Annotated in this window: 112 protein-coding genes and 1 pseudogene (2 of these 113 running past the window's edge); 53 read left to right on the plus strand and 60 right to left on the minus strand. The window is 65.9% G+C overall.

Annotated elements, in window-relative coordinates; all coding sequences use genetic code 11:
- Positions 1 to 324, minus strand: the 5' portion of a protein-coding gene (locus G6N38_RS26725; protein ID WP_163751130.1) for a VOC family protein. Its footprint begins 168 nt before the window's first position; 324 of the gene's 492 nt are visible here — the first part of the coding sequence; it begins with the start codon at positions 322 to 324; its stop codon lies beyond the left edge, outside the window.
- A 45-nt stretch (positions 325 to 369) separates the two neighbouring features.
- Positions 370 to 1,062: a TetR/AcrR family transcriptional regulator gene (locus G6N38_RS26730; RefSeq protein ID WP_163751131.1), complete on the minus strand. Its 693-nt coding sequence runs from the start codon at positions 1,060 to 1,062 to the stop codon at positions 370 to 372.
- 111 nt (positions 1,063 to 1,173) lie between these two features.
- Here G6N38_RS26730 and G6N38_RS26735 point away from each other — a divergent pair, with 111 nt between their 5' ends.
- Positions 1,174 to 1,614 carry a nitroreductase/quinone reductase family protein gene (locus G6N38_RS26735; protein ID WP_163751132.1) on the plus strand — a complete coding sequence of 147 codons (441 nt, stop codon included), beginning with the start codon at positions 1,174 to 1,176 and terminating at the stop codon, positions 1,612 to 1,614.
- On the opposite strand, the gene G6N38_RS26740 is transcribed toward G6N38_RS26735, so the two are convergent.
- The 7 genes from G6N38_RS26740 to G6N38_RS26770 all read right to left on the minus strand — a co-directional run bounded on the left by G6N38_RS26740 (position 1,611) and on the right by G6N38_RS26770 (position 8,846).
- Entirely contained in the window at positions 1,611 to 2,261 is a 651-nt protein-coding gene (locus tag G6N38_RS26740; protein WP_407663022.1) for an Rv1815 family serine proteinase, read from the minus strand. The genes G6N38_RS26735 and G6N38_RS26740 overlap by 4 nt on opposite strands.
- Positions 2,262 to 2,465: 204 nt before the next feature.
- Positions 2,466 to 3,062 (minus strand): LysM peptidoglycan-binding domain-containing protein, encoded by a 597-nt coding sequence (locus G6N38_RS26745; protein ID WP_163751134.1) that lies wholly within the window; start codon positions 3,060 to 3,062, stop codon positions 2,466 to 2,468.
- A 140-nt stretch (positions 3,063 to 3,202) separates the two neighbouring features.
- Positions 3,203 to 4,609 (minus strand): NAD(P)/FAD-dependent oxidoreductase, encoded by a 1,407-nt coding sequence (locus G6N38_RS26750; RefSeq protein WP_163751135.1) that lies wholly within the window; start codon positions 4,607 to 4,609, stop codon positions 3,203 to 3,205.
- 27 nt (positions 4,610 to 4,636) lie between these two features.
- The gene (locus G6N38_RS26755) at positions 4,637 to 5,761 is read right to left on the minus strand and encodes a cation:proton antiporter (protein ID WP_163751136.1); all 1,125 of its coding nucleotides are present in this window, start codon (positions 5,759 to 5,761) and stop codon (positions 4,637 to 4,639) included.
- Positions 5,762 to 5,766: 5 nt separating this feature from the next.
- Entirely contained in the window at positions 5,767 to 6,249 is a 483-nt protein-coding gene (locus G6N38_RS26760) for a cation:proton antiporter regulatory subunit (protein ID WP_163751137.1), read from the minus strand.
- 33 nt (positions 6,250 to 6,282) lie between these two features.
- Positions 6,283 to 7,206 carry a sterol desaturase family protein gene (locus G6N38_RS26765; protein WP_163751138.1) on the minus strand — a complete coding sequence of 308 codons (924 nt, stop codon included), beginning with the start codon at positions 7,204 to 7,206 and terminating at the stop codon, positions 6,283 to 6,285.
- Positions 7,207 to 7,301: 95 nt separating this feature from the next.
- On the minus strand, positions 7,302 to 8,846 hold the full coding sequence (locus G6N38_RS26770) for a carboxylesterase/lipase family protein (protein WP_163751139.1): 1,545 nt from the start codon (positions 8,844 to 8,846) through the stop codon (positions 7,302 to 7,304).
- Between the two features lie 132 nt (positions 8,847 to 8,978).
- Between G6N38_RS26770 and G6N38_RS26775 the strand changes: the two genes are divergently transcribed.
- Together G6N38_RS26775 and G6N38_RS26780 are read left to right on the plus strand one after the other, a co-directional pair.
- On the plus strand, positions 8,979 to 9,314 hold the full coding sequence (locus G6N38_RS26775; RefSeq protein ID WP_163752450.1) for a DMT family transporter: 336 nt from the start codon (positions 8,979 to 8,981) through the stop codon (positions 9,312 to 9,314).
- Complete coding sequence (locus tag G6N38_RS26780) at positions 9,314 to 9,637, plus strand: DMT family transporter (RefSeq protein WP_163752453.1); 324 nt, start codon at positions 9,314 to 9,316, stop codon at positions 9,635 to 9,637. Before G6N38_RS26775 ends, G6N38_RS26780 begins: the two co-directional genes overlap by 1 nt.
- On the opposite strand, the gene G6N38_RS26785 is transcribed toward G6N38_RS26780, so the two are convergent.
- Positions 9,606 to 10,799 carry an MFS transporter gene (locus tag G6N38_RS26785; RefSeq protein WP_163751140.1) on the minus strand — a complete coding sequence of 398 codons (1,194 nt, stop codon included), beginning with the start codon at positions 10,797 to 10,799 and terminating at the stop codon, positions 9,606 to 9,608. The genes G6N38_RS26780 and G6N38_RS26785 overlap by 32 nt on opposite strands.
- Positions 10,800 to 10,829: 30 nt before the next feature.
- Here G6N38_RS26785 and malQ point away from each other — a divergent pair, with 30 nt between their 5' ends.
- The 4 genes from malQ to G6N38_RS26805 are packed head-to-tail and all read left to right on the plus strand — an operon-like array spanning position 10,830 to position 14,811.
- Positions 10,830 to 12,971, plus strand: coding sequence for a 4-alpha-glucanotransferase (gene malQ / locus G6N38_RS26790; RefSeq protein WP_407662830.1), 2,142 nt, complete (start codon positions 10,830 to 10,832; stop codon positions 12,969 to 12,971).
- Between the two features lie 2 nt (positions 12,972 to 12,973).
- Entirely contained in the window at positions 12,974 to 13,468 is a 495-nt protein-coding gene (locus G6N38_RS26795; RefSeq protein ID WP_163751142.1) for an NUDIX hydrolase, read from the plus strand.
- Positions 13,469 to 13,477: 9 nt separating this feature from the next.
- On the plus strand, positions 13,478 to 14,359 hold the full coding sequence (locus G6N38_RS26800) for an LLM class F420-dependent oxidoreductase (protein WP_163751143.1): 882 nt from the start codon (positions 13,478 to 13,480) through the stop codon (positions 14,357 to 14,359).
- Positions 14,356 to 14,811 (plus strand): nuclear transport factor 2 family protein, encoded by a 456-nt coding sequence (locus G6N38_RS26805; RefSeq protein ID WP_163751144.1) that lies wholly within the window; start codon positions 14,356 to 14,358, stop codon positions 14,809 to 14,811. The genes G6N38_RS26800 and G6N38_RS26805 overlap by 4 nt, the downstream gene beginning before the upstream one ends.
- 3 nt (positions 14,812 to 14,814) lie before the next feature.
- On the opposite strand, the gene G6N38_RS26810 is transcribed toward G6N38_RS26805, so the two are convergent.
- The 13 genes from G6N38_RS26810 to G6N38_RS26870 all read right to left on the minus strand — a co-directional run bounded on the left by G6N38_RS26810 (position 14,815) and on the right by G6N38_RS26870 (position 30,181).
- Positions 14,815 to 16,230 (minus strand): mechanosensitive ion channel domain-containing protein, encoded by a 1,416-nt coding sequence (locus G6N38_RS26810; protein WP_163751145.1) that lies wholly within the window; start codon positions 16,228 to 16,230, stop codon positions 14,815 to 14,817.
- Positions 16,227 to 18,305: an adenylate/guanylate cyclase domain-containing protein gene (locus G6N38_RS26815; protein ID WP_163751146.1), complete on the minus strand. Its 2,079-nt coding sequence runs from the start codon at positions 18,303 to 18,305 to the stop codon at positions 16,227 to 16,229. The genes G6N38_RS26810 and G6N38_RS26815 overlap by 4 nt, the downstream gene beginning before the upstream one ends.
- Positions 18,306 to 18,484: 179 nt before the next feature.
- Positions 18,485 to 19,510 (minus strand): isopenicillin N synthase family dioxygenase, encoded by a 1,026-nt coding sequence (locus G6N38_RS26820; protein ID WP_163751147.1) that lies wholly within the window; start codon positions 19,508 to 19,510, stop codon positions 18,485 to 18,487.
- The gene (locus G6N38_RS26825; RefSeq protein WP_170314190.1) at positions 19,507 to 20,097 is read right to left on the minus strand and encodes a hypothetical protein; all 591 of its coding nucleotides are present in this window, start codon (positions 20,095 to 20,097) and stop codon (positions 19,507 to 19,509) included. Before G6N38_RS26825 ends, G6N38_RS26820 begins: the two co-directional genes overlap by 4 nt.
- Positions 20,094 to 21,119: an allantoicase gene (locus G6N38_RS26830; RefSeq protein ID WP_163751148.1), complete on the minus strand. Its 1,026-nt coding sequence runs from the start codon at positions 21,117 to 21,119 to the stop codon at positions 20,094 to 20,096. The genes G6N38_RS26825 and G6N38_RS26830 overlap by 4 nt, the downstream gene beginning before the upstream one ends.
- Entirely contained in the window at positions 21,116 to 21,862 is a 747-nt protein-coding gene (locus G6N38_RS26835; RefSeq protein WP_163751149.1) for an aspartate/glutamate racemase family protein, read from the minus strand. The genes G6N38_RS26830 and G6N38_RS26835 overlap by 4 nt, the downstream gene beginning before the upstream one ends.
- The gene (allB, locus tag G6N38_RS26840) at positions 21,859 to 23,205 is read right to left on the minus strand and encodes an allantoinase AllB (RefSeq protein WP_163751150.1); all 1,347 of its coding nucleotides are present in this window, start codon (positions 23,203 to 23,205) and stop codon (positions 21,859 to 21,861) included. Before allB ends, G6N38_RS26835 begins: the two co-directional genes overlap by 4 nt.
- On the minus strand, positions 23,202 to 24,035 hold the full coding sequence (locus G6N38_RS26845) for an N-acyl homoserine lactonase family protein (RefSeq protein WP_163751151.1): 834 nt from the start codon (positions 24,033 to 24,035) through the stop codon (positions 23,202 to 23,204). The genes allB and G6N38_RS26845 overlap by 4 nt, the downstream gene beginning before the upstream one ends.
- A 4-nt stretch (positions 24,036 to 24,039) precedes the next feature.
- Positions 24,040 to 25,620, minus strand: coding sequence for an ABC transporter substrate-binding protein (locus tag G6N38_RS26850; RefSeq protein ID WP_163751152.1), 1,581 nt, complete (start codon positions 25,618 to 25,620; stop codon positions 24,040 to 24,042).
- A complete protein-coding gene (locus G6N38_RS26855) occupies positions 25,617 to 26,288 on the minus strand; it encodes a cysteine hydrolase family protein (protein ID WP_163751153.1) in 672 nt (223 codons plus the stop codon). Before G6N38_RS26855 ends, G6N38_RS26850 begins: the two co-directional genes overlap by 4 nt.
- Positions 26,289 to 26,293: 5 nt before the next feature.
- The gene (locus G6N38_RS26860; protein WP_163751154.1) at positions 26,294 to 27,298 is read right to left on the minus strand and encodes an ABC transporter permease; all 1,005 of its coding nucleotides are present in this window, start codon (positions 27,296 to 27,298) and stop codon (positions 26,294 to 26,296) included.
- Between the two features lie 13 nt (positions 27,299 to 27,311).
- Entirely contained in the window at positions 27,312 to 28,181 is an 870-nt protein-coding gene (locus G6N38_RS26865) for an ABC transporter permease (RefSeq protein ID WP_163751155.1), read from the minus strand.
- Entirely contained in the window at positions 28,181 to 30,181 is a 2,001-nt protein-coding gene (locus tag G6N38_RS26870; RefSeq protein ID WP_163751156.1) for a dipeptide ABC transporter ATP-binding protein, read from the minus strand. Before G6N38_RS26870 ends, G6N38_RS26865 begins: the two co-directional genes overlap by 1 nt.
- 220 nt (positions 30,182 to 30,401) lie before the next feature.
- Here G6N38_RS26870 and G6N38_RS26875 point away from each other — a divergent pair, with 220 nt between their 5' ends.
- From G6N38_RS26875 to G6N38_RS26900, 6 genes are all read left to right on the plus strand, one after another.
- Positions 30,402 to 31,103: a TetR/AcrR family transcriptional regulator gene (locus G6N38_RS26875; RefSeq protein WP_246227455.1), complete on the plus strand. Its 702-nt coding sequence runs from the start codon at positions 30,402 to 30,404 to the stop codon at positions 31,101 to 31,103.
- A gap of 16 nt (positions 31,104 to 31,119) precedes the next feature.
- A complete protein-coding gene (locus G6N38_RS26880; protein ID WP_163751157.1) occupies positions 31,120 to 32,583 on the plus strand; it encodes a serine/threonine-protein kinase in 1,464 nt (487 codons plus the stop codon).
- A 170-nt stretch (positions 32,584 to 32,753) separates the two neighbouring features.
- Positions 32,754 to 33,170: a hypothetical protein gene (locus G6N38_RS26885; protein ID WP_163751158.1), complete on the plus strand. Its 417-nt coding sequence runs from the start codon at positions 32,754 to 32,756 to the stop codon at positions 33,168 to 33,170.
- A gap of 50 nt (positions 33,171 to 33,220) precedes the next feature.
- Positions 33,221 to 34,120, plus strand: a complete 900-nt coding sequence (locus G6N38_RS26890; protein ID WP_163751159.1) for a metal-dependent hydrolase — start codon at positions 33,221 to 33,223, stop codon at positions 34,118 to 34,120.
- Positions 34,117 to 35,223, plus strand: coding sequence for a PDR/VanB family oxidoreductase (locus G6N38_RS26895; RefSeq protein WP_163751160.1), 1,107 nt, complete (start codon positions 34,117 to 34,119; stop codon positions 35,221 to 35,223). Before G6N38_RS26890 ends, G6N38_RS26895 begins: the two co-directional genes overlap by 4 nt.
- The gene (locus G6N38_RS26900; protein ID WP_163751161.1) at positions 35,223 to 36,026 is read left to right on the plus strand and encodes a hypothetical protein; all 804 of its coding nucleotides are present in this window, start codon (positions 35,223 to 35,225) and stop codon (positions 36,024 to 36,026) included. The genes G6N38_RS26895 and G6N38_RS26900 overlap by 1 nt, the downstream gene beginning before the upstream one ends.
- Positions 36,027 to 36,065: 39 nt before the next feature.
- Here the strand turns inward: G6N38_RS26900 and G6N38_RS26905 are convergent, their stop codons facing one another.
- From G6N38_RS26905 to G6N38_RS26970, 14 genes are all read right to left on the minus strand, one after another.
- Entirely contained in the window at positions 36,066 to 36,623 is a 558-nt protein-coding gene (locus G6N38_RS26905; RefSeq protein ID WP_163751162.1) for a hypothetical protein, read from the minus strand.
- 74 nt (positions 36,624 to 36,697) lie between these two features.
- Complete coding sequence (locus G6N38_RS26910; RefSeq protein ID WP_163751163.1) at positions 36,698 to 37,225, minus strand: TetR-like C-terminal domain-containing protein; 528 nt, start codon at positions 37,223 to 37,225, stop codon at positions 36,698 to 36,700.
- A gap of 235 nt (positions 37,226 to 37,460) precedes the next feature.
- Positions 37,461 to 37,892, minus strand: a complete 432-nt coding sequence (dtd, locus tag G6N38_RS26915; RefSeq protein WP_163751164.1) for a D-aminoacyl-tRNA deacylase — start codon at positions 37,890 to 37,892, stop codon at positions 37,461 to 37,463.
- Between the two features lie 27 nt (positions 37,893 to 37,919).
- Entirely contained in the window at positions 37,920 to 39,356 is a 1,437-nt protein-coding gene (locus G6N38_RS26920) for an aldehyde dehydrogenase family protein (RefSeq protein WP_163751165.1), read from the minus strand.
- Between the two features lie 27 nt (positions 39,357 to 39,383).
- On the minus strand, positions 39,384 to 41,099 hold the full coding sequence (locus G6N38_RS26925; RefSeq protein ID WP_163751166.1) for a thiamine pyrophosphate-binding protein: 1,716 nt from the start codon (positions 41,097 to 41,099) through the stop codon (positions 39,384 to 39,386).
- A 19-nt stretch (positions 41,100 to 41,118) separates the two neighbouring features.
- Complete coding sequence (locus G6N38_RS26930) at positions 41,119 to 42,072, minus strand: acyl-CoA dehydrogenase family protein (RefSeq protein WP_163751167.1); 954 nt, start codon at positions 42,070 to 42,072, stop codon at positions 41,119 to 41,121.
- Between the two features lie 25 nt (positions 42,073 to 42,097).
- Positions 42,098 to 43,270, minus strand: a complete 1,173-nt coding sequence (locus G6N38_RS26935; protein ID WP_163751168.1) for an acyl-CoA dehydrogenase family protein — start codon at positions 43,268 to 43,270, stop codon at positions 42,098 to 42,100.
- Entirely contained in the window at positions 43,267 to 44,166 is a 900-nt protein-coding gene (locus G6N38_RS26940; RefSeq protein WP_163751169.1) for an acyl-CoA dehydrogenase family protein, read from the minus strand. The genes G6N38_RS26935 and G6N38_RS26940 overlap by 4 nt, the downstream gene beginning before the upstream one ends.
- On the minus strand, positions 44,163 to 45,320 hold the full coding sequence (locus G6N38_RS26945; protein ID WP_163751170.1) for an acyl-CoA dehydrogenase family protein: 1,158 nt from the start codon (positions 45,318 to 45,320) through the stop codon (positions 44,163 to 44,165). Before G6N38_RS26945 ends, G6N38_RS26940 begins: the two co-directional genes overlap by 4 nt.
- Entirely contained in the window at positions 45,317 to 46,495 is a 1,179-nt protein-coding gene (locus G6N38_RS26950; RefSeq protein ID WP_163751171.1) for a CaiB/BaiF CoA transferase family protein, read from the minus strand. The genes G6N38_RS26945 and G6N38_RS26950 overlap by 4 nt, the downstream gene beginning before the upstream one ends.
- A complete protein-coding gene (locus G6N38_RS26955) occupies positions 46,488 to 47,405 on the minus strand; it encodes an SDR family NAD(P)-dependent oxidoreductase (protein ID WP_163751172.1) in 918 nt (305 codons plus the stop codon). Before G6N38_RS26955 ends, G6N38_RS26950 begins: the two co-directional genes overlap by 8 nt.
- Positions 47,406 to 49,256, minus strand: coding sequence for a flavin-containing monooxygenase (locus G6N38_RS26960; protein WP_163751173.1), 1,851 nt, complete (start codon positions 49,254 to 49,256; stop codon positions 47,406 to 47,408).
- On the minus strand, positions 49,253 to 50,626 hold the full coding sequence (locus G6N38_RS26965; RefSeq protein ID WP_163751174.1) for an aromatic ring-hydroxylating oxygenase subunit alpha: 1,374 nt from the start codon (positions 50,624 to 50,626) through the stop codon (positions 49,253 to 49,255). Before G6N38_RS26965 ends, G6N38_RS26960 begins: the two co-directional genes overlap by 4 nt.
- Positions 50,627 to 50,638: 12 nt before the next feature.
- A complete protein-coding gene (locus tag G6N38_RS26970) occupies positions 50,639 to 51,484 on the minus strand; it encodes an SDR family NAD(P)-dependent oxidoreductase (protein ID WP_163751175.1) in 846 nt (281 codons plus the stop codon).
- Between the two features lie 153 nt (positions 51,485 to 51,637).
- Between G6N38_RS26970 and G6N38_RS26975 the strand changes: the two genes are divergently transcribed.
- The 7 genes from G6N38_RS26975 (at position 51,638) to G6N38_RS27005 (ending at position 59,626) form a co-directional block, all read left to right on the plus strand.
- Positions 51,638 to 53,230 carry an SMP-30/gluconolactonase/LRE family protein gene (locus tag G6N38_RS26975; protein ID WP_163751176.1) on the plus strand — a complete coding sequence of 531 codons (1,593 nt, stop codon included), beginning with the start codon at positions 51,638 to 51,640 and terminating at the stop codon, positions 53,228 to 53,230.
- A 1-nt stretch (position 53,231) separates the two neighbouring features.
- Positions 53,232 to 53,972: a GntR family transcriptional regulator gene (locus tag G6N38_RS26980; protein ID WP_163751177.1), complete on the plus strand. Its 741-nt coding sequence runs from the start codon at positions 53,232 to 53,234 to the stop codon at positions 53,970 to 53,972.
- Between the two features lie 6 nt (positions 53,973 to 53,978).
- Positions 53,979 to 55,553 (plus strand): AMP-binding protein, encoded by a 1,575-nt coding sequence (locus G6N38_RS26985; protein WP_163751178.1) that lies wholly within the window; start codon positions 53,979 to 53,981, stop codon positions 55,551 to 55,553.
- Positions 55,546 to 56,328, plus strand: coding sequence for an SDR family NAD(P)-dependent oxidoreductase (locus G6N38_RS26990; protein WP_179968453.1), 783 nt, complete (start codon positions 55,546 to 55,548; stop codon positions 56,326 to 56,328). The genes G6N38_RS26985 and G6N38_RS26990 overlap by 8 nt, the downstream gene beginning before the upstream one ends.
- Positions 56,325 to 57,794 carry an AMP-binding protein gene (locus tag G6N38_RS26995; protein ID WP_407662832.1) on the plus strand — a complete coding sequence of 490 codons (1,470 nt, stop codon included), beginning with the start codon at positions 56,325 to 56,327 and terminating at the stop codon, positions 57,792 to 57,794. Before G6N38_RS26990 ends, G6N38_RS26995 begins: the two co-directional genes overlap by 4 nt.
- A gap of 29 nt (positions 57,795 to 57,823) precedes the next feature.
- Positions 57,824 to 58,735 (plus strand): enoyl-CoA hydratase, encoded by a 912-nt coding sequence (locus tag G6N38_RS27000; protein ID WP_163751179.1) that lies wholly within the window; start codon positions 57,824 to 57,826, stop codon positions 58,733 to 58,735.
- Between the two features lie 321 nt (positions 58,736 to 59,056).
- Positions 59,057 to 59,626, plus strand: coding sequence for a C40 family peptidase (locus tag G6N38_RS27005; protein ID WP_163751180.1), 570 nt, complete (start codon positions 59,057 to 59,059; stop codon positions 59,624 to 59,626).
- 49 nt (positions 59,627 to 59,675) lie between these two features.
- Here G6N38_RS27005 and G6N38_RS27010 read toward each other — a convergent pair whose 3' ends face one another.
- Positions 59,676 to 59,873, minus strand: coding sequence for a ferredoxin FdxE (locus tag G6N38_RS27010; RefSeq protein WP_163751181.1), 198 nt, complete (start codon positions 59,871 to 59,873; stop codon positions 59,676 to 59,678).
- A gap of 22 nt (positions 59,874 to 59,895) precedes the next feature.
- Positions 59,896 to 61,110, minus strand: coding sequence for an MCE family protein (locus G6N38_RS27015; protein WP_163751182.1), 1,215 nt, complete (start codon positions 61,108 to 61,110; stop codon positions 59,896 to 59,898).
- Between the two features lie 494 nt (positions 61,111 to 61,604).
- On the opposite strand from G6N38_RS27015, the gene aceA reads away from it, so the two are divergent.
- The 4 genes from aceA to G6N38_RS27035 all read left to right on the plus strand — a co-directional run bounded on the left by aceA (position 61,605) and on the right by G6N38_RS27035 (position 66,181).
- A complete protein-coding gene (aceA, locus tag G6N38_RS27020; protein ID WP_163751183.1) occupies positions 61,605 to 63,908 on the plus strand; it encodes an isocitrate lyase ICL2 in 2,304 nt (767 codons plus the stop codon).
- A gap of 330 nt (positions 63,909 to 64,238) precedes the next feature.
- Positions 64,239 to 64,910 (plus strand): VldE C-terminal domain-containing protein, encoded by a 672-nt coding sequence (locus tag G6N38_RS27025; RefSeq protein WP_163751184.1) that lies wholly within the window; start codon positions 64,239 to 64,241, stop codon positions 64,908 to 64,910.
- A 46-nt stretch (positions 64,911 to 64,956) separates the two neighbouring features.
- On the plus strand, positions 64,957 to 65,397 hold the full coding sequence (locus tag G6N38_RS27030; RefSeq protein ID WP_163751185.1) for an Rv2253 family sensor-like surface protein: 441 nt from the start codon (positions 64,957 to 64,959) through the stop codon (positions 65,395 to 65,397).
- Positions 65,398 to 65,491: 94 nt separating this feature from the next.
- On the plus strand, positions 65,492 to 66,181 hold the full coding sequence (locus G6N38_RS27035; protein WP_163751186.1) for an esterase: 690 nt from the start codon (positions 65,492 to 65,494) through the stop codon (positions 66,179 to 66,181).
- Between the two features lie 20 nt (positions 66,182 to 66,201).
- Here G6N38_RS27035 and G6N38_RS27040 read toward each other — a convergent pair whose 3' ends face one another.
- Positions 66,202 to 66,387 (minus strand): hypothetical protein, encoded by a 186-nt coding sequence (locus tag G6N38_RS27040; RefSeq protein WP_163751187.1) that lies wholly within the window; start codon positions 66,385 to 66,387, stop codon positions 66,202 to 66,204.
- Positions 66,388 to 66,546: 159 nt separating this feature from the next.
- Between G6N38_RS27040 and G6N38_RS27045 the strand changes: the two genes are divergently transcribed.
- Positions 66,547 to 67,707 (plus strand): phosphatase domain-containing protein, encoded by a 1,161-nt coding sequence (locus G6N38_RS27045; RefSeq protein ID WP_163751188.1) that lies wholly within the window; start codon positions 66,547 to 66,549, stop codon positions 67,705 to 67,707.
- A gap of 247 nt (positions 67,708 to 67,954) precedes the next feature.
- On the opposite strand, the gene G6N38_RS30865 is transcribed toward G6N38_RS27045, so the two are convergent.
- Complete coding sequence (locus G6N38_RS30865) at positions 67,955 to 68,572, minus strand: SLC13 family permease (protein ID WP_345229350.1); 618 nt, start codon at positions 68,570 to 68,572, stop codon at positions 67,955 to 67,957.
- The gene (locus tag G6N38_RS27050; RefSeq protein ID WP_246227461.1) at positions 68,458 to 69,612 is read right to left on the minus strand and encodes an SLC13 family permease; all 1,155 of its coding nucleotides are present in this window, start codon (positions 69,610 to 69,612) and stop codon (positions 68,458 to 68,460) included. The genes G6N38_RS30865 and G6N38_RS27050 overlap by 115 nt, the downstream gene beginning before the upstream one ends.
- A 76-nt stretch (positions 69,613 to 69,688) precedes the next feature.
- Here G6N38_RS27050 and G6N38_RS27055 point away from each other — a divergent pair, with 76 nt between their 5' ends.
- The 3 genes from G6N38_RS27055 to G6N38_RS27065 are packed head-to-tail and all read left to right on the plus strand — an operon-like array spanning position 69,689 to position 72,592.
- Positions 69,689 to 70,243: a hypothetical protein gene (locus tag G6N38_RS27055; protein ID WP_163751189.1), complete on the plus strand. Its 555-nt coding sequence runs from the start codon at positions 69,689 to 69,691 to the stop codon at positions 70,241 to 70,243.
- Positions 70,240 to 71,580: a Dyp-type peroxidase gene (locus tag G6N38_RS27060; protein WP_163751190.1), complete on the plus strand. Its 1,341-nt coding sequence runs from the start codon at positions 70,240 to 70,242 to the stop codon at positions 71,578 to 71,580. The genes G6N38_RS27055 and G6N38_RS27060 overlap by 4 nt, the downstream gene beginning before the upstream one ends.
- A 10-nt stretch (positions 71,581 to 71,590) precedes the next feature.
- The gene (locus G6N38_RS27065; protein WP_163751191.1) at positions 71,591 to 72,592 is read left to right on the plus strand and encodes a hypothetical protein; all 1,002 of its coding nucleotides are present in this window, start codon (positions 71,591 to 71,593) and stop codon (positions 72,590 to 72,592) included.
- Between the two features lie 88 nt (positions 72,593 to 72,680).
- On the opposite strand, the gene G6N38_RS27070 is transcribed toward G6N38_RS27065, so the two are convergent.
- The 4 genes from G6N38_RS27070 to G6N38_RS27085 all read right to left on the minus strand — a co-directional run bounded on the left by G6N38_RS27070 (position 72,681) and on the right by G6N38_RS27085 (position 75,404).
- Positions 72,681 to 72,914 carry a hypothetical protein gene (locus tag G6N38_RS27070; RefSeq protein ID WP_163751192.1) on the minus strand — a complete coding sequence of 78 codons (234 nt, stop codon included), beginning with the start codon at positions 72,912 to 72,914 and terminating at the stop codon, positions 72,681 to 72,683.
- A gap of 73 nt (positions 72,915 to 72,987) precedes the next feature.
- Positions 72,988 to 73,713: an anti-sigma factor family protein gene (locus G6N38_RS27075; protein ID WP_163751193.1), complete on the minus strand. Its 726-nt coding sequence runs from the start codon at positions 73,711 to 73,713 to the stop codon at positions 72,988 to 72,990.
- A 4-nt stretch (positions 73,714 to 73,717) separates the two neighbouring features.
- Positions 73,718 to 74,359 carry a TetR/AcrR family transcriptional regulator gene (locus G6N38_RS27080; protein ID WP_163751194.1) on the minus strand — a complete coding sequence of 214 codons (642 nt, stop codon included), beginning with the start codon at positions 74,357 to 74,359 and terminating at the stop codon, positions 73,718 to 73,720.
- 136 nt (positions 74,360 to 74,495) lie between these two features.
- The gene (locus G6N38_RS27085; protein WP_163751195.1) at positions 74,496 to 75,404 is read right to left on the minus strand and encodes a cytochrome c biogenesis CcdA family protein; all 909 of its coding nucleotides are present in this window, start codon (positions 75,402 to 75,404) and stop codon (positions 74,496 to 74,498) included.
- Between the two features lie 288 nt (positions 75,405 to 75,692).
- On the opposite strand from G6N38_RS27085, the gene G6N38_RS27090 reads away from it, so the two are divergent.
- Complete coding sequence (locus G6N38_RS27090; protein WP_407663023.1) at positions 75,693 to 76,529, plus strand: COG4705 family protein; 837 nt, start codon at positions 75,693 to 75,695, stop codon at positions 76,527 to 76,529.
- 6 nt (positions 76,530 to 76,535) lie between these two features.
- Here G6N38_RS27090 and G6N38_RS27095 read toward each other — a convergent pair whose 3' ends face one another.
- Entirely contained in the window at positions 76,536 to 76,835 is a 300-nt protein-coding gene (locus G6N38_RS27095) for a hypothetical protein (protein ID WP_163751197.1), read from the minus strand.
- A gap of 179 nt (positions 76,836 to 77,014) precedes the next feature.
- On the opposite strand from G6N38_RS27095, the gene G6N38_RS31065 reads away from it, so the two are divergent.
- From G6N38_RS31065 to G6N38_RS27115, 4 genes are all read left to right on the plus strand, one after another.
- Complete coding sequence (locus G6N38_RS31065; RefSeq protein WP_163751198.1) at positions 77,015 to 78,355, plus strand: hypothetical protein; 1,341 nt, start codon at positions 77,015 to 77,017, stop codon at positions 78,353 to 78,355.
- A 139-nt stretch (positions 78,356 to 78,494) separates the two neighbouring features.
- Positions 78,495 to 78,755, plus strand: a complete 261-nt coding sequence (locus tag G6N38_RS27105; RefSeq protein WP_163751199.1) for a hypothetical protein — start codon at positions 78,495 to 78,497, stop codon at positions 78,753 to 78,755.
- 31 nt (positions 78,756 to 78,786) lie between these two features.
- Positions 78,787 to 80,265: an APC family permease gene (locus G6N38_RS27110; protein ID WP_163751200.1), complete on the plus strand. Its 1,479-nt coding sequence runs from the start codon at positions 78,787 to 78,789 to the stop codon at positions 80,263 to 80,265.
- Complete coding sequence (locus tag G6N38_RS27115) at positions 80,262 to 81,614, plus strand: FAD-binding oxidoreductase (RefSeq protein WP_163751201.1); 1,353 nt, start codon at positions 80,262 to 80,264, stop codon at positions 81,612 to 81,614. Before G6N38_RS27110 ends, G6N38_RS27115 begins: the two co-directional genes overlap by 4 nt.
- 57 nt (positions 81,615 to 81,671) lie before the next feature.
- On the opposite strand, the gene G6N38_RS27120 is transcribed toward G6N38_RS27115, so the two are convergent.
- The gene (locus G6N38_RS27120; RefSeq protein ID WP_163751202.1) at positions 81,672 to 82,187 is read right to left on the minus strand and encodes a DUF4232 domain-containing protein; all 516 of its coding nucleotides are present in this window, start codon (positions 82,185 to 82,187) and stop codon (positions 81,672 to 81,674) included.
- A gap of 345 nt (positions 82,188 to 82,532) precedes the next feature.
- Here G6N38_RS27120 and G6N38_RS27125 point away from each other — a divergent pair, with 345 nt between their 5' ends.
- Positions 82,533 to 82,766: a hypothetical protein gene (locus G6N38_RS27125; protein WP_163751203.1), complete on the plus strand. Its 234-nt coding sequence runs from the start codon at positions 82,533 to 82,535 to the stop codon at positions 82,764 to 82,766.
- Between the two features lie 138 nt (positions 82,767 to 82,904).
- Positions 82,905 to 83,663 carry an ABC transporter permease gene (locus G6N38_RS27130; protein ID WP_163751204.1) on the plus strand — a complete coding sequence of 253 codons (759 nt, stop codon included), beginning with the start codon at positions 82,905 to 82,907 and terminating at the stop codon, positions 83,661 to 83,663.
- Here the strand turns inward: G6N38_RS27130 and G6N38_RS27135 are convergent.
- The 6 genes and pseudogenes from G6N38_RS27135 to G6N38_RS27160 form a co-directional block, all read right to left on the minus strand.
- On the minus strand, positions 83,660 to 85,138 hold the full coding sequence (locus G6N38_RS27135; RefSeq protein WP_163751205.1) for a glycoside hydrolase family 130 protein: 1,479 nt from the start codon (positions 85,136 to 85,138) through the stop codon (positions 83,660 to 83,662). The two genes, G6N38_RS27130 and G6N38_RS27135, sit on opposite strands and share 4 nt — an antisense overlap.
- Positions 85,135 to 86,157, minus strand: a complete 1,023-nt coding sequence (locus G6N38_RS27140; protein WP_163751206.1) for a glycosyltransferase — start codon at positions 86,155 to 86,157, stop codon at positions 85,135 to 85,137. The genes G6N38_RS27135 and G6N38_RS27140 overlap by 4 nt, the downstream gene beginning before the upstream one ends.
- Positions 86,154 to 87,323, minus strand: coding sequence for a glycosyltransferase (locus G6N38_RS27145; RefSeq protein ID WP_163751207.1), 1,170 nt, complete (start codon positions 87,321 to 87,323; stop codon positions 86,154 to 86,156). Before G6N38_RS27145 ends, G6N38_RS27140 begins: the two co-directional genes overlap by 4 nt.
- A gap of 186 nt (positions 87,324 to 87,509) precedes the next feature.
- On the minus strand, positions 87,510 to 89,204 hold the full coding sequence (locus G6N38_RS27150) for an alpha-glucosidase (RefSeq protein ID WP_163751208.1): 1,695 nt from the start codon (positions 89,202 to 89,204) through the stop codon (positions 87,510 to 87,512).
- The gene (locus tag G6N38_RS27155; protein WP_197748109.1) at positions 89,201 to 90,205 is read right to left on the minus strand and encodes a glycosyltransferase family 4 protein; all 1,005 of its coding nucleotides are present in this window, start codon (positions 90,203 to 90,205) and stop codon (positions 89,201 to 89,203) included. The genes G6N38_RS27150 and G6N38_RS27155 overlap by 4 nt, the downstream gene beginning before the upstream one ends.
- Positions 90,206 to 90,458: 253 nt before the next feature.
- Positions 90,459 to 91,229 (minus strand): annotated as a pseudogene (locus G6N38_RS27160) (SigB/SigF/SigG family RNA polymerase sigma factor); the annotation flags it as partial.
- 206 nt (positions 91,230 to 91,435) lie between these two features.
- Between G6N38_RS27160 and G6N38_RS27165 the strand changes: the two are divergent.
- The 11 genes from G6N38_RS27165 (at position 91,436) to G6N38_RS27210 (ending at position 100,149) form a co-directional block, all read left to right on the plus strand.
- Entirely contained in the window at positions 91,436 to 91,771 is a 336-nt protein-coding gene (locus G6N38_RS27165; protein ID WP_163751210.1) for a hydrogenase maturation nickel metallochaperone HypA, read from the plus strand.
- A gap of 311 nt (positions 91,772 to 92,082) precedes the next feature.
- A complete protein-coding gene (locus G6N38_RS27170; RefSeq protein WP_163751211.1) occupies positions 92,083 to 93,138 on the plus strand; it encodes an NADH-quinone oxidoreductase subunit B family protein in 1,056 nt (351 codons plus the stop codon).
- Positions 93,139 to 93,201: 63 nt separating this feature from the next.
- Positions 93,202 to 94,998: a nickel-dependent hydrogenase large subunit gene (locus tag G6N38_RS27175; protein WP_163751212.1), complete on the plus strand. Its 1,797-nt coding sequence runs from the start codon at positions 93,202 to 93,204 to the stop codon at positions 94,996 to 94,998.
- Complete coding sequence (locus G6N38_RS27180) at positions 94,995 to 95,906, plus strand: NifU family protein (protein ID WP_246227466.1); 912 nt, start codon at positions 94,995 to 94,997, stop codon at positions 95,904 to 95,906. The genes G6N38_RS27175 and G6N38_RS27180 overlap by 4 nt, the downstream gene beginning before the upstream one ends.
- On the plus strand, positions 95,906 to 96,544 hold the full coding sequence (locus tag G6N38_RS27185; RefSeq protein WP_163751214.1) for a DUF5947 family protein: 639 nt from the start codon (positions 95,906 to 95,908) through the stop codon (positions 96,542 to 96,544). The genes G6N38_RS27180 and G6N38_RS27185 overlap by 1 nt, the downstream gene beginning before the upstream one ends.
- Positions 96,541 to 97,191, plus strand: a complete 651-nt coding sequence (locus G6N38_RS27190; protein WP_163751215.1) for a DUF6084 family protein — start codon at positions 96,541 to 96,543, stop codon at positions 97,189 to 97,191. Before G6N38_RS27185 ends, G6N38_RS27190 begins: the two co-directional genes overlap by 4 nt.
- Positions 97,188 to 98,546 carry a hypothetical protein gene (locus G6N38_RS27195; protein WP_163751216.1) on the plus strand — a complete coding sequence of 453 codons (1,359 nt, stop codon included), beginning with the start codon at positions 97,188 to 97,190 and terminating at the stop codon, positions 98,544 to 98,546. The genes G6N38_RS27190 and G6N38_RS27195 overlap by 4 nt, the downstream gene beginning before the upstream one ends.
- Positions 98,534 to 98,653, plus strand: coding sequence for a DUF6893 family small protein (locus G6N38_RS31280; protein ID WP_407662833.1), 120 nt, complete (start codon positions 98,534 to 98,536; stop codon positions 98,651 to 98,653). The genes G6N38_RS27195 and G6N38_RS31280 overlap by 13 nt, the downstream gene beginning before the upstream one ends.
- Positions 98,654 to 98,665: 12 nt before the next feature.
- Positions 98,666 to 99,124: a hydrogenase maturation protease gene (locus G6N38_RS27200; protein WP_163752465.1), complete on the plus strand. Its 459-nt coding sequence runs from the start codon at positions 98,666 to 98,668 to the stop codon at positions 99,122 to 99,124.
- Between the two features lie 3 nt (positions 99,125 to 99,127).
- A complete protein-coding gene (locus G6N38_RS27205; protein WP_163751217.1) occupies positions 99,128 to 99,388 on the plus strand; it encodes a HypC/HybG/HupF family hydrogenase formation chaperone in 261 nt (86 codons plus the stop codon).
- Positions 99,385 to 100,149, plus strand: coding sequence for a DUF6390 family protein (locus G6N38_RS27210; RefSeq protein ID WP_407662834.1), 765 nt, complete (start codon positions 99,385 to 99,387; stop codon positions 100,147 to 100,149). Before G6N38_RS27205 ends, G6N38_RS27210 begins: the two co-directional genes overlap by 4 nt.
- A gap of 44 nt (positions 100,150 to 100,193) precedes the next feature.
- Here the strand turns inward: G6N38_RS27210 and G6N38_RS27215 are convergent, their stop codons facing one another.
- Positions 100,194 to 100,583, minus strand: a complete 390-nt coding sequence (locus tag G6N38_RS27215; RefSeq protein WP_246227468.1) for a nuclear transport factor 2 family protein — start codon at positions 100,581 to 100,583, stop codon at positions 100,194 to 100,196.
- A 76-nt stretch (positions 100,584 to 100,659) separates the two neighbouring features.
- A complete protein-coding gene (locus tag G6N38_RS27220; RefSeq protein ID WP_163751220.1) occupies positions 100,660 to 101,394 on the minus strand; it encodes an SDR family NAD(P)-dependent oxidoreductase in 735 nt (244 codons plus the stop codon).
- 127 nt (positions 101,395 to 101,521) lie between these two features.
- Here G6N38_RS27220 and G6N38_RS27225 point away from each other — a divergent pair, with 127 nt between their 5' ends.
- Together G6N38_RS27225 and G6N38_RS27230 are read left to right on the plus strand one after the other, a co-directional pair.
- A complete protein-coding gene (locus G6N38_RS27225; RefSeq protein ID WP_163751221.1) occupies positions 101,522 to 102,139 on the plus strand; it encodes a TetR/AcrR family transcriptional regulator in 618 nt (205 codons plus the stop codon).
- Between the two features lie 86 nt (positions 102,140 to 102,225).
- The gene (locus G6N38_RS27230) at positions 102,226 to 103,206 is read left to right on the plus strand and encodes an alpha/beta hydrolase (RefSeq protein ID WP_246227470.1); all 981 of its coding nucleotides are present in this window, start codon (positions 102,226 to 102,228) and stop codon (positions 103,204 to 103,206) included.
- Here G6N38_RS27230 and G6N38_RS27235 read toward each other — a convergent pair.
- On the minus strand, positions 103,196 to 104,170 hold the full coding sequence (locus G6N38_RS27235) for an alpha/beta hydrolase (RefSeq protein ID WP_246227471.1): 975 nt from the start codon (positions 104,168 to 104,170) through the stop codon (positions 103,196 to 103,198). The two genes, G6N38_RS27230 and G6N38_RS27235, sit on opposite strands and share 11 nt — an antisense overlap.
- Before the next feature lie 315 nt (positions 104,171 to 104,485).
- Here G6N38_RS27235 and G6N38_RS27240 point away from each other — a divergent pair, with 315 nt between their 5' ends.
- The 4 genes from G6N38_RS27240 to G6N38_RS27255 are packed head-to-tail and all read left to right on the plus strand — an operon-like array spanning position 104,486 to position 108,702.
- A complete protein-coding gene (locus tag G6N38_RS27240; protein ID WP_163751223.1) occupies positions 104,486 to 105,559 on the plus strand; it encodes a cupin domain-containing protein in 1,074 nt (357 codons plus the stop codon).
- 40 nt (positions 105,560 to 105,599) lie between these two features.
- Positions 105,600 to 106,427 (plus strand): alpha/beta fold hydrolase, encoded by an 828-nt coding sequence (locus G6N38_RS27245; RefSeq protein WP_163751224.1) that lies wholly within the window; start codon positions 105,600 to 105,602, stop codon positions 106,425 to 106,427.
- Positions 106,428 to 106,439: 12 nt separating this feature from the next.
- Positions 106,440 to 107,531, plus strand: coding sequence for an NADH:flavin oxidoreductase/NADH oxidase (locus tag G6N38_RS27250; protein ID WP_163751225.1), 1,092 nt, complete (start codon positions 106,440 to 106,442; stop codon positions 107,529 to 107,531).
- Position 107,532: 1 nt separating this feature from the next.
- The gene (locus tag G6N38_RS27255; protein WP_163751226.1) at positions 107,533 to 108,702 is read left to right on the plus strand and encodes an FAD binding domain-containing protein; all 1,170 of its coding nucleotides are present in this window, start codon (positions 107,533 to 107,535) and stop codon (positions 108,700 to 108,702) included.
- A 108-nt stretch (positions 108,703 to 108,810) separates the two neighbouring features.
- Here the strand turns inward: G6N38_RS27255 and G6N38_RS27260 are convergent, their stop codons facing one another.
- A complete protein-coding gene (locus G6N38_RS27260; RefSeq protein ID WP_163751227.1) occupies positions 108,811 to 110,007 on the minus strand; it encodes an alpha/beta hydrolase family protein in 1,197 nt (398 codons plus the stop codon).
- A 374-nt stretch (positions 110,008 to 110,381) separates the two neighbouring features.
- On the opposite strand from G6N38_RS27260, the gene G6N38_RS27265 reads away from it, so the two are divergent.
- Complete coding sequence (locus G6N38_RS27265; RefSeq protein WP_163751228.1) at positions 110,382 to 112,991, plus strand: alpha/beta hydrolase fold domain-containing protein; 2,610 nt, start codon at positions 110,382 to 110,384, stop codon at positions 112,989 to 112,991.
- Between the two features lie 16 nt (positions 112,992 to 113,007).
- Here the strand turns inward: G6N38_RS27265 and budA are convergent, their stop codons facing one another.
- Both budA and alsS read right to left on the minus strand, forming a co-directional pair.
- On the minus strand, positions 113,008 to 113,811 hold the full coding sequence (budA, locus tag G6N38_RS27270) for an acetolactate decarboxylase (protein ID WP_163751229.1): 804 nt from the start codon (positions 113,809 to 113,811) through the stop codon (positions 113,008 to 113,010).
- A gap of 5 nt (positions 113,812 to 113,816) precedes the next feature.
- A protein-coding gene (gene alsS / locus G6N38_RS27275) for an acetolactate synthase AlsS (RefSeq protein ID WP_163751230.1) crosses the window boundary here: on the minus strand, positions 113,817 to 114,240 show its end. Its footprint extends 1,271 nt past the window's final position; only the last 424 of its 1,695 coding nucleotides appear in the window; its start codon lies off the right edge, out of view; its stop codon occupies positions 113,817 to 113,819.

Here is a 114,240-nt window from a genome sequence, read left to right on the forward strand (position 1 = left end):
CAGCGCGGCTTCGAAGGCACCGGCGTCGGCGGCTTCCACGCAGATGTGGTGCAGGCCGGGGCCGTTTTCGTTGAGGAACTCGGTGTAGATGCTCTCGCCGCGGGTCGGCGCGATGAGCTCCAGCTGGGTGTCGCCGGCGTAGCTCAGCGAGATATCGGCGTGGTAGTCGGCGGGCGCACCGCGATGCACGCAGGTGTCGGGACCGAAATGCACATCGGGCATTCGGATCCATTTCCTGGCCCCGAGCAGCGTCGTCAAGGCCGCTTCGGTGGCTTCCAGATCGCGGGTTACCCAGGCGATCTGGACAGGTGTCTGGCTGGTCATCGGTTCGAGGATATCCCCGGCCCGTCAGCCTGGCTAGAACGTGTTCTAGTTCTGTGGCCCAGCGGTCAACAGGTCGATGGCAAGACGGATCTGTTCGTCGAACAACACACCCGCATCGGTGAAGGTGTCCGCGCCGTACTGGCCGAAGACCTCCAGGCTGGTGGCGCCGATGATCAGTGCCCAGACCGCAGTGCAGCGGATCACCAGCGCGTCATCGCCGGGAAAGCCGAACTCATCGCGCACGCGAGCCAGGTCGGCTGACATCGGTTGTGCGACATGATGTTCGGTGAGCGCGATATCTCCGGTGATGACCCCCGAGGCCACCGCGTCGAACAGCATCCCGATCACCCGGGTGCCCGGTCCGGTGGTCAGTTCGGCGGGGGCTCGATAGCCCGGTACTGGAGTGCCGTACAGCAGCGCCCAGTCGGCAGGCTGGTCGATCGCCCACTGCCGCATTGCGTGGGCGATCGTTGCGACATCGGCTCGCCATCCACTGTCGGCGCCCGTCCGAGCCTGCCCGACAGCGTCGGCCAGGTCGGAGTACACGTCGATCAGCAGCAGGGTCAGCAGGGCGTCGCGGCTGGCGACGTAGCGGTAGACCGCAGAGGAGACCATGCCCAGTTCGCGGGCGATCGCGCGCACCGACAGCCCGGCCGCGCCTACGGTGGCCAGTTGCCGACGGCCCAGCTCGATGATCTGCGCCTCGATGCGTTGCCGCGCCTCCTCGCGTTTGCCCATGCGGCGAGTGTCGCACATTCGAGATCACTGCTCTTGCTTTTGCGGCGCTCGACTGGCATCCTCAAAACGAGAGCATTGCTCTCTCAACCTTCGATTGACGGGACGCCACCGATGAACCAGCACTACGACCGGCCGAACGCCACCGCACGCGCCTTCAATGCCGTCATTCGCCGGCTCGCCGAGGCGGGTATCAGCATCGCCGGCACCCGCGCACTGCGGGTGCGTGGCCGCAAGTCCGGCGCCTTGCACAGCGTCGTCGTCAACGTGCTGCGCATCGACGGGACCGACTACCTGGTGTCCCCCCGCGGAAACACCCAGTGGACGCGAAACGCTCGGGCAGCCGGCGCCGTGGAGCTCGGGCCGCGTTGGCGGCACACCCCGGTTGCGCTCACCGAGGTCGCCGACGACGACAAGCCCGCCGTGCTCGAGCGCTATCTAGATCGGTGGTATTGGGAGGTCAAAGGGCACATCGCCGGTCTTACGCCGGAGTCGAGTGCCGACCAGCTGCGCGCGGCCGCCCCGCTGATCCCGGTGTTCGCGCTGGCGCGTTAGTTTGCGCTGACTTCTTGGGCTGCGGCCACGTTGACCACACCAATGCCTTCGCGGACCTGCTGGCTGGTGGCCACCCAGGACACCGCCGCCGGATAGGTGCCCCACGTGCTGTTGAACAGCCCAATGATCACGGCCTTGTTGTTGTCGATCGGCACGTACACCGGTCCGCCGGAGTCACCCTTCTGGCTCACCACGCCGTTCTCCATGGTGAACCAGCCGTTGTTGACCCGCTCGATCGAGCCACAGCTTTCGCCGGTGACGACCCCGAAGTGGCAGACCGGCTGGCCGGCGGCCATCGCCGGAGCGGCTTCGGCGACCAGCTGGCGGCCGCCGGGCAGGATGTTGTTGACCACGACGTCGGCGGCCAGCGTGATCGTCTCGTAATCGGAGATCACCTCGTCGGTGCGCACCACGGCGCCGTCGGGGGTGTTGTCCTGGGACATCGAGACGGTGCCGATGAAACGGCCGTCGCGGTCGGTGACGGGCCCATCAGCCCGGCAATGCCCGGCCGAATAGGCGATCCGCGCCACTGGGTCGACGTAACCGAGCGTGCAGACGTTACTGGCCTGACGGATTTCCATCCCCGGTGACACCACCGCGCCAGGAGTGGCCTGGGCCGCAGGCGTCAAAGTCGCGGACACGGCCAGAACGGCCGCAACGGCAAAGACAACTCTCTGAGGAAAACGCGCCACGGTACACCCCGATCGGTCGGCAACACGTCAAGAACGCGCCGCGAAAGTATCTCGACTGTGTATCGGCATCGATCTCAAATCGTTACCAACAAAGTATGAGATACCGGCGTGTCGCCGCAGGAATCCCGTCAGAGGCGGATAAAAGCCCGTCAGAGACGGTTAAGGGATGGTGACTACCTGCCCGGGCTGGATGAGATCGGGGTTGGCGATGCCGCTGGCGTTCGCGATCTCCGGGTACCGGTTGCCGTCGCCGTAGAAGCGTTCAGCGATCGCCCACAGGGTGTCGCCGGAGACCACGGTGTAGGTCCGGGGTGCGGGCGGAGCCGGTTCCTCGGCGACCACCGGTGCAGCCTCGACCTCCTCTGGTGCCGCCACGGCGACGTCCGCCACGGCCTCCTCGACCGCAGCGGCCGGCGGCGGGGCATCGGTCTCGGTGTGCGACGACCACGCCGGCCCGTCGGCGGCATAGAGGACCAGGTTGCGATCGTCCTGCAGAACCAGCTTGACGTTCGTCTTGCCCTTGGTGTCGGTGTGCCAGACCGGTTTGTCCGAGGTGTACAGCACGAAGTTGCCATCCGTCTGCACTTCGGCGCGGACAACATCCTGACCGTTGGTGCCGGTTGCCCACACCGATTCACCCCGGGCGGCGAGGACGAGATTGCCGTCGTCTTGCAGCGTCAGCGTGTAGGCGCCGTTGTTGGAGGTGAGGGTTTCGCCCCTTCCGAGCTTCTGTCCTTCAGCGAGAGTGTCTCCCATGGCTTTTCCTCCTGTTCGACGTCCTCATTCAGGGCGTGTGAGGCCGAGCCTACTGACGGCGAACAGCGCCGTGGGGAGTTGCGCACAATCGGTGAAAGGGCTTTTCAGCGAACCCGATCCCACCGACCGAGCAGGGCAATCTAGGAGTCGAACCCCAGGCCCAGCCGGTCGAGGGTGCGCAGGAAGATGTTGCGCTTGCCGGCGTGGTGATCGGCCTGGTTGAGGGACCATCGGGTGGCCTGAATACCGATGCTGGCCGCCGGTTCGGGCGGGAACGGCAGCGGTTTACGGTTGACCATTTCCAGCTCGGTGCGCTCGGTGGGATGCCCGTCGAGCAGGTCAAGGCAGACGTCGGCGGCGAACCGGGCCGCACCGACGCCCAGGCCGGTGAATCCGTTGACATAGGCGATCCGCCCGCGTCCGGCCAGCCCCCAATGCGCACAGAACCGGGTGTTGGTATCAATGGCCCCCGCCCAGCGGTGGCCGAACCGGACATCTTCGAGTTGGGGGAAGGTGATGAAGAAGTGGGCGGCCAACCTGCGGTAGGTCTCCGGCCGGTCCTCGTACGTCGGGTTGACGCGACGGCCGAAGTAGTAGACCGCGTCGTAGCCGCCCCAGACGATCCGGTTGTCCGCGGAGAGGCGGTAGTAGTGGAACTGATTGGCGCTGTCGCCGATCCCCTGCCTGGACCGCCATCCGATGCGGTCCAGCTGCTCCGGGGTCAGCGGTTCGGTGGCCAGCACGTAGTCGTACACCGGAATGGTGTGCAGCCGGTTGCGCTTGAGCAGGCTGGGAAAGACGTTGGTCGCCAGCACAACCTGATCAGCCTCGATCACACCTGTGCGGGTGCTCACCGCAACGCCGCTGCGCTCACGGTCCACCGACAGCGCCGAGGTGTGCTCGAAGATCTGCACACCGGCGTCCGTGCAGGCGCGGGCGAGCTCGAACACCAGCCGTGCGGGATGGACAATCGCACAGGTCTCTGCCGCGAACAGGCCGGCCTGATACGTCGGCGAGTCGACCTCGGCGCGAACCGCCGCCTGGTCCAGAAACCGTCCGTCGCCGTCGTCGGCCCCCTCACGCAACCACTGGACCTGATGCGGTTCGGTCGCCACGGTCAGCATCCCGGAGCGCTCCCAGTCGACCGCCATGGCGTACTTCTCGATATCGGCTTGCATGCCGTCGAGGTTGGCCAGGCCGAGCTTCTCCAACTGGTCGAACTCGCTGGGCCAGCGGGATTTACCGTTCTCCGCGCCGTGGGTGATGCTGGCCTCGACGAAGCCGCCGTTGCGTCCCGATGCCGCCCAGCCAACCCGCTCGGCCTCGATCAGCACGACCCGCGCGCCGGGGTTGCGTTCGGTGGCGTGCAGCGCAGTCCACAGGCCGGCATAGCCGCCGCCGACCACCAGCAGGTCACAGCTCAGGCCGCCGGTCAGCCTCGGATACTCGGGCCGGGGGATGTCGAGCCACATCGATCCGAAGGACGCGGACGCCAGCGCCCGGGAGATCAGGTCGGGGTCGACGCGGCGATCGAATACGGTCTGCACCTCAGCATGGTGCCATGGCCTGGCGCGCTACTTGGCGAATCGCGCCAGCAGGGGCCCGACGGTGGCCAACACGAATACGTATGGCGTGGCGATGGATCCGATCGCGGCGACCGACGTGCCGGCCAGCCCGATGATCACCAGGGAGAACTCACCGCGGGCGATCAGCGCCGTCCCGGCGCGCAGCTGGCCAGGCCGGCCGACACCGTCGCGTCGGGCGGCGTACACCCCGGTGGCCACTTTGGTCACCGCCGTGACGGCTGCGAGCAGCGCGGCCACTGGCAGCATCGGCACCAGATCTTTGGGATCGACCGACAACCCGATAGCCAGAAAGAACACCGCGGCGAATAGGTCGCGCAGCGGGGTCAACACGGCGCGGGCCCGTTCGGCGGTCTCCCCCGTCAGCGTCAGCCCGACCAGGAACGCCCCCACCGCCGCCGAGGCGTGCAGATGTTCGGCGGCGGCTGCCACCAGCAGCGTCAGCCCCAGTATGCGCAACAGCATCTGCTCGTCGTCCGGGTGGGCGATCAGCCGGCCGACGTGATGGCCCCAGCGATACGACGCCGCGAACACCGCCACCAGCGCGATCATTGCGGCGCCCATCCACAGCAGCGCCTCCCACCAGGTGCCACCCGCTGCCAGCACCGCGAGCAGCGGCAGGTAGGCCGCCATCCCGAAATCCTCGAGCACCAAAATCGACAACACGGCCGGGGTTTCGCGGTTGCCCAATCGGCGCAGGTCGTTGAGCAGCCGGGCAATCACGCCGGACGAGGAGATGAAGGTGATACCGGCCATCGCCAGGATGCCGACAAAGTTCAGGCCGAGCAGCCAGCCGGCGATGGCGCCCGGGGTGGCGTTGAGGACGAGGTCGACGCCCGCCGACGGCAGGTGCCGCCGCATACTGGCGGCGAACTCGCCAATGGAGAACTCCAGGCCCAAGGTCAATAGCAGCAGGACCACGCCGATCGTTGCGCCGGTGGACACGAACTCCCCCGCCGCCGGGATCGGCGCGATACCGCCGTTGCCGAGCGCCAGGCCAGCGACCAGATACAGCGGAATCGGCGACAGCGCGAACCGGCGGGCCAGCGTTCCCAGGATTGTCAGGACCGTGAAGATGACGCCAAGTTCGAGGAGGAGCGCCGCCGACACAGCCACCAGCGTCAGCCTTGGTCGACGATGCGCCGGACGCCTGCGATGCCGTTTTCGGTGCCGATGACCACCAGGACGTCCTCGGCGTGCAGCACCTGCGCGGGTCCCGGCGAGGCCAGTACTTCCTCGTCCCGCACGATCGCCACGATGGACGCGCCGGTGCGGGTTCGGGCTTTGGTGTCGCCCAGCGGACGGTCGACGAACGGCGAGCTCGCCACGATCTCCACCTGACCGGCGTCCAGGCCCGGCACCTCCTTGGTGAGGTCGGCGAAACGTTCCACCAACCGCGGGGCGCCCAGGATCTGAGCCAGCGCCTCGGCCTCCTCGTCGGTCAGCCGGAATACCGGGCGGGCCTGATCGGGGTCGGCAGCGCCGTAGAGGACGACTTCGAAATCTCCGCTGCGGCGGGCGATCACGCCGATGCGGTTACCGTCGGCGTTGTCGAATTCGTAGCGCAGCCCGACGCCGGGCAGCAGGACTTCTTTGACCTCCATGGGCTCCATCCTCGATGACGGCACCGCTGTTGACTATGCGTTAGCAACCGTAGTGGATTGCGGCGCGACAGTGGGCGTCCAGCCGGGCGGGCCGAAGACGTATCCCAGACGATCGCGCCACCGGGTGGCTGCGCGCACGTCGTGGGCGATCGCCACGTATTCGCGGGTCTGCAGCTTCCAGATGTTGAACGTGTTGACCGGCTTGGTCAGCCCGTAGTGCGGGCGGAACAGTTCAGGTGCAAAGGTGCCGAACAGCCGGTCCCAGAGAATGAAGATGCCGCCGTAGTTCTTGTCCAGATACTCGGGATCCATCCCGTGGTGCACCCGGTGGTGCGACGGTGTGTTGAAGACGAATTCGTATGCCCGGGGCAGCTTGTCGATGTGCTCGGTGTGCACCCAGAACTGGTAGATCAGGCTGATCGAGAAACCGGTGAACACCATCCACGGCGGAACACCCAAGAGTGGCAACGGAATCCAGATGATGATCTCGCCGCTGTTGTTCCATTTCTGGCGTAGCGCGGTCGCGAAGTTGAAATAGCGGCTGGAGTGGTGTGCCTGATGGGTGGCCCAGATCAGCCGCACCCGGTGAGCGATGCGGTGGTAGGCGTAGAACAGGATGTCTACCCCGACGATCGCTATCACCCACGTGTACCACTGCCGCGGCGACAGATGCCAGGGCGCGACGTAGGTGTACAGCGCCGCGTAACCCAGCAGGGCCAAGAACTTCCAGGCGCCCATCGTCGCGATCGACACCAGCCCCATGGAGATCGAGTTCCAGGAGTCGCGGGTGAGGTAGGCGCCCGATGCGGGACGGTCCGACTCGTCGGTCAACCGCTCGAGCTTGCGGGCGGCGGTCCATTCGATGATCAACAGCAGCAGGAAGAACGGGATCGCGAACAGCACCGGGTCCCGCATCGGCTGCGGGAGAACGGACAACCTTTCTCCGATTCGATCCATGCCTGCTTCCTCCGATGTCGCCGGCCCAGCGGCCTCCCAGCCGGGAGTCTAACGCGATCTGTCCGCGTTGTTAGACACGTTGTCAGGAAGCCGCATCAGCGGAAGCTGAGCACCTCATCGCCCCAGGCCAGCCGGATCTGGCGGTCCAGGTCGTCGACGACGCGGTCGTCCCGATCGATGACCAGGGTGGCGCGATCGTCGCTGCGGTAGGGCGCCCACTGCGGTTGCCCCATCGGCACGTTGGGATCGCCGGTCGCCGCGAACGTGGTCCACCGGGTACGCATGCGTTCCGACAGTGCCTCGCCGGTTTTCAGGCCGCCGAGTTTGAAGGTGACGTCGCGAGCCCCGGAGACCAGGTTGCCCCACACGTAGATCAGCTCGGTGGCGTGCGCGGCACCGAGCCGGATCGCCTTGAAAATCGGTGTTGCCCAGTCGAATCGGTATAGATACACCGGGGCGGTGGCCCCATGCCCCTCGGCGAACCACACCGTGGGCATCCGGAAGCCCATGTCGCTGGCCACCCCGAGGCTGCGGGCGCGGGCCCGCCGGGCCGGGTAGGCCATACCGATCTGCTCGGCGGTGGGCAGCTGCAGACCCGGCTGGTCGTCGGCGATCTCGTTGAACATCGTGCGAATTGCTTTGGGCGCGATAGGCATCAACGGTGAGCGCATGAACCGGAACAGCGCGGCCTCGTCCTTGTTGGTGCCGATCAACAACGGCACCGGGTGCGTTTTCCCGGCGCGGGCCAGCGTCACCGGATAATCCGGAACGAGGTCCCCGTCGACGGTCGGGGCGAACGCCAGCCGTCCCGGCGTGGCGGTCGGGACGTGGTCGAACACCTCCATGGAGGCGTCGACCAGGGCCTGTACTGGCGCCCGGTGTGCCTCGGCGGCGGTCATTCCGAGCCGGTCCAGCAGCAGCTGCGCCACCGCGTCGGCCCGGCTGCTGTCATAGATCGACGTGGCCGGCGAACTCTGGGCGATGGCCCGGGAGAACAGCCCCGCAGCCTGCGGCACGGCCAGCAGGGTGGTGACGATCCCGGCGCCTGCGGATTCGCCGAACAGCGTCACCCGGTCCGGATCGCCGCCGAAGCCGGCGATGTTGTCCTGCACCCAGCGCAGCGCGGCGAGCACGTCGCGCAGTGCGATATTGCTGTCGAAACCGGCCGATGAGAGGTCGATGAAGCCCAGCGCGCCGAGCCGGTAGTTGATGGTCACGACGACGACATCGGAGCCGTCGGCCAGCACTGTGCCGTCGTAGAGCGGCTGGCTGCCGGAGCCGAAGATGTAGGCCCCGCCGTGCACCCACACCATCACCGGCTTGGGATCAGCGGAATCGATCCCTGATGGCGCCCACACGTTGAGGAACAGGCAGTCCTCGTCGGCGCGGGTGCCAAGGCCCATCGGGATGGGACTGCGCGGCTGAGGGCTCACCGGCCCGAATTCCGTCGCATCCATGACCTCGGCCGACGGCTGTGGGGGCACCGGCGCACGCCAGCGCAGTTCCCCGACGGGCGCGGCGGCGTAACGGATGCCCTTCCACGTCGTGACCCGCCCGTCGTCGGTGCCGCGGACCGGGCCGTAGCTGGTCGCGACGACCGGCCGGTCGACGACCCGCCGGATGTTGGCTTCCGTTGTCATCCCGCCCACGTTACCGACGGGTAACGGTCGCTGCCCCGTCGCCCTGCTCACCGCGGGCACCGCGTATGGCGGCGACCACAATCCCCCGCCCGGCTATCCTGACCAGGCTGCTAGCCGATGGAGGTGCCGAGCGTGCGGAAGTGGGCGCTGCTCCTGGCCGCCATCTGCGTCGAGGTCACCGGGACGTTGTCGCTGCGTGCATCCCAGGACCAGCGCGCCTGGCTGGTGGTCGTGGTGGTCGGCTATCTCGCCTCGTTCTACTTCCTCGCGCTGGTGCTGCGGGCCGGCATGCCGGTCGGCGTGGCCTACGGCGTCTGGGGTGCGGTGGGAACCGCGGCGACGGCGGCGCTGGCCGCCGTGATCTTCGGTGACCCGTTCACCACCCCGATCATCGCGGGTATCGGGCTGATCATCGCCGGGGTGCTCTTGGTGGAGCTCGGTTCGCGGCACCAGGAGACGCCGCCGTGATGTGGCTGACGCTGGCGGGGGCCATCCTTATCGAGGTGTGCGCGACCCTGTCGTTGCGCGCTTCGGACGGCTTCCGCAAGAAGATCTGGATCGCGCCGATGGCGATCGGCTATCTGGTGTCGTTCACGTTGCTGTCGGTCACGCTGTCGCTGGGCATGCCGGTCGGCGTCGCCTACGGGGTGTGGTCGGCGGCCGGTGTGGCGCTGATCGCTGTGATCGCGCGGGCGCTGTTCAACGAGCCGCTGACCCCGCTGATGGTGGCGGGCATCGGGCTGATCATCGCCGGAGTGCTCACGATTGAGCTGACGGGTTCCGTGGGCTGAGTGCCCAGCCCAGCGCCACCGCCGCCAGCCCGGCCGCGACAACGCTGAGCAGCCCCACCCGCAGTGACACCGCATCGGCGATCGCGCCAACGACGATCGGTGAGCCAAGGAACCCGACCCGCATGAGCCAGGTCAGCACCGTCAATCCGGTGCCGGAGCGCAGACCCGGCAGCTCGTCTGCGGCGTGCATCGCGCCAGGCACCAGTGTGGCTGAACCGAATCCGGCGGCGGCGAAGCCGGCGATGGTGCCGGGCACGCTCGGGAATGCCAGCGCGGCCGCCATGCCCAGCGCGACGATCACGCCGCCGGCCCGGGCCACCGCTGCCTGCCCCCACCGGTCGACCATCCGATCACCGAACGTCCGGCCGATGAGCTGGCAGCCGACCATGGCAACGTATCCGAGCGCGGCGATCGCGGCCGGCGCCGACAGCGAGTCGTGCAGGTACAGCGTGGCCCACGAGCTACCCCCGTCCTCGACGACGGCGCCGGCGATCGCGATGGTCACCAGGGCGGCCAGCACGAGGTAAATGGGGCGGCCCGACCGGGCGGTCGCCTGGGCCTGGTGCTGGTGAGCAGGCTCGTCATGGTCGGGACCGGGCAGCAGGAAGCGGTAGCTGATCAGGCAGACCGCGCAGAGCAGCAGACCGGACGCGGACAGCTGTACCGCCCGGGGAACGCCGAGATAGATTGTGCCCGCGCCGATCAGGCCGCCCAGGACTGCGCCCGACGACCAGACCGCGTGCAGTGAGTTGATGATCGACCGCCCGTAGCCGCGTTGAAGCCGCAACCCGTGCATGTTCTGGGCGACATCGGTCACCGAATCGGCGGCGCCGGCGCAGAACAACGCCGCGGCCAGCATCGCGCCGCTGGGCGCCAACCCGGCAGCGAAGACGAACACCGCGATCAGCACGCTCCCGACGACCGCCACGACCGCGGAGCGGTAGCGACGGATCAGTGCGGCCGCGGTGGGACCGGTCAGCAGCGCACCCGCCGAGAACGCGGCCACCGACAGACCGAAAGCCGTATTGGACAACCCGAGGTCCGCCTTGATCTCGGGATAACGCGGCAGCAGATTGGCGAACAGCGCGCCGTTGGTCAAGAACAGCGCCGCCGTCGCGACCCGGGCTCGGCGGTTGCGCACGTCGAGTTCGGGGGTGCCCACGTGAGGCGAGGTTACGGGTAACCAAGCAAGATGGCAGCCATGACTGATTCGTCGCTGTCCGAACTGGCCCACCGGTTCGGCGTGGCCACCGAATATCACGACTGGACGGGACGGCTCGAGACGGTCGACGAGGCCACCCTGGTGGCGGTGCTGGCCGCGCTCGGCGTCGAAGCCGGAACCGAAGAGTGCCGTGCAGCGGCACTTTCGGCCGAGAACAACCGGTACTGGTCGCGGTCACTGCCGCCGACGATCATTGGCCGTGCGGCCAGCGAGACGTCATTCTGGGTTCATGTCAGCCACGGCGATCCGGCGCACGTCTGGGTTCGCCTCGAGGACGGCACGGTCCGTACCGGGGTGCGCCAGGCTGACAACTGGACGCCGCCGTTCGATCTGAACGGCAGGCTGGTGGGCGAGGCGACGTTCGTGTTGCCGGCGGATCTGCCGCTGGGCTATCACCGGGTCCACCTGCGCTCCGGCGGTCAGGAGTCGAGCACGCCGCTGATCATCACCCCAGCCTGGCTGGGGCTGCCGACGCGGCTCGGAGCACGCCGCACCTGGGGGCTGGCCACCCAGCTCTACAGTGTGCGCTCGAAGAACTCATGGGGTGTCGGGGATCTCGGCGATCTCGCCGATCTGGCGGTGTGGGCCGGGGCGCGCCACGGCGCCGGGTACGTCCTTGTCAACCCGTTGCAGGCGTCGGCGCCCACCGAACCGATGGAGCCCTCCCCCTACCTGCCGTCGTCGCGGCGATTCACCAACGCGCTGTACCTGCGGGTTGAGAACGTCCCCGAATTCGCCTTTCTGCCCAAACGCGGCCGGGTATGGAAACTGCGCGCCGCGATCCAGGGACGCGCTCGCAAAGTCGACACCATCGACCGCGACGCCGCATGGGCAGCCAAACGCGTTGCGCTGAAGGCGATTTACCGGGTTCCCCGGTCGGCGGGCCGCCAGCTGGCGTTCGAAGCGTTCAAGGAGCGGGAAGGACGCGCCCTCGACGACTTCGCCACCTGGTCGGCGCTGGCCGAGAAGTACGGCAGCAACTGGCATGAGTGGCCGAAATCGCTGCGGCACCCTGCTGGCCCCGAGGTGCTCGCGTTCGCCGAGCGGCACAGCGCGAGCGTCGATTTCCACCGGTGGCTGCAGTGGCAGCTCGATGATCAACTCGCCGTCACCCAGTCCCAGGCGGTCCGCACCGGGATGGCGTTGGGCATTATGCACGATCTGGCCGTCGGTGTGCATCCCGACGGCGCCGATGCCTGGGCACTTCAAGACGTACTGGCGCTGGGGGTGGCCGCGGGTGCGCCGCCCGACGAGTTCAATCAGCTGGGCCAGAACTGGTCACAACCGCCCTGGCGCCCCGATCAGCTCGAAGAGCTTGGCTACCAACCATTCCGGGCATTGATCCAGACGATCCTGCGGCACGCGGGCGGGGTGCGCATCGACCACATCATCGGGCTGTTCCGGCTGTGGTGGATTCCCGCGGGTGCAGCGCCGACCAAGGGCACCTACGTCCGCTACAACCACGACGCGATGATCGGCATCGTCGCGTTGGAGGCCTACCGGGCCGGTGCTGTCGTCGTCGGCGAGGACCTTGGCACGGTGGAGCCGTGGGTGCGTGACTATCTACGCGCGCGCGGGATCTTGGGCACGTCGATCCTGTGGTTCGAACGGGACAACGATGGTGACCGTGGTCCGCTGCGAGCCGAGCGGTGGCGCGAACTGTGTCTGTCCTCGGTGACCACCCACGACTTGCCGCCGACGCCCGGCTATCTGGCCGGCGAACATGTGCGGTTGCGCGACGAGCTGGGCCTGCTCACCCGGCCCGCCGAGGACGAACTGGCCGACGACCGGACCGAGCAGGCGGCGTGGATGGCCGAACTGCGCCGGGTCGGTCTGCTCGGCTCCGATCCCGACGAGGAGCAGGTGATCCTGGCCCTCCACCGGTATCTGGCCCGCACCCCGTCCCGGCTGTTGGCGCTGGCACTGACCGACGCCGTCGGCGACCGGCGCACCCAGAACCAGCCGGGCACCACCAACGAGTACCCGAATTGGCGAGTCCCGCTGACCGGGCCGGACGGCGCACCGATGCTGCTGGAGGATGTGCTGACCGACCCGCGGGCACAGACACTGGCTGCCGCGCTGCACGCTGCCACCCTCGCGCGCCAGGAATAGCGATGCCGAAATTCAGTGCGGGCGTGCTGTTGCACCGGGTAACCGATGGGGTCGCTGAGGTACTGATCGGTCACCCGGGCGGACCATTCTGGGCGCGCAAGGACGACGGCGCGTGGTCGATCCCGAAGGGCGAGCACGAGCCCGACGAGGACCCGTGGGCGGCCGCGCAACGCGAGTTCGCCGAAGAACTGGGTTGCGCTGTCCCCGAAGGTCCCCGGATCGCGTTCGATGCGGTCAAGCAGCCGAGCGGCAAGGTGCTGACGGTGTTCGCCGTCAACGCCGACCTGGACGTGGCCGATGCGCACAGCAACACCTTCACGCTGGAATGGCCGAAGGGGTCGGGACGGCTGCAGGAGTTTCCCGAGCTGGATCGGGTGGCGTGGTTCGCGGTGGCGCAGGCACGGCGGAAGCTGCTCAAAGGACACGTGGTGTTCCTGGATCTGTTGATGGCTCATCAGTCGGGACTCGGTGAAGGCGATCCGGGCCCGGAGGGTTAGCCTCACGCAATGATGATCGGTGTCGTCGCTCCCATCGCGGCCGGGGTCACCGCCGATCCCGTCTGGATGGGTGAATTCGCCCGCCACCTCGAGGCCTGCGGCTTCGAGTCGATCATCATGGCCGAGCACACCGTGCTGGTGACGCAGTACGCCAGCGTGTATCCCTACGATCCGTCCGGCCGGGTCGAGGTGGCCCCGGAGTGTCCGGTGCCCGATCCGCTGGAGCTGTTGGCATTTCTGGCCGGCCAGACCACGACGTTGGGGCTGGCCACCGGTGTCCTCGTGTTGCCCAACCACCATCCGGTGATGCTGGCCAAACGGGCCGCCACCGTCGACGTGCTCTCCGGCGGCCGGCTGCGGTTGTGTGTCGGGGTGGGGTGGCTGCAGGAGGAGATCGAAGCCTGCGGAGCCGATTTCGATACCCGGGGCCGGCGCGCCGACGAGCAGATTCAGGTGCTGCGGGCGCTCTGGGCCGACCATCCCGATGGGGTCAGCCATCACGGCGAGTTCTACGATTTCGCCAACGCGATGTCGTACCCCAAACCGGTTGCCAGTCAAGGTGTTCCGATTCATATCGGCGGGCATAGCCGGCTGGCGGCGCGCCGGGCAGGACGGTTGGGTGACGGATTCCAGCCGCTCGGGGTCGCCGGCGGCGAGCTGACGACGTTGGTCGAGGTCATGCGGGTGGCGGCCGAGGACGCTGGACGCGATCCGGATTCGCTCGAGCTGTCGTTGGGCCATCTCGTCACCAAGGTCGACGCCGACCGCGCTGGACGGCTGGCCGAGGTGGGGGCTGACCGGCTGGTGCTGGGGATGCCGCCGGTCACCGATATCAACGAGGCCAAGGACATCGCGTCAGCGTGCGCGCAGCGGCTCGGCATGCGGCCGTGAGTCTTTCGGTGGCGGATCGGTTGGCGCTGTCAGAGCTGGTGCATCGCTATGCCGCTGCCGTCGACGATCAGGATGTCGAGACGGTGCTCGGATTGTTCCGCGGTGACGGGGAATTGGTCCTGCCCGATCCGCCGGACGTGCTGACACCGGTGCGCCGCCATCATGGTCCGGACACTATCGGGGCCGCGTTGGCCGCGGCGACCAACGTCGGGCGTACGCATCACGCCATCGATTCCGAGGTCTATACCGTGGACTCGAATCCCGATCTGGCACTTGGGCGTATCGCGGCGACCGCGCATCATTGGAGCCGCCGTGACGAGGGCATCGTCGACCTGGTCTGGTATCTGCGCTACGACGACGAGTACGCGCGGGGCGAGTCGGGTTGGCTTGTGGCGCGGCGCGCCCTGACGATCAACGCGATCGAGACGCGGCCGACCCGCCGCCTGCGCTGATTCCTATCGCACCCCGGCGGCGGCTTCGGCAAGCGCGTCGGTTGCGGCCTTGCGGCGCATTTCGATGACGTCTCCGATCTGGCGCGCCAGCCGGGCATTGTTCTGCACCACAGAATTCATCGCGGCGCGGGGTACGGACACGATCGTGGCGTCGGTGAGTGCGACGACACCGGTGATCATCCGTTGGCGGGTCAGCGATGTTCCCCCGACGTACTCCCCCACACCCAGGGTGCCCAGCGACAACTCGCGGCCGTCTTCGGCGTAGACGACCATCCCGACCGATCCGGCGGTGATGAAGCAGACCGCTTCCGGGATGGTGTTGACCGGTTGGATGATCTCGCCTTCGGCGTAGAGCAGCTGGCGGCCCTGCGCCGACATCGCGGCCGCCGCCTCCTGCCCAAGCCCCAGCCCGGCCGCGATCCGCTGCAGCGCACCGTCCACGTAGGCCTTGGCGGCCTCGGGGTCAGGACTCGCCTCGTCCAGGTGCAGTCCGGCCCGCTGCGCGGCGTACCACGCGCGGTGCAACAACAGCGCCTTGGTGCGCGATTCGTCGGCCGGTGAGGCGATCGGCACCGACACCTTGTACTTCGCTTCCCCGAGCGCCACCACTTTGGCCGGCATAGTGGCCAGCCGCGCCGGCAATCCGGTGGCCACCGCCATCAGCGCCGCCGCCACCGCGCCCGGTGGATCGTCGGGGCCGAACGTCAGCGTGGCTGCCGCCTGATAGGCCGCACCCTGCACCCGGCTGAGGTTGGTGAACGAACCGGTCGCCAGCATCGCGTTCGGCACGATCTGGATGCCATTGCCGGTGTCGATGTGTGCGGCACGCCAGTTCACTTCGACCACGCGGCCTTTGGCCGGCGCGGCGTCCAGCCAGTCGCCGATGCGGAACGGTTGCTCGAATAACAGCAGCAGCCCGGCGATGACCGGGCCGACCGCGGTCTGCACCGCCAGGCCGATCACGATCGACGTCACGCCGACTGCGGCGATCAGCCCGCCGATATTGGCTCCCCAGACCCAGGACAGCAGCAGCCCGACGCCCAGGATGATGAGCACCAGCCGGCCCAGGTCGATAAAGATGCCTGGCAGGCGTTCGCGCCAGCTCCCGGCCCGCGCTGTGCCGAACAACGCGGCATTGGCGCCGGACAACAGCAGTAGCATGATCAGGAAGCCGAAGGCTGTCGCGGCGATCTTGGACCAGGTGGCGTCGACGTCTGCCTGCTCCAGCTGTGCGATCAGCAGGTAGACCGCACATGCCGGCAGCACCCAGTTCCGCAGCAGGGCAACTGGTTTGGCGTAGGAACTGTTCCGGCGAGTCAGGACTCCGTGAAGTTCGTTGAGCAGCAGCAGGGCTAGCGGCAGGCCGATGATGACACCGAACGCCGGCCAGAACCAGGGTTGCGAGGTCAGTCCGCTCATGCCGACTGCCGCGTTCCGACGTCCAACCGCCACACCGGTTCGTTGCCCGCTGAGCCGCTGATGGTGCCGGCGTCGGAGAACGAATAGATACCGACCACCGCCTCATGCACCCGGTCGCTGACGAACACCCCAGGTGTCTTGGTCGCCGCGTGCACCCTGTTCGCCAGGTCGACGGCCTCTCCCCACAGTGCGTAGATCTTCGACCGCTGCCCCACCAGGCCGCTCGTCACCGGGCCGCTGTCAATGCCCGCCCGGATGGCCAGTCGCGCGTCGTGCTGGTCGTTGAAACGCTGCACGATGTCGGTGAGCTCGTTGGCGAAGGCGATCGTCCGGCTGGCGTGGTCGACGCGCGGCACCACCAGACCGCAGGTGGCCAGTAGCCCGTTGTCCTGCATGCTGCGAACCTGCTCGACGCCGTGTCGTTCGGCCGCCCCGTCGAAGGCCTCGGCCAGCGAATTGAGCATGGCGACCGATTCTCCAGAGGGCATCGAGCGGGAGAATTCGTCGAACCCGAGCAACTGGGCGTAGATCACCGAGACGTCGCGGTAATGGGTGCTGATGTTCTCCTCGCCGTCGCGGTAACGCCGCGCCACTGATTCGGGCATCAGGCTCGCCAGCAGTTCGTCGTTCTCGCGCCGCTGCTCGTCGATGAGCTGTTGTTTGGTTTGCAGGCTGGCGCTCATATCGTTGAAAGCCGAAGCCAATTCCCCGATTTCGTCTCGGGCCGTGACGGGGACGCTTACCCCGAGCTCACCGCCGGCGACGCGACGTACCGCGGTACCCAGTATTTTGATCGGCCGGGTGAGAATTCGGCTGAACAACAACGCAAGTAGCGACACCACCAGGACAATCGCCGCCGTCGACAGCGCGATGTTGCGGGCGAACGTGGTAACCGGAGCCAGTGCCTCCGATCTGTCGATCTTGGCCACCAGCACCCAGTCGAGGCCCGGTATATCCAGCGGCGCGTAAGCGACCAGCGACTCCGGCCCGATGTAGTCGCGTGCAGTGGTAACCCCGGTCGCCCCGGTCAGCGCGCGGTTGACCGCCAGCTTGTCCACCGGCTGCAGGAGCACACTGCCCTTGACGGCCACTTGGCGCTCGGCGATCTCGTCGGGGGTGCCGTCGGCGATCACCTCTTCGGCGTAGTGCTTGGGATCGGTGAGCAATTCCCGGGATACCGATCGCATCAGCTTGTCCGGCCCGGCCAGGTACGTCTCACCCGACTGCCCGAGGCCGTCTTGGACCCAGCGTCCCTGCCCCGTCATCACATCGTTGACCGCATCGAGGGACAGCTGCAATGCCAGCACCCCGGAGATGGCACCGTCTCGGCCGATCGGCGACAGCACCCATTGAGTGGGCTTGCCGTACGCCGGCGCGTACCTCTCGAAGTCACTGATGAAGGTCTGATCCACCGATGTCGCCTGCAGAGCTTTGCGATAGGTCTGCGCGAGGACGGTTGTGCTGTATGGGCCGTTGGTCACGTTCGTGCCGAGATCGGCGCCCTTGTACGCGGTGTAGATGACATTGCCCTGGGTGTCGAGGATCGCCGCGTCCTCGAAATTGAACCGCTGGGTCAGGTCAGCGAAGAACGGCTGATAACGCGCATTGACCGCTGACCAGGCGCTGGGATCCCCCGCGGTGTTCACCTTGATCGACGCCTCGAAATCGCCCTGGGCCGGAACGGTGTAGTGGTACTGCAGATACGTTGCCGCATTGCTGGTGGGCTGGAACAGCGAGGCGTCGACGGGTTGACCGGTGCGCTCGGCCAGGGTGGGACCGAACACGGTCGAGTAGTACTTGGCCACCGCCTGTTCGGCGCCCGGCGGCAGTGGCGTCGTCTGAAGTTCGTTGAACGCCTTGCTGAATTCGTTGGCCGCCGCGATCGTCTGAGTCCCATGTGTGACGATCGACGCCGCGTCGGTGACTTTGGTATAGAACGAGGTGATCTCACGCGCCCGAGACTCCCGCAACTGGGTCAGCCGCTGGAATTCGGCATTTCGCAGTGAGGTGGTGCCGGAGATGTATCCGATGGCACCGGCGATCACGACCGAGACAATGCTGACCGCGAGCAACATGATCAGCAGCTTCGACTGGAATCCCAGAGATCGCAGCCGACCACCTCGCGACAGCGCACCCGATAGTCGGACCACGTAGGACCCCCGCTCACTGTCACGCCCACCCAGCTCTGCCCACCCGAAGTCCGGCATTGCCGCTGATCGAGCGGATGTTAGCGCACCTACTCCGCACCGAGGGGTCAGTTACGCGATTGCAGCGCCTGCTGCCCGAACGTGCCGGTCCGCACCGAGCCTTCCGGCAGCATCAGGTCACCGCTGTCCAACCGGGACCTCAGGTAGGCGAATGTCTGTGCGGTCTGGGCGAACAGATGCTCCCCGGCGACCAGTGCCGGCCGGGTGGGCCCGTCGGCGAACTGTGGCAGCGGCTGTACGACGGTGTGGTAGTCCACGTTGAAGAACAACGGGAACGAGTAACGCTCCTCGGAGACCTTGCGCACCCGATGCGAGGTGGCGACGAACGCGCCGTTGGTCCACAGCTCGAGCAGGTCACCGACGTTGACGACGAAAGTGCCCGGTATCGGTGGGACGTCGATCCACTCGCCTGCGCCGTTGAGTATTTCCAGTCCCGGTGCGGTCGGTTTGAGCAGCGTGAAGCACTCGTAGTCGGTATGCGCGCCGATGCCCTGGGCGTCTTGCGCCTGCGGGTTGTACGGGTAGTAGATGAGCCGCAGCTGACTCGGCGTCTTGGTGGCATGCCGGGTGAACGTGTCGGGATCTTCTCCAAGCGCTACCGCGAAGGCCCACAACAATTCCTGGCCGACGCCCAGCACCGCCTGGTAGTACTCGGTGACTGTCTCGGCGAAACCAGGAACATCGGGCCACACATTGGGCCCGAGCATCGGGTTGCCGGCCAGGTGATCGGGGTCCTCGGCGGGCAGATCCAGTGCGGTGTCGAAAGCCTCCTTGAGGTCCGGTTTGTCGCCGTAGAGGCCCTCTTCGCCCACCGGCACGTAGCCGCGATGGCAGGTCGACAGGCCAATGTAGGACGCCATCTTCTGATCCATCGGCAGGGCGAAGAACTGTTTGGTCGCCGTCAGCAGCTTGTCGAACAATTCGTCGCTGACCGACGTGCCGGAAATGTAGAAGAACCCGACCTCTCGGGCGGCTGCACCGAGTTCAGCTGCCACGCGCTCCCGCTCGGTGCGATCTGCCGACCGCAACCCGCTGATATCGACGACCGGTACCGACTGGAATGCCCCACTCACAATGTCACGCTTCCTTCAGTTTCCTTGATCTCCCATGCGATGTCCTCGTCGACTCGTAGCTGTCCTGATGCGAATCGGGGACTGATTGTCATTCCCACGCGGGATGCGTCAGCGGACACAGTTATGCGCCAATTCATTTCGGTGATCTCACCCAGCGAGACGTTCGTCGCGCCGGGCCGCCGGTACGCCCAACCGAAGCGCTCCCCCACCCGTAGCAACACCCCGGCCGCGTCGTCGGGCGCCGCAACACGCAGGCCCCAGCACGGTTCCGCCGGTCCTGGCTCACGCTGCCAATGTTCGGTGTAATCGGCGTGCACCCCGATCTCCACGAGAGTGTCCTCGGCCCAGCTCATCCGTCCGGCGTCAGGCAGTCCGGGCGGCTGTAGATCGACCAGCCTGGTCCACTCGAAGACATCGAGTCGTTGATCAAGCTGGCCGGCGAACCCCTCGCCCGGTCCGCGCACGTCGACGAACAGTGAAAGTCCCTGCAGCCAGACGACATTCGCGCCCGTGTCGCGGGAGCCGTCGGCCTCGATCAACAGCGTCCGCCGCCACAGGCCGGCACACTCGGCGATCGCAGGTGTCACAATGCAGCCTCCCAGCCGTCGTGGAGCGCAGCCAGCCCAGCCTGGGTGGGCCGCCCTAGCGCCCGCACCCGGGCGATGCCGCCGTCGGGGTAGGCCTGCACCCGGATCGCGGTGATCGCGGCGGCGTCCACCACGAAGACCTGGCGAGCATCCGCGAGCAGCCTGCTGCGGGGCACCACGATCTCGTCGAAGGACAGTGCCCACCAGGGCCGCCCGGCGCTCGGCCGGTCTCGGGTGCCGCGCACACAGACCTCGCGGGAGGCGTTGAAGACGAAGTAGGAGGTGTCGATCTCGACGCGATCGAGATCGGTCGCGGTCAGGAAAGAGATCGTCACCGCGTCGTGGGTGTCGGGTCCGATGTCACGCCGACGCCGGGCCTCCCAGCCCGCCCCCATATTGTGCGGCCGGTCGGCCGAGATCAGTGCGCGCGCATCGGAGTAGAACGTGTCGCTGCAGTGTTCGAGGCGCCCGCCCTGCTCGGCCCCCGAGACCTCGACAGTGACGCCCGACCATAGTGCCGGGTCGGGGACGGGGTCCCCATAGGCCCGTAGCCTGGCGACCCCGCCGTCGGAGGCGATCACCAACTTGAGATGGGTGTAGCGGCGCGGGTCGGCGACCGCGATCGGATTGTGCGCGTCGGCATTGAGCGGTGCGGGTGGCGCCAGCAGGCGCCAATCCACAGCTGCACTGCACGCGTCGTCCGATGCCGCCAGCGTGGCGCCGAAGAGCGTGCAGCCCGTCGGATGGTTGCCGGTGAAGAAGCGGGTGTCGACATCGATGGTGCGCAGCCTGCCCGGGACGCCGAGCCGGACGATGGCCCAGTCCCCCTGCGGTGCATGCCGACGCGTCTCCCAGCCGTCGACCACCTCCCCACGAAGGTCAAACGTCCCTGGGACGAAATCCGGTTCGGCCGGGTCGATCAGCCGTTCCTTGAATCCGAACGACTCGTCACTGGCGGCGATGACACTGCCGCCGACCGCGCGACAAGCCAGATCCAGACCGCAGTCCCGCTCGATCGTCATAGACCCAACGCCTTCGATAGTGGCCAGTAGGTGCGCACGTTGTCCGGTCCCGGTGCGTACGCGCCGGCCTTGCTGGTCGACAGGTCCAGCCCGACCAGCATCTGGGCCAAGCCGACCGCGGCGGCCACCCCGTCGACGGCGGGCACACCGAGCGCGTCGGTGATCGCCCCTGTCACCCCGGCCATGCCCGCGCAGCCCAGGCAGATCACGTCGGCGCCGTCCTGCATCACCGCACGTTCGGCTTCGGCAACGATCGCTTTGACCGCACCGGCTGGATCCGCGTCGAGTTCCGCGGTCCCCAACCCGCAGGCCCGCACCGACGCGCAGTGTGCTGCCAGCCCGGCCAGCAGCAACCGGTCCTCGATCGGGGCGATCGAACGCGCCAGCGTGGTCACCACGGAGAATCGCCGGCCGATCAGCTGGGCGACGTGGGCGGCGGATTCAGTGATGTCGAGCACCGGCACCTCGAGCATCTCCTGCAGCGCGTCTTTGCCGTGTTCGCCAAAGCCCGCCAACACCACCGCGTCGGCATCGAAAGTCCCGCTCGCCAATTGGGCGGCGACGATGTCCATCACCCCGACCGCGGACAGGTAACTCTCGGCGGCCGAGTCGATGGCAACCGACCCGAAATTCGGCTGGGTGGTGAGGATTTCGGTCCCCGGTCCGGCGGCGGCCCGGGCCGCGGCGTCGATTTCGGCGCTCATCGTCGCCGACGTGTTGGGGTTGAGCACCAGGATCTTCACACCGGCTCCCGTACTCCTGCCCAAAGCAGCTCGCCGCACGTGTTCTCGTCCGCCAACCGGCCGCCACGCCACATCTGACGCACCGCGCCGGTCAGCGGGGCTCCCTCGTATGGAGTGAGCGAATGGCGGTGGTGTAGTTCGGCACCGCGCACCACCCACGCCGCGTCGGGGTCGAACACACAGAAGTCGGCCCGTGTGCCGGGTGCGATCACGCCGCGGTCGGTCAGGCCGGCCAGCCCGGCGGGTGCCTGTGCCATCCACCGGCATACATCCGGCAACTCGAACCCAGCGCGCGCCGCGTGGGTCCACAGCGCGGGCAGCGCGATCTGCAGTGAACTGATCCCGCCGAACGCGCGGCCGAAATCGCCGCCGTGCAGATCCTTGTGCTGCGGCGCACACGGGGAGTGGTCGGAAACCACCATGTCCAGGGTGCCCTCGGCCAGCGCCGCCCACAACAGGGCCCGGTTGCCTTCACCGCGGATGGGCGGGCAGGCCGCGAACACCGTGCCACCCTCGGGAATGCTCTCGGCCGTGAAAGTCAGGTAATGCGGGCAGGTTTCGGCGGTGACGGGCAGCCCGGCCCGTTTGGCATCGGCGATCAGTGGCAGCACGGCTGCGCTGGAGACGTGCACGATGTGCGCCCGCGCGCCGGTCTCGGCAACGGCATCGAGCACGATCTGCACCGCGTCCTGCTCGGCGGCGTCGGGTCGCGACCGCAGGAAGTCGCCATAGTCGCGGCCCGCCGGTGGCGGGCAACCGGCCAGCACCCTGGCGCTCTCGGCGTGCACCAGCAGCACCGAATCCAGTTCGGCGACTCTGGCCATCGCGGCACGGAACTCGGCCACGTCTAGCGGCGGGAAGTTCGGGTTGCCCGACTCGGACAGAAAGCACTTGAATCCGAGCACCCCGGCATCGGTGAGTTCGCCAAAGGAACCAAGGTTGTCCGGCACGATGCCGCCCCAGAACCCGGTGTCCACGCGGCACACCCCGGCGGCCGCTGAGCGTTTGATGTCCAGCGCGGCCACCGTCGTCGTCGCCGGATCGCTGTCCAGCGGCATGTCCACGACGGTGGTGATGCCGCCGGCGAGCGCCGCCGCGGTCGCGGTGGCGAAGCCCTCCCAGTCCGTACCCGGATCGTTGATGTGCACGTGGGTGTCCACCAAACCGGGCAGCAGTACCACGTCGGGATCCAGGATGGTCTGCTCGGCGCAGCCCAGATCGGCGTCGACCTCGCAAACTACCCGGATCATGCCGTCCGCCAAACCGATTGCAGCGGGCCGGACGACACCGCCGACCACCGCGCGCGGGGCGCGAAGGACGTGCTCGACGGCGGGCCCGCTCACCGCGGCCGCACCGGGCCGAACCGCTCCTCGAGCCGCGCTGTCAGTTCCGGCCAGACGTGCGGGTCGTGGCCGGGAACCAGCTCATACCCCTTCGCACTGGCCAGCTTCTTCAGCCGCCGGATCGGCTCCACCGTCTCGGCCGGGTCGACGTCGATGAACCCGCCGATCGGCAGCTCGTGCTCGATGTTCTCGGTCAGATCAGCGGCGTCGAACGCGAACACGAAACCGCCGCCGCCGACGCTCGGATCGAGCTCCACGACGAAGCTCTGATGCCCCGGCGTGTGCCCGTAGGTCGGTACCGCGGTGATACCTGGCGCGATCTCGGCTTCACCGTCGGCCAGCACCCAGTCGATGCGCGGATCGTCGAAGTCCACTCGGACGATCGCATTCCGTTCGGGCTCAGGGTGATTCGACAGACCGTACTCCAGCTCGCGGCGCTGCGCGTGCACCGGGACCTTGCCCGCGAACAGCTTCACACCGCCGGCATGGTCGTGGTGCAGATGCGACAGCGCCACGAGGTGGATGTCGTCAACGTCGATGCCGATGTCGTGCAACGACTCCTCGATCGGCTCACCAGGCCCTGGGAGCACCGGGATGTACTCGACGGTCGGGAAGAACCGCCGGTACAACGCCGGATCCCGGATCAGCGCGGTGTTGAACCCGGTGTCGAGCAACACCCAGCCGCCGTCTGTCTGCAACAGCACACCCGGCACCGGTTCGCGCATCCGCAGCTCCGGTGGTGATCCGTAGACCGACACCGACTTCGGCAGCTCCTCCCACCCCAGCGTCAGCAGGACGATCCGGCGAACTTTGCCCTTTCCCAACGCCATCGGCTTATCCGACCGACAGCGCGGCCAGCCGCAGCGTGTTCGGGTCGGTCACCACGTGCGCCTGCTCGACACCCTTGAGCCACGGCTGCGCCACCATGAAATCGTTGACATCGGCGACGTTGAGCCAGCAACCGGTCTTGACCGCTTCCTCCCCGGCTGTCGAGAAGTCCGCGTCCGAACCGGTCGGCAGCCCCTTGGTCAGTGCGTCGGTGACCGCCGGCGCCGAGCACCCGAAGAAGTTCAGCCCCCCGTCGGCATCCCAGGAGATGTGGCCCCAGGTGTAGGGCGAGGGCGCGTCCGGCCACCCGAGATAGGTCATGATATCCGGTGCGGACTGCCCGTCGCCGCCAACCCATCCGTAGATCTCAGAGGTTGGATAGGCCTGGACTTTGGCGTTCAATCCGGCCGCGGCCAGCTGAGTCTGAATCAGGTTGCTGATCAGCTGGTTGTCGGGATTGCTGGAGTCATAGCCAATGGTGACGGTCTTCTGGTCGGCCGGCAGCCCCCCAGCGATTCCACTCAGCACCGATGGATCGTGCGGCACCGTCTGCTTGCCAAACTCGGCGGCCATCATGTTCGGCGGGTAGATCTGCTCGGCCTTCTTGCCGCGGCCGAAGTAGGTCTGCTTGACCAATTCGTCGACGTCGATGGCCTGCATCACGGCGTTGCGGTTCTTGGCGTCGGTCATCATTCCTTTACGCGGATTGATGTACACGTAGTTCGACATCATGGTCGGCAGCGAGTAATTGGCGAAAGACTTGTTGTCCAAGTAGGACTGCACGGCCGAGGACGGCAGGTCATGCAGGATCGCCGCGATCTGACCGTTGTTGAATTGCAGCTGCTGGGCCGAGACATCCGTGATCACCGGAAGCTCCACCTTCTCGAAATAGGGCTTGTTGCCCCAGTAATCTCCGAAGGCGGTCAGTTCGTATTTCGAGCCGACCTCGGCGGCGGTCAGCGTGTAGGGACCGGTGCCCAGATCGTGGTTGGTGAGATATCCCTGGGCGTTGTCGGTGCCCGCGTTTTTCTTCAGGCCTTCTGGGCTGAGCATGCGGGGCCCGTACGGGCAGGCCAGGTAGTCCAGGAACGCCGAGTTGGGCGCCTTCAGGGTGATAGTGACACCGTAATCACCCTGTGTGGTGACCGAATCGACGTCGGTGACCATGTACGCCGGTCCTTGGTTCACCGCGGCCCTCCTGTCGAAGGATGCCTTGACGGCGGCCGACGTGAACGGGGTGCCGTCGTGGAACTTGACGCCTTCGCGCAGCTTGAAGGTGAAGACCTTGTTGTCAGGCGAGGCGTTCCATTCGGTGGCGAGCAGCGGCTCGAGCACAGGCTTGTCGGTGGCGCCCTTGTACTGGAGCAGGCCTTCATAGGTGTTCGTGGTCAGCAGCAGACCCTGCCCGGCGTAGTAGATGTCGGGGTCCGGCGGTTGGCCCGGATCCTGCAGGAATGACAGATGCAGGACCTTGTCCGTCGGGGCCGCGTTGGGAGTGCTGCTGCCGCCGGAATTGGATCCGCCGCAGGCGGTTACGGTGAGCACAGCTGTCGCGCCGATCGCGAGGATCGTACGGAGTTTCTTCATCGGGCGGCTCCTTCAAGTACCGGGGTGGTCAAAGAGGTGCCGGAGCCGCCTGGGCGGTCACATTCGGCAAAGGCGGCGAGGATCTCATCGCTGGTGCGTACCGCGCCGGACTGCAGGTACTCCATGGCGTCCAGAGCCGCCAGGTGTGCGTCCACCGATGAGCCGCCCACGCAGTCTGAGACGACCCGAACGTAGAAGTCCCGCTGGTGGGCATCGGCGAAGGTGTAGTGCACGCAGACATTGGTCAGCCCGCCGACGAGGATCAGCGTCGACGCCTTCAGTCCGGACAACACGATCTCGAATTCCGTTCCGATGAAACCGGAATAGCGCCGTTTGACGATGTGGAATTCCTGGTTGGGACCGTCGAGGTCGGGTAACAGCCGAGGATGCAGCGCGGTGCCGGGCCTCCCGTCGACGCAGTGCACACCTTCGGTGCCGTCGAGTTCGCGGCCGAAGTCCACGCCGTTGGGCCGGTGCACCTCCTGGAAGAACACGATGGGGATCCCCGCGCTGCGGGCGGTGGCAATCAACCGCTCGGCAACCTCGATCCGGTCGTCGTAGCCCGACATGTGGGCGATGCCCATCTCCTCGGCGGGCATTCCGCCGCTCTCCTGCATGTCGACCACGACCAGAACCGGATTGCCCACGATCAGTGGCTGTTTCGGCACCTAACTTATCCTCCTGTGACTGCGATACGGGGGTCTGCGGCGGCCTGGAGCAGGTCCACGGCCGTATTGATGAAGACGTAGAGGGCGCCGAGCATCAGCGTCACGCCGGCGATCGCCGGAAAGTCGGCGACCGGGATACTTTGCGCGATGTACTGACCGATGCCCGGCCAGCCGAATACCTGCTCGACCACCAGCACACCGGAGAACATCAGGCCCACCTGCAGGCCGGTCATCGACAGGGCTGAGCCGACGCAGTTGCGCAGCACGTGCCGGGCAACAATCCGGCTCTCCGACAGCCCTTTCGCCCGTGCGGTGCGCGCGTAATCGCTGTTCATATCGGCCAGCAGGCTTGACCGCAGCACCCTGCCGATTGCCACCGCCGGGCCCAGTGCGATCACCAGTGCCGGCAGGATCAGGTGGTGCAGGGCGTCGGTGACGACGTCGAAACGACCGCTGAGCAGACCATCGACCGTCAACAACCCGGTGGGTCCGGTTGGCGGGTTGCTGATTCCGGTGCGGCCGTTGGCCGGGACCCAACCCAGCTTCTGGTAGAACACGATCAGGCCGAGGATGCCGAGCAGGAACATCGGGGCCGAGGCGCCGGTGAACAGGATCGCCCGCAGTGCCGCGGATCCGCGCCACTTCAATGTGGTGCTGAACGCCAGCAATACGGCGAGTAGCAATGCGATTCCCATCCCGTACAGCGCCAGTTCCAGGGTCGCCGGAAAGAAGCTGCCGAGATCCGACGCGACGGGGTGCCGGGTCCGGTAGGACGTCCCGAGATCACCGCGCACGGCGGCGGTGAGGTAGTTCCAGAACTGGGTGGACATCGGGTCGTTGAGGCCGAGCGCTTCGCGGCGCGCGGCGACCGCCGACGCGGAGGCCTGTGCCCCCATCTGAGCCTTGACTGGATCCAGCGGCGAAATGCGTTGCAGGACAAACATCACCGCGGTCAGCGCGACCAGGATCGCCGCGGTGGCTGCCAGCCGGGAGACGATGAAGGTTCTCATCTGCTGTGTCCTCCTAGCTCGTCTTCATCAGGTTGCGCAGGCTGTCGCCGGCGATGTTGCCGATCAGCGCCAGCACCAGCACCCCGAGGCCGGGCATCACCGGAACCCACCATTGCTGCAGGAAATAACTGAGATTGCGTGCGGCATCAGCGCCCAGTTCGGGTGCTGGGGCCGACTGGCCGAGCCCCAGGAACGACAGTGCGGCCAGGGTGAGAATCAGCGTCCCGAGGTCCAGGCTCGCGGCCACCAACGCGTTGGGCACGGCGCCGGGCAACAGGTGCCGTAGGGCGAGCCGCAGCCGACCAACCCCGGCCAGCCGGGCGGCCTCGACGTGTGGTCGGGCGGCGAGCCGGGCGATCTCGCCGCGAATCAGCCTGGCGTAGAACGGCCACCACACGATCGACACCGCGATCAGGGTGTGGATGAACCCCGGTCCCAGCGCGGCGACGACGGCGATCGCGAGAACCGGTGCGGGCAGTGACAGGAACCCGTCGGTGATGCGCATCAGGGTGGCGTCCACCCAGCCGCCGGTGGCCCCGGCAATCAGCCCGATCACGCCGCCGATCAACAGCCCGACCGCGACCACCACCAGCGCCGCGAACCAGCTGGACCGGATACCGAAGAGCACCCGACTCAGGATGTCGCGCCCCACGCTGTCGGTGCCGAGCAGAAATCCGTCCTTGCCCGGCGCCTGCAGCGGCATGCCGACCGGAACCAGTGGATCGTGCGGAGCGAGGACGGGCACGGCGACCGCGATCACGGTGACCAGGAAGATCAGTGACACCCCAAGCCAATTCAGGATCAGTGCACGGTCCTTGGGTAGTGCCGCCATCCGCTTCTCGCGGCTGCGCAGTAGCGCCGGGGCGGGCATCGCGATAGCCATCAGCGCGCCTTCCGTTCGAGGCACGCAACCTGATGCGGGCTACCGGGTATGCCCTCCAGTCGCACGTCGAGTTCGCTATCGCTGCATGTGTCGATCGCGATGGGGCACCTCGGGTGGAAGGCGCAGCCCGTTGGCGGAGACAGCGGGCTGGCAGGCTCACCGGCCAATATCCGGCAGTCGCGCCCCAGATCCGGGATGGCGTCGACCAATGCCTGGGTGTAGGGGTGGGTCGGGCGCCCGATGACGTCCTCGGCGGGACCGATCTCGACGATGCGGCCCAGGTACAGCACCGCGATCCGATCGGCGACCACGCGCGCCACCGACAGATCATGGGTCACGAACACCACCGACATATCCAGTCCGCGGCGCAATTCGCCGATCAGGTTGAGCACCGAGGCCGCCAGCGACACGTCGAGCGCGCTGGTCGGCTCGTCGCACAACAGCACCTGCGGCGGGATCACGGTGGCCCGTGCCAGCGACACCCGCTGCCGCTGGCCGCCGGACAACTGGGCGGCCCGGGACTTGACCACGTCCTGCGGCAAACCGACCCGCTCCAGCACCGCGGCGACGGCTTCCTTGCGTTCGGCGCGCGACATCGTGGTGCTGCGCAGTCGCTCGCCGATCAGCTCACCCACCGACAGCCACGGTGTCAGCGACGCACCGGCGTCCTGAAAGACCATCTGCGGGCGCTGGTTTCCGGCCAGCTCGACCTCGCCGGTGGTCGCCTTCTCCAGACCCGCGATGATCCGCAGCAGTGTCGATTTCCCCGAGCCGCTTTCCCCCACCAGGGCCACCGATTCGCCATGTGCGACGGTCAGCGACACACCGCGCAGGGCCTGGAGTTTGCTCTGCTGCGGACCCGAGCGGTCGAGCCAGCGCCGGCGCACGGTGAATGACTTGGTGATCGTGCGGGCATCGACGGCGGCAGGCTGCGCAGGATCGATGGCGGCACGGTCGGCGAAGGCGTCGGTCTCGGCGGCGATCACCCCGGCCAGTTCGGCGCGCATCTGTTCGGGCGCGATGACGCAGGCGCTCACCCGGTTCGCCGCGACAACGGCCGGATCCGGCGGGGTGGCCGAACATTCGGCGCGGGCCAGCGCGCACCGCGGCACGAAGGCGCATCCGGGCAGCGGGGTGGTCGGGCTGGGCACCTGGCCGGCCATTGCGGCCAGTGGACGGTCGCGCGCGGTGTCCAACGTCAGCCGGGATTGCAGCAGACCGTGGGTGTAGGGATGCGCGGGGGTGGCCAGAACCTGTGCGGTCGGGCCGATCTCGGCGATCCGCCCGGCGTAGAGCACCGCGATGCGGTCGGCGATCTGAGCCGCGACCCCGAGGTCGTGAGTGATCAGCACAATGCTGCAGCCGATTTCGGTGCGCAGCCGCTGCAGCAGCGCGAGCACCTGGGCCTGCACGGTGACGTCGAGCGCGGTGGTTGGCTCGTCAGCGATGATGAGCTCGGGGTCGCCGGCCACCGCGATCGCGATCATCACCCGCTGCCGCAGACCGCCAGACAGTTCGTGCGGGTAGGCCCGCATCCGCCGCTCGGGCTCCGGAATGCCAACGGCGGCCAGCAGTTTGAGCGCCTCGGCACTGCTGCCGGCCACTTCTTCGACCTGCTCACCGATCCGCATGGTGGGGTTCAGCGACGTCATCGGGTCCTGGAACACCGCGCCGAGGTCCAGGCGCCGGACTTTACGAAGCTGCTTGGCCGCGCCGGTGAGCATGTCGGTACCGCAGACCTGCACGCTGCCGCCGGTCTTGGCGGCTCCGAGCAGGCCGAGCATGCTGAACCCCAGCACGCTCTTACCGGAGCCGGATTCGCCGACCAGGCCGACGATCTCACCGGGGGCGATGGCCAGTGACACACCACGCAGCGCGTGCACATCCTTGCCGTTGCGGCGGAATGTGACGTGCAGATCATCTACTGCCGCGACCACGTCACCGGCCGGCGTCGTCGCCGGGGCGTCAGGTCGTAGCGCAACACTTGCGGCGCTCGCCATACGGAGTCTCCCCGAGGGTCTCAAAGGTCGCGAGGATGAGCTCACCGGTGAGCCATCAGCCTGTCGATTGACAGTTTTGCGGGCCTCGTGTCGCGGTGGGTGTCGCTGGCGTAACCAAACCAAGACGGCGCGTAACCGATAGGTATCGCGCGTTTCTGTCGTGTGACAGAAAATCCCGGGGTCTGTCTTTTCGCAGGTGATGTGGGTCAACATCGGATTCATGGAGACAACGCGGGCGGGCCGCCCGCGCTTGACCGAACGGCGCAGGCCCGGCACCACCGCCCGGGAGGAGATCCTCGACGCCGCGGGTGAACTGTTCACCACCCGCGGTTATGCGAGCACGTCCACCCGGGCGATCGCCGAGGCGGTCGGTATCCGGCAGGCCTCGCTGTACCACTACTTCAAGACCAAGGACGAGCTGTTGTCGGCACTGCTGCATCAGACCGTCACACCGACCCTGGCGTTCCTGTCCACGCTGCGGCAGGCCGATCCGTCGGCGGCGCAGTGCCTGCACGCCCTGGCTGCGTTCGATGGTGCTCAGCTGCTGACCGCGCGGTGGAACCTGGGCGCCCTGTATCTGTTGCCCGAGCTGCGGGAAGCCCGGTTGGCGACGTTCTGGACCGAACGCGAGCGACTGCGGCTGGCCTACCTCGACGTCAGCCGGTCCATTCTGGCCGCGACCGGGGTTGCCGACGATGCCGCCGACCTGCCGTTCCGCCTGGTCGAGTCGCTGGTGAACATGTGGTCACAGCCCCCGAAGCCCGATTACGCGACGCTGGCCGGTCATGTTGCCGACGCCTGCCTGCGGGTGCTCGGAGTCACCGACGACGGTCTTGCCGGCTTGCGGGCCAGCACCCATCACCACCTGGCCCGCTACGGCGATGCCGACGGACGCAAAGACGTGGGAGTCGGCGTCGGCTGACCTCTAGGATCGGGCCATGCCGCTAGCCGAAGGCGAGATATTCGCCGGCTACACGATCCTGCGACTGCTCGGCGCGGGAGGGATGGGTGAGGTCTACCTCGCCCAGCATCCCCGGCTGCCCCGCCAGGATGCCCTGAAGGTCCTGCCGTCGTCGGTCAGCAGCGACGCCGAGTACCGCGCCAGGTTCGATCGCGAGGCCGATATCGCCGCCACGCTGTGGCATCCACACATCGTCGGCGTCCACGACCGCGGCGAGTTCGACGGGCAGCTCTGGATCGCGATGGACTACGTCGACGGCACTGACGCCGGCGAGCTGTTGAAGAGCTATCCCAGCGGCTTACCGCAGCGGGAAGTGCTCAACGTGGTCACAGCGGTTGCTGAGGCGCTGGACTACGCGCACCAGCGGCATCTACTGCACCGCGACGTCAAGCCCGCCAACATCCTGGTATCCAAGCAGGAGACCGGCGACGAACGAATTCTTTTGGCGGACTTCGGCATTGCCCGCTGGGATAACGATGCGAGCGGCCTGACCCAGACCAACATGACCGTCGGCACGGTGTCCTACGCCGCCCCCGAACAGTTGATGGGCCGCGACCTGGACGGTCGGGCTGACCAGTACGCGTTGGCCGCCACCGCCTACCACCTGCTGACCGGCAAGCCACCGTTTCAGCACTCCAACCCCGCAGTGGTGATCAGCCAGCATCTGTCGGCATTGCCCCCCAGCCTGGCCGAGCACCGCCCCGAGCTGGCCAACCTGGACTCAGCGCTGCGCAAGGCACTGTCCAAGGATCCGGCCGACCGCTTCGACCGCTGTGTGGACTTCGCGCGTGCCCTCGCCCACTACATCACCACGCCGGTGTCCGGTGACGGCCTGACCGACACCGATGCCACCCGGCTGACGCCGATCGCCGATGCCGCTCCCGATGGTGGCGAACCCGGACCCACGACGCACAAGTCGTGGTTGCGGCCGGCGATCCTGATTCCGGTGCTGGTCGTTCTGCTGATCGCGGTCGCCGCGGCGTTCATCGCCGGACGCGACCGTGGTGAGACGGTCGCCACCAAGGATGTCCACACCACCACGACGGCGGCGACGACGACGGCTCAGACCCCGGCGACCACCAGCGTCGTCCCACCACCAGCGTCGCCGGCCACGACGAGCACCACGACGACCACCAGCACCCCGACCGACACCGTCACCGTCGCGCCGACGCCCACCGCGGTGATCGGCTCGAACTGCACCGAACCGGGCGCCACCGGCACCACCGCGGACGGGGCCACCGCCTACTGCACGCAGCTGCAATACACCAACCGCTACCTCTGGTCGGTCCACCAGGACGTGATCCCCAACCCGGTGGTGACCTCCTCACCGACGACCGCGCCGCCGACCGAGAACGAGTCCCCGGTCCGGATCTGCATGCAGGAAACCGGGCATAGTCGGCTGCGGTGCGCCGAGGAGATCCTGCGCGGCAACGGCGGCTGATCGACTAAAGCCCGGCTCAACGTCGAGTTCGGCACCGCTGCGACAGGCCGCTGAAACGTTCTGGCGTCGTTGTGACGATAGAGGTCGCAAGAGGCTGGTGGGATCTGGTCGTCGGGCGATCTTGAGTCATCCTGCGCTATGTTCGACCGCAGACACAGACGGAGGTTCGAGTGAAGAGGCTCATCCTGGTAGCCGCCGGAGCGCTTGCCGCGGGTTCGGCAGCAGCCGCGCTCAGCATGGGTTCCAGCAACGCCGACCCGAACGCCGGCGGAACGATGAACATTCTCGGCGAACCGTATTACAAGGCGGTCGCCATCCTGCACGCGCAAGGTATCTCCACCGTATTCGGCGGCTCGGTGGGCAGCGATGTGCCCCAGGCCAAGTGCATTGTGCAGAGCCAGAAATACCTGGCCAGCGGCAAGATGTCGTTGATGCTGAACTGCACCAAGGCCGCCCAGCCCGACGCTCCGCCGCCTAGCTCGGCCGGCACCGCACCCGCCGGGCCCACGATTCCCGCCGACGGCGGCAGCCGCCCGACACCGGGAGCTCCCGGCACGGTGGTCGTGACGCCGACTCAGGTCGGCTGATCGCCGCGCTCGGCTAAACTTCCGGACAGCCACTGCTGGAGGTTTCGCCCATGCTGCGCCCACGTCGTTTCGAACACGAGATCGATCCCGGACGGGTGCAGATCCAGGCCCGCAAGGTCGACTTCGACGTGTCCGAGGCCCCGTTGCACTGGATTCCCGGCCATCCCGTCGCCTCCCATGTGATCGGACTGCTCAACGTCGTGCTTCCGGTGGCCGAGCGCTGGTTCGTTGCCACCTACAACGAGGCGTTGCCGTTGGTCAAGGATCCGCAGCTGGCCGAGGACATGCGCGGATTCATCGGTCAGGAGGCCACCCACGCCGATACCCACGAAAAGGTCCTGCAGGATCTGATGGTCGCTCGCGGCGTGAACGCCGAGCCCATCCTGCGCCAGCTCGACTACGTCTTCGGCCAGATTCTCTCGCCGAGTGCCTCGAGTGATCCGCGGCGCCGGCTGAACCAACTGTGCGACCGGCTCTGGCTGATCGCGGCGATCGAGCACTACACCGCCGTGCTCGGCGACTTCGCCCTCAACAGTGCGTGGGACGACTATGGCGCTGATCCCACCCTGGTCGACGTGTTCCGCTGGCACGGCAGCGAAGAGGTCGAACACCGCAACGTCGCCCACGACGTGGCGGTCTACTTCCATGACAGCTACTTCGACCGGATTCGGTCGATGGGCATGGCGGCGACGCTGATCGCCGGCTTCTTCAACCGCGGCGCCTGGTATCTGTGCCGCACCGACCCCACCCTGGGCATGAGCTGGTGGCGGATGCAGCGACTGCGGGCCGACGATTCCAAGCGCGGTCTGCTACCCAAGTACCGCAACCTGTTCGGCTCCGCGACGTTGACCTATTTCCGGCCGAACTATTCGCCGGAGGACGTCGGCTCCACCGCGCAGGCGGTCGCCTACCTGGCCAGCTCGCCCGCCGCCCGCGCCGCCCACCTGTGAAACCGTTGGCCCGCTTGCGGGAGTCCCCGCCCAGCGCGTCGGGGCGGACTCGTCACGATGTTCCGCTGCGCCTCACCGATGCGGCCATCACCACGCTGTGGGCGATCAGCGGCACGTTCCGAAGGCCGGCGGCTCCCCCGGACCGCGACCACACGCTGACACTGCAGGTGGCCGATCGTCAGGTGGTCGCCCGCGATCAGAACGTCGTCGCGCTGACACTGGCCACCCCGGACCGGCGGCCGCTGCCGCCCTGGCATCCCGGGGCGCACCTGGACATCCACCTACCCAGCGGACGGATCCGGCAATACTCGCTGTGCGGCGACCCGGGCCTGCATACCTGCTACCGAATCGCCGTGCGGCGCATCCCCGACGGCGGTGGCGGCTCGATCGAAGTACACGAAGGACTCGCTGTCGGCGCGACGGTGACGAGCAGTGGTCCGCGAAACGCGTTCCCGCTCACCGTTCCTGGCTACGGCTCACCCGCACAGCGGCTGCGGTTCATCGCCGGCGGCATCGGCATCACCCCGATTCTGCCGATGCTCGGCCTTGCCGAGCGCCTCGGTGTCGACTGGTCGATGATCTACGCCGGCCGCAGCGCAGAGTCCATCCCTTTCCTCGACGAGCTGCGCCGGTTCGGCTCGCGGGTGCAGATCCGCACCGACGACGTGCACGGAGTGCCCACCGCCGCCGATTTGCTTGGCGACTGCCCGGATGGCGCCGGCGTGTACACGTGCGGTCCGGCGCCGATGTTGACGGCGATCCGGGCGGCGTTGGCCGGACGCGACGACGTGGAACTGCATTTCGAGCGGTTCGCCGCAGCGCCCGTGGTCGACGGCACGAACTTCACCGCGATGGTCGCCTCGACGGGAGCGACCGTGACGGTCGGAGCCGACGAGACACTGCTGTCGGCGCTACGGCGCGAACAGGTGGCGGCACCGTACTCCTGCCAGCAAGGCTTCTGCGGCACCTGTCGAACTCGGGTGATCAATGGTGCTGTCCAGCACCGAGATACGCTCCTGACTGGGCCGGAGCAAGCCGCCGGGCTGATGCTGACCTGTGTATCACGCGCACCCGAGGGTGGACATCTGGAGCTGGACCTGTAATGGCCCGTTCGCTGGGTCTTGCTCGCTGGGATCTTTTGCGGCCACTGGACATGTTGTCGTCGGTGTGGTCGTCGTCGGCAGTGAGTTCCGGTGCCGCGGTGGCGTATCGGACCCTGTTCATGACCGTCAAGCGATTGGTGGTGGGGCGCACCCTCACCGTGCGGCTGGACGGTGGGGACGTCACGCTCACCGTCACCGAGTTCGACTCGCGCCTCGACATTCGGCGCCTTGCGGTCGGACAGTTGCACGATGTGCGGCTGGCCGCCACCGATATACGTTGGGATGAAAGGTATTTCGAGCGCGCCGCGGTCGTCTTGCGCAATGTCCACCTGCAGCCGGGAATACCTCCGGTGTTGGTAGCTGCACCCGTAGAGGTGAGCATGGACGTCTCGACGCACGCACTCGACGAGGTGTTCTCCGATGCGCTGCCCCGCTTATCCGGACATGTGGACGACGACGGTGTCGCCCGGTTGCGCTGGGCGCGCCGGCCCGGACTGGGCAGCGTGGAGGTCGAGGTGGAACTCGACGGCTCCACCCTGTGGCTGCATCCCCGGGCCGTACGGACCAGCCGGCGCCGGTGGCGGCTGCCGGTCAGGACGCCGGCCTACCCGGTGCGGTTACCGGAGCTGGCCAGCGGCCTCACCCTGTCGAGTCTGTCGTTCGGGCCCGGCACGCTGCACCTGACGGGAAACTTGCCGCTGTGGCGCGCCGAGGTCCCCACTGGGCGCATCGAGGATGTCCTCACCCAGCTCAGCGCCGTCGGCCTGCCGGTGAATCTGACCGGCTGGCCCCGCCGCAACTAGTCCGGCTGCGGCGGGCCCACCGGCGTTGTCGTTGTCTCTTCAGTCCCAGGCTGAGGCGACGGCCTCGGCGACGTCGATGACTTTCGCTTGTTGGGACGCCGGGCTGTCGATCTCATCGGCGACGTAGGCCGCGACGAAACGGCGGATCTCGGCGTCGACTCCGGCGAGGATGCGCAGGATCTCGCCGCGCACCGATTTCGACGTCACGTTGACGGCGATGTCGGACGACCGCGGCTTGGCGATGTCGATGACCAGCAGCAGCGGTTCGGCCGCGCGCGCCGTGGCCCGCAACGCGATGTCACCGTCGACGGTGAAACGTTGTTTATCCAGGCGCAGGTCGACGATGAGCTCGATCACCAGCGGGATCCGGACGTTGAAGGTGATGGTGTCCCCCACGCTGCGCCGAGCAACCGGTTGCTGGATCTTCACCTTCGCGGTGACCTTGGCCAGCCCGGCCGGTCCCTGTGCCATCGGGCCCATCTCGAACTCGCCGCCGGCGATCTCGGCGAACGCCGCGGCAACACGCTCCTCGGTCACCGCTACCTCGAAGAATCGGCGGCCGAATTCCTCGTATGTGACGAAGGTGTGGGTATGCATAGAGGTCTACCGTCTCACGCCGGAGGTTGACCGCAGGCCGCGGACCGGTAACAAATCGGGCGTGTCGAGCGGGCTCAGTGCTGCGCGATGGCGTGCCACACCAGATCGGCAATGGCGTCGCAGTAGCTCTCCTCGATGGGATCCTTGGTGTACAGCGCGCGCACATTGATCGGTGCCAGCACCAATTGCATTGCGGCGATCGTGTCGACGCCAGACCGTATCTCCCCGCGTTCGGCGGCCCGATCGAACACCGAGCGGATGCTGCTGAAACGCTTGAACCAAAATGCCATGCGGGTGTCGTTGGCGAATGCGGCACGGTCATCGACGACCATTGCGCGCAACAGACTCCTGCCGATGTCATTGTTGACCTGACGGCCCACTGCTGCAGCCAACGCCCTCAGATCCGTGCGAAGGGATCCGGTATCCGGTGAAGTCATGACGTCGTCGCTCCAGTGCACCAATGCATCGAGGGCAAGACTGCTGCCATCACCCCAATACTGGGTGACCAGTGCCTCGTCGATCTTGTGGCGAGCGCACATGGTCGGGATGTCGAACCGCTCCAAGCCCCACCGGGTCAGCTCGTCATAGGCGGCCGACAACACCGTTCGACGGACCTCATCGGGGACATCAGCGTCTACATATTCCGAATCGGCGATTGCTCAACCTCCAATCCGTGCCGGTCTCGTCCACCAGTCAACCACTCTCGCTGGTACGCCACGACCAGATCCGGCAACGACCACGCCGCGGGCCCTTACGTGGTCATCACCGCGGTGGTGACATTGCTCGCGGTGTTGACGTTGCGCTGGACTGCCGCCAAACCGCTGCGGGCGCTGGCGATTACAACTCCAGCAGCACCGTTACCGGACCGTCGTTGACCAACTCGACCTGCATGTCGGCGCCGAACACCCCGGTTTCGACGTGGGCGCCCAATCCGCGCAGGGTATCGGCGAACAACGTGACCAGGGGCTCGGCAACCGGGCCAGGCGCAGCCGCGTTCCAGGTCGGCCTGCGTCCCTTCGCGGTGTTGGCGTACAGCGTGAACTGACTGACCACCAGGATTGGTGCATCGATGTCGGCTGCCGACCGATCATCGTCGAGAATCCTTAACTGCCAGAGCTTTTCACCCAGCCGGCGGGCAATGTCGTCGGTGTCGGAATGGGTGACACCGACCAGGGCCAGCAAGCCCTGGTCCGGTGGCCGGATTTCGCCGACCACCTGGCCGCCGACCGATACCGACGCCGACGTGACCCGTTGCACCAGCACTCGCATGAGCGCCGATGCTAACGGGCGATAGCGCTACTCGCTGGCGCCGGCCGGCGAGTAACCCAGGATCGCCTTGGTCTCCAGGAAGTCCTCGAAGCCTTCTTCGCCCCACTCTCGGCCGTTGCCACTGGTCTTATAGCCACCGAACGGGACCTTGATGTCGAACGCGTGGTTGATCGCGACGGCACCGGCCCGGATCCGCCGCGCCAGAGCCCGCGCCTGGTCCAGGTCGGCTCCCGAGACGTACCCGTAGAGGCCGTAGTCGGTGTCGTTGCCGATCTCGACGGCCTCGTCCAGGTCGTCGTAGCCGAGGATGCACAACACCGGCCCGAAGATCTCCTCGCGCGCGATGGTCATGTCGTTGTTGACGTCGGCGAATACCGTCGGGCGCACGTAGTAGCCCTGGGTCAGCCCCTCGGGGCGGCCCGGTCCGCCGGCGACCACCGTCGCACCCTCGTCGATCCCTTTCTGGATCAGCCCCTGCACCTTGTCGAACTGCATTCGCGAGGCCACCGGTCCGATCGCCGAGCTGTCGGCCAGGTCACCGACCTTGACGCCTTCGGCGGTGGCCCGGGCCACGGCGGCGGCTTCGTTGATCCGGGACTTGGGCACGAGCATGCGGGACGGCGCGTTACAGCTCTGTCCGGAGTTCATCATCATCACCGCGACACCCGCGGCGACGCTCTGGCTGAAGGCCTCGTCGTCGAGCACGATATTCGGGCTCTTTCCGCCGAGTTCCTGGGCCACCCGCTTGACCGTCGGTGCGGCATTGCGCGCCACTTCGATCCCGGCGCGCGTCGAACCGGTGAACGAGACCATGTCGATGCCGGGATGGCTGGACAGGGCTGCGCCGACACCCGGTCCGTCACCGAAGACCATGTTGTACACCCCGGCGGGAAGCCCGGCGGCGTCGATGATTTCGGTGAAGATCTGCCCGGAGAAGGGTGCAACCTCCGACGGCTTGAGCACCATGGTGCAGCCGGCCGCCAACGCCGGGAACACCTTGCAGGCGATCTGGTTTATCGGCCAGTTCCACGGTGTGATCAGACCGCACACCCCGATCGGCTCCTTGACCACCATGCTCTCGCCGCGCTGTTCGTCGAAGCTGTAGTTCTTCAGGACGTCGATGGCGGTCGACAGGTGACCGAGACCCATCATCACCTGCGGCCCGGCGGCCAGCGACGGGGGCGCGCCCATTTCCTCGTGCACCGCGTCGGCGAGATCGCCGGCGCGCTTCTGGTACTGGTCGAGGATGGCCTGCAGCACATCGAGGCGATCTTCACGAGTGGACTGCGACCAGGTGTTGAACGCCTTGCGGGCGCCCTTGACGGCCTTGTCGACGTCGGCGCCGGAGCCGATGGCGATCTTGCCGCCGACCTGCTCGAGTGTGGGGTTGTCGACGTCTAGGGTCCGCAGCTCGACCGGATCAACCCACTGGCCATCGATATAGAACTTCAGATATTCGCGCATGGAAACATCCTCCTCAATCTCGACGGGTTATTGGGTGCCTTCGGCGTACCAGGTCCGGAATCGGTCGTACTTCGGCATCTCCTCGGAGTTCGCCTTCGGATCGATGCACACGTGCACGACACCGACTTTGCCGCTCGCGTAGGCGCGGGCGATCGCCGGGCCAATCTCGGATTCCTTCTCGACGTACTCGCCGTGGCACCCGAAGCCCTCGGCGATCTTGTCCATCCGGACGTCCTTGCTCCAGTGCACGCCGGGCTGTGGGGACGGCTGACTGAACGTGCGCTTGTAGACGCCCACTTCGAGGCCCCACTGATGGTCCACGCCGACCACGCACACCAACGGCAGGTTGAGCCGGGCCGCGGTCTCCAATTCGGCGATGTGGAACAGGAACGCCGAGTCACTGGTCAGCAGCATGACCGGACGCTTGCCGCCCTCGGCGACCGAGGCGCCCACCGCGTACGGCAGGCCTGTGCCCAGGTGTCCGAAGTTCTGGTTCCAGATCACGTCCCGGGGCTTGGTCTGCGAATACGTCCAACCGAAGATGACGGTCGCGCCGCCGTCGCGCACCATGATGCCGTCCTGCGCGCACTCGTCGAATGCCTTGGTGGCTTCGACGACGTAGCGCGCCGGATGGATTGGCGAGCGTCCGGACGGTGCCTCCTCGGCCACCCTGGCAATCTCCGCGGCGTCGGCCGTCACCAGCGCCTTGAGATTGGCCGACGGGGCACGCGGAGTGTCCCGAAGCGCATCGACCAGTTGCGGCACCACGCCACGCAGATCGCCCACCAACGCCACGTCGACAGGCCGGTTGACCCCGATGGCGGTCGGATCCTGCTCGACGTACACCCATTTGCGGGTCGCATTGTTAGCAGCCCAATGCTGAGTTCGGCCGTAGTGCATGGGTTCACCGAGTTCGGTTCCCAGTGCGACGCACAGGTCGGATTCCTCGACGGCCTCGTTGGCGGCCGGGGAGAACAGGTACGGGAACGTCCGGTCCTGCAGGCCCGGGATGAACGACGTGCCGCCGGAGGTCTGGATCACCGGGCAGGCCATCAGCTCGGCCAGTTCCTTGACCTGCTGCTGGGTCCGCGAGGTATGCACGCCGTGGCCCACCAGCAGCACCGGGCTTGTGGCCGCGCGGATCAGCTTGACCGCCTCGGCCACCTCGCGGGCACCGGCGCCCTGGTTGACCAGCCGATAGCTGGACGGCGCGGGGGCGGCCTCGACGTCAAGTTCTTCGAGGATCACGTGCGACGGGAACTCGACGTAGGTCGGCCCCGGCGTGCCCGACATCGCCTTGCGGATCGCCTCGTGGATGATCTCGTCGGTCTGATCGGCGTACTCGATGGAGCTGCTGTACTTCACCGACGCGGCGAAAAGCGGTTCCTGCTGGACGAATTGGATGCGGCCGCGCCGGACCCGGCGCTCGGTGACGCGGGCCCGCTGCCCGCCCAGGAAGATCACCGGTGAGTTCTCGACGAGTGCGCACTGGATCGCGCCGGCGATGTTGGCCATCCCCGGACCGAGTGTGCCGATGCACAGGCCTGGTTTGCCCGTCATCCGCGACGCCGCCTCGGCCATGAAGCCCGCACTCAGCTCGTGGTGCGGCGCCACCACCGACCAGCCGCGTGCGTCGGCCTCGGTTAACATGTGCACGAAGTTCGGGTCCGGAATTCCGAACAATGTGTTGACACCCTCGGCCTCGAACAGGTCGAGAATGCGCTTGTAGACCGGTACACCCATGCGAAACTCCTTGATTGCTTTACAGATAACGTTGGGAAAGCTCTTTGCGATACGACGCAGGCGAACCGAACAGCGAACGGTTCAGCGCGGCCCGCTTCAGGTAGACGTGGATGCCGCTCTCCCACGTATAGCCGATACCACCGTGCAGTTGCATGGCCTTGCCGACGACGTCGACCGCGGCGGCGCACGCGTATGACTTCGCCATCGCCGCTGCGACGCTGGTGTCTGGTTGGTTCTCCGCGACGGCTTGTACTGCGGCACTTACCAGTTGCCGAGAGACAGCGATTGCGACGTGCATATCGGCACAGGCGTGTTTGACAGCCTGGAAGGAGCCGATGGGCCTGCCGAACTGCTCACGCACCTTCACATAGGCAACAGTCGCGGCAAGCATGGCCTCGGCCACCCCGAGACTGTCGCAGGCCACTGCGACGGCCGCCCGGTCACGGACGCGGCGGGCCTGGGCGTGCGGATCCCCAGCGAACCGATGCACGTGCACAACCCCGCCCGCGGTCACGGCGGCCAGCCTGCGCGTCTCGTCCAGGACGGGCCGTGGGGTGACGGTCATGTGCGCCTCGACCACCGTGTCGGCGTCGATCATCAAGATCCGGTCGGCGCCCTGCGCGTCGGGCACAAAATCGAACGGCGCGAAGGCGACGGCCACCCGGGTGGCTCCAGAGGCGATATCGGCCAGCAACCGGTCACGGGTATCGCTGGGCTGCAGGGCATTTACCGCGCCGACGGCCAGCACAGCGCTGCCGAGGAAGCTGTTGGCGCTGGCCGCGCGGCCGATCGCCTCACAGATGACGGCGACCTCGGCAAAGGTCGCCCCGGCGCCGCCGAGGTGTTCGGGCACCTCGAGCCCGGCCCACCCCGCCGAGGCGATCGCCGGCCACGCGACCGACCTGTCCTTGGCGAGCAGGTCACCCGCCACCGCGCGCAGCTCGGCGTGGAATTCGTCGAATTGCCCTGCCATCACACTCTGCCTGATTCTCGCGGTCTCACAAGGCCCCGCTCGGACTCGGCTCGCGCGGCAGGCCGAGGCCACGTTCGGCGATGATGGTGCGCTGGATCTCGCTGGCGCCGCCCGGGATCGTCCATTCCCAGGAGCCGATGAAGTCCAGCAGCCACGATCCGGATTCCCAGCCGCTGGACGCCGGTTTGGTGAGGTGAGTGTGGGCGGCCATACCGCCGATCTCGGTCCCGAAATCGGTCATCCGCTGGAGCAATTCGCTGTAGTACAACTTGACCACCGAGGCCTCGGCCGGTCCGACCGAGCCTGCCTCGCTGTGCTGCACCAACTCGCGGCACAGACCACGGAGGCCGGCGATCTCGATCTCGAACTGCGCCAGCCGGTCGGCGACCAGCGGATCGTCGATTGGCTGGCACTCTTGCACCAGCCAGCGGAAACCCGCATTGCCCAGCCGCTCGGCCAGTTCCAGCATGGTCATGCCCCGTTCGGCGCCGAGCGTGGCCTGCGCGACCTGCCAGCCCTGGTTCTCCGCGCCGATCAGGTTGGCTACCGGGATTTCCACCCCGTCGAGGAAGATCTCGCAGAAGTGCGACTCACCGACGGCATTGCGGATCGGTCGCACGTCGATGCCCGGGCTGCTCATGTCGAGCAGAAAGTAGGAGATACCCTGTCGCTTGGGGGCGTCGGGATCGGTGCGGGCCAGCAGCAAGCACCAGTCCGCGTGTAATCCCCCACTGGCCCAGAGCTTTTGCCCGTCCACGACAAATGTGCCCCCCGCCCGCCGCGCGGTGGTGCGAAGGGCGGCCAGGTCGGATCCGGCCTCGGGTTCGGAGAACCCCTGGACCCAGATCTCGCCGTCGAGGATCGCGGGGAGATGGCGTTGCCGTTGTTCTTCGGTTCCCGCGACCAACAGGGTGGATGCGGCGTGGTGGATGCCGACGAAGGCCAGGACCAGGCGCGGGGCGTCATGGGCGGCCAGTTCGGAGTACAACACGATCTGCTCGTCGACCGGCATACCACCGCCCCACTGCGCCGGCCAGTGCGGCACAGCGAAGCCTGCGGCGTGCAGTTCGGCGAACCAAGCTTTTTGGAACGCCGCAAACTCCTCATCCGTGGCGCCGGTTTGGCTGGCTCGCCAGTCGGTCGGCACGTGCGTCTCGCACCACGCTCGGACTCCCGCCCGAAAGTCGTCCAGGCTCACGCGAACAGCCCTGTCAGCCCCTGCCGGCCGAGTCGGCGCGTCAGGTGATCGCGGGTGGCCGACAGGCCGAACGGAAGCCGGCGTAACGGCTGGCTGTACTTGGACAGCCAGGACAAGGTGGTCTCGTCGCAGAAGCCGACGGCCCCATGCAGCTGGTGGCAGACCCGGAACACGACCTCGGCAGCCTCGATGGCGGCCAGCCTAAGCGCCAGCGCGTCCTCGGTATTGCCGCTCCACAGCGCGTGTTTGGCAAGGACCTCGACACCACTGCGCTCCACTTCCGCATCGGTGAGCTGGAACTGCACCCCCTGGAACGCCGACAACGGCTGGCCGAACTGCTTGCGCAACGTGACGTGGGCAATCGTGAGTTCGATGGCGCGGTCCAGCATGCCGAGTAGGGTCCAGCACGGCAACACCAGGCCGAGTGCCACATCATTCGCACCGTGGGCATCGATCGGTGTCAGCTCCAGCGCGACCGCGAAACCCGGACCCACGGCATTCGTCGGAACCGCCGTGCCGCGGACGCCGTCGAGAGTGACGCTGACCCAGCGGTTTCCGAGACCGGTGACCGCCGCCTCCGGGGCAACGTCGGACACCACCAGCAGCCCGTCGGCGTCGAGGTCGGTCGGTCTTGCCAGCCGTTCGGCCAACGGGTAAGGCAGCGCCCAATAGCCGGCGCTGCGGCACAGCGCGGCCGCCGCCTCGGCCGATTCCGGGTCGGTGCGCACATCGAGTTCGAAGGCGCCCAGGTCGGTCAGCACCGGAGCCACCAGAGCCTCGCGATCACCGGGTTTGGCCTCGGCCTGCTGAATCAACGCATCCCCACCGGCAGCCTCGAAGGCGCGTAAGGCCTGGCGGCCGTATTCGGCGGCGTCGTCGGAAAGTTCGAGGATCATCGGGCTCCCGCCAGCAGGGCACGCGAGAGCAGAATGCGCTGCATTTCGATGCTGCCCGAAGCCACGGTGGCCGATTGCGAGTAGCGCCAGTGATCCTCGACCTCGGCCCGGTAATAGGGGGTGTCCTCGTCGTCGCGGGGCACACAGGCGATGATCTCCATCAACACCTCGGCGCTGTCCTGGTCCAGTTTGGTCACCGCGATGCGGTAGCCCGCGGCATCACCGGGTGCGATGCGCCCGCTGCTCTGCAGTGAGACCACGCGGTAGGCCAGCAGCCGAGCCCGACGGCAGTGCACCAGCATCCGAGCCCAGCGCCCGCGCAGCTCGTCGGGCAGCTGCTCCCACCGGTCGCCGAGTTGCTTGGGCGCCAGGGTCAGGAGTCGTTCGCAACGGGCGTATCTCGCGATGCCGACGCGTTCGAAGGACAGCACGTCCTGCACGATCGACCAGCCACCGTCCAGCGGCCCGAGCAGGTCGGCCTCGGTGACCCGCAACTCGTCGAAGAACACCTCGTTGAGGTGGTGTGGTCCCATCATCGTGCGGATCGGGCGGACCTGGATCGCCGGGTCGTCCATCGGGACCAGGAAGATCGACAAGCCCTGCTGCTTCTTCTCGGCTTTGGTGGTGCGTGCGAGTAGGAAGCACCACTGTGCCATTGTCGCGTACGACGTCCAGATCTTCTGGCCACTGATCCGCCAGCCATCGCCGTCCCGCCGTGCGGTGGTCCGCAACGATGCCAGGTCTGAGCCGGCCTCCGGCTCGGAGAACCCCTGACACCAGATCGCCTCACCGCGGGAGATCGGCGGAAGATGCTGGCGTTGCTGAGCTTCGGTGCCGTAGCGCATCAGCGTCGGCCCCACCCAGTTCACTCCCATGTACTGGGCGCCGCGCGGTTCGTGATGGGCCCACATCTCCTCACGCACCACGGTCTGTTCCCACACCGAGGCGCCGCACCCGCCGAACTCCTGCGGCCAGGCCAGGCAGAGTAGGTCCTCTTCGGCCAGCGTCCGGCAGAACTGTTGCGCGGCTGCCAGATCGGCCGGGTTGTCGGTGAACGCTCCGAGGAAGCCCTCGGGGACATGCTGTTTCACCAGCTCTCGCAGCTGTGCGCGCAACGCCGCAGCGGGCGCGCCCATGTCGAAGTCCAGGCTCATGCGCCGCTCCTCCTCATCGCTGCGCTTTCCACCTCAGCCAGTCCCAGCTCGGCCAGCACGGCGGCGGTGTCGGCACCGAGTTCGGGGGCTGGTCCCGCGATCCGGCCTGGGGTCCGGGAAAACCAGGTCGGCACACCGGGCATCCGGACCGGGCCCTGCGGCGTGGGGACTGTCTCGAAGAAGCCGACGGCGTTGAGCTGTTCATTGTCGAACAATGCCTGCGGCGAATTCAGCGGTGCGGCCGGGATCTCCAGCTCGACGAACAACGTCAGCCACTCCCCGGTGGTGCGTTCGGTCATGGTTTGCGCCACCAGTGAGTAGACGGTGTCGATCTCAGCGGCCCGCGCCGTGAGCGTGGCGTAGCGCTCTTGGTTCCACGCGGGCTGCACGGCATTGATGAATCCGGCCCAATGCTTGTCGTTGTAGATCAGCGCCGAGATGTAGCCGTCCTTGGTCCGATACGGCTTGCGGTTGGGGGCGACCGTCCGGTGATACAGCGCCGGGCCCAGCGGCGGGTCGAACATCGCCCCGTTGGCGTGCTCGACGAGCATGAACGAGGCCATCGTCTCGAACATCGCGACCTCGACCTCCTGACCCTCACCGGTGCGCTCGCGGTGGAAGAGCGCCATCGTCGTCGCGTACACCGCGGTCAGCCCGGCGACCTTGTCCGCCACGATGGTCGCGACATAGTTGGCCTCACCGGTCAATTCGGCCTGCACCGCGGGTAGGCCGCACTCGGCCTGGATGGTGTCGTCGTAGGCGGGGCGGTCGCGGTCGGGCCCGCGCCTGCCGTAGCCGTAGCAGTTGGTGTAGACGATCGCGGGGTTGATGGCGGCGACATCGTCGTAGCCGAACCCGAGCTTGGTGATGGCCTTGGCGCGCATCGAGTGGATGAACACGTCTGCACCGGCGATCAGGGCGCGCAGCGCCGCCCTCCCCTCGTCGGATCGAAGGTCCAGCACCACACTGCGTTTGCCTCGGTTGACGTTGACGAACACCCCGCTCATGCCGGGCGCCGGACCGACCGAGACGTAGCGGGTGTCGTCGCCGGCGGGCGGCTCGATCTTGATGACGTCGGCGCCCATGTCGGCCAAGATCTGGGTGCAGTAGGGGCCCATCACCATCGCGGTGAGGTCGATCACCCGCACTCCGGCCAGCGGGCCCATGCTATTCATGTGCGCCCCTTGCCATCCCGAAGCTGTGGCTGATATGAGCGCGGTGTCCGTCCGGCACCACCGGGAAGATCAGCGGGTTGCTGATATCGCGGATCTCTTCAATGCGGGCGCCAACCTGATCGACGGTCCACTCTGGCTCGTACACGCCGATCGACTCCGCGACCACTACCCGGGCGACCCGGCCCGCTATGGCGGTCAGGATCTCCCCGGTGACCGAGCAGTCCTCGTGGGCCAGCCAGCCGACGACCGGGGCGACGAGGTCGGCACCCATCGGCGGGTAGGCCGACGTGTCCAGACCTTCGGCCATCCTGGTCACCGCGGCAGGGACGATGACGTTGCAGCGCACCCCGTGCTCGGCGCCTTCCAGCGCGACGACATCGGATAGCCCGATCACCCCGGCCTTGGCGGCGGCATAGTTGGCCACCGCGTGGTTGCCATACAGCCCACCGATCGACGACGTCAGCACGACGCGTCCGTAGCCGGCCTGACACATCGCCGGAAACGCGGCTCGCACAACGTGGAACGCGCCGCGCAGGTGGACGTCGAGCACCGCGTCAAAGTCCTCGGCGGCCATCTCTGCCAGCGGCGCGCTTCGCACGATTCCGGCATTGTGGATCAGGATGTCGATCCGGCCATACCGCTGTATTGCCGCCCCGACGATCGCCTGACCGCCGACCGCGGTGGCCACCGACTCCGTCGACGCGATCGCCTCCCCGCCCGCCGCGATGATCTCGTCAACGACCTGCTGGGCCGGCCCGCTGTCGTCACCGTCGCCGGTCAACGTGCCGCCGGGGTCGTTGACCACGACCTTAGCCCCCAGCCGGGCGAGCAGTAATGCGTACTCGCGCCCGAGTCCCCGGCCGGCGCCGGTGACGACGGCGACGCGATCGTCGAATCGTGCTTGTGCCATCTAGTGTCCGAGCTCCAGTCCGTCGAGATCGCCCTTGGCCCGCCATTCGGCGATAAGTTCGTCGAAGGCGTAGAAGCCGGGCGAGTAGAAGTCGCCGAGGAACGATCCGTTGCCTTCTCCGCCGCCTCGGCCCTCGTTGTTGTAATAGCCAGGCGTGCAAGATAGTTCGAACGCCGAGTTATCGATCGAAAGTTCGCGAACGGTCGCCACCCAGGCGTCCTGGCCGTCCCGGCTCGGCTCGACGGTGATCGCTCCGCGCTTCTGCGCCTCGGCGATGATGTAGGCGATGTGCTTGGCCTGCTGCTCGAACATCGCGGTGGTGTTGGCCGAGACGCCACCCTGGATGAACCCGGTGAAGAACTGGTTAGGGAAGCCGCGGCTGGTCATGCCGTGCAGCGTCTGGTAGTTGTCCTTCCAGGATTCGAACAGCGACAGCCCGGCGCGCCCTTCGATGGTGTCGATCGCATAGCGGCGGCTGATCTCCGTGGAGATCTCGAAGCCGCTGGCGAAGACCACGCAATCGACCTCGTACTCAACGCCGTTGGCGATTATCCCCTTCTCGGTCAGCCGCTCCACGCCCTTGGACTCCGCCACATCGATCAGGGTCACGTTTGGCCGGTTGAACGCGGTGAGGTACTCCTCGCTCGAACACGGCCGTTTGCACATGAACCGGTAGTACGGCTTGAGCGCTTCGGCGGTGTCCGGGTCGTCGACAAGGCCTGCGATGCGGCGGCGCAGGCGCTCCATGATCTTGTAGTCTTCCTCTTCCCGGAACGCCATGATCTGCTCGATGCTCACCGACGCGGGGTCCTCGCTGGCCGCGATCCGCGCGGTCAGGTTGCGGCCGAGCTCAGTCCAGAAGTCGCAGACCAGGTCCGGCTCGCCGAACACCACCCCGACGAATGGCGACCAGTTGTGGAAGTTGCGCTTGCGTTCTTCCTGCCAGCCCGGCAGCAGGGAATTTGCCCACTGCGGATCGGTCGGCGTATTGGCCCGTTCGTCGACCGATGACGGTGTGCGCTGGAACACGAAGAGGTGCTGGGCATCTCGGCCCAGGTGCGGCACCAGCTGCACACCGGTGGCCCCGGTGCCGACGAGGGCGACCCTCTTGTCGGCCAGCTTGTCCAGGCCGCCGTTGGCGTCACCGCCGGTGTAGTTGTAATCCCAGCGTGCGGAGTGGAACACATGCCCGCCGGCATTGCGGTAGTTGTTGATACCGGGGATGTTCGGCAGCTTGGGGCGGTTGTATGAGCCCTGCGCCATGACCACGAACCGGGCCCGGATGTCGTCACCGCGATCGGTGCTGATCCGCCAGCGTTTGAGCTCCTCGTCCCAGCGCAGTTCGCGCACCTGCGTGGAGAACAGCGCCCCGTCGTACAGGCCGAAGTGTTTTCCGATATTGCGGCAGTGCTGGAATATCTCGGCGCCGTCGGCGAATTTCTTCGACGGCATGAAGTCGAGTTCTTCGAGCAGCGGGATGTAGCAGTACGCGTCGTTGTCGCATTGGATCCCCGGGAACCGGTTCCAGTACCACACCCCGCCGAAGTCGCCGGCCATCTCGATGACCCGGACACCCTCGACGCCCGCCTTTTTCAGGTACGCCCCGGCCAGCAGTCCGGCGAAACCGCCACCGAGGATCACGACGTCGGCATCTTCGGCGATCGGATCCCGCGCCGTGACCACCGTGTAGGGATCGACCTCGGCGAAGCCGGCGTACTCGCCCTCGAGCTCCAGGTACTGCGCGGAGCCCTCTGGGCGCAGCCGCTTCTCCCGCTCGACGCGGTACTTCTCCCGCAGCGCATCGATATCGACATCGGCGGGCGTCTGGGTGGGGCCGCAGTCCGCGGTCATCGATCGTTCTCCTTTGCTAGCGCGCGGGGTTCCCCGGTGCCCATGTACTTCGACAACTGGTAGTGCAGGTTGACGGTGCTGCGCTCGCGATACGGGTTGGGTTGTGTGCCGGGGAAACCAAAAGATTTCATCCCCTGCTGGACGGCGGCCATATTGGAGAAATCCTGTGGAAGCACGCTGCGCCAGCGCGGATCGCCCACCGGGGTGTACTCCCAGTCCGCCTGCGGCTCGGTGCCTTTGGGGTAGAGCTCGAACACTGACACCTCGAAGATGCACTTGTCCGGGTCATAGCCCGGATCGGGGCGCGCGCCGTAGCACAGCGCACTGGTCAGGCCCTGCCCGATCTGGAAGTTCGGGAACAGCTGCCAGGCGGTTCCGCTCTGACCGAGGATGTCGGCGGGGATCGTCGGCCACACCACGCCCCGGGCCGCGTCGTCGCGCCGCGCCGATGCCAGCCAATGCTCGAGCACCTTGTCGGCCGGGGTGTCCTCGGGCAGTTCGTCGACCAGTCGCAGCGCGGCGTTCACCAGCGTCTGCGTGGTGGTCGCGTTGGTCTCCTCCATCGTGTACACCTGCATCTCCGCGGTGGAGGTCCGCGGATCGCCGGTGCCGAGCCGGATCTTGGACTTGGTTTCGGCCATGTCCTCGGGTGCGTCGTAGCCGATATTGCTATGGCGACCCTGCGCTTTGGCCCAGCCCTTGAACTCACCGAACTTGTTGAACTCGGGATGGGTGGTGAAGACGTGGTACGTCTCGTTGAACGCCTCGAGGGCGACCTTCCAGTTGCAGTCGAAGTGCACCCATTTGCGCCACTTGCAGCGCATGTTCTCCAGCCCGAACGGATCAAGGATCTTCGCTGCCGGAAACAGGTAGTCGGCCAGCGGTTCGCAGTCGGGATCCATATTGATCCACAACCAGCCGCCCCAGGCGTCGACGTTCACCGACCGGAGCCGGGTACTCGCCGGATTCAGCGCACCCTGCCAGTCGGCTTCCTCGCGAATGTGCGTACATGCGCCGTCCAGACCATAGGACCAGCCGTGGAACCCGCAGACGAACGACTTACGGGCCCGGCCGACAGCCTGTTTCGCGCCGGGCGGGGTGTCGACGAGCCGGCGACCCCGGTGCATACAGACGTTGTGGTGCGCGGCAAAGGTGTCCGCGCCCGTCCGCACAACAATGATCGAGTCATCGAGGATGTCGTAGGTCAGATAGCTGCCGACCTCGGGCAGTTCCTCGACCCGGCCGACCTGCTGCCAGACCTTGCGCCACAACTTGTCGCGTTCGGCACGGGCGTACTCCGGCGAGATGTACGCCTCCACACCGATGGTCATCGGCTCCGCGAGCTCTTCGGCACTCTCCAGTTCGCCCATCACCAACTCCTCTCAGGGCCTGCTGATTTCGTTGCGGAAGTCGTCGTCTTTGAGGAACAGTGATGTGTTGTCCGCACCGACGTGACTCCAGCGCAGATCCAGACCCCCGTCGACGAGCAAGGTTTGGCCGGTGATGTAGCTCGAGAGATCCGACAACAGGAACAGGATCGCGCCGGCCTGTTCCGCGGGACGGCCGCGGCGCCCCATCGCGATGGCGGCCTTGTCCCGATCGGGTTCGGAGTCGACGTAGGCGCGTGACGCCGCGGTCTCGGTGACGCCGGGTGCGACGGCGTTGACCCGGATACCGTCGAGCGCGAGCTCCAGCGCCATGGTTCGGGTGGCCGCCACGATCGCCGCCTTGGCGGTGCCATAGGCGATGTGGAACGGCGCAGTGTTCATCCCGCTGATCGACGAGACCGACACGATGGCCCCCGGACCGCCGGCCGAGCGGATCTCGGCGGCTATCGCCTGGCTCATGAAGAACATGGTCTCGAGGTTGGCGGTGAACAGCTCACGCCAATCGGCGCGCCTGACCCGGGTGGCCGGCATCCACGTCGCGGGCGCCGCACCGCCGGCGATGTTGACCAGTCCGTACAGCCGCCCCTCGGTGCGGCGCACCGTGTCGAGAACTGCGGCGATCCCGGCATCGGTGGCGGCATCCGCGGCGACCGGCACGATCGGCAGCCCACCGTCGATCAGCGGGCCGACATGGTGGTCGAGGTTGTCCTGCGAGCGACTGACCGCGACGACGGTGGCGCCGGCCCGGGCCGCCATCTCGGTCACGGTTGTTCCGATGCCGCCGCCTCCGGCGCCCGACACCACCACGATGCGGCCGTCGAGCCTCAGGAGATCGGTCATACCCTGCTTTCGTTCACCGTTTTGTCCGGACAAATATCATGCCTCTACTGAATGGAGAATATGATTCCGCAGCAGTTATAGCACCGTCAAGGGGTGTCGCCAGATCATCTGAGGCTATTGTCTGGACTTAATCTGGTTGGTACGGTCACGCCAATGACATCGCAGCAGGATGGGCGCTTCCCGCTCGCCCGGCCGCCGGTCCTCGCCGAGGGATGGCGGATCGCCCACCGCACCGCGCCCAGCCGATTGTTCGGCGCCAATGGTCTGCGCACCGGCCCCGACGGCCGGGTGTACATCGCCCAGGTCACCGGCAGCCAGATCAGCGCACTCGACGTCGGCACCGGTTCGGTCGACACCGTCAGCGCGAAGGGCGGCGACATCATCGCCCCGGACGACGTCGCGTTCGACGACGCCGGAAACCTCTACGCGACCGAGGTGATGGACGGCCGGGTCAGCGTCCGTGCCGCCGACGGGACCACGCGGGTACTTCGCGATGACCTGCCGTGCGCCAACGGCATCACCGTGCATCGCGGCCGGTTGTTCGTCGGCGAGTGCCGCGACGGCGGCCGGCTACTGGAGCTGGATCCTGCCGGCGGCCAGACGCGCATTCTGCTGGAGAACGTGCCCTCTCCCAACGCCATGGAGGTCGGCCCGGACGGGCTGCTGTATTTCCCGGTCATGGGGGCCAACGAGATCTGGCGCATCGATCCCGACGGCGGCAGTCCGGAAATTGTGGCGACGGGTCTCGGTGTACCCGATGCGGTCAAATTCGATGCGCACGGCTTCCTCGTCTCCACTCAGGTGCACAGCGGTCAGGTGCTGCGAATCAACCCCCGCAACGGGGAGCAGACCGTGTTGGCCAATCTCAATCCGGGACTGGACAACCTGACGTTCATAAAGGGGAGGCTGTTCGTCTCGAACTTCACCGGCGAGATCACCGAGGTCCTTGACGGCCTGCAGACCCGCGCGGCGCTCCCGGGCGGGCTGAACTGGCCACTGGATCTCACGGTCGGACCCGACGGTGAGCTGTACATCGCCGACGGCACGTACTTCTACCTGCTGCGCGCCGACGGCACCCTGCACACCCTCGGCATGCTGTTCAGCCCCGGCTACCCCGGCTTCGTGCGCGGCGTGGCCGCCGCCGGCCCGGGCGAGTTCGTGGTGACGACCTCGGGGGGGCAGGTGGCGCTATTCCGCCCGGCCGACGGCGAAAGTGATGTCCTGGCAGACGGATTGGACCAGCTCTATGGCGTCGCGCTCGGCCCGCGCGGGATCGTGGCTGTCGAACAGGGCACCGGGCGGCTCCTGTCCGTGGACGACGGCCGCACCGAGGTGCTGGCCACCGGCCTGGACACCCCTGTGGGGGTGGCCATCGGACCCGACAGCAACCCGCTGGTCAGCGAGCGCGGCCGAGTAGTCAGGGTGAACGGAGCCGGCACAGAGCCGGTGGTCGACGGATTATGTTGCCCGCAGGGAATTCTGGTCTCCGGCGACCGGCTCTACATCGTCGACGCGGACGCCAAGTCGCTGATCGAGGTGGATCTCGCCAGTGGAGTCCGCACCACCATCGCCAACGGTCTGCCGGTCGGCGCGCCACCCGGGGTTACCCCCAAGCCACTGCGCGGCATGCCGCCATTCTCGGGACCCCAGGGCCCGTTCGCGGGGATCGCCGCCGGGCCCGACGGCACCCTGTACGTCTCGGCGGATTCCGACGGCAGTGTGCTGGCCTTCCAGCGGACGGACTGAGATGACCCACACCGAGTCCGCGGATCACCGCTATATCCAGGTGGCCCGCACCCTGCGCAAGGAGATCGTCGACGGCGTCTACCCCGTCGGGTCACAGCTTCCCACCGAACACGAACTGTGCGAGCGGTTTTCGGTGAGCCGCTACACGGTTCGCGAGGCCCTACGCCGCCTGCGCGAGGACAACCTGGTGTCGTCACGGCCCCGGGCGGGCACGATGGTGGTACCGCGGCCGTCGTCGCACGCCTACGTCCAGGACGTCGTATCGATCAACGACCTGTTGGCCTTCGCCACGGGTGCGCGATTCGCCATCGAATCGATCACCATGGTCACAGTCGATGACGAGCTGGCGCAGCGCAGCGGGCTCACACCCGGTGAACAATGGCTGGCGGTGCGCGGATTCCGCCGAGCCGAGGGTGCCGACGCCCCGGTTTGCCGAACCGAGTACTACATCAACCGTGCATTCGCGGCGGTGGGCCGGATGCTGCAGAACCACACCGGACCGATCTTCCCCCTCATCGAGGATCTGTTCGGGATCAGCATCGTCGAAGTACGCCAGGAGATCTCGGCCGTCCAGGTGGAGGTTGAGCTGGCGGACGCGCTCAAGGTCGAACCGGGCACGCCCGCGCTGGAGATGCAGCGCACATACACGACATCCGACGGCGAGATCGCCCAGGTGACGGTGAACACGCACCCCGGCGCCCGGTTCCGCCATTCGATGACGATGCGACGGGTGAAGGGCTAGCCGGGCGTGCGCACCGCACGGCGGGATTCCGCGTTGGCCGCACAGGCCTACGCCAGCGGATTGTGGGTGAGCCAGACCCTTGCCGACGCATTGGCCGCCGCCGCGCGGGACACCCCAGATCGGGAGGTCCTCATCGACGGTCCGGTGCGCCTGGACTGCGCAACGTTGCACACCCGGGTCACCGAGCTGGCCGGCGCGATGTCAGCCCGCATGACCGCTGGCAGCGTGGTGTCGTTCATGCTGCCCAACTGGCACGAGGCCGCGATCGTCTATCACGCCGCGACACTGGCGGGCATGGTGGCCAATCCGATCCTGCCGTCGCTGCGCGACCACGAGCTGGCCTTCATCCTGGCCGATGCCGACGTCCGGATGATCGTCATCCCCGCGGAGTTCGGCGGCCATGACTACGCGGCGATGCTGCAGCGGGTCACCGCGGCGATGCCGGCGCCGCCCACCGTCGTGGTGGTGCGTGGCGAGCCGCACCCGGGGCAGGTCGCGTTCGACTCGCTCGACTCAGAGCAGCTCACACCGCCGGTGCTCGATCCCGACGCGGTCCGGATGATTCTCTACACCTCCGGGACCACAGGTCGACCGAAAGGTGTTTTACACAGCCACAATTCGATCCACGCACTGATCCGGCAGCTCGGTGAGCACTGGCGGGTCACGCCAGGATCAGTGTCACTGGTGCCCTCCCCCATCGCGCACATCGGCGGTTCGATCTATGCCTTCGAATTCCCGATCCTGCTGAGCACGACCGCGGTACTGATGGATAGCTGGGATCCCGACGCCGCGGTCGCGTTGATGGTCGGTGAGCGGTGCACACACATGGCCGGCGCGACGCCGTTCCTGCAGCATCTTCTCTCCGCCGCCGAGCACGCCGGCACCCGACTCCCATACCTCAAGGTGTTCATCTGCGGCGGCGCCTCGGTGCGGCCGGCGCTGATCCGCAGTGCCGCTGACTATTTCGACAATGCCGTCATCACCCGCGTGTATGGCTCCACCGAAGTCCCCGTCATCACCGTCGGCGCTCTGGGTGATCTCGACCATGCCGCCGACACCGACGGGCGGCCCGGGATCGCCAACGTCGTGATCGCCGGGTCCGGCGGCGCCGGCGAAATCCGAGCCCGCGGACCACAGATGCTGCTGGGCTACCTCCATCCCGAGGACGAGGCCGACGCGTTCGACGCCGACGGTTATTTCCGCACCGGCGATCTCGGCCATTGGGTGGACGGTCATCATCTCGTCGTCACCGGACGGGCCAAGGACATCGTGATCCGAAACGGGGAGAACATCGCGCCCAAGGAGGTCGAGGACGTGCTGCTCGGCCACCCCGGCATTCGTGAGATCGCGATCGTGGGGGTTCCTGATCCCCGCACCGGGGAGCGGGCGTGCGCAGTGGTGGTCGCCGACCGTTTACCGGAGCCCGACGTCACCGATCTACGGGACTTCCTGCAGGCCACCGGTGTCGCGAAATTCAAGTGGCCCGAAGAGGTTGTCGTCTGGGATTCGTTGCCCAAGAACGATGCTGGCAAGGTACTCAAGCATCAGATCCGAGCAAGGTTGGTCGAGACGGATGGGTGATATGCAGGTAGCGGTGGTCACCGGCGCGAGCAGCGGAATCGGGTACGCCTGCGCCACACAACTCGCCGAGATGGGGATGGCCGTGGTCGGCACCGGACGCGACCCCGACCGCCTGACCGCACTGGCCGACGCGATCGGCGATCCCGACCGGGTCGCCACGCTCGCCGTCGACCTCACCGACGTCGACGCCCCGCGACGGATCGTCGACCTTGCGGTGTCCCGCTGGGGCCACATCGACTTTCTCGTGAACAACGCCGGGGTCGGCAGCCCCAAGCCGCTGCACGAGACCGACGACGAGACACTGGATTACTTCCTCGGTGTGATGCTGCGCGCCCCATTCCGACTGGCCCGCGACGTGATTCCACACATGCAGCCGGGTTCGGCGATCATCAACGTCACCTCGACCTTCGCTGTGGTCGGCGGACTGCGCGGCGGGGCCTATTCAGCGGCCAAGGGCGGCCTGACGGCGCTCACCCTGCACATCGCATGTCAGTACGGCGCGCAGGGGATTCGCAGTAACGCGGTCGCGCCCGGGGTGACGGTGACCCCGATGGTCGAGCACCGCCTGGAAGACCCCGGCTTCAAGAAGATGCAGACCGAAATGACCCCGCACACCCGGTTGGGACGGGTCGAGGACATCGCCGGCACGGTGGCGTTCCTGTGTTCCCCCGCAGGCAGTTTCATCAACGGTCAGACGATCGTGGTCGACGGCGGCTGGAGCTCCACCAAGTACCTGTCGGACTTCGCGCTGAACTCGGACTGGGTGCAGCGGTGAACCTGTTCGCCACTCTCGATCAGGCCGCCGCCCGATTCGGTGACCGCGGCGCGGTATACCGCGGCGCGCAGCAGCTGCACACCTGGAGTCAGCTGCGGGAGCGTGCGCTGCGGCTGGCCGCGTCGTTGCGGTGTACCTACGCGCCGGGGCAGCGGATTGCGATCGCCAGCGAGAACCGGGCCGAGATCGTCGAATTGTTCTACGCGGTGTGGGCTGCCGAATGTGTCGTCGTCCCGGTCAACTTCAAGTTGCATCCCCGCGAGATGGTGCAGATCCTCGAAGACTCCGGTGCGGCAACGGTATTCGCATCACCGAAGATTGCAGTGGAGCTGACGCCCCAGTCGCCGGTCGTCGTCGAGCTGATCGGCGGCCCGGACTACGAACAGCTTTTCGCCGCGTCACCGCTGGCGCCCCCCGCGACGGACCCGTTGGCGCTGGCCTGGCTGTTCTACACCAGCGGCACCACCGGTCGGTCCAAGGGCGCGATGCTCTCGCATCGCAACCTGACCGCGATGACCGTGGCACATCTGGCCGACATCGACTCCCCCGACGAGAACTGCAGCCTGTTGCACGCCGCACCGATGTCGCACGGGTCGGGGCTCTACATCGCGCCCTACGTGCTGCGCGGCGCCCGCCAGGTGGTGCCCGCATCGGGCGCGTTCGACCCCGACGAGTTCCTCGACCTCTGCGATCTGCATCCAGGATCGTCAGCCTTCCTGGCGCCCACCATGATTGCGCGCCTCGTCGGGACCGGGCGCAACGCGCCAGCCGCGCTGCGCACGATCGTCTACGGCGGCGGCCCGATGTACGTCGACGGCCTCAAGAAGGCGATGGCGGCGTTCGGGCCCATCTTCGCCCAGATCTATGGCCAGGGCGAAGCACCGATGACCATCACCGGATTGCGGCGTGCCGACCACGATTCGGCCGCCGACGCGATCCTCGGCTCGGTGGGCTATCCACGTGCCGGGGTCGAGGTGGCGGTACTGGGCCAGGACGGCACGCCCGTCGAGCCGGGCCAGATCGGCGAGATCGTCTGCCGCGGCGATGTAGTGATGTCCGGGTACTGGAACAACGCCGACGCAACCCGCGACACCATCAAGGATGGCTGGCTCTACACCGGTGACATGGGTTCGTATGACCGGCACGGCTATTTGACCCTGCGGGATCGCTCCAAGGATGTGGTGATCAGCGGCGGCAGCAATATCTATCCACGCGAGGTCGAGGAGGCACTGCTGGAGCATCCGGACGTGGCCGAGGCCTGCGTGGTGGGCGCACCCGATGCCGAGTGGGGCGAGGTCGTCGTGGCCTTCATCGTCGGCTCCGCGGCCGGCGATGCGCTCGACGCTCACTTGCTGGATCGGATCGCCCGTTTCAAGCGTCCCAAGCGCTACGTCGTCGTCGACGAGCTGCCGAAGAACAGCTACGGCAAGGTGCTCAAGCGTGAATTGCGCGCCCGGCTCGGGTAACGACATTCTCCTCTGCATAGAATGCCGCTATGTCCACCGATTACCGCTTCCTCACCTACGAGGACCTCGATGACGGCCGCATCGCGCGCATCATGCTCAACCGGCCCGAGGCGCGCAACGCTCAGAACCGCGGCCTGCTGGTAGAGCTCAACGAGGCGTTTCTGCGGGCCGAGGCCGACGATAACGTCCGGGTCGTCATCCTGGGCGGTCACGGCCCGATGTTCTCCTCCGGGCACGATCTCGGATCCGCGGTGTCGCGGGCCGAGCACACTCCCGGACCTGACCAGCACCCGAGCTTCCAGGTGAACGGCGCCACCCGGGAGGGTGCGGAGAGCCTGATGCTGCAGGAGTGGCATCACTTTTTCGCCAACACCCGCCGCTGGCGCGACCTGCGCAAGATCACCGTCGCGCAGGTGCACGGTGACGTCTACGCCGCCGCGCTGATGCTGATGTGGGCGTGTGACCTGATCGTGGCTGCCGAGGGCACCCGCTTCGCCGACGTCGTCGGTGCGCGGTTGGGCATGTGCGGTGTCGAGTACTTCGCCCACCCATGGGAGTTCGGCCCCCGCAAGACCAAGGAGCTGATGCTCACCGGTGACGCGATGACGGTCGACGAGGCCTATCAGCTGGGCATGATCTCGAAGGTGTTCCCGCAGGACGAACTCGCCGACAAGACCCTGGAGTTCGCCCGCCGGATCGCCGAGGTGCCGACCATGGCGGCGCTGCTGGCCAAGGAAGCGGTCAACCAGACGGTCGACAACATGGGCTTCTACAACGCGCTGAACGCCTGCTTCACCCTGCACCAGCTCAATCACTCGCACTGGGCGCAGGTGCACGAGAACGGCTGGCCGGTGGGCCTGGAGCAGGACGGCCTGCCGAACTGGAAGACCGCTCCGCCCATTGTGCCTGCCGTCAAGGACCAGGTTCGCGCCGAGAGCTGATCCCGCCTGATTCTTGTCATCCGAGCGCGATCACGGCAAAGCACCGTTTTCAGCTCACCTGAATCGATCAAGTCATTACATACGTGTCACGGCCACTCCCAGGCCGTTGACGGGGCCCACCTCACCTGTGCGGCCGTTGACAATCTCGATTTGTCTAAACACCCTGGTATGGCGTTTAATTCGCAGAACGCGCAAAGGTGAATCTCCCGATTCCCTTCTGATTTCTCAGCGCAACTGTTAATTGCGCCACACCGTTTTGCGAAACGTGTTGGAAAGCACAGGCTTTGGTATGCGCGCAAATTAATTGTTAGTTTCGGCCACATGTTTGCAATCGCGACGCTGATGACTCTGATCAGTCAGGTGTCAGGCACGCCGTACATCCCCGGTGGGGACAGTCCGGCTGGCACCGACTGCTCAGGGCTGGCCTCCTGGGTGTCCAATGCGGCCACCGGCAGGCCGGTTTACGGCAGCCGGTTCCACACCGGCAACGAGGAAGCTGCCCTCCTCGCGCGCGGGTTCCACTACGGAACCGCGCCCAACTCGCTCGTGATCGGCTGGAACGGCGTACACACCGCTGTCACGCTGCCCGACGGCACTCCGGTGTCCAGCGGCGAGGGTGGCGGCGTGCGGATCGGCGGTGGCGGCGCCTACCAGCCGCAGTTCACCCACCACATGTACCTGCCGATGCCCGCCGAGGAGATGACAGATCCGCTGGCACCGCCGACACCCGGCGTCCCGGATGCTCCCCCGCCGGACGCACCGGTGTTCGTCGACGCTGCGGTGGACGCGCCACCGCCCGGAGATCAGCTGCCACCGCCTGCCGGTGACATCGTGCCTGTCGGAGCCGAAATGGCGCCGCCGCCAGTAGATCCCGCTCCCCAACCCGCCTAGCAGCCCCGCCACCCGTGCGGCTGGCTCGTCGTCAAAAGCCTTGCGGCACTCAGGCTTGCTCGTCGAGCATCAATGCCTCCTCCGGGCAGGCAGCCACGCCGTCCCGGGCGCGCTGTTCGTCCCCGGGCGCGACGTCATGATCGGCGAGGATCGAATAACCCATATCGTCGATCGGGAACAGCTCGGGGTCGACGGCATAGCACTGTGCATGGCCCACGCATCTGGACCTTTCGAGACGGACGCGCATCGAATCAGGCTAACCGCGATGGTCAGGGGTTGATGGTGTTCTCGCCGACCTGACGTCCCCACACGTATTCGGTGAGCAATGGCTGGCCCAGTTCGAAGTGGTTGTACGGCGCCAGCGAAGCACCGTCGTCGACCACGAGATAGGGCGCCGGCCAGAAGCTCTTGTCGACCTTCTGCCAACATCCCGGCGCGCCGCCGGGCCCGCCCCGGCCGTTGGTTCGCGGCAGATTGTCCGGATAGACATAGGGATTGGGGGCGCCCAGGATCTCGGTCATCGTGCTCAGCGAGTATCCGTTGCCACCGAAGGCATCCAGCGCCGCTGGTGATGCCTCGGCGATGTTGCGGAGGCTGCAGTAGAGCTCCGGGCTATACGTGTCGAGCAGGCGGCTGCTGGGCACCAAGTCGGCCATCGCGCGCACGAAATAAGGGCTACCCCGCTCGACGATGTCGGCACCCGTGTTGCCGAATCCGATGGAGGCCAACAGTGCGGCGTCGATATCCTTCTGCTGTGCGTTGAGCGAGTGCGCGGTGATGGCCAGGTTGTCGAGCGCGCTCCACAGGTCCGGGCTGGCCTTGGTGTAGACATCAGCCAGCTCAGACAGCCCCTGGATATCGCGGCGGAGCTGCGGCATCTGTGGGTTGACGTCGTCGAGGACCGCGTTGCCGTTGACCAACGACTGCCCGAACTTAGTGCCCAGTCCGCTCAGTGCCTCAGCAGTCGCTGACAGCGTCACATTGAGCTTGATCGGGTCCACCTTCTCGGCGATCGAGGTGACCGTCTCGAAAAGCGTGTTGAACTCCGTGGTGACCGAGGACGCGTCGATGACATCGGAACTGGTCAGCCGCTGCGCGTCCGGGTCTTTCGGTGTCGACAACGCCACATACTTGTTGCCGAACACCGTGCTGGCTTTGATATCCGCGTGCACGTTGGCCGGCATGCTGGTCAGGTAGCGGGGGTCGACATCAAGCGTCACCTTCGCAATCGTCTTTCCATCGCGCTCGGCAGAGGCGACTTTGCCGACCCGGCCGATGATCACCCCGTTGTAGGTGACCTTCGAACCCGCATCCATCACCAGGCCCGCCCGGTCGGAGACCATGGTCAGCGTCGCCCGCGGTGACAGGTCGCCGCGAAATTGCAGATAGATCAGCGAGACGACGCCGACGATGAGGACCAGGAACAGAATGCCCGCGGTTTTGAGCGGGGGCCGGTCGCGGCGCCGGCTCACCGCGACGCCCAACTGTCAGGGTCCCGATCCTGCGGCCAACCGCCGGGCATGTCGCTTCCTCCTTGGCCCCCACCCCGAGCGAAAAGGACTCCCGTCACACTGACCCGGGGCCAGTGAGGCGGACCACAGGAATGTACCCGATTTCGCAACCAGCGTGAATGGCATCGGCGCAATTCGCCGCAATGGCGATAGCAGAAATTCACTATCACTGTCGTCAATAATTCAGGGAGCATCCCCAGTGACGGAAAGCGCTGAACCGCAGCCGATTCTGAGTCGGTATCGCAATTCCTCCATCGACCGCCCGAATTGACGCCCCCATGGTCCGTCGTATTTGCTGGTTGCCCGACTCCCCTCGCATTGGACTCGAGCCGGTGGCCGGTGAATGGCAATGCCGACGGTGAGGGTGCGCCAAACCCACTCCAGCCGGAGGTGGAGTCGGGATAATCGAGATCGCCGCCCGGGCGTTGTCGCCGGCGGGAACCAGCTCAGCGAGGAGCGTGAGATTCATGTCCATCATCGAAGCGGACGCCGCGACCCAGTCACCGTTCGAACGTGAGGTCGCCGAGACACAGCGGTACTTCGACAGTCCGCGGTTCGAGGGGATCACTCGGCTCTACACCGCACGACAGGTCGTCGAACAGCGCGGCACGATCCCGGTCGACCACACCGTCGCGCGCGAGGCGTCCACGGCATTCCACAAGCGTCTGCGCGAGCTCTTCGCGGCCAAGAAGAGCATCACTACCTTCGGCCCGTACTCACCGGGCCAGGCGGTGACCATGAAGCGGATGGGTATCGAGGGCATCTACCTGGGCGGCTGGGCGACATCGGCCAAGGGGTCGACCACCGAGGACCCCGGCCCCGACCTCGCCAGCTACCCGTTGAGCCAGGTGCCCGACGAAGCCGCCGGGCTGGTGCGCGCACTGCTGACCGCCGACCGCAACCAGCAGTATCTGCGCCTGCAAATGACCCCGGAACAACGCGCAGCGCAGCCCGCTGTCGACTACCGCCCGTTCATCATCGCCGACGCCGACACCGGGCACGGTGGAGATCCGCACGTGCGCAACCTGATTCGACGTTTTGTGGAGGCCGGAGTGGCCGGCTACCACATCGAGGACCAGAGACCCGGCACCAAGAAATGCGGACATCAGGGCGGCAAGGTGCTGGTGCCGTCCGACGAACAGCTCAAGCGCCTCAACACCGCTCGCTTCCAACTCGACATCATGGGTGTGCCAGGCATCATCGTGGCCCGTACCGATGCCGAGGCGGCCAACCTGATCGACAGCCGGGCCGACGAGCGGGATCAGCCGTTCGTGCTCGGGGCTACCAATCTCAAGGTTCCGCCGTACAAGTCCTGCTTCCTGGCGATGGTGCGCGGGTTCTACGAGGCGGGCGTCACCGAGCTCAATGGGCATCTGCTCTACGCGCTGCCCGACGGCGAGTACGCGGTGGCCGATGCGTGGCTGCAACGGCAGGGCATCGTCGATCTGATCGCCGCTCAGGCCGCCGCCTGGCGTGACGGCCAGGAGCGTTCGCTGGACGCCCTGTTCGACAAGGTCGAGTCGAAGTTCATCGACGCCTGGCAGGACGACGCCGGGCTGGAGACCTATGGCGACGCGGTGGCCGAGCTCCTGAAGTTCCGCGAAGGCGAGGGCGAGCCGCACGAGATGAGCGCCGCGGATTGGCGTGCGTTCGCCAAGACCGCATCGCTGTACGCCGCCCGGGAGAAGGCCCGCGAGTTGGGCGTCGACGCTCCGTGGGATCCCGAGCGCGCCAAGACGCCCGAGGGCTACTACCAGGTCCGCGGCGGCATCCCGTATGCGATCGCGAAATCCCTTGCGGCAGCGCCGTTTGCAGATCTTCTCTGGATGGAGACCAAGACCGCCGACCTTGCCGACGCCCGCGAGTTCGCCGAAGCCGTCCACGCGGTGCATTCGGACAAGATGCTGGCCTACAACCTGTCCCCCTCGTTCAACTGGGATACCACCGGGATGACCGACGAGGAGATGCGCGCCTTCCCTGAAGAACTGGCCAAGATGGGCTTCGTCTTCAATTTCATGACCTACGGCGGTCACCAGATCGACGGCGTCGCGGCCGAGGAGTTCGCCACTGCCCTGCGCCAGGACGGCATGCTGGCGCTGGCACGCCTGCAGCGCAAGATGCGGCTGGTCGAATCCCCCTACCGCACACCGCAAACACTGGTGGGTGGTCCGCGCAGCGATGCGGCGTTGGCGGCGTCTTCGGGCCGCACCGCGACCACAAAATCGATGGGCAAGGGCTCCACGCAGCACCAGCATCTGGTGCAGACCGAAGTGCCCAAGAAGCTTCTCGAAGAGTGGCTGGCGCTCTGGAGCGAGCACTATCAGCTCGGCGAGAAGCTACGGGTTCAGCTGCGGCCACGGCGGGCCGGCGGCGAGGTCCTCGAGCTCGGTATCTACGGCGCCAGGGAGGACGGCGGCGAAGAGGAGCTGTTGGCCAATGTGCTTGTCGACCCGATCAAGGACCGGCACGGCCGCAGCATCCTGACCGTGCGCGACCAGAACACCTTCGCCGAGAAGTTGCGCCAGAAGCGCCTCATGACGTTGATCCACCTGTGGATGGTCCACCGGTTCAAGGCCGATGCGGTGTATTACGTGACGCCCACCGAGGACAACATCTATCAGGCCGACAAGATGAAGGCGCACGGCATTTTCAGCAATGTCCACAAGGACGTCGGTGAGATCATCGTCGCCGACGTCAACCACGACCGGATCACCGAGCTGCTGGAGCCCGACCGGGCCGCGCTCAAGCGGCTGATCGCCAAAGAGGACTGAAGCCGCGCCCAACGTCGAGTTGTTGTCGTCGAATCGGCATTTTCGCGGCCACAACTCGACGCTCACGGGATTTTCTGGTGCCCGGCTGAAGTTCGCTGACGCGCAAGGAGCGAACTGAAAGACCGACGGTATCGGTACGGATTCGGTTGGGTGAACACGAGATGAACACCCAGTTCAGCGAGCATATGTCGGATTGATTCCGGCCCTGACGGCAGGCGGCGGCGCGGCCCCGACAGCAACGCCGCGTCTCGTCGATGGCCCGGCCCAGCACCGGACGGAAGATAGCGAACGGTGTTCAACCACCGGAATTGTCCAGGTAAAGTGCCGTCCGTGGGCAGACACCGGTTAGCCAAGCCACGGCGCCGTTGGTCGGTCGCCGTGGTCGCGCTCGCCGCACTCCCGGTGGCCGGCATCCTTACCGCCAGCTCGGGCGGACTGCCCAACAAGGTCACCGCACAACGCAGCGTTGAGTGCTGCGCCGAACTCGTGACCGCTGGACCGATGAACCTCAGCGCCCCGCCGATCGGCGCGCACTACGTCGTCATGACCCAGGCCGATCTGGTGGCCAGCCGAAGCGCGGTCAACCGCACCACTCTGCATGCATTGCCCGCAGGCGTGGGTATCGAGCGGGGCCTACAGATCAAGACCATCCTCGCCGAACGTCTGGTCAGTGCCTACTTTCCGGAGATCCACAACATCGGCGGGGTCCGGCCCGACTCGTTGAAGTGGCATCCCATGGGAATGGCCATCGACGTGATGATCCCGAACTATCAGAGCCCCGAAGGTAAAGAACTGGGCGACCGCATCGCGGCATTCGCGATCGCCAACGCCGACCGGCTCTCACTGAACCATGTGATCTGGCGCCGCATCATGTACGACAAGAATGGGAAGCCCTTCCTGATGGGCAATCTCGGTTCCGACGACGCCAACCACTACACTCATGTCCACATCGCCACCGACGGTGGCGGCTATCCCACCGGTGGCGAGAGTTATTTTGGCTGATTCCAGGCACTTTGGCGCGGTTGTCCTATTAATGAGCGGTGCGCTGATGGCCGCGCCGGTTGCACACGCCGACGAAGTGTTCTGGGGCGGTTGGTACAAGATCACCTTCCACACCGACCAGAAGTCGGGCTCCAGCATCGCTGCAACGCAGCAGGAGACACCGTATGCCGCCTCGTACAAGATCGTGACGGACTGTTCGTCGGGCACCTGCATCGCCTCGGTGCTCGACGGCCCGACCCCCAAAGACAATGTCGCGCAGTCGACTACGTTCGCATGGAACGGTTCCCAATGGTCGCGCTCTAATAGCTGGAGATGGGACTGCACGCTGCCGGACGGCACCATCACCTACGACCCGGCCAGCTCGGTGACCACGTACAAACCGCAGCCGGACGGATCACTGGCGGGCACCTTCCAGACCACCATCGACAGCGGTGCTTGCCAGGGCACGGTCATCATCCCGGTGACGGCGGTCCCCTCTTCGTCCTGACACCGATCACGGCGCACCATCTCACGCGGATAGTCATGTCTTAGTCTGTGTCGTCGGCGGTGTCCGCGCCGTCAGCACCGAGGAGGATCAGGTTATGCGCATGCTGAAGGTGGCAACGCTGGTCACGGCAATCGCGGTCGCGAGCGCTCCCGGCGTGGCGGGCGCCGCACCGAAGACCTACTGCGCCGACCTCAAAGGCATCGACAACGGCCAGACCTGCCAGATCCAGGTGTCCAACCCGGCCTACCAGGTCAGCATCAGCTTCCCCAGCGACTACCCGGACCTGAAGTCGATCGCCGATTACGTCAGCCAGACTCGGGACGGCTTCGTCAACGTGGCCAAAAGCTCCAACCCGCTGAACGTGCCCTACGAGCTGGACATCACCGCGACCAGCTATAGCTCAGCCATTCCGCCGCGCGGCACCCAGTCCGTTGTCCTGCAGAATTATGAGAACATCGGCGGCGCACACCCGGTGACATCGTTCAAGGCATTCAACTGGGATCAGGCTTACCGCAAGCCGATTACCTACGACACGCTGTGGCAGCCGGGTTCCGACCCGCTGAAGGTCGTCTTTCCGATCGTGGTCTCGGAATTGCAGAAGCAGACCGGCCAGCCGATCGTTGTCGACCCGACCACTGGTATGGACCCCGCGAGTTACCAAGACTTCGCCATCACCAACGATGGCGTGATCTTCTTCTTCAGCCAGGGTCAACTGCTGCCCGAAGCGGCGGGCGCCACCCAGGTGCTGGTTCCTCGCGCGGCGATCGATCAGCTGCTGGCCTGAGTCGGCTCCAGACCGCCGGCTCAGAACACCGGCAGGTGCGCTGCGGCCACCAGCGGCAGACGCCCGGCGCTTCGGCTGCGGCCTTCATCCAGCGCCGCGACGCCCCACCAGGACGCACCATACGACGCGTCGATCGGGGTCAGCGGTGCTGCCCCGGCGAAGGTGCTGCCGGCCCGCTCGAGCCAACGTGTGATCCGACCCAACATGGCGAACCTCCTCTGTCGTCGTTGGCATTGACTCTGCCCGGTCATCAGCCCGGGCGGCGTCGGGCGACTGGCGGATGCAGGGGATGAATCGCGTGTCCACCGATCGGGGGACACCGCGCCTGCAGCAGGAAAACGCTGTCGTGCTGCCATGCTGTTGTCATGCCCCGACTCCCCCGCCGGATCGCATCGGATCTCAGTGCGAGGCTGCGCAGCCCCGAGACTGCCGCAGTGGTGGCAGGGCTCGAGAGCAAGCTGACCGAGCGGCGCCGCGACTACAAGATGCAGTCCGGGGCATTCCGCGGCGTCCGGGTCGTGGTCTACCGCGGTTTCGTGACCGACGACGTCGCCAAAGTGCGGGTCAGGGTGATCGAGACTCCAGAGCTGCCCGGCGACAGCCGTATCCCGTACTGGGAGGTGGCGCAGAGCAATCTTCGCAGGCATGCCGCGCTGTCGATCGTCGGCGCCGAGGTGGAGTTGCGCGTCGGCCGGCACCAGACCACCGAGGTCACCGACAGCCACGGCTTCGCCAACTTTTCGTTGCCGGTGCCGAAGCTGCGCGCCGGCTGGCACGCGGCCGAAGCGGTTGCCGCGGGGATCGGCGACGACGAGCCGGCCGTCGGCACGGGCTGGGTGATCAAGCCATCGCTAGCCGCGCCGTTTCTGGTGATCTCCGATATCGACGACACGATTCTGCTCACCGGCTTGACCGAGGGCCTGACGATGGTGGCCAGAACACTGCTACGTGATGTGGAGCAGCGCAGTGCGATTCCCGGCATGTCGGCGCTCTATCGCGGACTAGCCCGGGGCGTTCCCGGCCGAACCGGTAAACCTCGCCCGGAGCCAGCATTCTTCTATGTGTCGACCGGGAGCTGGTCGTTCTATTCGATGCTGGAGCAGTTCGTCGAACTGCGCACCTTCCCTCCCGGGCCGATGTTCCTCACCGACTGGGGCCCGACCGAGCGGTACCTGCGGCGCAGCGGTGCCGAGCACAAGCGTGCGGCTGTTCGCCGGCTGTTCGAGGCCTACCCGGGAATGCGTTTCGTTCTGATCGGCGACAGCGGCCAGCGCGATCCGCTTATCTACGAGGAAATGGCGCGGGAGTTTCCCAGCCGAGTGCTGCTGGCCATGATCCGACAGGTCGGCTCCGACGCAGACGAGCGCAACGCCCTGTTGCACGAGCACGCCGAAGCGCTTCGGGCCGAAGGTATTCCACTTCATCTTGTGGGTGACGCCGCACAGGCCGCGCAGCTCGCTGTTGAGCTCAGGCTGTGTGACGAGGACACTGTGGTCGAGGTGGCCGCCGAGCTGGGCGGTTCCTGATTGCCCAGGAGATCACGTGCGGGCGTCGGGGTACGCCGGACCGACACCGTCGGGGCTATAGGAGAAGTAGAGCGGTCCCTGCAGGAACGGAAAATTGCCGGTGTTCATGCCGTAACTCCCAGGCTCTGTTCACCCGGTTGCGGTTTGCCGGCTCGGCGTCCAAATAGCAAGACTGGCCGATTGTTTCGATGGCACCGTTGTCCTAGCACGCCGCCGGCAGCCGGTCACCCCCCGTGCGCGGTGATTGCTACCGCGAGTTCACCCAGGCGACTGCAAACGCGCTCGCCACAGAGATCACCGTCAGCGGGATGCCGAATCGCACAAACGTCGCCACGCTGTAACCCCCCGGTTTCATGACCATCAGGTTGGACTGGTGGCTGAACGGGTTGAGGAACGTGAACGAGATGCATGTGCCGATCAGTGTGAGCAGGAGGAGCGGATCCAGGCCGGTGGCGCCGACGACGGTCAGTGCCACCGGGGTAAGGATGGCCGCGGCCGCCGCATTGGTGACGACGTTGGTCAGCACGGTGGTGACGACGGCGATGACCAGGATGACCAGCGCGGGGCTTCCGGTCGACAGCTGCAGAATAGCCGATGAGATGTGTTCACCCAGACCGCTGTTCACGACAATGACACCCAAACCGATCGAGCCGGCGATGATCGCGAGGATGTTCCAGTTCAGCGCCCGCACGGCCGATCGCGGGGTGAGCACCCCGGTGAGGACCATCAGGGTCGCGCCGGTGACGGCGATCAACTCGATCGGCGCCATGTTGAACGCCGCGCTGACGACGACTCCGAGCAGGATCGCCAGCGCGATCCACGTCTTGGCGGTCTGCGGAGCCTTGCCCGCGACCGCTTGCCACACCCCGACCAGCGGGTGGTCAGCGAGCACGGCAGCGGAACTCGTTGTGACAAGGCACATTTTTCCAGGCAGTGCTGGAGTGTCGCGTAGCCGCTTGGTGGACCGCGCGGCAACCACCTGAATATCCTCCTCTTCTTCAAGGTCAGAATGCTCGCCGACTCGTCGGTGGCGATCGACACCACGTAGAGCGCCTGGGCTGCGTGGCCGAAACGCGGGCTGGCCCAGAGCATCCGGACACCGGACTCAGTGGCGCGGTAGACCAGGATATCGTCGGCCCGCACAGAGCTGTCCGGACCGACGACGTCGCCCCAGCGCTGAATCTCGACCAACTCGAATTCCGGAGTGGCGCGCACCCCGAGATCGGCGGCGGTGCGGCCGACGGCATTGGCGCCGGCGGCGACCGGAATCTCGGCCCGCCAGTCCAGCTTTCGCTCGGTCTGCTCGGCGCGCCCCCGCAGCATGAGCGGCGCGGCGATCAGCAACACCAACCACCCGACCAGTGCGACGGGTACCGCGATCGGCACGAACGAGAACATCTTGACGTCGACGCCGGCCGGTGCTGCCAAGCCGGCGATCAGCAGGTTGGAGCTGGTGCCGATCAGGGTGGCCAAGCCGGCGAGTGTGGTGGCGTGGGCGATGGGCAGCAGCACCCCGCGAGCGGGAATGCCGGACTGCTGTTCGAGTTCCTTGGTGGCCGGGATGAGCATGGCCACGATCGGCGTGGTGTTTATCAGAGCAGAGACAACGCCGACCGGCGGGATGAGGCGGCGCAAAACCTGCCCGGTGGTCTGCGCCCCGGCTAGCAGGCGGTAGGTGACGCGGCTGATCACCCCGGTGTAGAGGACACCCTTCGCGATGACGAGCATCGCGGCGATGGTGATGACACCACCGTTGCTCAACCCGCCGAACAGTTCGGCCGGAGTTGCGATACCGGTGAGGCCGGCGACGACGAGCGCGCAGATCAGCGCCAGGACCGCCGGTTGCCGGCCGGTCGTCATCACGATGAGCGTGACGAGAACGATGACTGCGGCCAGGATGGTCATGGCCTCCATTTTGGCGTTAAGGACGTCCTGCGGTGTTACGTTCCGTTCATCACTGACGACAAGTGGGGGCACTGACATGTCAGATCAGGATTGGGCACATCCCGCCGCGAAGGCGATCCCGAAAGAGGGCTACTTCGAACTGGAACGCGGACGGTACGGGCCGGTCTATCCCCGCACGCCCGCGTGCTACGGCTTCTCCATCATCGCCAAAGTCAAAGAGGGTCGTGAAGAGGCCGTCCGGGCGTACGGAAAGCAGATCGAGGAGGCTATCGCCGGCAGCCCCGACGTCCTGGCTCCGCTTCGGCTGCACTACCTGAGGTGGGTGCTGTTCGACGTCGGCTCCGGTTTGCACTTCCAATATCAGGGCATTTTCGATACCGACTTCGACAAGTACACCGAGGACGCGGTGCAGTTGTTCAGCCAGACCGGCATCACCACGGTATTCACGAATCTCGAAGGTTTCCCGGAGGATTGGAAGGAAAACCCGGACGCGTTCGTGAAATTCGTACGTGATCATCAGTGCCCGAGCTTCCTGGAGTACGGCGAATACCCCTACGTCACCGCCGACGAAATCAAGAAAGCGTTGCGGCTCAAGGACGCCTTCTCGACGATGCTGGACCAGATGCAATGACCTCGGCGCCAGGAACAGCGCTGGAACTCGATGACATCCAGCACATCCTGTTGACCCGCACACCGGCCATCACCGGCCGCTACGAGTTCCTGTCCTTTGACACCCCGGGCGGTGGTCGCGCCTGGCTGACCGAACTGTTGGACAAGGTGCAGTCGGCTGCCGACGTGCAGGCGACGATGGACAGCTCCGATCGCTGGGTCACACTGGCCTTCACGTGGACCGGGCTGCGGGCGATCGGGGTGCCAGAGGAATCGCTGACCTCCTTCCCCGACGCCTTCTGCGAAGGGATGCCGGCCCGCGCGGGGATCCTGGGCGACATCGGCACCGCCGCGCCGGAGCACTGGGTGGGCGGGCTGGGGTGCGATGACCTGCATGCAATCGCCATTTTGTTCTCCCGCACCGACGAGCAGTGCGCGCGCTCCATCGAGGAACACGACAAGCTACTCGCACGGACCGATGGCGTACGGAGTCTGTCGTATCTCGACCTCAACGCCAGCCCGCCATTCAACTACGCCCACGACCACTTCGGCTTTCGGGATCGGCTGTCGCAGCCGGTCATGAAGGGCTCCGGAGAAGAACCGACGCCAGGCTCGGGCGAAGCGCTGGAACCAGGCGAGTTCATCCTCGGCTATCCAGACGAGAACGGACCGGTTGCCAATCTTCCCCAGCCGGATGCGTTGTCACGCAACGGAAGCTACATGGCCTACCGGCGGTTAGCGGAGCATGTCGGCCTATTCCGCGACTACCTGCGCTCCCACGCTGACAATGCGGAGGGCGAGGAGCTGCTGGCCGCGAAGTTCATGGGCCGCTGGCGCAGCGGTGCACCCCTGGTGTTAGCACCGGACAAGGACGATCCCGAGTTGGGCGCCGATCCGATGCGCAACAACGACTACAACTACAAGGAGATGGACCCCTTCGGCTATGCGTGCCCGCTGGGATCCCACGCACGCAGACTCAATCCACGAGATACCGCGCACTACATGAATCGCCGGCGGATGATCCGGCGCGGCGCAACGTATGGGCCTGCGCTGCCCGATGATGCACCCGATGACGGTGTGGAACGCGGGATCGCCGCGTTCATCATCTGCGCCGACTTGGTACGCCAGTTCGAGTTCGCCCAGAACGTCTGGATCAACGACAAGGCGTTCCACGAGCTGGGCAACGAACATGACCCAATCTGCGGATCTCAAGATGGCACAATGGATTTCACAGTCCCCAAGCGGCCCATCCGCAAGGTGCACAAAGGCATCCCCGCGTTCACGACCCTCACCGGTGGGGCCTATTTCTTCCTGCCCGGACTGAACGCGCTGCGCTATCTCGCCACACTCGGCACATAAAGGGATCATCATGCAGGCACGCACCTACAACCAGAGCCATGTCGCACGCAACCATGACGGGCGCCGGCGGGTCAGCATCTACTGGACGTGGAGCTATCCCTGGGAATCCCAGCGGGATCCGGCGGAGATCTACAACCGTTTCTCCACGATGACCGAAGTGCGCAATGTCGCCTGGCCGGCCTACGAAACATCGGAGTACGCGGCGGCCAACTTCCTGCAGGGCATCGCCGGAACGCTCGAACTGTTCCACCGGTCCACACTGTCGTTCCAGGAGCTCGCCGAGGGAGCCACCGGGCATCCCGTGGCGGTGTTCCAGCGCATCGACCAGGCCGGCTACCGGCTTCCGATCGACGAACGTATCCTCGCCGACACCGACACCCTGATGGTGTTCGGGCTCGATCACGTGGTTTCCGAACAGGACGCCGCACCCGAGGAGATCGCCGCCATCGATGCGTGGCTGCAGCGGGAGGGCACCTGCCTGGTGCTCGCGCCTCACCATGACGTCGGTTTCACCGACGACTTCGCCCAGCGGCAAATCGAATACGAACACCACGGCGATCGACTGGTCCCCCGACAACAGCGCTTCGGCCAGTACACCCGCTCGCTGATGAAGGCACTAGAGGTGCCCGTACACAACACGTGGGGGCTGCGTCCCGCGGTCGTCGAAGGGACCCGGGAGATTGAGCCGCTCAGTGGCTTTCGCGATCTGGACTCGTCGCGGCTACTCGACAATGTGACGACCTTCAACTTTCACCCGCATCTGCCGCACTATGAACTGACCGCACCCGAGGGACCGGACCTCCGAGTCCTGGGCCGTCAAAAAATCGACCCGAATCGGCCGCATCCGTTCACCCAAGCGGGGAACTCCGAGTTCAATGCGCTGATCTGGATGCCACCAACCCGAAGGCGTGCCGGCGACATCGTTCTCATCGACTCGACGCACTTCACGACGTTATTCGGTGGGACAGATAGCCTTCGGAACTTGTGGCACAACCTGGTCACAATGGGCTGATTCGTCGATTCCGAGAAGTTCACAGTTTCACTGGTAATCTCCGGCCTGAGCGGGCCAGTCGGGGTGCGGCCGGATCGAGAGAGCGACGTCATGGACTCTGCGCGCACGCGAACGGTCGTCCCCTCACCGCCGCCGTTGTGGCCGCGGGAATGGTTCTCGCCGGCTGCGGTAAGGACGATGACTCGGCGAAGTCGTCCTCATCGTCGGCGTCGAGCAGTTCGGCGACGTCAACCACGTCGGCGAGCAGCAGCACGTCCAGTACCGCTCCGACGCCCTCGGGCACACCGAACTGCGCGTCACTACTGATAAAGGCCGAGGACATTCCGGCCACCCCGGACGGCTCATTCACGGCCACTGGCGAGCCGACGTTGGCCACAGACCCGCGACCGTAAAACTTATAGGTCGCGACGTAGGAGCACGGCTCCTGCGTTAGCGGAAACGATTTGAACAGAAGCGATCTGGTCGATCGGCATTGCGGTGCTGCCGCCCAATGATGCGGGAATTCCGGCATGCGCTGTCCAGGTTGCCAGTTGGACGTGACTTCCGTCGCGCCCCACCGCGACCATCACCAGCTTGTCGTAGTGACTATCGAAATAGATACCTGTTGGCCCGATGTAGGTGCAGTTCATCTCGATGTGGGTGCCCCACGCGCGGGAGCTGAGAGTCACTGTGGCGCGCAACGGTACGGGTTTGGTCGGCGTCATCGCGAGCGCCGAGGCGGCGGCCTGCCGATCCATCGGATTCGTCGCTATCGGGTTGGACTCGATCGCGACGAAGATACCGATCGCCGCTGCGGCAGTCGCTGCCAACATCCACGCCAGGGCGCGGGAGCGACGCCGGCGCGAGCTCACCTTGGCCAGTAGCTCGCCCCGCAGGGGCGGCAGCGCAAGGCGAGGATCGTGCTCATCGATCGTATCGACGTAGGTGCGGTCAATCTGCGACAGCAGCGCCGGCACACCGCTGAGCTCGCCGACGGCCTCGGTGCACGACCGGCAGACCCGCAGGTGCGCCTCAAATTCCTGACGCTGCGAACTGGAAAGGGAGCCCAGCACATATGCCGCATCCCACAGTGCGTGCTCGTGCGTACCGCCGGGTGACGGCGAGCCGTCAAGCGTCGTCATCACGTCACCTCGACGCCATTCCTTCGATCAGCCGGGTGATCAGCATGAGGACAAAGCTGTCGAAGTCACCCCGAAATCGCAAAGCGTCAGTCATGAATGGGCGCTGCATCGACATGCCCAGTAGCACGACTTCCATCAGCCGCACCGACTCGTCGATTTGGTCGTCGGGTGCATCGGCTCCGGTGATCGTGCGGAGCAATCGGGCGAATTGTTCACGCTGCGCATCGCGAAACTCGAGGTACGCGGACCGCAGGAAATCGTTGTGGTTGGCCGCCGCACCGAATTCGACGACGAAGGTGACCGTATCGAGGTTGTCGATGAACAGCGTGTACAGCAGGCCGGCGGCGTCGGCCAGTCCATCGGGCACGGACGCAGCCTGCGTCAGTTGAGCTTCCGCTGTGGCGAACAGTTCCTTTGCCACGTCGTTGATGGCGGCATCAAAGAGCTTCTCTTTGGTCTCGAAGTGATAGTGCAGCAGGGTCTGGGACACCTTGGCCGTCGTCGCGATCAAGCGCATCGACGATTTCTCGTACCCGTGGGCGCGGAAGCATTCCACGGTCGCGTGCAGGATGCGCTGCCGAGCGTCGCCCGGCGTGACCTCAGGAAACCCCACCCGGTCGTCCTCCGAAACCGCTGGTGTCAACATCGACGCTCCTCGCTCCTCGATCACGTCCCTGACCAATCAGTCAGTCTCCCCTAATCTGAGAGACGGTTGACGGGATTGGTTGGTTCAGCAGAAGATCAGGAAATCCACGGGTTTGCCGCAGATTGGCGAATTCGGGCTACGAGGACGACACGGTCAGCTCACCGGAACGCAGCTTCAGTACCCGGCGAACCTTGGCCGTCCGGCGCAGCGTCCTGCCCCAGGCCACCGTGAATGCACTCAGCACCAGCGCTGACAAGGCCACGAGCCACGGATAGCCGCCGTGTCCGTGCACCCACATCGCCAAGCCGCTCTGGATCCGTCCGGCCGTTGCGATCACCGGATCATCCGGGGCCGCGGATCCGCTGAAGATGCGTATTTCATAGACACCGTAGTAAGCGACGTACAGCCCGACGATCAGGACTAGAGCTCCACCAATCCGATTGGTGTACGGCAGGATTCGACGCATCCGATACATCCCGATGGGGTTGGCGAATGCCGCTGCGATGGCCAACACGCCCACGATCAGCGACATACCCGCGGCATAGACCAGGTAGGTGAGCAAACCATCGATGATGAGGCCGGTGCGGAAGCTCGCCGCCGTGACGGCCAGGAACGGTCCGATCGTGCAGGACAGCGACGCGATGGCGTAGCCGATCCCATAGCCGAACATCGAGCCACCGCGCACCGTCGGCGCCCACCGGCCACTGCGGATGACCGGGTTGAGTCCCGGCAGGTGCCGGCCAGTTAGGGACCAGATACCCAGCCCGACCAGCACGAAGCCGATCAACACCGTGACGTACGGGAGGTAGCGCTGCACTGCGGAGGCAGCGGAGACGGTGAGCAATCCGAAGGCACCGAACACCGTCATGAAGCCCAGCACCATTTCGATGGTGGCCACAACCGCGCGGCGCAATGCGCTGAGCTGGCCGGCCGCGTCGCCTCGTACGACCAGGGTCATGTAGACGGGGAGCATGGCGAAGCCGCACGGATTGAGTACTGCTACCAATCCGGCGCCGAAGGCAAGTCCCATCAGGCTTTGTTCCACGATGTGCGGTGCTCTAGCTCATCGGAGGTGTCACTCTGCCGGTCTCCGCATCGCATGCCCCTATCTCTCGGCGGCCCGGAACGTCGTCCGGGTAGGACACGAGGGACAGCGTTGCCGGGTTCAAAGAAATTTCCTTCGCCATGCATAACGCCTCCGACCTCGGGAAATCCTTCATCCGATGGGCAGCCTGTGTCGGGCGAATTGTGGTCGGTATCTGTGCGTTGGCTGCCATCTCGTTGTGGCGGGGCGCATAGCGCTCCGTCCTGTGCAAAGGTTTCGGCTGTGCCCCTGACCCCTGGCCGGTATGTCAGGCGCAAATTGCCTCACATCACCGCGCTGTTCTGGGCGATCAAGATCCTGGCCACCACATTAGGTGAGACGGCCGGCGACTACTTTTCGCAGACGCTGGGGCTGGGCACCCTCCGCGCCGCGGCGCTACTTCTCGCCGTTTTCCTCGTTGCCGTCACAATCCAATTGCGCGCCAGCCACTTTCACCCCGCCCTGTTCTGGACTGTGGTCGTCCTTACCAGTACCGCCGGCACCACGATCTCGGACTTCATCAACTACACGTCTGGATTGGGGCAAGCCACCGGCGCGTTGATTCTCGGCAGCGGGCTGGCCGTCGTGCTACTGGTCTGGTGGCGCAGCGGTCAGACCCTCAACGTCGAGAACGTCGCGACCCTCACTGGCGAAGTGCTGTTCTGGATCGCCGTCGTGTTCTCCAACAGTCTGGGCACGTCCACGGGCGATTACCTGGCGAGCGGTCTGGGGGTCGGCCTGCGACCCGCAGCGCTGATACTGACGGCAGTAATGCTGGCGCTGTTGGCGGCGCATTACTTCACCACCATCAACGGCATGCTGTTGTTCTGGATCGCTTTCATCCTGACCCGGCCCTGGGGCGCTGAGGTGGGCAACATCCTGAGCAAGAGCCGCGATCACGGCGGCCTCGGTTGGGGTAACGCCGGTGCTTCCGCCGTGCTCATCATCGCAATGGTGGTGCTTGTCGGCTACCAGACTGTCGACATCCGCCGTCACCCGCTGGAACCGTTGCCGATGCCGATCAGCCGCCGCACCGGGCGCCCGCAGCGGCCCAACGGTGAAGTTATCGTGGTTGCGGCGAACTAGCCGCTGCTATTCACCATCGTGAGCGGCGTCGAGGTGCTGGTTCACCCGAGCAAGGGCCTCGTCAAAGATCTCCACCTTTTCGCTGCGCTTCTCGTTGGCCGGTTGGGCGGCACCGCGCGCAGCTTCAGCCTCGACTCGGGCCGCGCCCTCACGCCGGAGCAGACTGAAGTTCTTCTCTCGTGCTTGCCGCAGGCGGCTCTGCAGTTCCTTCAACTGCTTCTCGTCCATGCGGGCCAGAGCGTCGGGATGGCTCTCGGCGATCAACGAGTTTTCCTGCGGGGTCAGGTTCACGTGGTGGTTGCTCACCGTTGATTCATAGCCTGAGCCGCCCGCGCATAGGCGGCGAATCGCCGGGCACATCGCCGAACCGTCATGCTGGAGCCATCGTCAGTTCATCTTGAGTGAGCTAGCCGGAATCGGCCACCGGCCGAGGATGGCCGAGCCGAGCGATGCGGGCAGCGTACGTCCGCTCATACATTCCGCTGATGTCTCGACATCGCACCTCGCCATCGCGTCTCCCCGATCTGCCCACCGGGATAGCGGGCGCGGCCATCATCGCCACCGGCTACCTACTCGCGGCGGCCAACGCTGCATCGGCGTCCGCGGCCCCAGAACCGATTACGGGACGATGTGATTCGGCACAGCAACTGTGCACCGAGCAGAAGCGAGGCCCCGTACCCGCGGCTGTTCCCGCACGGTTGCCCCTGCTCACGCTCGTCGGCGATGGCACCGCCAACCACCCCAACGGCGGGTTGCTCATCGGCAACGGATACAGCCCCGACCCGCTCACCTGTGGCACCCAGTGCCACGGCGGAAACGGCGGCTGGCTCGCGGGCAATGGCGGCAATGGCGCGAACGGCGGCAATGGTGGCAGCGCGGGGTTGTTCGGCAGCGGCGGCCATGGCGGCGACGGGACCGATCGCCACATCAACGCCGGAGCGGGTGGACGCGGTGGCGTCCTCCTCGGCAGCGGCGGCAACGGCGGAAGTGGTGCTGCCGGCGGTGGCGATGGTGGCCGGGGTGGTTCCGGCGGCTTGTTCGGCGGCAACGGCGGACATGGGGGGTCGGGCGGGACGGGCTCCGCGGGCAGTAACGGCGGCAACGGCGGCAACGGCGGCACCGCGGGCCTGTTCGGGGGCCACGGAGGCGACGGCGGTAACGGCGGTAACGGCGCCACCAGCCTCAGCAGCGGCGGCGCCGGCGGTGTCGGCGGGAATGGTGGCCTGTCCAACGACGGTGGTGATGGCGGTGATGGCGGCAACGGAAGCGCCAACGCGCCGGGTGGAGCGGGCGGTCACGGTGGCAATGGCGGAGCCATTTCCGGTGACGGCGGTAACGGCGGCTCCGGTGGAAACGCCGGCAGCGGCGGAGGTCTCAAAGGGGGTCACGGCGCCGATGGCGGCAACGGCGGGATGTTCGGGTTCGGTGGTGCGGGAGGCGCCGGCGGTATCGGGGGTAGCAGCACGACCGGCACCGGCGGCAGGGGTGGCGAAGGCGGCACCGGAGGCGCGGCGGGATCTCCGGTGGCGGCGGCGGATTCGGTGGCCGGGGCGGCAGCGTCACCGCCGGCGCGGCCGGCCAGGGCGGCGACGGGGGTCGCGGCGGCAACGGCACGATCTTCGGCGGCCAGGGAGGTGACGGCGCCAGCGGCGGAAACAGCAACTCCGGGTCGGGAGGTGCCGGCGGCGCCGGGGCCAGCGGTGGGACGGGCGGCTTCGGGCGTCATGTCGGTCAGCCCGGCCACACGGGCAACCCACCGAACGGGCCAGCAGGCGCCAACGGTGGTGCCGGCGGTCGCGGCGGTACACCGTAGCGCCTGGCTGTGACGCTGCTCCATCTCTCGCCTACATCATTTGCCCCATACGTGCCGACCCAGAACACATAGTTCGCCCGACGTGCTGCCACCGGGGTGCGCCATACGTTGATCGCACCTCGACACAGCACGATCAACGGAGCGGACCCGACATGAACACCACCACAACCCTCACGGGCATCAAGAAGCTCGCCGTCTACGGCGTACTCCTCGGCGGCCTGGGCGCTGCCGCTCTTGGCGTCGGTTCCGGGCTGGCGCAGGCCAACGCCGCGCTAGGCTCAGCCAGCACCGTTCAGATCGCTGCGCAGGCTGGACCCTCGCGACAGGACGGAGACCAAGAAGTCATTCACCGGGGCACCGTCATCCCGGTGCACGGCGACGACTCCACTCACACTGCGCAGCACGGCAAGTGAACGTCACCATACGAATCGCAAGGTGAGACCAATGACCGAAGCACTTGCCACCAATGAGGCCGCTGACGAGTTCTGCGAGGACTGCGGCTACGAACCGGAACTGAAGCGAACGCTGAATGGCTTTCAGGTGTTTGCCATTTCGTTCGCGTCGCTGTCGGTGGCGGTCGGCATCTTCGCCACCTATGACGACGTACTGCGCGACTCCGGACCGATCGGAATTTGGCTGTTCCCCATCGTGGCGATCGGACAGATTCTGGTGGCGTTGGTGTACGCGCAATTTGCGGCTCGGATACCGCTGAGCGGCTCCTCGTACGCGTGGGCGTCGCGACTGGTCAGCCCGAAGGTCGGATGGGCCTTCGGCTGGCTCGCGGTGATCAGTGCCGTCGCCGGCCCGGTGACGATTGACAATGCGTTGGCCAGTCAGTGTCTGATGCCGTTGCTCGGCATGGTGCCCGACGAGAACACCGCACGGGTGATCACGGTGATTGTCTTGGTGATTCAGGCCGTCCTCGCTATCGCCGCAACACGCATCGTCGGCTGGGTCAACTCGCTGTCGGTGGGCGTCGAACTGGGCATATTGTTGGTGATCGGGGTCGCCTTGACGGTCGCAATCTTGGTGACAGGCAACGGGTCAGCGGCCAATCTGTTCTCGCGCGGGATCACCGAGGGTGATCCCGACTTCTTCGTCGTCGGTGGCGGACTGATGGCCGCCTCGATCATGGGTTTGTCCACCTTGGTCGGTTTCGAGACCGCGTCGAATATGGCTGAGGAAGCCAAGAATCCGACCCGGAGCGTGCCGCGCGCCATCATTGGGTCGGTGGTGGCGGCCTCGGTGTTGGGGATGTTGTTCGTAATTGTGCTGACCGTGTCGATCACCGATATGGCCAAAGTTTCCAACACCGAGTCGCCGGTCGCCGAGATTATGAACCAGCGCTTCGGGCCTGGGTTCGAGCGACCGCTGCTGGCCGCGATCACGCTCGCGTTCTTCGGTGCCGCTCTGGTCAGTATGGTCTCAGGGGCTCGCTACATCTACGCGATGTCGCGCGACGGCCGCTTCCCCGGCTACCCAGTGATGCGCCGGGTCAATCCCAAGACCCGGACACCGATCCCGGCGACACTGCTGGTGCTCGTGGTCGGCGTCATCCTGATGGCGGTGATGCCGGGTGATGCGCTGCTGCAACTGATTATGGCCGGCGCGATCGTTACGATCCTGCCCTATCTCATGACGATCATTCTGTACCTGGCAACGCGTCACAAACTCGACCGCAAGCCTGGCGGCTTCGACCTCGGCCGCTGGGAGTGGCCCGTCGCGATCGGAGCGCTTGTCTGGGTGATCATTTCGCTGTTCATCGTGATCACCACCTCTCCGACAATGGCCCCGGTCGTGATCGCCTTCGGTCTCTCCGCGGCAGGCGGGCTGTACTTCGTCTACATGTGGAAGTTCGACCGCGAGGTCCTCGAGCACGAACCCGGCGATCCCACCATGTTTGAAGAAGTGGAGCAATCATGAACACTCAAGCCCTTACCGGCCGGGTGGTTCGTCCCGGCGACAGCTACTACTTCCACGCCAGCCAGGGCTGGAACCACTTCTTCACCCACAAACCCGCGGCGGTGGTGTTCGCCCATGACACCGCGGACGTGGTGAACGCGCTGACGTGGGCGCGCCAACACGGTGTCCCATTCCGGGTCCGCAGCGGCGGACACGCCCTGGAGGGCTGGTCCGGAATCGACGACGGGCTCGTGATCGATGTCAGTGCGCTGAAGTCGGTGACGGTCGACGGGACAGCTCGGACGGCCACCGTCGGTGCGGGACTCAACCAACTAGAGGCGGTCATCGAGCTCGGTACAGCGGGATTCGTAGCGCCCACCGGGACCGAAGGCACCGTCGGACTTGCCGGCGCCACCCTCGGCGGAGGGTTCGGCCTGCTCACCCGCTGCTACGGGATGGCGTCGGACAATCTGCTTTCGGCAGAGGTCGTTGTCGCCTCGGCCGACGGCGGGGCCCAGGTGGTGCTTGCCGACGAACAGACCAACCCGGATCTGCTGTGGGCACTGCGCGGCGCGGGTAACGGAAACTTCGGCATCGTCACGTCGCTCACCTACGGCATTCATCCACTGACACAGGCGATCTTCGTCGTCGCGGCTTGGACCGGTCTTGATGACCTGGAAGCGGTGATCGAGGCCTGGCAGCGTTCTGCTCCCTATGTCGACAACCGGCTCACCAGCCAGCTCGAGATCGAAGGAGACAGGTTCGCACTACACGCTGCTCTCGCGTCGGGCTCGGAAGCCGAAGCCCTGCGGTTGCTTTCGGCGGTGCTGTCCATCGGAAGCCCCGACACCGTGGTGCAGGGCGGGCGCTGGCCTGACATCTACACAGGCTTTCAGATCCCCATCGAGGAGGAACCGGCGAACTGGAAGTTCACCTCGCAGTTCATCACTGAGCCGCTGCCGCCCGAGGCGATACGCATCATCAGCGCGTTCATGGCGGCGGCGCCCGCGGGCTGCAACTACTTCACCAACGCCTTCGGCGGCGCCGTGCACACCAGCGAGCCGTCGGGCGGCTCGGCGTTCGCCCACCGCGACGCGCTGTACTACGCCGAACCCGGTGCCGGTTGGGGTGTCCGGGGCGGGGAGCCCGCCTCCGCGGAGGAGACGGCGGCGGCACTTGGGTGGGTCGCCGAGTTCACCGAAGCGATGGCACCCTACGTCAACGGGGCGTACGCCAATGTTCCCAATGCGGGTATGACGGACTGGGAGCAGGCGTATTGGGGAGCCAACGTCGATCGGCTACGAAAGATCAAGACGACCTACGACGCTGACAACATATTCTCCTACGAGCAGAGCATTCCGCCGGCTTGACCGTTGCCTGCGAGCCGAGCCATAGAGACCGAAACTGCTACTCCAATTGGGCGGGATTCAGCCGGCGGGCTGCAGCGGTCCGATGTAGGTGCCGGGGTGGCTCGCGGCATCCTGCCGTGCGACGGGAATGCCACCCGCGACCCACGAGGTCTCAAGCCGCCCTGGCGCGTTCGGCAGCGTCACCGCGATGGTGTTGGGGACCCAGCCGTTGGGGTCTGGCAGAAAGGTCAGACGGCTGATGGCAGCGGCGCCGGGCGCGAGTGTGACCTGTTGTGGATCGCCCGCCTGCTGCGGGAGCTGATAGTCCGGACCCCACGTCGGATCGTCGGGGCCGATGAGGTCCACGCCAGGGTAGCCCTGCAGCGCACAGGGTTGCGGCGAGGTGTTCGTCAGGATCACGTCGAAGTGAATCTGCGTGGCATCGCCGGGAGATCCCGGCGCACTCGTGCTCAGGCTTATCGAATCGGTTGCACACCAAGGCAAGGCGGCTGCTGTCGGAGTCGCCACGATCGGAATCAGCAGAACTACCGCGGTGGTCACAGTGGCACTCAGCACACAAAATCGCGAGCTCATCAGCACGGGCCCTTCCGCATTCGAATTGTTTCGATGCCAGGGCAAATACCTTAGCCCCTCGGCTGGACAGTTTGAGCGAAATTGAAGAGCCGATCGCTCCATCGAGGCGGTCCTGGTGGACAACGGGTTTCGGGCCGTGCGTGGCACATCTGCATCACTCACCTCAGCGATCAGCACCGGAATCTTCTGGAACTCGTTGCCGAAGGCGCGGTGAACCATCCGCGTGCCGAACGCGGCCCGACCACTTCACCAGACACGCGTAGTCCACTACTGCATCCCCCATTCACAGCGGAAAAACAGCATCGTCCCATCTTGCTGATAAGAACGACGCGCTTGATGTTAGGCATGACTATTGCTGGGCACTCGAAGGCGGTGACCTTCGCCGGAGCCGTGACCATTGCCACCCTCGCGCTATGCGGCGCGGCCTCGTCGAGCACCCAATTCCCACTGGCCGGGCCGGACACGGTTAGCGGTCACGTCGTGGCCGTCGATGATGACAACGGCGACAGCGTCAACGACCAGGGTCAAACGTCCGGCGATATCTTCACGCAGAACGCACAGGACCAGAGCACCGCCTGAACATCAGCAGATCGCCGACATGATTCCGGTACAACGAATCTGAGCACGCGGCGATCTGGGGCGATCCTCGCCAGGCCGCCCCCGTCATTTTCGACGTTGAACTCTCGCGTGGCACGGTGGTGCAGGAGAATCAACAGAGTGCAGCTGTCCCAACACATCGTAGGCCCGACGCTCATCATCGTTTGTCTGCTGATGGTGCTTGCCGCCGCGGCCGTCTACTGGTTGACAGCATTCGGCTCAGCATGGACGGTGCCACGCGCCGCCGTGCGCGCTGTACTACAGCTCGCCGCCGTCGCCGCCATTCTGACTGCCGCACTGCGCAACCTCTCGACCTCACTCGTCGTGTTGGGCGTCATGTTCGTGGCCGCAACGGTCACCGCAGCGCACCGCAGCGAAGCCAACCGATCGTGGTTGCTCGCGCTGTCGCTCACGACGGGCATGATTTCGGTGGTGCCTCTGTTGCTGGCCTTCAGGCTTGTTCCCATGACCGGTATCGCCATTGTGCCCATCGCCGGAATCCTCCTGGGAAGCACCATGACGTCGACCGCGGTCGCTGCGCGGCGGGCACTGGACACCCTCGGTACCCGTGCTGGCGAGGTTGAGGCGTTGCTCAGCCTGGGATTCCGCGACCGGCACGCGCGGATGGAGGTCATCGGCCCTACTGCTGCGGACGCACTCCTACCCAACCTCGACCAAACCAGGACGGTGGGTGTCGTCACGCTTCCCGGCGCCTTCGTGGGTGTGTTGCTCAGCACGGGATCGGCAATGCAAGCCGGCGCAGTACAGATACTGATCTTGCTGTCCATACTGCTATCACAAACCTGCGCGGTCGCCGTGACACTCGAACTCATCGCCCAGGGCAAGATCACCCGCACCGGCGTGGGGGCCGGTCGCTAGTCGCCGAGCGCAGCTAGCAACTCAGACGCGGGGACCGTAGCGATCCCGATGGCACCGTCTCCAATCCCGTACGGGAGTACCAGTGTGCCGGCGTGGATGAGCGCGCCGCACGAGTAGACGACGTTGGGGACGTAGCCGTTTTGTTCGTCAGCTGCGGGGGTGAGCAGCGGCCGTCGCAGCCGGCCGATCACCTGGGTCGGATCGTCCAGGTCGAGCAGTATCGCGCCGATACTGTAGGTCCGCATCGGCCCAACCCCGTGGGTCAGCACCAGCCAACCCGCATCGGTTTCGATTGGCGGGCCGCAATTTCCGAGTTGCAAGGTCTCCCAAACCTCGGACGGCTGCTGGCACGGCGATGCATTCGGCCACACTGACAGGTGATCGGCGAAGGCCACGGTGTTGGTCTCGCGGTCGGATCGTGACATGGCGGCGTACTTGCCGCGGATCCGGCGCGGAAACAACGCCAGTCCCTTGTTCGCCGCGGCGCGCCCGACCAGTGGCGACGAGGTGAAGGTCTGGAAGTCGTTCGTCTTGAGCAGCTGTTGACTGATGTGGGATCCGTCGTAGGCCGTGTAGGTGGCGTAGTAGGTCACCGTGCTGTCGACGTCGACGAAACGAACGAAGCGGGCATCTTCGATGCCGGCGTGCTCGGCCTCCATCGAAGGCCATAGGACACGCTCGGAAAGAGGTACTTGATCGGGGAATTCGACGGCGTAGCAGCGGTCGGCGATGCCACGTATCAAGGCGATGGCGTCCTGCGCGTGGCCGCGCGTACTGAGGTGGGCACCCAGATCGTCAAGCCGCTCGTCGAGGTCGGATCTGGTGAAGAGGTCACCGACTGCGTTGAGCACATAGTCCGCGGCCTCACCGACATTCGCGTGCCGGTCGAGCTCAGCACGGAATACCGCCTTGTCGAGGAGTGTGGGTTCAAGGCGTCCGGTGGTGACGAATGGGGACGGATCCTCGATCGTGGCGCGGCCTACTGCGTCAATGATGCCGGTGCGGAAACCTATGGAGGATCGGTGCCCTTCCCCAATTCCCCTGACGCTGAGTATGAATCGCAGGCCTCCCGCCGCGACACCCCCTTGATCGGGGTGGGCCACGATGCTGGGGTTGCATAGCGCAGCGCCTTCGATGGCGTACTCGTTCGTGAATGCCGCGCCAAGCAACAGCATGCGCTCATCAGAAACGCCGCGGTCCGGATCCAACCGGTCGGCCAGTTCGCGGGCGTTCCGGCGGAAGATGCCCGCGAGGTCACGGTGACGGCTGTCGAAACGCGCCTTGACATCATCCAGGGATGATTGGACCTCGTCGTCGGTGAGGGCAAGGATGCGCGCGAGCACAACTCCCGACCGCGACTCCTGCAGCTCAAAACCCTCCTGGCCCGGGACGAAGAGCCGCGTGATCACCCGCGCCGGGTCGGCCGCGACCCGCTGCGCACTGCGCGTGACGAGCTCTGTTCGGGTGGACGTCATTGCAGCGCGGGCGAGAAGCGCCGTGCGCGTTGCAAGGTCGAGATGACCGCCAGGGTCGACTCCGTGCCCTGGTTGAGGTTGACGCCGTCTGCGTGCAGGCCGTCGAAGCCACCACCGGTCGCCGGATCCCACATTGGCTGTCCCCCATCATTGGCGCCGTCGAACCAGGCTGCGGCGGAGCGGATTCCCTCGGTCCAGAGCGAACGCGCATCGATGGTTGCTGCACGCGCACAGGCGTCGGCCAGGGTCGAGACCTCGATCGGCTGCTGGTCGAATGCGGGCCGACTGTCTCCTGGTCCACGCCCTGCTACGGGAGTTGGCGAAAGGTGGCCGTCGGCGGTCTCGTGGGCGAGCAGCCACTCCAACACATTCAAACCACGCTGCCGCAGATCCGCGTCATTGAGCGCGACGCCCGCCGCGATCATCGCCTCGGGCAGAACTGCATTCGCATAGGTAAGTCGTGGTTCGGGCCACGGCCAGTCGGCATCGTCGCTTCCGGTGTCGACCGAAGCGGCATAGTCCGCCAGCAGCGTTCGCGCTGCCGCATTTCGCGGCTCGACGCTGATGACCTCGGCGGCTCCGACAGCGGCGAACGCCATAGCCCGCGGCCACGGCGATCTAGCCTTGGCAGCACGCTCGAATTGAACGACAGCCAGCTTGCGCACCAGGCTCACATCGCTGTTGGCGGCGGCGGTGCCGAGCCCCCAGATGCACCGGCCCCAGTGATCCTCCGTCGTGGGTTCATCGAGCCAACGTCCGGCTTTGTCCATCCTGTTACGGCAGGCGCCACTGTAGGACTGCGCATCGTTGAGGAACTGCAGGGCCTTGCCTGCAAGACCGTTCACTGGGCCCGGCGACTCAGGTTCGCGAGTGGTGACCACAAGCACCCTGGCCATGTCGTCGGTGCAGTAGCCGTGATCACGACGGGGTTCGGTCAGGAGGGCATGCTCGAAGGTGGCCTGGTGGTCGGTCATGTGCAACAGATGGGCGAACGACGGGTTGGGCGAAGTGCCGGTCACGTCAGTGCCAACCGTGCACCCAGAAGCCGCTGGGCCAGAGCCACATAGGTATTGGCGACGATCGGCCAGGCCATCATGGGAGCCAGTTCCCGAGACTCCGCGGCCATGGAGCCCGCGACACGCGGATCCGTTAGCAATCGGTGCAGGGCACCGACCATTGCATCGGGATCGTCGTGAGCGACGACGGTGCCCGCACCGCTGCCGAGCATCTCGAGAGCATGGGGAAAGGCGGTTGCGACGATTGGACGTCCGCTGGCCACGGAGTCGACCAGCACGCCGGAGGTGACTTGGTCCTTGGAGTCGTACGGCAGCACGACGACGGCCGCGGACTGGACGAGCGCGATCACATCAGCAGGGCTGCGGTAGACGGGATCGAACGACACCGACGCGGCGACTCCGAGCCGCCGTGCTTGCTCGATGAGGGCTTCGCGATACGCCTCCCCCTCGGCGGCGAGCACCTTGGGGTGGGTTCGACCGGCGATCAGATACCGCGGCTGGCCGGGGAGATCCTTGAGGGACACCATTGCGTCGATGACCCGCTCGATGCCCTTGCCGGGTCCCAAGAGGCCCCACGTCAAAATGATGGGTCGCCGCGGGCGCCTCAGGGTGGTGATGTCGGGCACCGTCGCGCCGTGCGGGATGGTGACCACCTTGGTGCGGTCGATGGCGTAACTCGCACCCAGTCGGTGCCTGGCTGCCTCGGACATGACGACCACTTGGTCTGCGCTGCCCACGACCGCCTCGAGTACCGAACGCTGATGCGGCGTCGGATCTTTGAGCACCGTGTGAGCGACAACGACCGACGGGACGCGCAAGCCGGCCATTATCTGCACGACTTCGTCGCCATCGGGACCGCCATAGATGCCGTATTCGTGCTGGATGACTGCGATATCGCTCTGGTTCAGCAGCTCCGAGCATTCCGCGACGGACTTCGGCGAACCGTTGACGAGTTCACCGATGACGTTGGCGCGCGCAGAAGCGAACTCGTCGGCCACGCGAACCACCGTGACATCGGCGCCGTTGGCCTCCAGCCCGTCGGAGAGCGCAGCGCTGAACGTCGCGATCCCGCACGGTGTCGGTGGGTGCGTGCTGAGAATCCCGAAACTCGGGATCCTCGAAAAATGTTGCACTCCAAGGGGAGAAAACAACGGTTGAAATAGCGGCATAGCGTTCAAAAAAATATCCCGACTGAGCGGTAATACAGTGTGTCCGGCGTGAGCGGATGCTCGGGCAGGTCAGCGTCAGAAGCTGAGCCATTCCAGACTGGCTGGGGGTACCAACGTCCACCAGGTTACACCCATAACGGTTGAAAGGCGTCGTCACGAGCGAGCCGCTGGCGCTTGAACCGCTGATCAGTTGGCGGCGTAGATGCGTGCATCCCACCCTGCCAACCGCAGCAACGTCGATGTCAGCGCGCTGGGGGTACCAGCAAGGTTGCCGAGCAACAGGCTGGCGCCGGTCCACCCTGCACCTACCTCGACAGTCCTCGGCTCGCGACCGCAATTGGCGATCACCAGGATTGCCCCGTCCGGCGTCGCTCTGGTGTAGGCCCAGATCTGCGGGTCCTCCTCCATCAGCGGCGTCACGTCGCCGTGCACGAGGATCGGCAGTTCGTGGCGGAGCCGAATGAGCGCCTGATAGTGGGTGAACACAGAATCCGGTGCAGCAAGCTGTGATTGCGCATTGAGCCAGGTGTGGTTCGGGTTGACCGGCATCCACGGATCGCCGGTCGTGAACCCTGCGTTGCGCCCTGGGCTCCATTGCATCGGTGTGCGGGCATTGTCGCGGCCCATCGCGGCCAGGCCGGCCAGGGCAACACTCGCGTCGCCGCGCAGGTCGAGCACGCTCGCGTAGTAGTTCACGGCCTCGAGGTCCTGATGGTCTTGCACACCCTGGAATGGGTAGTTCGTCATTCCGAGTTCCTCGCCTTGATAGACGAACGGTGTACCGCGCATGCCGTGCAGAATCGTGGCGAGTGCCGTCGCCGACGCAGCCCAGTAGGCCGGGCTGTCATCGCCGAACCGCGACACCACGCGAGGCTGGTCGTGATTCTCCCAGTACAAGCTGTTCCAGCCGGTTTCAGCCAATGCCGCTTGCCATCGGCCGAGGGCCTTCTTGAGGACGACCAGGTCGAGTCCCAGGCATTCGAATTTGTTGGCCGGGCCCTGATCGACGGACATGTGCTCAAACTGAAATACCATGTCGAGCTCGCCCCGAGCCGGATCGGTATACAAGCGCGCTTGGTCGGTGGTCACCCCGGGCATCTCACCCACCGTGATGAACTCGCCATCGCGGTTCCCGAAAACCTCGCGAGACATCTCGGCGAGGTACTCGTGCACGTGCGGTCCGTCGACGAACTCGTCAACGGCGATGACGTAGCGATGGCCGGGGAGCGTCGGCGCGTCTGGGAGTCCCGAGGTTTTGGAGATGAAGTTGACCACATCCATTCGGAAGCCGTCGACACCGCGATCGAGCCACCAAACCATGATGTCCTGCATGGCTTTTCGTACGTCAGGATTCTCCCAGTTCAAGTCCGGTTGCTTGCGGTCGAACAGGTGCAGGTAGTACTGGCCGGTCGTCGCATCCCTCGTCCACGCCGATCCAGAGAAGAACGAGCCCCAGTTGTTCGGCTCGGCAGCCTCACGCGCGTCGCGCCAGATGTACCAATCCCGCTTCGGATTGTGCCGGGAGGAGCGTGACTCAACGAACCACGGGTGCTCGTCGGAGGTGTGATTGACCACCAGGTCCATCACGAGCTTCATTCCGCACGCATGGATCTGTGCGAGCAGCACGTCGAACTCAGCGAGCGTGCCGAACAGTGGATCGATATCCCGGTAGTCGCTGACGTCATAGCCGTTGTCGGCCTGTGGTGACGGGTAGATCGGTGACAGCCAGATGACGTCCACCCCGAGCGCCTCGAGATAGCCGAGGCGCTCGATGATGCCGCCCAGATCGCCGAACCCATCGCCGTTCGAATCGGCGAAGCTGCGGGGATAGATCTGATAGACGACGGCGGACTTCCACCAGGCAGCGTGCTGCGCCGTCATCTCCGACTGCCGAGGACGCGGCGGTAGACGGCAACGTACTTGTCGATCATGGACTCGACCGAGAATCTCTCGGCGGTGCGGGAGGCGATCTCGCGCCGATCGAGGTCGCCCGCAGAACCGACCGCGGCGACCGCCGATGCGACGTTCCCGACCAAGTAGCCGGTGACGCCAGGCTCGATCAGCTCGTGCATCGACCCGCGCGAGTACGCGATGACCGGCGTACCACAGGCCATCGCCTCGACGACGCTGTAGCCGAAGGGCTCGTCGAAGTCGATCAGGTGTAGTAACGCGTGCGCACTGCCGAGGACCTCCGCGCGCATCGAGGCGTCCACGGCGCCGACGTAACACACCCGATCTCCGTCGACGTGTGGTGCCACCGCGGTACGAAAATAATTCTCGTCCTGGATGATCCCGGCGATGACGAGCCGGCGACCACATATCCGCGCGACCTCAATAGCGTGCGCGGTGCCCTTGTCAGGGTGGATTCGCCCGAAGAACAACAGATGGCCGCCTGGCCTCGGATGGACCGCGAACTCCTCGATATCGATACCGTGGTGAACAGTGGCGGCGTAATGCAGATTCGGGTGCCTATCGCTGTCGCTGATCGACACATAGGTGGTTGTCCGGTCGTAACGCTCGTAAACCGGAACGATGCGGTCCGATGAAAAGCCGTGGATCGTGGTGACCACCGGAGTGGACACGAGATCGCTGTAGGTGAGCGGCAAGAAGTCGAACCCGTTGTGGATGATGTCGAACTCATCGGCTCGTTCAAAGACCGACGCGATATGCAAGCACTCGGCGACTTTTGTGTCGATCGTCGGATCCTCTGACCAGCCGCGTGGCACGACGGCGTGCAGCCTGGCCGTCGTGATCGAGTCCGCAGTGGCGAACAGGGTTACCTGATGCCCATCGGCTATCAATCCCTCGGTAAGCAACGAGGCGAACTGTTCCCACGGTCCGTAGTGACGCGGCGGTGTCCGCCACGCAATCGGCGCGAGCACCGCGATTCGTATCGGATCGGTCGCTGGGCCTCGATCAGGAATGGGGATGCCTTGAGGCTACGCTGCCGTCGCAGTCAGGTGGACCGGGATCGCACAGGATCGTCGGCTATGCGACGGCGCCGGGCTCGCTTGCCGTGGGCTCCCCTGGCCTGCGAGCCTTTTCTGCTGTCGCGTTCGGGCGAGGAAGATCCCTTGACGCCATCACCGCCCGGCGGTGTGAGATCGGCAGCGTGGGCGACACTGCCTCCGCATCCTGCACCCGCTGCCGGATGCCCGCGATCGCCCGGGTCAAGATCCGGGAGACATGCATCTGCGAAACACCAATCTGATCGGCGATCTGCGACTGCGTCATGCTCTCAAAGAACCGCAGCACCAACACAGTTCGTTCGCGTTCCGGCAATGCCGCCAGCAGCGGACGGACCGTCTCCACGTCCAGGACCCTCTCGATATTCACATCGACAGTCCCCAATCGTTCGCTCAATGCCTGCTGGCCATCCTCGGCCCGCACGGGAACATCGGTGGATTGGGTGGCATAGGCGCTTGCAGCGACCAGACCGTCAACGATCTCTTGGCGGTCCATCCCGAGGTGCGCGGCGAGTTCGGTGGCTGTCGGCGCCCGTCCGAGCGTCTGGGAGAGTTCTGATCTGCCCCGATTAAGTTGCACGGTCAGGTCTTTGAGTCGCCGCGGCACCTTCAACGACCAACTGTGATCGCGGAAGTATCTGCGTACCTCCCCCATCATGGTGGGGATCGCGAACGACAGGAAATCCGAGCCTGCCTCGACATCGAACCGCTTCACTGCCTGCACAAGTCCGACGCGTGCCACTTGGACGAGGTCCTCGAGTGGCTCACCGCGGTTGGCGAAGCGACGAGCGATGTGGTCGGCCAACGGCAGACATCGTGCAATGATGGCGTCGCGTTGCCGTTGGAATGCCGCTGAGTCCGGGTCCAATGTCGCCAGGAGGCGGAACATCGCCAGAACGTCGGCGTATTCAGACTCGCGTTCGGCGGCGGGCTCACTCATGAAAGTCCTCGTTCCATGCGTCGTGGCTTCGTCAAGACGTCCGGCTCGGGTCTGAACCTGGCCGTCTTTTCCCTATTTGACGGCGCCTTAAACGTATCGACGCGGCTGACTCCAGGGCCTGGCTTCAGTAACGCGGACTCCGTCACAACGACACGGCCGATGATCGTGGCGTTCACGTCGGGACTGAATAGGGGCAACATGGCTGTGTGCACGAACTCTCCCTGTGTCAGGCCATCGCCGGTGTGGTCAGGCCGCACGCGGTCGGCAGACACGTCGATATCGTCCGGGTCCAGGTGGGCGCCCTGCGCCAGGTGGTACCGGAGTCGCTGGAATTCTGCTGGTCGTTGCTGCGGGAACACGAAGGCATGCCCGATGCCGAACTCGAACTCGAGTTCATCGCAGCCGAGGTGGTCTGCCGGTCGTGCGGACAGCGCTGCGAGATCGCGTCGAGATGGTCGGTCCTGTGTCCGTTGTGCGACAGCGCCGACGTCGAGGTCGTACGCGGCGACGAGTTTCTGGTGACGTCGCTCGACGTCACCTGACCGTGCGAAACACGGCAGGGCCGATCTCAGCCGGGAAGCGTTTGAGGCCAACGACATTCGGGTGTTCAATCATATGAGCCCGTCCGGTTCCGGCAGGACCACCGTGCTGGGTGCGAAGCGCGCGTTGCTGGGCTGCGACCCGCCCGCACTGGATGCGGTCACCGCATCTCGACGACCTTCTGACATCTCACCTGGAAGTCATTGACAACGACGTGTGAGCTGGGCCACTCTGGGTCTTAGCGACGCGCAAGTGGGCCGAAGGGCGACTCCTGCGCCGTAGGGACCCCAGCCCGGTCCCGGGAAGCTTCAGCATGCTCACGGAAGCAGCAGTCAAGGCAGAACAAACATTGATCCACGTTCTCTGGATCAACGCCGGGCTCAGTTGCGACGGCGACTCGGTCGCACTGACCGCCGCCACCCAGCCCAGCATCGAGGAGATCGCGCTCGGCGCCCTCCCCGGTCTCCCCCAGATCGCCGTGCACTGGCCACTGATCGACTTCGAATGCGGACCCGCTGGCGGAGCCGACGATTTCCTCGAATGGTTCTTCAAGGCCGACCGCGGGGAGCTGGAGCCGTTCGTCCTTGTCGTCGAGGGGTCGATACCCAACGAACAGCTGCACAGCGAAGGCTATTGGTGCGGATTCGGCAACGATCCTGCGACCGGGCAGCCGATGACCACCAGTGAGTGGCTCGACCGGCTGGCGCCGAAAGCCACCGCGATTGTCGCTGTCGGCACCTGCGCCACCTACGGCGGAATCCACGCCATGGCGGGTAACCCGACCGGTGCCATGGGTGTTCCGGACTATCTCGGTTGGGACTGGAAGAGCAAGGCGGGCATACCGATTGTCTGCGTGCCAGGCTGCCCGGCCCATCCCGACAATATGGCGGAGACCCTGACCTACCTGCTGTACATGGCCACCGGCCAGGCACCGATGATCCCGCTCGATGATGCTCTGCGCCCGACGTGGCTGTTCGGGAGGACGGTTCACGAAGGCTGCGACCGAGCTGGCTACTACGAGCAAGGTGATTTCGCGACCGAGTACGGATCGCCGAAGTGCATCGTCAAGCTGGGCTGCTGGGGTCCGGTCGTCAAATGCAATGTGCCCAAACGTGGTTGGATCAACGGTATCGGCGGCTGCCCCAACGTCGGCGGCATTTGCATCGGCTGCACCATGCCCGGTTTCCCCGACAAGTTCATGCCCTTCATGGATGAGCCGCCGGGCGGCAAGATCTCCACCACCGCGTCGGGACTGTACGGGTCGGTGATCCGCAACCTGCGCCACGTGACGGGGCGAACGGTGGACAAAGAGCCCAAGTGGCGTCACAAAGGCCGTGAACTCACCACCGGCGCGCACCGCACCTGGTAGTCGGTGTCGTACGAAACGCGCTGCGCTAGCAGTATTCAGTAGTCAACTCGAGAGCGAAGACTGATGACAACAATCATCCCCGAACCGTCGCAGGTAAAGCGGGATCCAGGTTCTCTGGTCGAAATGGCGTGGGATCCGATCACCCGGATCGTCGGCAGCCTCGGCATCTACACCAAGATCGATTTCGAAAACCGTGAAGTGGTCGAGTGTCACAGCACCTCGTCGATCTTTCGCGGCTACTCGATCTTCATGAAGGGTAAGGATCCGCGCGACGCCCACTTCATCACCAGCCGCATCTGCGGGATCTGCGGTGACAACCACGCCACCTGTTCGTGCTACGCGCAGAACATGGCTTACGGCGTCAAACCCCCGAACCTCGGCGAATGGATCGTCAACCTCGGCGAGGCCGCCGAATACATGTTCGACCACAACATCTTTCAGGAGAATCTGGTCGGCGTGGACTACTGCGAGAAGATGGTCTCCGAAACCAACCCCAGTGTCCTGGCGAAAGCCGAGAACACCCTGGCGCCCAACTCCGAGGCGCACGGGTACCGGACCATCGCCGACATCATGCGCTCCCTCAACCCCTTCACCGGTGAGTTCTATCGCGAAGCGCTGCAGGTCAGTCGGTGGACCCGAGAGATGTTCTGCCTCATGGAGGGCCGGCACGTCCACCCGTCGACGCTCTATCCCGGTGGAGTCGGGACCGTCGCGACGATCCAGCTGATGACGGACTACATGACGCGGCTGATGCGCTACGTCGAGTTCATGAAGAAGGTCGTGCCGATGCACGACGACCTCTTCGACTTCTTCTACGAGGCGCTCCCCGGCTACGAGAAGGTCGGCCTGCGCCGCACCTTGCTTGGCTGCTGGGGGTCCTTCCAAGACCCCGACGTCTGCAACTTCGCCTACAAGGACATGGAGAAGTGGGGTAACGCCATGTTCGTCACCCCCGGTGTCGTCGTCGACGGCAAACTGGTGACCCATTCTCTGGTGGATATCAACCTCGGTATCCGGATCCTTTTGGGCAGTTCGTATTACGACGACTGGACCGATCAGGAGATGTTCGTCAAGACCGACCCGCTCGGCAACCCGGTGGACCGCAGGCACCCCTGGAACCAGCACACCAATCCCAGGCCACAGAAACGCGACATGGACGACAAGTACAGCTGGGTGATGTCACCACGCTGGTTCGACGGCACCGACCACCTGGCGCTCGACACCGGCGGCGGACCACTGGCCCGGTTGTGGTCGACCGCGCTGGCGGGCCTGGTGGACATCGGTTACGTGCAGGCCACCGGTCACAGCGTCAAGATCAATCTGCCGAAGACCATTCTCAAGGGTCCCGTCGAGCTGGAGTGGAAGATCCCCGAGCACGGCAGCAATACGTTGGAACGCAACCGCGCCCGCACCTACTTCCAGGCGTACGCGGCGGCATGCGCGCTGCATTTCGCCGAGAAGGCATTGGTGGAGATCCGCGCCGGACGGACCAAGACGTGGGAGAAGTTCGACGTTCCGGACGAGGCCATCGGCTGCGGATTCACCGAGGCCGTCCGGGGAGTCCTCAGCCATCACATGGTGATCAGGGACGGAAAGATTGCGAACTACCACCCGTACCCGCCCACTCCGTGGAATGCCAATCCGCGCGACACCTACGGCACACCAGGCCCCTATGAAGACGCGGTGCAGGGTCAGCCGATCTTCGAGGAGAACGACCGGGAGAACTTCAAGGGCATCGACATCATGCGCACGGTCCGAAGTTTCGATCCCTGCCTGCCATGCGGTGTGCACATGTATCTCGGCGACGGCACGTCACTCGACAGGCTGCATTCGCCGACCCAGTCGGTCACCGGCGAGTGAACGACGAGGCGCACTGGCGCACCGCGGGCGATCGCATCCAGACCCTCCTCGATGCCAGCGCCGCAGGCGGTCCGACCGCTCGGGAGCGAGCCGAACAGCTGGTCTGTGAGGTCACCGACCTCTACGGTGCCGGGCTGGCACGGCTTCTTGAGATCGCCGCGGAGCGTGATCCCGAGGTGCGGGACCAGTGCGTCGCCGACGATCTGGTGGCCAGCCTGCTGCTGGTCCACGGCCTGCACCCGCACGATGTGGGCCGTCGGGTCGGCGACGCCCTCGACAAGGTCCGGCCCTATCTCGGTTCGCACGGCGGCGACGTCGAGCTGCTCGAGATCCGCGGGGCGACAGTGCGGCTCAGATTCACGGGGAGCTGTAAGAGCTGCCCGTCGTCCGCGGTGACGCTGGAGTTGACGGTGGAAGATGCACTGCGTACCGCCGCCCCTGAGATCAGCGAGATCCAAGTCATTGCGGCCGAACCGAATCCATCCCCGACCGTCATCCCCGCCGAAACCCTACTCAGCCGGGTGCACGCGGACGATCACGGTGGTACCAGCTGGCACCCGGTCCCTGATCTGGCCGACCTGCACAACGGTGAGGTCGGCGGGTTCATGGTCGCGGGGACCACCGTTCTCGCCTGCCGGATCGGCGACGAACTGTTCGCCTATCACGACCGGTGCGGCAGCTGCGACGCCTCCTTGGCCGGCGCCGCGCTGCACCGGCGAATGGGCGCGGCAATCGGCGGGCCGGTGCTGAGGTGCCCCCGCTGCCGCGCCCATTTCGACGTCATCCACGGCGGCGCCGCCGTCGACGCCGACGCTGGCCCCGAAGTGCATCTTGATCCCATCCCACTGCTGGTGCGCGACGGCGTGCTGTCGATGGCGGTCCAGCCGACGCCCACGGCGGTGATGTGATGGACAGCGCGTATGACGTGCTGTCCCGCATCCGGGCCGGCAAGGCTGCGCAGCCGCCCGGGGAACGCTGTGAGATGTGTTCGGAGGATATCGCCGACGAACATCAGCATGTCGTGAATGTTGAAGGTAGACAGCTGATGTGCGTGTGTCGCGGCTGCTATTTGTTGTTCACCGACAGCACCGCCCAGTTGCGGTACCGGTCGGTGCCGGACCGCTACCTGCACTTCCCCGATCTTGCGCTTGGGCAGCTGGAGTGGGAGGCCCTCCAGATTCCCGTCGGACTGGCGTTCTTCTTCCGCAACTCTGCGCTGGACAGGACCGTCGGGTTCTATCCAGGCCCGGCAGGCGCCACCGAGTCCGAACTGGATTTGGACGCCTGGTCACTGATCAGCACTGCCGACCCCAGGCTGACGATGATGGCCGAGGACGTCGAGGCGCTGTTGGTCCGCGCGCCCGACGGGGCCGGGGAAGCCGAGTGCTACCTGGTGCCGATCGACGCCTGCTACGAGTTCGTCGGCAGGTTGCGGATGCTGTGGCGCGGCTTCGACGGCGGCCAGCAGGCACGTGAGTACATCGAGGACTTTTTCGAGCAGATCGCCGCACGCTGTCGACACGTGACGAGGGAACCCGTGTCATGACAGGGGTGAGCTTTGCTGTGCTCGACGTGGTCGTCGAACCCTTCGCGGTGAGCCCACAGCTCACCGCGCGGATCGACGTGGTGGCCGACGAGCCCGTGCATGCGCTTGCGTTGCGGTGCCAGGTCCGAATGGACCCACATCGGCGGCCGTACAGCGATGACGAGGCCGTCGGCCTGGCCGACATGTTCGGCCCACGCGAACGGTGGGCCAACACCCAGCGCACCTTTATCTGGCAGCACGCCGCGGTAATGGTGCAGGGTTTCACCGACAGCACCCAGGTGGCGCTGCCGCTGGAATGCACCTACGACTTCGAAGTCACCGGGTCGAAGTACCTGCACGCGCTGCACGAGGGAACCGTTCCGTTGCAGTTCCTGTTCAGTGGCACCATCTTCGGCCCACCCCTGGCCGGCGGGCAGGGCGGATTCGCCGTCCAGCAGGTGCCGTGGGACCAGGAAGATCAGTACGACATGCCCGTCAGTGTCTGGCACGACCTGATCCGTCAGCACTACCCCAACAGCGGGTGGGTGCGGCTGAGGCGTGACACGGTGACCGCGCTGGCCGCCTACAAATCCGAGCGGGGCATGCTGGATATCGACGAGGCGGTCACCGCGTTGTTGGCCGGCGCACGGGCCGGAGATCTTCGGTGATCGCGGGCTGGGACCGTGCCCGTACCATCGCCGACGCGGTGCTCTACGAGGGATATCTGCTCTACCCCTACCGCGCGTCGTCGGCCAAGAACCACTCTCGTTGGCAGTTCGGGGTTTTGGGACCACCGGGAGCGGCCGAGGCAGCATTCGGCGAGGACGACACGCTGTCGGCGCAGTTCCTGATCGACGGCGACGCCGCGCTCATGCTTGTGGTCAGGTTCCTGCACTTGCAGCGACGCGCCGTCGAGAAGCGCACCGAAGATGGGTGTTTCGAGCCGGTGGACGAATTATCCTGTGCCACAACGTCCTGGCTGACGTGGGACGAGGCGGTGGAGGCTGAGCTGACTTTCGGTCCGCTCAGCATCGACGGCCACGGGCAGTCGTGGACGTTCCAGGTGGCGGCTCCGGCGGCGCGCAGCGTCGAGAACGTCGACGGCGGCCGCCTGGTCCGCTCCCGCCGCGCGGTACACGGACGTCTCACAGTGACGAGCGAACCCGACGGCGAGCTGTGGCGGATCACCACCGTGCTGCACAACACCACCGAGGTCACGAACGACCTCGCCCGCGACAAGGAGGCGGTCATCGCCATGTCGATGATCGGCACCCACCTCGTCGCCGAGGTGAGCGGAGGACAGCTGGTCTCGCTGCTCGACCCGCCCGACTCGGCAGTGACCGCGGTCGGCCGGTGCCACCAACACCGCTGCTTCCCGGTACTGGCAGGCCCGCCGGGTGACCTTGGGCTGCTGCTGGTATCGCCGATCATCCTCTACGACCATCCTGAGATCGCCGAGCAGAGCGAGGGCGCCCTCTACGACTCGACCGAGATCGACGAGATCCTGACGCTGCGGGTGATGACGATGACCGACGAGGAGAAGGCGCAGGCGCGCGCCACCGACCCCCTGGCCGCCCAGATCATCGATCGCTGCGACGCGATGTCGCCGGAGGCGATGCAGCGGCTGCATGGTGTCCTTCGCGACCCGCACGCCGGCTTGATCCCCGAAATCCCCGAAGGTGTCAACTGGTGGGATCCGGTCGCCGACAATGCCGTTGCACCCGAGATCGATGCGGTCCTGGTCAACGGAATCCGGCTGGCGCGGGGCGCCAAGGTGCGGCTGCGGCCGTCGCGACGGGCCGACGCACAGGACATGTTCTTCGCGGGCAGGGTCGCCACCGTCGCCTCGGTGCACGAGACCGTCGACGGCGATCAACAAGTCGGGGTGACGGTCGATGACGACCCGGCCGCCGACCTTCACGACTGGTACGGGCGATATCTGTACTTCGCGCCCGACGAGCTCGAGCCGTTGGAGTCGAGCCTGGAATCGAGCAGTGAGAGGAGTTCGACATGGCAACAATAGGGTGGGTGGCGACCGTCGCGGTGGGCGTCATCATCGTCGGCGGTGTGGTGGTGGGCGTGAGTTCCATCCCCGATATCCGCCGCTACCTCAAGATGCGGAGCATGTAGCCCACGTCTCGCATACTCGTCGCCGGTATCGGCAACATCTTCCTCGGAGACGACGGATTCGGCCCCGAGGTACTGCGACATGTGGCAGCCCACCCGCCCGACGATCAGGTCCGGGTTGCCGATTACGGCATCCGCGGAATGCACCTGGCCTATGACCTGCTCGACGGCTGGGACGCACTGGTCCTGGTGGATGCCATCCCTGACCGGGGCGCACCGGGAACCGTCCGAGTCTTCGAAGCCGATCACGAAACACTCTCCACACCAGCCGGTTTCGATGCGCACAGCATGGACCCAGGTACGGTGTTCGCCAGCCTGACCGCCCTCGGCGGCACCGCGCCGCGCACCGTGGTGATCGGTTGCGAAGTCCAGACGGTCGCTGACGGAATCGGGTTGAGTGACGTGGTGAACGCCGCCGTGCCAGAAGCCGTGCACGCGGTGCAGACAGTGCTGACGATGCTGCGGGAGGGCTGACCGATGTGTCTGGGAATTCCCGGTCAGGTGATCCGCATGCTGGACGGCTACGGTGACCAGTTGGCACTGGTGGACGTCGCAGGCGAGAACCGCAAGGTCAACATCGGCATGCTGCCCGAAGAGACGTTCCGCCCCGGCGACTGGGTGATCATCCACATGGGATTCGTGGTCGACAAGACCGACAAGGCCGGCGCCGACGAGGCGATGGCCGGCCTTCGGCTGATGGGGTCGGGTCTCGACGAACTCTCTTCGGGCCCGCCGTGACCGCGGTGTCCGAAACTCCACTGCCCGGCCGGGAGTTGTTCGCCAGTTACGCCTTTCCGCCCAACGAGCTGGGCTACTGCGGCCCACCCGATTCGACGGTGCTGCTCAGCGGACAAGGCCCGGCCGCCATCGACCGGCACGCCAAAGGTTTCGACGGCGCGTGGCCGTATCTCGAGGAGATCGCGACGGCGTCGGGCCTGCACGACCCGCTCGATCCGGAGGCGGTTCGTTCCTACTGGGTCGGCGGCCCGTTGCTGGCCCGGGTGGACGGTCACCGCATGCTGAACCGGTTGCGCGCGGCGCTGCCCGGCCAACCCACTGGACTACTCGACGATCTTGACGACCCGTCGGAGCTGTTGGCTCACCACAGTTTCCACGTGTTCGTGGTGTATCCCTGGGTGCGATTTCTCGACGCCGATCCCGGTCATCCCCTGCGGATCCTGCAGTCCTGCCGGATCCGGTGGGGCGTCGTCGATTCGGTGGACGACCACCATGTCGTCATCACCTCATCGCCGGTCCGTTACGACTCCGGTCTCCTCGTGCTCGGCGACGCGGCGCCGGAGCGGGTGCGGTGGCGCCGCGAGGACGGGGTGTCACTGGCACCGCGACCGGCACTGGGTACCACGGTAAGCGCCCACTGGGACTGGGTGTGCGGCACCATCGACGGACCGGACTGTGAAGCACTGGCCGCCGCGACCCGTTCGACCCTGAACCTGGTCAACCGGGTGCGCCGCCAACGGCCGGCGGACAAGTACCGATAAATCGCCCCAAGCATTGAGAAAAGAGGGCACGGCGTTCGCCGTCACTACTCGTTCGTGCGCAGTTCCCAGGGCTGCATCCCGAGCGCATCCGCAAGGTGCCCCTGCATCTGGACGCCGGAAGGCAAGGGACGCCACCATATGGTCACCTCGGCGATCTTGCCGTCCGCGTCGAGCAGGAAATAATCCATCCCGTCGACGGCGGTGTCTTCGATTTGCAGCCGGAAGTACGCGGCGTGGTGCGTCTGTCCGCTAAGGACTTCGGAGTAGGTGAGGTTGGCCTCCGCGCCGACTCCTTGGATGGCTTTAAGGACTGCCTTCCGGCCGGTGAGTGGCTCGTCGCTGAGCGGGCCGTACATCACCACGTCCTCGGCGAGGATTCCGGAAAGGGCGCTTGCGTCGGCGCCGCCGTGCATGGTGTCGACGAAGAATTCCACGGTGCCACGGTTCGGGGCAAAGGCCGTCACAGTACTCCTAATGTCCTATTTTGCTTGTGGTTTGGGAGAGTCTCAGTCAGATCACCGTGGTGCCGCCGTCGACGACGAGTTCCTGGCCGTTGACATAGCTCGAGTCATCGGAGGCGAGGAACAACGCGGCCGCAGCGATCTCCTCTGGGCGGCCCATCTCTCGCCGCGGGATCACGGACTCGAACTGCGCCTTCATTTCGTCGTCCATCACCTCTGCCAACATCGGCGAGGCGACCTGCCCGGGGGTCAGCACGTTCACCCGGATCTTCCTGTCCCTCAACTCCGACACCCACACCCGTGCGTAGGCGGGCAGCACGGCCTTGCTTCCCGCGTACACACTCCAATTGGGGTAGCCGCGCAGCGATGCGTTCGACCCGGTCATGAAGATCGAGCCGCCATCATTGAACAGCGGCAGCGCCTTCTGGACGGCGAACAGCGTGCCGCGCGCATTCAGCGAGAAGGCGGCATCGAAGTCCTCCTCGGTGATTTCGCCGAGCGGGCTCTGCGCGCCCGTCCCGGCACTTGCCCACAACACGTCGATCGAGCCCTTTTCCTGCTTGACCGTGTCGTACAAACGGTCCAGATCGCTGAGGTCAGCCGAATCGCCTTGCACGCCAGTCACGTTCCGCCCGATCAAGTCGACGGCTTCGTTCACCGCGTCCTTCCGTCGGCCCGTGATGAAGACGTGGGCGCCTTCCTCGACGAACACCTTGGCACCGGCCAGCGCCATGCCACTTGTTCCGCCGGTGATCACTGCGACCTTGCCATCGAGCTTTCCCACGATTCACTCCGCTCGTTTGAGATTGCCGATGTTATGTACACCGATCTGATTACTTAATGTAGCGACCGGCCATGGGCAACGCAAGCTATGTACACCGATCGGTACCCCGCTGGGCTACGCTGGGCGCATGACGGAGTTGGAGAAGGGGCCGCGCGGCCTGCGCCGCGGCAGGGGCGCGCGAGAGCGCATCCTCGGCGCTTCACGTCAACTGTTCCGTGATCAAGGCATCAACAACACCGGCCTGGACCAACTCTGCGCGGTGGCCCAGGTGTCCAAGCGCACGTTCTACCAGCACTTCACCGGCAAGGATCAGCTGATCGCCGAACACCTCCGCCGATTCGACCCCGACGTCCTGTCCGAGGTGTTCGACCGCACCGACCTCACACCCCGCGAACGGCTCCTCGCCGTCTTCGATATTCATGCGCCGCTGTGCCCGTTCATCGCGGCCGCCGTCGAAATCCACGACCCGGACCACCCGGCACGCGTACACGCCGCCGACTACAAGAAGGCTTTTGCCGCGCGGCTCGCCGAAACCGCTCGGCAGGCAGGCGCTTCCAACCCCGAACGACTCGGCGAACAGCTGGCGCTTCTTTTGGATGGCGCGTCGGCCCGCAACCGAGTCCTCAACACCGACACCTTCGCCACCGCCGCCGCCACCGCCGCCGTCCTCATCGACAACGCCGTCCCTAGCCCAGCGGTACCGCCCGACGCAGCCGGGGACCCGGCAACCGAGGCTGCATCTTGATCGTCAGTCACCTGACGGATGGACGACGCGCGCTGGTCGCTCACACTTGAGGCGATAGCCAAATCAGGAGGCGCGGTGGTGTGACGGTGGATCCGCATCGATTCGGCCTCGATCCGGCCGCGCTCGCTTTCCTGGACTCCACATCGTCAGACCCGCTGCCCCAATATCGGTCACCGTCCGCGGTGCGCTCGGCATCGTCCGCGCTACAACGCCAGCGCCCCGAGCCCCGGTCGGGATCTGTTGCCACGACGGAGCACTGGGTCACCATCACGACACCGGCACACGGTTCACTCCGGGTTCACATCGTGGAACGAGCCGATCGTTGCGCACCGTCAGCAGCCGTGATGTATCTGCACGGCGGCGGGTGGATGAGCGGAGATGCCGCCACGCACGACGGGATCGTGCGCGAGTTGGCGATCAGGAGCAGGGCGGCGATCGTCTGTCCCGAGTACGCCCGCGCACCGGAAGCCTGCTATCCCGTCGCCCTGGAACAGGCCTACGCAACCGCCCAGTGGTTGAGTACCGATGGCGGCAAACACGGACTGGATCCATGCCGGCTCGCCATTGCCGGCGACTCCGTGGGCGCCAATCTCGCCATCGCCGCCGTGCTGCTGGCCGTACAGCGCAGCACCGTCGTATTTCGGCAACTGGTGGCCTTCACCCCGGTCATCGATGCCGACTTCGATACTGCCTCCTACCGCTCGTTCGCCGAAGGCTTCGGTCTGCGCCGCGACGTGATGCAGTTTTACTGGGATCAGTACGTGCCTGATCCGCGCGACCGTCTGCGTGACACCGTCTCACCACTGCGCGCAGCTACCAGTGACCTGGCCCGTTTTCCACCATCGCTGATCATCACCGCCGAAGCGGACGTCGTGCGCGACGAAGGCGAGGCGTTCGCGGCACGCCTACGGGAGGCCGGCGCCCGTTCGACGGCGGTGCGCTACGAGGGCACGATTCACGGCTTCGCCGTGCTGACTGCGCTCAAGGAGTCCAGCGCCGCCAGGGCTGCGACCGCGCAGGCCGCGTCGATTCTGACAGCCGCCCTTGAGGATTCCGTCAGCCGCTGAGCGCGCCGGAAAGCGCCTGCCGGACAAACCACACGCCTTGCTCGATGGCAGCGCGACTGGGTGCGGTACCGACCAACTGCCGCAACACCACGAAGTCGTGAATCGTGCCCAGGTAGCGCACCGCCGTGACGTCGACTCCAGCGGCGCGCAGCTTGACGGCGAATCCGGCGGCCTCGTCGCGGACCACATCGGCCTCCGCAGTCACCACCATCGTCGGCGGTAGACCGGTCAGATCCTCGAGTGTCGCGTAGAGCGGTGACACTGTGGGACATTCCGCACCGTCATCGCAATATTGATCCCAGTACCACGCCTGCTCCTCGCTGTGCAGGAGGAAGCCGGTGCCGAAAGTGCGATGGGACTGCGACGAGCACCGCGCATCGGTGGGCGGATAGTAGAGAAGCTGGGCTTTGAGCCGCGGCCCGCCGCGGGATTTGACCAGCATCGCCACCGCGACCGCCAGCGTCGCGCCTGCGCAATCACCGGCGATCGCTAACTTCTTAGGGTCGAGCCCCAGATCACCTGCAGTGGCGTGGACCCATTGCAGGATCGCGTAACACTCCTCCAAGGCCACCGGATAGCGCGCTTCGGGGGTTCGGCTGTACTCCGGAAGGACCACCGCAGCCCGGCACCCGGTGGCGAACTCACCGACGATGGCGCCGTGGGTCTGCGCATCACCGAACATCCACCGGCCGCCATGCAGATAGAACACCGCCGGCAGCGGTTCTCGAACTTCCCGGGGCCGAACAACCCAGAACCCTGTCAGCCCGGACGGGCCGACCGCAGCCGTGTGGAATCGTGCCACCACACCGGGGCTCTCGATCGTCGACTGCTGCGCCTCCTGCAGCGCCATCCTTCCGTCTTGGGGACCCAACTCGCGCAGGGTGGGCGGAGTCCGCATCGCCTTGAGCAGAGCCGCGGTCGCCGCATCGAGGACCACACCGCCAGGTCGCCGATCGGTACTCACTGATGGTGTCCTCACCCGCTCGGACGCGGTCCCCGAAGCGCCGCGTGGTGGAAAAGACAACTGCGCCCGACCGACAGACGACCGGTCTGGCGATCGTCGCACTCACCTGCCCAGAAATTCATCAGTCATCCGACTGATGACGCCGCAGCGCGTTGGGCTGACACTCGAAACCAGCTCGGGACGCTGTCTATACCGCTAGCAGGAAGGGACGAGGTAGCGCCTGCGGCAACCCGTGATTGTGGTCAGCGTCCATGACACCAGACCCCCAGTCGACAACAGTGACATCTGACAGCCTGACAGATCCGGAGACGCATCATGACCACGCCCAACGCCCGCAGCATCCACTCCGTCTCCCTGCTCGACGGAGAGATCGTCGAGGAATCCGAACTGGGTTCGATGCGCCGAGTGACCGTCGACAATCTGCCGATCCTGAAGAACCTGTCCATCAAACGGGTGCTGCTCAATCCCGGCGCCATGCGCACTCCGCACTGGCATGCCAACGCCAATGAACTGACCTACTGCGTCTCGGGTACCGCGTTGGTCTCCGTGCTGGACAACCACAGTGCGTTCTCCAGTTTCATTGTCACCGCGGGCCAGATGTTCCACGTCGACTCCGGGGCCTTGCATCACATCGAGAACATCGGCACCGACGTCGCGGAGTTCATCATCGCCTTCCGCAACGAACGTCCCGAAGATTTCGGCCTCGGCGCCACCTTCGGCGCCTTCACCGATGCAGTGCTGGGCAACACCTATGACCTACCGGCCGCCGACCTCAGCAAGATCCGGCGCAGCACAGGCAATCTCGAAGATCACAAACTGGCCGGCCGCATCGGCGATCCGACGGTGCCCACTGCAGCATCTTTCAATGACCCGCACAAATTCGACATCGAAGCCCAGGCTCCCGGGCTCAACTTCGCCAGCGGCAATGCCCGTTTCGCCCGCGACCAGTTCTGGCCGGCCCTCAAAGACATGTCGATGTACTCACTACGTGTCACCGAAAGTGGTATGCGCGAACCCCATTGGCATCCGGTCACCGCAGAGATGGGCTACGTGCGCTACGGCGATGCCCGTATGACGATCATGAATCCCGACGGAACGCTGGACACCTGGAACCTCACCACCGGCGACATGTACTTCATCCCGCGGGCGTACCCGCACCACATCGAGAACATCGGCACCGACGACTGGCACTTCCTGATCTTCTTCGACCAACCGTTCCCCGCCGACATCGGCTTCAAAGCCTCGGCCAGCGCTTACTCCCGGGAAGTCCTGGCGGCGACGTTCAACACCCACATCGACGATCTCCCAGCCTTTCCCTTCACCCCGGCCGACCCGCTGATCGTCAGCCGCATCAACGCCCTCGACACACACGGCATCGGCCAACTCTGACTTCCCGACCACCGATCCGATAACCGGAAGGAATGTGACCATGTCCACCATCACCACCACCGACGGCACTGAGATCTTCTACAAGGACTGGGGCACGGGGCAACCCATCGTGTTCAGCCACGGCTGGCCCCTGTCCAGCGATGACTGGGACAACCAGATGCTGTTCTTCCTGGCCCAGGGCTACCGGGTCATCGCCCACGACCGTCGCGGTCACGGCCGATCCACCCAAACCCCCGGCGGACACGATCTGGACCACTATGCCGATGATCTGGCCGCCTTGGTCGAGCACCTGGACCTGCACGACGCCGTCCATGTCGGACATTCCACCGGCGGCGGCGAGGTGGTGCGCTACCTGGCCCGCCACGGGCAAGCCCGCGCGTCGAAGGCCGCGCTGATCAGTGCGGTCCCCCCGCTCATGGTGCGCACCGAGGCCAATCCGGAGGGACTGCCCAAATCTGTTTTCGACGGTCTGCAAGCGCAATTGGCGGCCAACCGCTCGGAGTTCTATCGGGCGCTGCCGTCGGGGCCGTTCTACAACTTCGACAAGGCCGGTGTGCAGTCCTCGGAAGCGATCATCGAAAACTGGTGGCGCCAAGGAATGATGGGCGACGCCCTCTCGCACTACGACGGTATCGTCGCGTTCTCACAGACCGACTTCACCGAGGACCTCAAGACGATCACCATCCCCACCCTGGTGATGCACAGCGTCGACGACCAGATCGTGCCGTATGTCGCCGCCGGCCCGAAATCAGCCCAACTGCTGCAGAACGGGACGCTCAAGACCTACCGCGACAACTTCCCGCACGGTATGCCCACCACCCACGCCGACGTCATCAACACCGACCTGCTCGACTTCCTGAAAGCCTGACAGGGGCACGTCATGCCGCATCTCTTCACGCCATTTACGTTGCGGGACATCACCTTCGCACACCGCGCATGGATGTCACCGATGATGCAGTTCGCTGCCGTACCCGAGGGGCCCGACACCGGTACACCGACCGACTGGCACCTGCAGCACCTGGGCTCTCGAGCGGTCGCCGGAGCCGCACTGGTCATGGTCGAGGCCACCGCCGTGCACCCGACCGGTCGCAGCAGCCATCACGATCTCGGGCTGTGGAACGACCGCCAGACAGCTGCATTTCGCCGCGTCACCGAATTCCTCAGAACGCAAGGAACGGTGCCGGGCATCCAGATCGTGCACGCCGGGCGCAAGGGATCCACCGGTGTGCCATGGCTTGATGACAACCAACCCGCCCACGAAGGCTGGGACACCGTCGGCCCCAGCGAGGTGCCGTTCGGGCGGCTCCCCTCGCCCACCGAGCTGAGCACCGGAGACATCGCGGCAATAGTCGATGACTTCGCGGCGGCCGCCCGGCGTGCCGCCGCGGCGGGGTTTCAGGTACTCGAAATCCACGGTGCCCACGGCTATCTCATCCACCAGTTCCTGTCCCCGCAATCCAACCACCGCCGCGACGGCTATGGCGGATCGCTGGAACACCGCATGCGATTCGCTGTGGAAGTGGCCGCTGCGGTGCGCGCAAACTGGCCACAGGGACTGCCACTGTTCTTCCGGGTCTCGGCCACCGATTGGCTTGCCGGCGACACCGACGACCTACGCCCGGGGTGGGCGCTGGCCGACACCTTGGAGCTGGCTGGCCGGCTCAAGGGGCTCGGCGTCGACCTGATCGACGTGTCCTCAGGCGGGTCGGCACCCGATGCCGCCATCCCCGTCGCACCCAATTATCAGGTCCCGTTCTCGGCTCGCATCCGCAAGGAGATCGATATTCCCACCGCCGCAGTCGGACTCATCACTGAGCCGGAACAGGCTGACACCATCATCACCAGCGGCGAAGCCGACGCGGTGTTCCTGGCACGGGTCCTGCTGCGCAACCCGGCGTGGATCACTCAAGCGGCCGAAGCGCTCGGCCATGTGCTCCCGCACCCGCCGCGCTATGCGCGGGCGTTCGCCTGACATGCGTGCCCTCGTTATCGGAGGATCGCTGGGCGGACTGGCCGCCGCCCACGAGCTGACCGCAATCGGAGCCGACGTGGCTGTCTACGAGCGCTCCGTGGACCGCACCCAGCCGCGCGGCGCCGGCATCGTGATGCAGCAAGAGGTTGCCGACCTGCTGGCCCGCCTCGGCAGGACAGTCCCGTCGGTCAGCGTGGCGCTGTTGGAACGTCAGCACCTTCATCGACACGGCGACCCCCAGCGCTACTCGGCCCCACAGTGGATGACCGCCTGGGACACCCTGCACCACGCACTGCGCGAGCCGCTCACCGGCGCGTGTGTGCGCATGGACAGCACCCTGAACGCGTTCACGACCCATGCCGGGTCGGTGAGTGCCACCTTCGCCGATGGATTCGCCGCGGACGGTGACTTTCTGGTAGGCGCCGACGGCATCGGTTCTGCCAGCAGACGATTGGTCACCGGTCACGACGACCTGCGGTACGCCGGCTACGTCGCCTTCCGCGGGCTGGAACCTGAATCTGAAATCCCCGAGCCGCTACGCACGCTGTTGGCCGACCGGTTCACCATGTTCGCGGTGCCCGGGCTGCAGATGTTGTGCTATCTGGTGCCCGGGGCAGATGGCGAGCGCAGCGTCGGTGGGCGGCGCGTCAACTGGGTGTGTTACGTCAACACCGCCGAGGCGCGACTGGCAGCGCTGCTCACCGGACGTTCCGGACAGCGGTTCGACCAGTTCCTGCCCCCGGGTGAGCTCACCGACGATTCACAGTCCGCACTGCAGACGCTGGCCGAGCATGAACTGCCCGCTGCGTTCGCCGATCTGATCCAGCTATCGCATGTGTTCCTGCAACCGGTGTTCGATCTCGCACCCACCTCCATGCTGGCCGATCACCTGGCCCTGATCGGAGACGCCGCGGGAACGGTGCGCCCCCACACCGCCTCGGGCACGTCCAAGGCATTCGGCGATGCCGCCGCTCTGGCCCACGCACTCAGCGGCTGGCAGCCCAGCCAGTCCCCACCGCTGCGCGCCCTGCAGGCTTGGGAGAGTGGTCGTCTGGCCCATCTGCGCGCGGTCGCCCTGGCCGGCATCCGGCTTGCCAGTCAGTCGGCGTTGGGTCCGGCCGGCCCGTTATACCTATCCGCTGAGGGGCTGGGCACCACCCACGCGCACTGACGGGTGCCGCCGAAGTCAGCCCGGTCTGCGCCGGGCACGACACTACATCGAAACGTAGCAGCGCCTGCCCACTGTCAGCGGGCAGGCGCTGCTGCGCGAGAAGCACTTCTAGGCAAGGACTTTCTGCAGGAAGTTGAAGACGGTTTGGTGGAGCAGGTACATCGCGCCTTCGTGACAGTGTGCGCCGGCACCGTCGGCGCTGCGCATCACGACATGTTCGTGCGGCGCCCGCAACTGACCGGCAACGTGTGCGGCCTGCCCGGCGAACACCTTGTCATCCTCGCCTTCGAGGAGCAGGGTGGGAGTCTGGATCTGGTGGATATCCTCATCGGTGAGCGTGTAAGCGCGTGTGCTGCGGACGTACTCGGCGAAATTGGAGACACCGTTGACCCACACGCCGTTCTGCAGACCCCAGCGGGCATTGGTGTCGTCTTTGATCATCGTCTCCAACATGGGCAGTGCCTCAGCATCGCGGCCCTCCTCGATGAGAGCCAAGGTGTCCGCCGGGATCGGCGGGTACGACGCGTAAAAGGTCGTCATACCGTCGTTACAGACGATCGCCGCGGACCGGTGATCGTGGGCGGCGTACCGGGACACCAGATAACCGCCGAGGCTGTAGCCGAAGTGCACGATCTTGCGAGGATCGATGTCGGGGACGGTCAACGCGTAGTCCACCACCGGGCCGAGCACGTTCTCCCAGTCAGGCCGATAGGGCACCTTCTTCTCGCGGATCATCCAGCCCTGACCGGGTCCGTCGTAGGCCAAGAAGTTGTACCCGCGCCGCAGCGCCGCGGCACCAATGACGAAGAATCCCTCTTCCCGGGTGGAGTCGAAACCATTGGTGTAGATGACAGTTGGGCGCGGAGTGCCGCTGTCGTCGACCAAGAACAGGTAGCCGGGCAGTGAGTCACCCTCGAACGGAATCTCCACTTCCCGGAACGGGCCGTCCAGCAGTTGGCCTCCCTTGACCATGTAGTCCTTGGACAGCCGGGACAGCTCCAGGACCGCAGGATCATTGAGCGGGTCCTGGCGCCGGTAGAACTCGGCGGAGCGGTAGTAGCTCGATGCCCGCAGGAACGCCTCACGGGCACTGACCGTGTCACCGATCTCCAGGGAGTCCTCACCGCGCTGCGCGGTGCGCTCCGCGGTCGCCTTCCACGCTGCAGTCCAGGCGTCCTCATCCCCTTCGGGGATCTGCGCAGTGGTGACGACGACTTCGCCGATATCGGATCCGGCGTCCGCAGCGAATCCTGCCGCGCGCAGCGTCTCGAACTTGAAGGCCTCGTCGGTGAAGATGAACTCCATGATCCACTCCTGCTTCAGGCTCCCCCTGTGGGAGGGCGTTTCTCGTCCTCACTCTGCGCGCCGCCAGGCCGGTTGCCATCAGTCAGCCGACTGATGCTCTCGCCTGCCTGGAGACCGAGTGAGCGGTTGTGACCTGTTGATCATTTCGGGTACCGGCGCCGTGATCATCACCGCTCACCGGCATTGGGGCTGGCGGGAATCCGTACCCCGCGCTACCGGCCAGCGGTAAGCGCAGAAACGCACCTGGCGACCCCCGGATGCGCTGCGCGGGCGCCACGGTGCTCCGAATTGCGTCCTGATCCATCAGTCACATGACCGATGACAATCGGCGTGTGTGTGCTCCACGCTGAGGGATCGATCCAGGAAGGAACGCGATGGCCGACGAGGGTGTGCCGATCAATGCACTCGATCCTGCGGTGCGCACCCTACTCGGCGAATCAGTCCGCGGCCGAGAAAACAGCAGCACAGCACCGGCCCGGCGGAACGAAACACCTGCCGACCACCTCCACGAGCACGGGCCCGGCATCGACACTGATCACGAGGAATGGACGGTGGTCGACTGCGACCACTCCGGCCGGATCAACGTCCGTGTCATTCGGCCCACCGCGGTGACCGACCCCGTCCCCGCGATCGTGTATATCCGCGGCGGGGACCTCCTGTCTGGGGCCGCCGCGACCCGGGACCGCCTCGTCCAGCACCTCGTTGACAACACTGGCGCAGCCGTGGTCTGCCCTGACTACGGCTCCGCCTGGGATGCGCGCCATCCGCAGACCGTCGAGCAGATCTACACCGTGTGCCGATGGATCACCACCACCGGCACCGCCCACGGCATCGACCCCACCCGCATCGCGATTGCCGGTGACTCTATCGGAGCCATGCTGGCGATCAGCGTGGCCCTGATGTCGTTGCACCGCAAAGACGTTCACCTCCGGTGCCTGGCCGCCCTGTGCCCGCTGACCGATCCCCTTCAGGTGATGCCGTCACATCAGATCTTCTCCGACGGTTTCCTGCTGTCCAGCGACACCACTCGGCGCTGGTGGCAGCATTACACCGGCAACCAGACACCGACGGAAACCCTTTTGCAGGGAATCGATCCCGACACCCTGTCGGGGCTGCCGCCCACCTTGATCATCACCGCAGAGTCCGACCCCGTCCGAGACGAGGGCGAAGCATTGGCAGCAGCACTGCGTCGAGCGGGCGTACCCACGATATCGACACGCTACGGCGGGATGGTCCACGATTTCATGGCCCTCGATACCCTGGCAGCGTCGCCGTCGGTCATCGCCGCCCTGCGGCAGACGACCTCCACGTTGGCAATCGCACTGGGCTGCTCGCCGGGGTCAGGCCACAACCCAGCAGCCCCACAACTCACCGAGCAGCAGTGGCATCTGCTGTCCACCTGCGGAACTCGCCACAGTGTCAATGCCGGCGACATCCTCTTCCACGCGGGGCAGACCGGATGCGACATGATCGTCGTCGAAACCGGCACCATCGAAGTAGTACGGCGGGCCACCGCCGACACCGCTGAGATTCTTGTGGCGCACTACGGGCCAAAGCAATTCACCGGTGAACTGAACCTGCTGACCGGGCAGGCCACCTACTTCGAGGCCCGTGCCGCCACCGCAGGCACCGTACTGCGGATCGACCCGCCGCGCTTCCGCCGCCTGATGGACGAACAACCTGACTTGTCCGACGTCATCCTGCGGGCACTGGTGGCACGACGCCAAGCTCTGCTGACCCGCCAGGCTGCCACCATCGAGGTGCTCGCCGACGCCCCATCGGCACCCACGCTGGCCCTACACACCTACCTCGATCGCCTCCAACTGCCGTTCACCTGGACCGACTACCACTCCGAGGCGGGGACTCGGCTCGCGCACGAGAGCGGCCTACATCCCGCGGACCTGCCCGCGATCGTGACCGCCGAAGCCGTGATCCCCCACGCCACCCCCACCCGACTCGCGCACACGTTCGGGTTTACCAGTACCTCCGCCGAGGACGCCGAAGTCGACGTGGTCATCATCGGCGCCGGCCCGGCCGGACTTGGTGCGGCCGTGTACGGAGCCTCGGAAGGACTGGAGACACTGGTGGTCGAAGCCGTCGCCCCGGGCGGTCAGGCTGCCAGCAGCTCACGCATCGAGAATTACCTCGGGTTCACCTCAGGCCTCAGCGGCGCCGAACTCACCGGCCGGGCCGCGATACAGGCCCAGAAGTTTGGTGCCCGCATCGACTCCCCCCGCGGAGCTGTGGACCTCAAAGCCACCGCGGGCCGGATTCACATCCGCTTGAGCGACTCCACCACGATCACCACTGGCGCGGTCATCATCGCCACCGGCGCACGATACCGATCGTTGCCCCTGGATCGATGGGCCGAATTCGAAGGCGCCGGGATCTACTACGCTGCAACCGAACTGGAAGCCCGACGTTGCACCGCGGCGCCGGTCACCGTTGTCGGTGGGGCAAACTCAGCCGGCCAGGCCGCCCTGTTTCTCGCCGAGCGCGCCAGCCGGGTCGACATCTGTGTGCGCAATACCTCACTGACGGTGGGCATGTCGGCATACCTCGCCGACCGAATCCTCGCCCACCCCCGGATCACGGTGCGCACCAGCACCGAGGTGACGGCCTTGGCCGGCACTGATCGATTGGCGGCGATCACGATGAGCACCACCGACGCCGATGGGCGGCCCATCACCGCCGACCACGACTGCGTCGGGTTGTTCTGCTTCATCGGTGCCGCGCCAGCCACTGACTGGCTCACCGACATCGCCCTCGACGATCACGGGTTCATCCTCACCGATGCCCAGATACCCGATAGTGCCCTCGGCGCGCGGTGGGCTGAACTGGGTCGCCGACCGCTGCCCTTCGAAACCAGCGTCCCGGGAATCATGGCAGTCGGTGATGTCCGATCTGGCTCGATCAAAAGGGTCGCTGCGGCTGTCGGGGAGGGATCCAGCGCAATCAGTTCCGTGCATGCTGCCCTTGCGTGACAACGGGTCTGGTTACTCATCCCCGGTTCGCGGCATCGTGGCCGCCTTCCGCTTTGCGGATCTGAGCTGCGCTGTCAGCGGACCCGAGCGCAGCGGCAAGGAACTGCGGGGTCCGCGGCAGGCTGAGGTGCATGTCGGAGATGGTGCAGATGTCGACGGTGCCACGACTCATCTGGAAATCCAGGCAATGCCCACCGCGGCTCTGCGCCTCGTCCAGGAAATGCAGGTGGTAGCCGGCCACCGAGATACCTTCGTCACCGTCGGGCATCCGGAATCCGACCAGCGTCCCACGGAGGTCGGCGAAGCTGGTCTCGGCTTGCCCCTCGGCGGCGTCAACCAGCCGCGGATACGGCTGGGTTTGCGCACGCACCGTTCGGGTGCGGATGGTGTCGAAGCGGCCCACGACTTTCAGGGCGTATATCAAATTGGCACTGCCGGTGACGGTGTCGACGCGCGCGCAGATGTCAGACCATGTCGTGGGCGCGCTCACCGTCAGGGTGCGCTCACTGCGGAACCAGGTGACCGCGGCGAACGGTGTGCGTTCCTCGGATCCAGCGCGGACGGCAGATCCGTCGGATCGCAAGTGATGGCACACTCCGTCGAGGATCACCATCTCGCCGTCGAGCTGATTGAACGTACCCAGCCCGAAGTCGCCGTGCGAGAGCAGCTCGCCGATGGTGACGTCACCGTCGTACACTCCGGCCAGCAACGCATCCATCGTGGCGGTCTGGTAGAGCTCAGTGTGGCGATGGTGGGCCAGTATCCGGTTGGCCCATCGAGGGAAGTGTTCGTGTGCACCCGCGTTTTTCGCAGTTGTCATGTCGCTCATTCGAATTGATCGGCGTGCAGGTACGCGGCGAGGTCGGTGTTGTGGGTGTAATCGACGGGCACGTCGATCAGCGTGGGACCACTCTCGGTGAGCGCTTGCCTCAGCACGGTGGTGAACTCCGCGAGATCGGAGACCCGATAACCCTTGGCGCCGAAGGCCTTCGCGTAGGAGACGATGTCGTAGTCGCCCAGTTGGACACCCGAGACGCGACCGTACTTGAGCTTCTCCTGGAATCCCACCATGTCGTAGGTGTTGTCGCGCATCAGCACATGGGTGAAGGTCAGACCCAATCGCACCGCGGTCTCCAGTTCCTGTGCCGAGAACAGGAATCCGCCATCGCCGGAGACCGACACCACCTGGGTGCCGGGCCTGACCAAACTGGCGGCCATGGCCCATGGCAGCCCGACACCAAGCGTTTGC

The organism is Mycolicibacterium helvum, assembly GCF_010731895.1.
Taxonomy (GTDB): domain Bacteria; phylum Actinomycetota; class Actinomycetes; order Mycobacteriales; family Mycobacteriaceae; genus Mycobacterium; species Mycobacterium helvum.

What these genes read in the sequence shown, in the direction of transcription:
- G6N38_RS26800 (WP_163751143.1), top strand. Translation starts at nt 13,478, where the DNA reads ATGATGATCGGTGTCGTCGCTCCCATCGCGGCCGGGGTCACCGCCGAT.
- G6N38_RS27265 (WP_163751228.1), top strand. Translation starts at nt 110,382, where the DNA reads ATGGCCGACGAGGGTGTGCCGATCAATGCACTCGATCCTGCGGTGCGC.
- G6N38_RS26850 (WP_163751152.1), bottom strand. Translation starts at nt 25,620, where the DNA reads ATGAAGAAACTCCGTACGATCCTCGCGATCGGCGCGACAGCTGTGCTC.
- G6N38_RS27135 (WP_163751205.1), bottom strand. Translation starts at nt 85,138, where the DNA reads ATGACGTCCACCCGAACAGAGCTCGTCACGCGCAGTGCGCAGCGGGTC.
- G6N38_RS27170 (WP_163751211.1), top strand. Translation starts at nt 92,083, where the DNA reads ATGCTCACGGAAGCAGCAGTCAAGGCAGAACAAACATTGATCCACGTT.
- G6N38_RS31065 (WP_163751198.1), top strand. Translation starts at nt 77,015, where the DNA reads ATGTCTCGACATCGCACCTCGCCATCGCGTCTCCCCGATCTGCCCACC.
- G6N38_RS26760 (WP_163751137.1), bottom strand. Translation starts at nt 6,249, where the DNA reads ATGGAGGTCAAAGAAGTCCTGCTGCCCGGCGTCGGGCTGCGCTACGAA.
- G6N38_RS26745 (WP_163751134.1), bottom strand. Translation starts at nt 3,062, where the DNA reads ATGGGAGACACTCTCGCTGAAGGACAGAAGCTCGGAAGGGGCGAAACC.
- G6N38_RS27150 (WP_163751208.1), bottom strand. Translation starts at nt 89,204, where the DNA reads ATGACGGCGCAGCACGCTGCCTGGTGGAAGTCCGCCGTCGTCTATCAG.
- G6N38_RS26770 (WP_163751139.1), bottom strand. Translation starts at nt 8,846, where the DNA reads ATGACAACGGAAGCCAACATCCGGCGGGTCGTCGACCGGCCGGTCGTC.
- G6N38_RS26815 (WP_163751146.1), bottom strand. Translation starts at nt 18,305, where the DNA reads ATGTTGCTCGCGGTCAGCATTGTCTCGGTCGTGATCGCCGGTGCCATC.
- G6N38_RS26735 (WP_163751132.1), top strand. Translation starts at nt 1,174, where the DNA reads ATGAACCAGCACTACGACCGGCCGAACGCCACCGCACGCGCCTTCAAT.
- G6N38_RS26940 (WP_163751169.1), bottom strand. Translation starts at nt 44,166, where the DNA reads ATGATCCTCGAACTTTCCGACGACGCCGCCGAATACGGCCGCCAGGCC.
- malQ (WP_407662830.1), top strand. Translation starts at nt 10,830, where the DNA reads ATGGCAGCCATGACTGATTCGTCGCTGTCCGAACTGGCCCACCGGTTC.
- G6N38_RS27060 (WP_163751190.1), top strand. Translation starts at nt 70,240, where the DNA reads ATGACCTCGGCGCCAGGAACAGCGCTGGAACTCGATGACATCCAGCAC.
- G6N38_RS31280 (WP_407662833.1), top strand. Translation starts at nt 98,534, where the DNA reads ATGGCAACAATAGGGTGGGTGGCGACCGTCGCGGTGGGCGTCATCATC.
- G6N38_RS27070 (WP_163751192.1), bottom strand. Translation starts at nt 72,914, where the DNA reads ATGTCCTCGGCCTTTATCAGTAGTGACGCGCAGTTCGGTGTGCCCGAG.
- G6N38_RS26830 (WP_163751148.1), bottom strand. Translation starts at nt 21,119, where the DNA reads ATGACGATCGAGCGGGACTGCGGTCTGGATCTGGCTTGTCGCGCGGTC.
- G6N38_RS27120 (WP_163751202.1), bottom strand. Translation starts at nt 82,187, where the DNA reads ATGAGCTCGCGATTTTGTGTGCTGAGTGCCACTGTGACCACCGCGGTA.
- G6N38_RS27240 (WP_163751223.1), top strand. Translation starts at nt 104,486, where the DNA reads ATGACCACGCCCAACGCCCGCAGCATCCACTCCGTCTCCCTGCTCGAC.
- G6N38_RS27125 (WP_163751203.1), top strand. Translation starts at nt 82,533, where the DNA reads ATGACTATTGCTGGGCACTCGAAGGCGGTGACCTTCGCCGGAGCCGTG.
- G6N38_RS26970 (WP_163751175.1), bottom strand. Translation starts at nt 51,484, where the DNA reads ATGACCGATCTCCTGAGGCTCGACGGCCGCATCGTGGTGGTGTCGGGC.
- G6N38_RS27035 (WP_163751186.1), top strand. Translation starts at nt 65,492, where the DNA reads ATGCGCATGCTGAAGGTGGCAACGCTGGTCACGGCAATCGCGGTCGCG.
- G6N38_RS26765 (WP_163751138.1), bottom strand. Translation starts at nt 7,206, where the DNA reads ATGGATCGAATCGGAGAAAGGTTGTCCGTTCTCCCGCAGCCGATGCGG.
- G6N38_RS27005 (WP_163751180.1), top strand. Translation starts at nt 59,057, where the DNA reads ATGTTTGCAATCGCGACGCTGATGACTCTGATCAGTCAGGTGTCAGGC.
- G6N38_RS27105 (WP_163751199.1), top strand. Translation starts at nt 78,495, where the DNA reads ATGAACACCACCACAACCCTCACGGGCATCAAGAAGCTCGCCGTCTAC.
- G6N38_RS26990 (WP_179968453.1), top strand. Translation starts at nt 55,546, where the DNA reads ATGGGTGATATGCAGGTAGCGGTGGTCACCGGCGCGAGCAGCGGAATC.
- budA (WP_163751229.1), bottom strand. Translation starts at nt 113,811, where the DNA reads ATGACAACTGCGAAAAACGCGGGTGCACACGAACACTTCCCTCGATGG.
- G6N38_RS26870 (WP_163751156.1), bottom strand. Translation starts at nt 30,181, where the DNA reads ATGGCGAGCGCCGCAAGTGTTGCGCTACGACCTGACGCCCCGGCGACG.
- G6N38_RS26960 (WP_163751173.1), bottom strand. Translation starts at nt 49,256, where the DNA reads ATGACCGCGGACTGCGGCCCCACCCAGACGCCCGCCGATGTCGATATC.
- G6N38_RS26975 (WP_163751176.1), top strand. Translation starts at nt 51,638, where the DNA reads ATGACATCGCAGCAGGATGGGCGCTTCCCGCTCGCCCGGCCGCCGGTC.
- G6N38_RS26780 (WP_163752453.1), top strand. Translation starts at nt 9,314, where the DNA reads ATGTGGCTGACGCTGGCGGGGGCCATCCTTATCGAGGTGTGCGCGACC.
- G6N38_RS27190 (WP_163751215.1), top strand. Translation starts at nt 96,541, where the DNA reads ATGACAGGGGTGAGCTTTGCTGTGCTCGACGTGGTCGTCGAACCCTTC.
- G6N38_RS27250 (WP_163751225.1), top strand. Translation starts at nt 106,440, where the DNA reads ATGCCGCATCTCTTCACGCCATTTACGTTGCGGGACATCACCTTCGCA.
- G6N38_RS26920 (WP_163751165.1), bottom strand. Translation starts at nt 39,356, where the DNA reads ATGCGCGAATATCTGAAGTTCTATATCGATGGCCAGTGGGTTGATCCG.
- G6N38_RS27175 (WP_163751212.1), top strand. Translation starts at nt 93,202, where the DNA reads ATGACAACAATCATCCCCGAACCGTCGCAGGTAAAGCGGGATCCAGGT.
- G6N38_RS27260 (WP_163751227.1), bottom strand. Translation starts at nt 110,007, where the DNA reads ATGGAGTTCATCTTCACCGACGAGGCCTTCAAGTTCGAGACGCTGCGC.
- G6N38_RS26875 (WP_246227455.1), top strand. Translation starts at nt 30,402, where the DNA reads ATGGAGACAACGCGGGCGGGCCGCCCGCGCTTGACCGAACGGCGCAGG.
- aceA (WP_163751183.1), top strand. Translation starts at nt 61,605, where the DNA reads ATGTCCATCATCGAAGCGGACGCCGCGACCCAGTCACCGTTCGAACGT.
- G6N38_RS27065 (WP_163751191.1), top strand. Translation starts at nt 71,591, where the DNA reads ATGCAGGCACGCACCTACAACCAGAGCCATGTCGCACGCAACCATGAC.
- G6N38_RS27010 (WP_163751181.1), bottom strand. Translation starts at nt 59,873, where the DNA reads ATGCGCGTCCGTCTCGAAAGGTCCAGATGCGTGGGCCATGCACAGTGC.
- G6N38_RS26845 (WP_163751151.1), bottom strand. Translation starts at nt 24,035, where the DNA reads ATGGCGTTGGGAAAGGGCAAAGTTCGCCGGATCGTCCTGCTGACGCTG.
- G6N38_RS27050 (WP_246227461.1), bottom strand. Translation starts at nt 69,612, where the DNA reads ATGACCATCCTGGCCGCAGTCATCGTTCTCGTCACGCTCATCGTGATG.
- G6N38_RS26930 (WP_163751167.1), bottom strand. Translation starts at nt 42,072, where the DNA reads ATGGCAGGGCAATTCGACGAATTCCACGCCGAGCTGCGCGCGGTGGCG.
- G6N38_RS26890 (WP_163751159.1), top strand. Translation starts at nt 33,221, where the DNA reads ATGCTGCGCCCACGTCGTTTCGAACACGAGATCGATCCCGGACGGGTG.
- G6N38_RS26860 (WP_163751154.1), bottom strand. Translation starts at nt 27,298, where the DNA reads ATGAGAACCTTCATCGTCTCCCGGCTGGCAGCCACCGCGGCGATCCTG.
- G6N38_RS27185 (WP_163751214.1), top strand. Translation starts at nt 95,906, where the DNA reads ATGGACAGCGCGTATGACGTGCTGTCCCGCATCCGGGCCGGCAAGGCT.
- G6N38_RS26925 (WP_163751166.1), bottom strand. Translation starts at nt 41,099, where the DNA reads ATGGGTGTACCGGTCTACAAGCGCATTCTCGACCTGTTCGAGGCCGAG.
- G6N38_RS27000 (WP_163751179.1), top strand. Translation starts at nt 57,824, where the DNA reads ATGTCCACCGATTACCGCTTCCTCACCTACGAGGACCTCGATGACGGC.
- G6N38_RS26730 (WP_163751131.1), bottom strand. Translation starts at nt 1,062, where the DNA reads ATGGGCAAACGCGAGGAGGCGCGGCAACGCATCGAGGCGCAGATCATC.
- G6N38_RS26795 (WP_163751142.1), top strand. Translation starts at nt 12,974, where the DNA reads ATGCCGAAATTCAGTGCGGGCGTGCTGTTGCACCGGGTAACCGATGGG.
- G6N38_RS27110 (WP_163751200.1), top strand. Translation starts at nt 78,787, where the DNA reads ATGACCGAAGCACTTGCCACCAATGAGGCCGCTGACGAGTTCTGCGAG.
- G6N38_RS27255 (WP_163751226.1), top strand. Translation starts at nt 107,533, where the DNA reads ATGCGTGCCCTCGTTATCGGAGGATCGCTGGGCGGACTGGCCGCCGCC.
- G6N38_RS27245 (WP_163751224.1), top strand. Translation starts at nt 105,600, where the DNA reads ATGTCCACCATCACCACCACCGACGGCACTGAGATCTTCTACAAGGAC.
- G6N38_RS26880 (WP_163751157.1), top strand. Translation starts at nt 31,120, where the DNA reads ATGCCGCTAGCCGAAGGCGAGATATTCGCCGGCTACACGATCCTGCGA.
- G6N38_RS27080 (WP_163751194.1), bottom strand. Translation starts at nt 74,359, where the DNA reads ATGTTGACACCAGCGGTTTCGGAGGACGACCGGGTGGGGTTTCCTGAG.
- G6N38_RS26980 (WP_163751177.1), top strand. Translation starts at nt 53,232, where the DNA reads ATGACCCACACCGAGTCCGCGGATCACCGCTATATCCAGGTGGCCCGC.
- G6N38_RS27115 (WP_163751201.1), top strand. Translation starts at nt 80,262, where the DNA reads ATGAACACTCAAGCCCTTACCGGCCGGGTGGTTCGTCCCGGCGACAGC.
- G6N38_RS26905 (WP_163751162.1), bottom strand. Translation starts at nt 36,623, where the DNA reads ATGCATACCCACACCTTCGTCACATACGAGGAATTCGGCCGCCGATTC.
- G6N38_RS27040 (WP_163751187.1), bottom strand. Translation starts at nt 66,387, where the DNA reads ATGTTGGGTCGGATCACACGTTGGCTCGAGCGGGCCGGCAGCACCTTC.
- G6N38_RS27045 (WP_163751188.1), top strand. Translation starts at nt 66,547, where the DNA reads ATGCCCCGACTCCCCCGCCGGATCGCATCGGATCTCAGTGCGAGGCTG.
- G6N38_RS27055 (WP_163751189.1), top strand. Translation starts at nt 69,689, where the DNA reads ATGTCAGATCAGGATTGGGCACATCCCGCCGCGAAGGCGATCCCGAAA.
- G6N38_RS26965 (WP_163751174.1), bottom strand. Translation starts at nt 50,626, where the DNA reads ATGGGCGAACTGGAGAGTGCCGAAGAGCTCGCGGAGCCGATGACCATC.
- G6N38_RS26865 (WP_163751155.1), bottom strand. Translation starts at nt 28,181, where the DNA reads ATGGCTATCGCGATGCCCGCCCCGGCGCTACTGCGCAGCCGCGAGAAG.
- G6N38_RS27030 (WP_163751185.1), top strand. Translation starts at nt 64,957, where the DNA reads ATGGCCGCGCCGGTTGCACACGCCGACGAAGTGTTCTGGGGCGGTTGG.
- G6N38_RS27145 (WP_163751207.1), bottom strand. Translation starts at nt 87,323, where the DNA reads ATGCCGCTATTTCAACCGTTGTTTTCTCCCCTTGGAGTGCAACATTTT.
- G6N38_RS26900 (WP_163751161.1), top strand. Translation starts at nt 35,223, where the DNA reads ATGGCCCGTTCGCTGGGTCTTGCTCGCTGGGATCTTTTGCGGCCACTG.
- G6N38_RS27205 (WP_163751217.1), top strand. Translation starts at nt 99,128, where the DNA reads ATGTGTCTGGGAATTCCCGGTCAGGTGATCCGCATGCTGGACGGCTAC.
- G6N38_RS26950 (WP_163751171.1), bottom strand. Translation starts at nt 46,495, where the DNA reads ATGAATAGCATGGGCCCGCTGGCCGGAGTGCGGGTGATCGACCTCACC.
- G6N38_RS27225 (WP_163751221.1), top strand. Translation starts at nt 101,522, where the DNA reads ATGACGGAGTTGGAGAAGGGGCCGCGCGGCCTGCGCCGCGGCAGGGGC.
- G6N38_RS27075 (WP_163751193.1), bottom strand. Translation starts at nt 73,713, where the DNA reads ATGACGACGCTTGACGGCTCGCCGTCACCCGGCGGTACGCACGAGCAC.
- G6N38_RS26945 (WP_163751170.1), bottom strand. Translation starts at nt 45,320, where the DNA reads ATGAGCCTGGACTTCGACATGGGCGCGCCCGCTGCGGCGTTGCGCGCA.
- G6N38_RS26955 (WP_163751172.1), bottom strand. Translation starts at nt 47,405, where the DNA reads ATGGCACAAGCACGATTCGACGATCGCGTCGCCGTCGTCACCGGCGCC.
- dtd (WP_163751164.1), bottom strand. Translation starts at nt 37,892, where the DNA reads ATGCGAGTGCTGGTGCAACGGGTCACGTCGGCGTCGGTATCGGTCGGC.
- G6N38_RS26810 (WP_163751145.1), bottom strand. Translation starts at nt 16,230, where the DNA reads ATGAGCGGACTGACCTCGCAACCCTGGTTCTGGCCGGCGTTCGGTGTC.